The organism is Citrobacter sp. XY323 (genome assembly GCF_025106035.1).
In the GTDB taxonomy this organism is placed as follows: Bacteria; Pseudomonadota; Gammaproteobacteria; order Enterobacterales; family Enterobacteriaceae; genus Citrobacter; species Citrobacter braakii.
Window position 1 is genome coordinate 171,321 of the sequence record NZ_JANYUK010000012.1, and the last position, 115,343, is coordinate 286,663.

At 53.3% G+C, this 115,343-nt stretch carries 106 protein-coding genes, 1 tRNA gene, 1 pseudogene and 1 riboswitch (2 of these 109 cut by a window edge); of the genes and pseudogenes, 50 read left to right on the forward strand and 58 right to left on the reverse strand.

The window, feature by feature from the left end:
* The 4 genes from sstT to N0B36_RS16820 all read right to left on the reverse strand — a co-directional run.
* Positions 1–421: the beginning of a serine/threonine transporter SstT gene (gene sstT / locus N0B36_RS16805; RefSeq protein WP_049283300.1), read on the reverse strand. Its footprint begins 824 nt before the window's first position; the window shows 421 of its 1,245 coding nt (coding positions 1–421); the start codon lies at positions 419–421; the stop codon falls past the left edge of the window.
* Between the two features lie 242 nt (positions 422–663).
* The gene (locus N0B36_RS16810; protein ID WP_016154611.1) at positions 664–1,632 is read right to left on the reverse strand and encodes a TerC family protein; all 969 of its coding nucleotides are present in this window, start codon (positions 1,630–1,632) and stop codon (positions 664–666) included.
* 271 nt (positions 1,633–1,903) lie between these two features.
* The gene (locus N0B36_RS16815; RefSeq protein ID WP_047499168.1) at positions 1,904–2,902 is read right to left on the reverse strand and encodes a Gfo/Idh/MocA family protein; all 999 of its coding nucleotides are present in this window, start codon (positions 2,900–2,902) and stop codon (positions 1,904–1,906) included.
* A 72-nt stretch (positions 2,903–2,974) separates the two neighbouring features.
* A complete protein-coding gene (locus tag N0B36_RS16820; RefSeq protein ID WP_259688644.1) occupies positions 2,975–3,475 on the reverse strand; it encodes a M48 family metallopeptidase in 501 nt (166 codons plus the stop codon).
* A gap of 83 nt (positions 3,476–3,558) precedes the next feature.
* Between N0B36_RS16820 and rlmG the strand changes: the two genes are divergently transcribed.
* Complete coding sequence (gene rlmG / locus N0B36_RS16825) at positions 3,559–4,695, forward strand: 23S rRNA (guanine(1835)-N(2))-methyltransferase RlmG (protein WP_259688645.1); 1,137 nt, start codon at positions 3,559–3,561, stop codon at positions 4,693–4,695.
* 56 nt (positions 4,696–4,751) lie between these two features.
* On the opposite strand, the gene N0B36_RS16830 is transcribed toward rlmG, so the two are convergent.
* The 4 genes from N0B36_RS16830 to N0B36_RS16845 all read right to left on the reverse strand — a co-directional run bounded on the left by N0B36_RS16830 (position 4,752) and on the right by N0B36_RS16845 (position 10,435).
* A complete protein-coding gene (locus N0B36_RS16830) occupies positions 4,752–6,770 on the reverse strand; it encodes an FAD-dependent oxidoreductase (RefSeq protein WP_259688646.1) in 2,019 nt (672 codons plus the stop codon).
* A 140-nt stretch (positions 6,771–6,910) separates the two neighbouring features.
* A complete protein-coding gene (locus tag N0B36_RS16835; protein WP_049040409.1) occupies positions 6,911–7,978 on the reverse strand; it encodes an ABC transporter ATP-binding protein in 1,068 nt (355 codons plus the stop codon).
* Positions 7,975–9,363: a phosphomannomutase CpsG gene (locus N0B36_RS16840; protein WP_259688647.1), complete on the reverse strand. Its 1,389-nt coding sequence runs from the start codon at positions 9,361–9,363 to the stop codon at positions 7,975–7,977. The genes N0B36_RS16835 and N0B36_RS16840 overlap by 4 nt, the downstream gene beginning before the upstream one ends.
* A gap of 25 nt (positions 9,364–9,388) precedes the next feature.
* Positions 9,389–10,435, reverse strand: a complete 1,047-nt coding sequence (locus tag N0B36_RS16845; protein WP_016154604.1) for a LacI family DNA-binding transcriptional regulator — start codon at positions 10,433–10,435, stop codon at positions 9,389–9,391.
* Between the two features lie 211 nt (positions 10,436–10,646).
* Between N0B36_RS16845 and N0B36_RS16850 the strand changes: the two genes are divergently transcribed.
* From N0B36_RS16850 to N0B36_RS16870, 5 genes are read left to right on the forward strand one after another with little or no spacing between them, the layout of a single operon-like run.
* The gene (locus N0B36_RS16850; protein ID WP_016154603.1) at positions 10,647–11,933 is read left to right on the forward strand and encodes an ABC transporter substrate-binding protein; all 1,287 of its coding nucleotides are present in this window, start codon (positions 10,647–10,649) and stop codon (positions 11,931–11,933) included.
* A 9-nt stretch (positions 11,934–11,942) separates the two neighbouring features.
* A complete protein-coding gene (locus tag N0B36_RS16855) occupies positions 11,943–12,809 on the forward strand; it encodes a carbohydrate ABC transporter permease (protein WP_200052123.1) in 867 nt (288 codons plus the stop codon).
* The gene (locus N0B36_RS16860) at positions 12,810–13,637 is read left to right on the forward strand and encodes a carbohydrate ABC transporter permease (RefSeq protein WP_016154601.1); all 828 of its coding nucleotides are present in this window, start codon (positions 12,810–12,812) and stop codon (positions 13,635–13,637) included.
* Positions 13,638–13,648: 11 nt separating this feature from the next.
* Positions 13,649–15,232 (forward strand): alpha-glucosidase, encoded by a 1,584-nt coding sequence (locus N0B36_RS16865; RefSeq protein WP_259688648.1) that lies wholly within the window; start codon positions 13,649–13,651, stop codon positions 15,230–15,232.
* Positions 15,216–16,274, forward strand: a complete 1,059-nt coding sequence (locus N0B36_RS16870; protein ID WP_235117195.1) for a glycoside hydrolase family 130 protein — start codon at positions 15,216–15,218, stop codon at positions 16,272–16,274. The genes N0B36_RS16865 and N0B36_RS16870 overlap by 17 nt, the downstream gene beginning before the upstream one ends.
* A gap of 211 nt (positions 16,275–16,485) precedes the next feature.
* Here the strand turns inward: N0B36_RS16870 and N0B36_RS16875 are convergent, their stop codons facing one another.
* From N0B36_RS16875 to ebgR, 4 genes are all read right to left on the reverse strand, one after another.
* Positions 16,486–17,919 (reverse strand): amino acid permease, encoded by a 1,434-nt coding sequence (locus tag N0B36_RS16875; protein ID WP_016154598.1) that lies wholly within the window; start codon positions 17,917–17,919, stop codon positions 16,486–16,488.
* A 65-nt stretch (positions 17,920–17,984) separates the two neighbouring features.
* Positions 17,985–18,434 carry a beta-galactosidase subunit beta gene (locus N0B36_RS16880; RefSeq protein WP_016154597.1) on the reverse strand — a complete coding sequence of 150 codons (450 nt, stop codon included), beginning with the start codon at positions 18,432–18,434 and terminating at the stop codon, positions 17,985–17,987.
* Positions 18,431–21,523 carry a beta-galactosidase subunit alpha gene (ebgA, locus tag N0B36_RS16885; RefSeq protein ID WP_259688651.1) on the reverse strand — a complete coding sequence of 1,031 codons (3,093 nt, stop codon included), beginning with the start codon at positions 21,521–21,523 and terminating at the stop codon, positions 18,431–18,433. Before ebgA ends, N0B36_RS16880 begins: the two co-directional genes overlap by 4 nt.
* A gap of 206 nt (positions 21,524–21,729) precedes the next feature.
* On the reverse strand, positions 21,730–22,713 hold the full coding sequence (ebgR, locus tag N0B36_RS16890; protein WP_019077746.1) for a transcriptional regulator EbgR: 984 nt from the start codon (positions 22,711–22,713) through the stop codon (positions 21,730–21,732).
* A 209-nt stretch (positions 22,714–22,922) separates the two neighbouring features.
* On the opposite strand from ebgR, the gene N0B36_RS16895 reads away from it, so the two are divergent.
* On the forward strand, positions 22,923–23,255 hold the full coding sequence (locus N0B36_RS16895; RefSeq protein ID WP_016157522.1) for a tRNA-binding protein: 333 nt from the start codon (positions 22,923–22,925) through the stop codon (positions 23,253–23,255).
* Between the two features lie 90 nt (positions 23,256–23,345).
* Here the strand turns inward: N0B36_RS16895 and ygjG are convergent, their stop codons facing one another.
* Positions 23,346–24,725, reverse strand: coding sequence for a putrescine aminotransferase (gene ygjG, locus N0B36_RS16900; protein WP_049259762.1), 1,380 nt, complete (start codon positions 24,723–24,725; stop codon positions 23,346–23,348).
* Between the two features lie 430 nt (positions 24,726–25,155).
* On the opposite strand from ygjG, the gene N0B36_RS16905 reads away from it, so the two are divergent.
* Positions 25,156–26,676 carry a PAS domain-containing methyl-accepting chemotaxis protein gene (locus tag N0B36_RS16905; RefSeq protein ID WP_016154592.1) on the forward strand — a complete coding sequence of 507 codons (1,521 nt, stop codon included), beginning with the start codon at positions 25,156–25,158 and terminating at the stop codon, positions 26,674–26,676.
* A gap of 52 nt (positions 26,677–26,728) precedes the next feature.
* Here the strand turns inward: N0B36_RS16905 and N0B36_RS16910 are convergent, their stop codons facing one another.
* Positions 26,729–27,403, reverse strand: coding sequence for a PadR family transcriptional regulator (locus N0B36_RS16910; protein ID WP_161623113.1), 675 nt, complete (start codon positions 27,401–27,403; stop codon positions 26,729–26,731).
* Between the two features lie 235 nt (positions 27,404–27,638).
* Between N0B36_RS16910 and N0B36_RS16915 the strand changes: the two genes are divergently transcribed.
* Entirely contained in the window at positions 27,639–28,412 is a 774-nt protein-coding gene (locus N0B36_RS16915) for a siderophore-interacting protein (protein ID WP_049040510.1), read from the forward strand.
* On the opposite strand, the gene N0B36_RS16920 is transcribed toward N0B36_RS16915, so the two are convergent.
* Positions 28,413–29,261 (reverse strand): AraC family transcriptional regulator, encoded by an 849-nt coding sequence (locus N0B36_RS16920; RefSeq protein ID WP_047358672.1) that lies wholly within the window; start codon positions 29,259–29,261, stop codon positions 28,413–28,415.
* A 67-nt stretch (positions 29,262–29,328) separates the two neighbouring features.
* Between N0B36_RS16920 and cfa the strand changes: the two genes are divergently transcribed.
* A complete protein-coding gene (gene cfa / locus N0B36_RS16925; protein ID WP_259688653.1) occupies positions 29,329–30,483 on the forward strand; it encodes a cyclopropane fatty acyl phospholipid synthase in 1,155 nt (384 codons plus the stop codon).
* Positions 30,484–30,548: 65 nt separating this feature from the next.
* On the opposite strand, the gene N0B36_RS16930 is transcribed toward cfa, so the two are convergent.
* On the reverse strand, positions 30,549–32,207 hold the full coding sequence (locus tag N0B36_RS16930) for a glycerone kinase (protein ID WP_259688654.1): 1,659 nt from the start codon (positions 32,205–32,207) through the stop codon (positions 30,549–30,551).
* A gap of 561 nt (positions 32,208–32,768) precedes the next feature.
* Here N0B36_RS16930 and N0B36_RS16935 point away from each other — a divergent pair.
* Positions 32,769–33,866: a glycerol dehydrogenase gene (locus N0B36_RS16935; RefSeq protein WP_016154586.1), complete on the forward strand. Its 1,098-nt coding sequence runs from the start codon at positions 32,769–32,771 to the stop codon at positions 33,864–33,866.
* Positions 33,867–33,958: 92 nt separating this feature from the next.
* Positions 33,959–35,884, forward strand: a complete 1,926-nt coding sequence (gene dhaR / locus N0B36_RS16940) for a dihydroxyacetone kinase operon transcriptional regulator DhaR (RefSeq protein WP_047499188.1) — start codon at positions 33,959–33,961, stop codon at positions 35,882–35,884.
* Here dhaR and N0B36_RS16945 read toward each other — a convergent pair.
* The 4 genes from N0B36_RS16945 to N0B36_RS16960 are packed head-to-tail and all read right to left on the reverse strand — an operon-like array spanning position 35,862 to position 38,377.
* Entirely contained in the window at positions 35,862–36,392 is a 531-nt protein-coding gene (locus N0B36_RS16945) for a cob(I)yrinic acid a,c-diamide adenosyltransferase (RefSeq protein WP_049283290.1), read from the reverse strand. The genes dhaR and N0B36_RS16945 overlap by 23 nt on opposite strands.
* The gene (locus tag N0B36_RS16950; RefSeq protein WP_049040240.1) at positions 36,393–36,746 is read right to left on the reverse strand and encodes a glycerol dehydratase reactivase beta/small subunit family protein; all 354 of its coding nucleotides are present in this window, start codon (positions 36,744–36,746) and stop codon (positions 36,393–36,395) included.
* A gap of 16 nt (positions 36,747–36,762) precedes the next feature.
* Positions 36,763–37,926: a 1,3-propanediol dehydrogenase gene (dhaT, locus tag N0B36_RS16955; RefSeq protein WP_016157511.1), complete on the reverse strand. Its 1,164-nt coding sequence runs from the start codon at positions 37,924–37,926 to the stop codon at positions 36,763–36,765.
* 22 nt (positions 37,927–37,948) lie between these two features.
* On the reverse strand, positions 37,949–38,377 hold the full coding sequence (locus N0B36_RS16960; protein WP_019077737.1) for a heme-binding protein: 429 nt from the start codon (positions 38,375–38,377) through the stop codon (positions 37,949–37,951).
* 391 nt (positions 38,378–38,768) lie between these two features.
* Here N0B36_RS16960 and N0B36_RS16965 point away from each other — a divergent pair, with 391 nt between their 5' ends.
* The 5 genes from N0B36_RS16965 to N0B36_RS16985 all read left to right on the forward strand — a co-directional run bounded on the left by N0B36_RS16965 (position 38,769) and on the right by N0B36_RS16985 (position 43,722).
* Positions 38,769–40,436 carry a propanediol/glycerol family dehydratase large subunit gene (locus tag N0B36_RS16965; protein WP_103767089.1) on the forward strand — a complete coding sequence of 556 codons (1,668 nt, stop codon included), beginning with the start codon at positions 38,769–38,771 and terminating at the stop codon, positions 40,434–40,436.
* 11 nt (positions 40,437–40,447) lie between these two features.
* On the forward strand, positions 40,448–41,032 hold the full coding sequence (locus N0B36_RS16970; RefSeq protein WP_016154579.1) for a propanediol/glycerol family dehydratase medium subunit: 585 nt from the start codon (positions 40,448–40,450) through the stop codon (positions 41,030–41,032).
* Between the two features lie 2 nt (positions 41,033–41,034).
* Positions 41,035–41,463, forward strand: coding sequence for a diol dehydratase small subunit (locus tag N0B36_RS16975; protein WP_016154578.1), 429 nt, complete (start codon positions 41,035–41,037; stop codon positions 41,461–41,463).
* Positions 41,464–41,473: 10 nt separating this feature from the next.
* On the forward strand, positions 41,474–43,285 hold the full coding sequence (locus N0B36_RS16980; RefSeq protein WP_115190146.1) for a diol dehydratase reactivase subunit alpha: 1,812 nt from the start codon (positions 41,474–41,476) through the stop codon (positions 43,283–43,285).
* Positions 43,286–43,398: 113 nt separating this feature from the next.
* Positions 43,399–43,722: a DUF1889 family protein gene (locus N0B36_RS16985; RefSeq protein WP_071524484.1), complete on the forward strand. Its 324-nt coding sequence runs from the start codon at positions 43,399–43,401 to the stop codon at positions 43,720–43,722.
* A gap of 268 nt (positions 43,723–43,990) precedes the next feature.
* On the opposite strand, the gene N0B36_RS16990 is transcribed toward N0B36_RS16985, so the two are convergent.
* Positions 43,991–44,066 (reverse strand) — tRNA-Ile (locus tag N0B36_RS16990).
* Between the two features lie 125 nt (positions 44,067–44,191).
* On the opposite strand from N0B36_RS16990, the gene mug reads away from it, so the two are divergent.
* Positions 44,192–44,698 (forward strand): G/U mismatch-specific DNA glycosylase, encoded by a 507-nt coding sequence (gene mug, locus N0B36_RS16995; protein ID WP_259688656.1) that lies wholly within the window; start codon positions 44,192–44,194, stop codon positions 44,696–44,698.
* Between the two features lie 45 nt (positions 44,699–44,743).
* Here mug and rpoD read toward each other — a convergent pair whose 3' ends face one another.
* The 3 genes from rpoD to rpsU all read right to left on the reverse strand — a co-directional run bounded on the left by rpoD (position 44,744) and on the right by rpsU (position 48,954).
* The gene (gene rpoD / locus N0B36_RS17000; protein ID WP_016154549.1) at positions 44,744–46,588 is read right to left on the reverse strand and encodes an RNA polymerase sigma factor RpoD; all 1,845 of its coding nucleotides are present in this window, start codon (positions 46,586–46,588) and stop codon (positions 44,744–44,746) included.
* Between the two features lie 164 nt (positions 46,589–46,752).
* Positions 46,753–48,498, reverse strand: coding sequence for a DNA primase (gene dnaG, locus N0B36_RS17005; RefSeq protein WP_003828467.1), 1,746 nt, complete (start codon positions 48,496–48,498; stop codon positions 46,753–46,755).
* Positions 48,499–48,738: 240 nt separating this feature from the next.
* Complete coding sequence (gene rpsU / locus N0B36_RS17010) at positions 48,739–48,954, reverse strand: 30S ribosomal protein S21 (RefSeq protein WP_001144069.1); 216 nt, start codon at positions 48,952–48,954, stop codon at positions 48,739–48,741.
* A 235-nt stretch (positions 48,955–49,189) separates the two neighbouring features.
* Between rpsU and tsaD the strand changes: the two genes are divergently transcribed.
* The gene (gene tsaD, locus N0B36_RS17015) at positions 49,190–50,203 is read left to right on the forward strand and encodes a tRNA (adenosine(37)-N6)-threonylcarbamoyltransferase complex transferase subunit TsaD (RefSeq protein WP_003024694.1); all 1,014 of its coding nucleotides are present in this window, start codon (positions 49,190–49,192) and stop codon (positions 50,201–50,203) included.
* Positions 50,204–50,251: 48 nt separating this feature from the next.
* On the opposite strand, the gene ureG is transcribed toward tsaD, so the two are convergent.
* The 10 genes from ureG to ttdA all read right to left on the reverse strand — a co-directional run bounded on the left by ureG (position 50,252) and on the right by ttdA (position 58,327).
* Positions 50,252–50,869, reverse strand: coding sequence for an urease accessory protein UreG (ureG, locus tag N0B36_RS17020; protein ID WP_016154547.1), 618 nt, complete (start codon positions 50,867–50,869; stop codon positions 50,252–50,254).
* Between the two features lie 9 nt (positions 50,870–50,878).
* Positions 50,879–51,550, reverse strand: coding sequence for an urease accessory protein UreF (locus tag N0B36_RS17025; RefSeq protein WP_049283287.1), 672 nt, complete (start codon positions 51,548–51,550; stop codon positions 50,879–50,881).
* Positions 51,550–52,008: an urease accessory protein UreE gene (ureE, locus tag N0B36_RS17030; RefSeq protein ID WP_049283286.1), complete on the reverse strand. Its 459-nt coding sequence runs from the start codon at positions 52,006–52,008 to the stop codon at positions 51,550–51,552. Before ureE ends, N0B36_RS17025 begins: the two co-directional genes overlap by 1 nt.
* Before the next feature lie 9 nt (positions 52,009–52,017).
* A complete protein-coding gene (gene ureC, locus N0B36_RS17035) occupies positions 52,018–53,721 on the reverse strand; it encodes an urease subunit alpha (RefSeq protein WP_019077710.1) in 1,704 nt (567 codons plus the stop codon).
* Positions 53,714–54,034 carry an urease subunit beta gene (locus N0B36_RS17040; protein ID WP_016154543.1) on the reverse strand — a complete coding sequence of 107 codons (321 nt, stop codon included), beginning with the start codon at positions 54,032–54,034 and terminating at the stop codon, positions 53,714–53,716. The genes ureC and N0B36_RS17040 overlap by 8 nt, the downstream gene beginning before the upstream one ends.
* Positions 54,035–54,043: 9 nt before the next feature.
* Entirely contained in the window at positions 54,044–54,346 is a 303-nt protein-coding gene (locus N0B36_RS17045) for an urease subunit gamma (protein ID WP_016154542.1), read from the reverse strand.
* 10 nt (positions 54,347–54,356) lie between these two features.
* Complete coding sequence (locus tag N0B36_RS17050; protein ID WP_219916544.1) at positions 54,357–55,181, reverse strand: urease accessory protein UreD; 825 nt, start codon at positions 55,179–55,181, stop codon at positions 54,357–54,359.
* A gap of 123 nt (positions 55,182–55,304) precedes the next feature.
* Entirely contained in the window at positions 55,305–56,768 is a 1,464-nt protein-coding gene (locus N0B36_RS17055; protein WP_259688657.1) for an anion permease, read from the reverse strand.
* A 48-nt stretch (positions 56,769–56,816) separates the two neighbouring features.
* A complete protein-coding gene (gene ttdB, locus N0B36_RS17060; protein WP_047499219.1) occupies positions 56,817–57,422 on the reverse strand; it encodes a L(+)-tartrate dehydratase subunit beta in 606 nt (201 codons plus the stop codon).
* Complete coding sequence (gene ttdA, locus N0B36_RS17065; protein ID WP_016154538.1) at positions 57,419–58,327, reverse strand: L(+)-tartrate dehydratase subunit alpha; 909 nt, start codon at positions 58,325–58,327, stop codon at positions 57,419–57,421. The genes ttdB and ttdA overlap by 4 nt, the downstream gene beginning before the upstream one ends.
* 212 nt (positions 58,328–58,539) lie before the next feature.
* Between ttdA and N0B36_RS17070 the strand changes: the two genes are divergently transcribed.
* Complete coding sequence (locus N0B36_RS17070; RefSeq protein WP_016154537.1) at positions 58,540–59,481, forward strand: LysR family transcriptional regulator; 942 nt, start codon at positions 58,540–58,542, stop codon at positions 59,479–59,481.
* Positions 59,482–59,512: 31 nt separating this feature from the next.
* Here the strand turns inward: N0B36_RS17070 and plsY are convergent, their stop codons facing one another.
* Positions 59,513–60,130 carry a glycerol-3-phosphate 1-O-acyltransferase PlsY gene (plsY, locus tag N0B36_RS17075; RefSeq protein ID WP_016154536.1) on the reverse strand — a complete coding sequence of 206 codons (618 nt, stop codon included), beginning with the start codon at positions 60,128–60,130 and terminating at the stop codon, positions 59,513–59,515.
* 106 nt (positions 60,131–60,236) lie between these two features.
* On the opposite strand from plsY, the gene folB reads away from it, so the two are divergent.
* Both folB and bacA read left to right on the forward strand, forming a co-directional pair.
* Positions 60,237–60,605 carry a bifunctional dihydroneopterin aldolase/7,8-dihydroneopterin epimerase gene (gene folB / locus N0B36_RS17080; protein ID WP_003828442.1) on the forward strand — a complete coding sequence of 123 codons (369 nt, stop codon included), beginning with the start codon at positions 60,237–60,239 and terminating at the stop codon, positions 60,603–60,605.
* 86 nt (positions 60,606–60,691) lie between these two features.
* On the forward strand, positions 60,692–61,510 hold the full coding sequence (gene bacA / locus N0B36_RS17085) for an undecaprenyl-diphosphate phosphatase (protein ID WP_016154535.1): 819 nt from the start codon (positions 60,692–60,694) through the stop codon (positions 61,508–61,510).
* 52 nt (positions 61,511–61,562) lie between these two features.
* Here bacA and N0B36_RS17090 read toward each other — a convergent pair whose 3' ends face one another.
* Entirely contained in the window at positions 61,563–62,798 is a 1,236-nt protein-coding gene (locus tag N0B36_RS17090) for a multifunctional CCA addition/repair protein (RefSeq protein WP_047414044.1), read from the reverse strand.
* Positions 62,799–62,859: 61 nt separating this feature from the next.
* Complete coding sequence (locus N0B36_RS17095) at positions 62,860–63,480, reverse strand: TIGR04211 family SH3 domain-containing protein (protein ID WP_016154533.1); 621 nt, start codon at positions 63,478–63,480, stop codon at positions 62,860–62,862.
* A 241-nt stretch (positions 63,481–63,721) separates the two neighbouring features.
* On the opposite strand from N0B36_RS17095, the gene N0B36_RS17100 reads away from it, so the two are divergent.
* From N0B36_RS17100 to glgS, 4 genes are all read left to right on the forward strand, one after another.
* Positions 63,722–65,023, forward strand: a complete 1,302-nt coding sequence (locus N0B36_RS17100) for an inorganic triphosphatase (RefSeq protein ID WP_259688659.1) — start codon at positions 63,722–63,724, stop codon at positions 65,021–65,023.
* A 125-nt stretch (positions 65,024–65,148) separates the two neighbouring features.
* On the forward strand, positions 65,149–67,989 hold the full coding sequence (gene glnE / locus N0B36_RS17105) for a bifunctional [glutamate--ammonia ligase]-adenylyl-L-tyrosine phosphorylase/[glutamate--ammonia-ligase] adenylyltransferase (protein ID WP_094761979.1): 2,841 nt from the start codon (positions 65,149–65,151) through the stop codon (positions 67,987–67,989).
* 59 nt (positions 67,990–68,048) lie between these two features.
* Complete coding sequence (gene hldE / locus N0B36_RS17110) at positions 68,049–69,482, forward strand: bifunctional D-glycero-beta-D-manno-heptose-7-phosphate kinase/D-glycero-beta-D-manno-heptose 1-phosphate adenylyltransferase HldE (protein WP_016154530.1); 1,434 nt, start codon at positions 68,049–68,051, stop codon at positions 69,480–69,482.
* A 307-nt stretch (positions 69,483–69,789) separates the two neighbouring features.
* Complete coding sequence (glgS, locus tag N0B36_RS17115) at positions 69,790–69,996, forward strand: cell surface composition regulator GlgS (RefSeq protein ID WP_019077704.1); 207 nt, start codon at positions 69,790–69,792, stop codon at positions 69,994–69,996.
* Positions 69,997–70,030: 34 nt separating this feature from the next.
* Here the strand turns inward: glgS and ubiK are convergent, their stop codons facing one another.
* Positions 70,031–70,327, reverse strand: a complete 297-nt coding sequence (gene ubiK, locus N0B36_RS17120) for a ubiquinone biosynthesis accessory factor UbiK (RefSeq protein ID WP_003024618.1) — start codon at positions 70,325–70,327, stop codon at positions 70,031–70,033.
* A gap of 132 nt (positions 70,328–70,459) precedes the next feature.
* A riboswitch (FMN riboswitch) is annotated at positions 70,460–70,609 on the forward strand.
* 106 nt (positions 70,610–70,715) lie between these two features.
* Here ubiK and ribB point away from each other — a divergent pair.
* Positions 70,716–71,369: a 3,4-dihydroxy-2-butanone-4-phosphate synthase gene (gene ribB / locus N0B36_RS17125; RefSeq protein ID WP_016154529.1), complete on the forward strand. Its 654-nt coding sequence runs from the start codon at positions 70,716–70,718 to the stop codon at positions 71,367–71,369.
* Positions 71,370–71,452: 83 nt separating this feature from the next.
* On the opposite strand, the gene dsbI is transcribed toward ribB, so the two are convergent.
* The 3 genes from dsbI to N0B36_RS17140 are packed head-to-tail and all read right to left on the reverse strand — an operon-like array spanning position 71,453 to position 74,633.
* On the reverse strand, positions 71,453–72,130 hold the full coding sequence (gene dsbI / locus N0B36_RS17130) for a protein-disulfide oxidoreductase DsbI (RefSeq protein WP_259688660.1): 678 nt from the start codon (positions 72,128–72,130) through the stop codon (positions 71,453–71,455).
* 14 nt (positions 72,131–72,144) lie between these two features.
* The gene (locus N0B36_RS17135) at positions 72,145–72,813 is read right to left on the reverse strand and encodes a thiol:disulfide interchange protein DsbA/DsbL (protein ID WP_049283280.1); all 669 of its coding nucleotides are present in this window, start codon (positions 72,811–72,813) and stop codon (positions 72,145–72,147) included.
* A 23-nt stretch (positions 72,814–72,836) separates the two neighbouring features.
* Positions 72,837–74,633: an aryl-sulfate sulfotransferase gene (locus tag N0B36_RS17140; protein WP_016157489.1), complete on the reverse strand. Its 1,797-nt coding sequence runs from the start codon at positions 74,631–74,633 to the stop codon at positions 72,837–72,839.
* A gap of 397 nt (positions 74,634–75,030) precedes the next feature.
* Here N0B36_RS17140 and N0B36_RS24415 point away from each other — a divergent pair, with 397 nt between their 5' ends.
* Positions 75,031–75,207 carry a hypothetical protein gene (locus N0B36_RS24415; RefSeq protein ID WP_072033368.1) on the forward strand — a complete coding sequence of 59 codons (177 nt, stop codon included), beginning with the start codon at positions 75,031–75,033 and terminating at the stop codon, positions 75,205–75,207.
* Positions 75,208–75,272: 65 nt separating this feature from the next.
* Here the strand turns inward: N0B36_RS24415 and zupT are convergent, their stop codons facing one another.
* The gene (zupT, locus tag N0B36_RS17145) at positions 75,273–76,046 is read right to left on the reverse strand and encodes a zinc transporter ZupT (RefSeq protein ID WP_047499224.1); all 774 of its coding nucleotides are present in this window, start codon (positions 76,044–76,046) and stop codon (positions 75,273–75,275) included.
* Positions 76,047–76,193: 147 nt separating this feature from the next.
* Here zupT and ygiD point away from each other — a divergent pair, with 147 nt between their 5' ends.
* Positions 76,194–76,982, forward strand: coding sequence for a 4,5-DOPA dioxygenase extradiol (ygiD, locus tag N0B36_RS17150; RefSeq protein WP_131380106.1), 789 nt, complete (start codon positions 76,194–76,196; stop codon positions 76,980–76,982).
* Between the two features lie 87 nt (positions 76,983–77,069).
* Here ygiD and N0B36_RS17155 read toward each other — a convergent pair whose 3' ends face one another.
* The 3 genes from N0B36_RS17155 to tolC all read right to left on the reverse strand — a co-directional run bounded on the left by N0B36_RS17155 (position 77,070) and on the right by tolC (position 80,539).
* Complete coding sequence (locus tag N0B36_RS17155) at positions 77,070–78,230, reverse strand: glutathionylspermidine synthase family protein (RefSeq protein ID WP_016154522.1); 1,161 nt, start codon at positions 78,228–78,230, stop codon at positions 77,070–77,072.
* 5 nt (positions 78,231–78,235) lie between these two features.
* The gene (locus N0B36_RS17160) at positions 78,236–78,913 is read right to left on the reverse strand and encodes a DUF1190 family protein (protein WP_259688661.1); all 678 of its coding nucleotides are present in this window, start codon (positions 78,911–78,913) and stop codon (positions 78,236–78,238) included.
* 147 nt (positions 78,914–79,060) lie between these two features.
* On the reverse strand, positions 79,061–80,539 hold the full coding sequence (gene tolC / locus N0B36_RS17165) for an outer membrane channel protein TolC (RefSeq protein WP_085951078.1): 1,479 nt from the start codon (positions 80,537–80,539) through the stop codon (positions 79,061–79,063).
* 199 nt (positions 80,540–80,738) lie between these two features.
* Here tolC and nudF point away from each other — a divergent pair, with 199 nt between their 5' ends.
* From nudF to parE, 5 genes are read left to right on the forward strand one after another with little or no spacing between them, the layout of a single operon-like run.
* Positions 80,739–81,371, forward strand: a complete 633-nt coding sequence (gene nudF / locus N0B36_RS17170; protein WP_016154519.1) for an ADP-ribose diphosphatase — start codon at positions 80,739–80,741, stop codon at positions 81,369–81,371.
* Positions 81,368–81,790 (forward strand): DUF1249 family protein, encoded by a 423-nt coding sequence (locus N0B36_RS17175; RefSeq protein ID WP_016154518.1) that lies wholly within the window; start codon positions 81,368–81,370, stop codon positions 81,788–81,790. Before nudF ends, N0B36_RS17175 begins: the two co-directional genes overlap by 4 nt.
* A gap of 24 nt (positions 81,791–81,814) precedes the next feature.
* On the forward strand, positions 81,815–82,642 hold the full coding sequence (gene cpdA / locus N0B36_RS17180) for a 3',5'-cyclic-AMP phosphodiesterase (RefSeq protein ID WP_016154517.1): 828 nt from the start codon (positions 81,815–81,817) through the stop codon (positions 82,640–82,642).
* A complete protein-coding gene (yqiA, locus tag N0B36_RS17185) occupies positions 82,642–83,223 on the forward strand; it encodes an esterase YqiA (RefSeq protein ID WP_003024575.1) in 582 nt (193 codons plus the stop codon). Before cpdA ends, yqiA begins: the two co-directional genes overlap by 1 nt.
* 28 nt (positions 83,224–83,251) lie before the next feature.
* Entirely contained in the window at positions 83,252–85,144 is a 1,893-nt protein-coding gene (gene parE, locus N0B36_RS17190; RefSeq protein WP_003024571.1) for a DNA topoisomerase IV subunit B, read from the forward strand.
* Between the two features lie 100 nt (positions 85,145–85,244).
* Here parE and N0B36_RS17195 read toward each other — a convergent pair whose 3' ends face one another.
* The 4 genes from N0B36_RS17195 to qseB all read right to left on the reverse strand — a co-directional run bounded on the left by N0B36_RS17195 (position 85,245) and on the right by qseB (position 88,286).
* Positions 85,245–85,559 (reverse strand): putative quinol monooxygenase, encoded by a 315-nt coding sequence (locus N0B36_RS17195; RefSeq protein WP_016154515.1) that lies wholly within the window; start codon positions 85,557–85,559, stop codon positions 85,245–85,247.
* Positions 85,560–85,589: 30 nt separating this feature from the next.
* A complete protein-coding gene (locus tag N0B36_RS17200) occupies positions 85,590–86,171 on the reverse strand; it encodes an NAD(P)H-dependent oxidoreductase (protein WP_016154514.1) in 582 nt (193 codons plus the stop codon).
* Positions 86,172–86,280: 109 nt separating this feature from the next.
* Positions 86,281–87,630 carry a quorum sensing histidine kinase QseC gene (qseC, locus tag N0B36_RS17205; protein WP_049283276.1) on the reverse strand — a complete coding sequence of 450 codons (1,350 nt, stop codon included), beginning with the start codon at positions 87,628–87,630 and terminating at the stop codon, positions 86,281–86,283.
* On the reverse strand, positions 87,627–88,286 hold the full coding sequence (qseB, locus tag N0B36_RS17210) for a quorum sensing response regulator transcription factor QseB (RefSeq protein WP_049283275.1): 660 nt from the start codon (positions 88,284–88,286) through the stop codon (positions 87,627–87,629). The genes qseC and qseB overlap by 4 nt, the downstream gene beginning before the upstream one ends.
* A gap of 152 nt (positions 88,287–88,438) precedes the next feature.
* Between qseB and N0B36_RS17215 the strand changes: the two genes are divergently transcribed.
* The 4 genes from N0B36_RS17215 to ftsP all read left to right on the forward strand — a co-directional run bounded on the left by N0B36_RS17215 (position 88,439) and on the right by ftsP (position 93,628).
* Entirely contained in the window at positions 88,439–88,834 is a 396-nt protein-coding gene (locus N0B36_RS17215; protein WP_016154511.1) for a YgiW/YdeI family stress tolerance OB fold protein, read from the forward strand.
* 118 nt (positions 88,835–88,952) lie between these two features.
* The gene (gene parC, locus N0B36_RS17220) at positions 88,953–91,211 is read left to right on the forward strand and encodes a DNA topoisomerase IV subunit A (RefSeq protein WP_016154510.1); all 2,259 of its coding nucleotides are present in this window, start codon (positions 88,953–88,955) and stop codon (positions 91,209–91,211) included.
* A gap of 195 nt (positions 91,212–91,406) precedes the next feature.
* Positions 91,407–92,144 (forward strand): 1-acylglycerol-3-phosphate O-acyltransferase, encoded by a 738-nt coding sequence (gene plsC, locus N0B36_RS17225; protein ID WP_016154509.1) that lies wholly within the window; start codon positions 91,407–91,409, stop codon positions 92,142–92,144.
* Positions 92,145–92,215: 71 nt separating this feature from the next.
* On the forward strand, positions 92,216–93,628 hold the full coding sequence (gene ftsP / locus N0B36_RS17230; protein ID WP_016154508.1) for a cell division protein FtsP: 1,413 nt from the start codon (positions 92,216–92,218) through the stop codon (positions 93,626–93,628).
* Between the two features lie 16 nt (positions 93,629–93,644).
* Here the strand turns inward: ftsP and N0B36_RS17235 are convergent, their stop codons facing one another.
* Positions 93,645–95,120, reverse strand: a complete 1,476-nt coding sequence (locus N0B36_RS17235; protein ID WP_049283273.1) for a TrkH family potassium uptake protein — start codon at positions 95,118–95,120, stop codon at positions 93,645–93,647.
* Between the two features lie 199 nt (positions 95,121–95,319).
* On the opposite strand from N0B36_RS17235, the gene N0B36_RS17240 reads away from it, so the two are divergent.
* Positions 95,320–97,491 carry a YgiQ family radical SAM protein gene (locus N0B36_RS17240; RefSeq protein ID WP_259688662.1) on the forward strand — a complete coding sequence of 724 codons (2,172 nt, stop codon included), beginning with the start codon at positions 95,320–95,322 and terminating at the stop codon, positions 97,489–97,491.
* Positions 97,492–97,576: 85 nt separating this feature from the next.
* On the opposite strand, the pseudogene N0B36_RS17245 reads toward N0B36_RS17240, so the two are convergent.
* The 3 genes and pseudogenes from N0B36_RS17245 to yqhD all read right to left on the reverse strand — a co-directional run.
* Positions 97,577–97,757, reverse strand: a pseudogene (locus tag N0B36_RS17245) (hypothetical protein); the annotation flags it as partial.
* A 48-nt stretch (positions 97,758–97,805) separates the two neighbouring features.
* The gene (dkgA, locus tag N0B36_RS17250) at positions 97,806–98,633 is read right to left on the reverse strand and encodes a 2,5-didehydrogluconate reductase DkgA (protein ID WP_259688663.1); all 828 of its coding nucleotides are present in this window, start codon (positions 98,631–98,633) and stop codon (positions 97,806–97,808) included.
* Positions 98,634–98,939: 306 nt separating this feature from the next.
* Positions 98,940–100,103, reverse strand: a complete 1,164-nt coding sequence (yqhD, locus tag N0B36_RS17255; RefSeq protein WP_003838168.1) for an alcohol dehydrogenase — start codon at positions 100,101–100,103, stop codon at positions 98,940–98,942.
* 194 nt (positions 100,104–100,297) lie between these two features.
* Between yqhD and N0B36_RS17260 the strand changes: the two genes are divergently transcribed.
* On the forward strand, positions 100,298–101,197 hold the full coding sequence (locus N0B36_RS17260) for an AraC family transcriptional regulator (protein WP_029139662.1): 900 nt from the start codon (positions 100,298–100,300) through the stop codon (positions 101,195–101,197).
* Positions 101,198–101,274: 77 nt separating this feature from the next.
* Here the strand turns inward: N0B36_RS17260 and yghB are convergent, their stop codons facing one another.
* Entirely contained in the window at positions 101,275–101,934 is a 660-nt protein-coding gene (gene yghB / locus N0B36_RS17265; protein WP_016154504.1) for a DedA family general envelope maintenance protein YghB, read from the reverse strand.
* 131 nt (positions 101,935–102,065) lie between these two features.
* A complete protein-coding gene (gene metC / locus N0B36_RS17270; RefSeq protein WP_259688664.1) occupies positions 102,066–103,253 on the reverse strand; it encodes a cystathionine beta-lyase in 1,188 nt (395 codons plus the stop codon).
* A gap of 250 nt (positions 103,254–103,503) precedes the next feature.
* Between metC and exbB the strand changes: the two genes are divergently transcribed.
* Both exbB and exbD read left to right on the forward strand, forming a co-directional pair.
* Complete coding sequence (gene exbB, locus N0B36_RS17275) at positions 103,504–104,238, forward strand: tol-pal system-associated acyl-CoA thioesterase (protein ID WP_016154502.1); 735 nt, start codon at positions 103,504–103,506, stop codon at positions 104,236–104,238.
* Between the two features lie 6 nt (positions 104,239–104,244).
* Positions 104,245–104,670 (forward strand): TonB system transport protein ExbD, encoded by a 426-nt coding sequence (exbD, locus tag N0B36_RS17280; protein ID WP_016154501.1) that lies wholly within the window; start codon positions 104,245–104,247, stop codon positions 104,668–104,670.
* A gap of 71 nt (positions 104,671–104,741) precedes the next feature.
* On the opposite strand, the gene N0B36_RS17285 is transcribed toward exbD, so the two are convergent.
* Complete coding sequence (locus tag N0B36_RS17285) at positions 104,742–105,149, reverse strand: hypothetical protein (RefSeq protein WP_016154500.1); 408 nt, start codon at positions 105,147–105,149, stop codon at positions 104,742–104,744.
* Position 105,150: 1 nt separating this feature from the next.
* A complete protein-coding gene (locus tag N0B36_RS17290) occupies positions 105,151–105,555 on the reverse strand; it encodes a hypothetical protein (RefSeq protein WP_046276175.1) in 405 nt (134 codons plus the stop codon).
* A gap of 104 nt (positions 105,556–105,659) precedes the next feature.
* Here N0B36_RS17290 and N0B36_RS17295 point away from each other — a divergent pair, with 104 nt between their 5' ends.
* Positions 105,660–106,163 (forward strand): ESA_00282 family adhesion-associated protein, encoded by a 504-nt coding sequence (locus tag N0B36_RS17295; protein ID WP_016154498.1) that lies wholly within the window; start codon positions 105,660–105,662, stop codon positions 106,161–106,163.
* 68 nt (positions 106,164–106,231) lie between these two features.
* Here N0B36_RS17295 and N0B36_RS17300 read toward each other — a convergent pair whose 3' ends face one another.
* The gene (locus N0B36_RS17300; RefSeq protein WP_016154497.1) at positions 106,232–107,272 is read right to left on the reverse strand and encodes an aldo/keto reductase; all 1,041 of its coding nucleotides are present in this window, start codon (positions 107,270–107,272) and stop codon (positions 106,232–106,234) included.
* A 155-nt stretch (positions 107,273–107,427) separates the two neighbouring features.
* On the opposite strand from N0B36_RS17300, the gene yghX reads away from it, so the two are divergent.
* The 7 genes from yghX to hybC all read left to right on the forward strand — a co-directional run.
* Positions 107,428–108,315, forward strand: a complete 888-nt coding sequence (gene yghX / locus N0B36_RS17305) for a YghX family hydrolase (RefSeq protein WP_047499231.1) — start codon at positions 107,428–107,430, stop codon at positions 108,313–108,315.
* Between the two features lie 214 nt (positions 108,316–108,529).
* On the forward strand, positions 108,530–110,170 hold the full coding sequence (locus tag N0B36_RS17310) for a methyl-accepting chemotaxis protein (RefSeq protein ID WP_047414033.1): 1,641 nt from the start codon (positions 108,530–108,532) through the stop codon (positions 110,168–110,170).
* An 85-nt stretch (positions 110,171–110,255) separates the two neighbouring features.
* Entirely contained in the window at positions 110,256–110,543 is a 288-nt protein-coding gene (locus tag N0B36_RS17315) for a DUF2623 family protein (RefSeq protein ID WP_016154494.1), read from the forward strand.
* A 189-nt stretch (positions 110,544–110,732) separates the two neighbouring features.
* Complete coding sequence (hybO, locus tag N0B36_RS17320) at positions 110,733–111,851, forward strand: hydrogenase 2 small subunit (RefSeq protein ID WP_016154493.1); 1,119 nt, start codon at positions 110,733–110,735, stop codon at positions 111,849–111,851.
* 2 nt (positions 111,852–111,853) lie between these two features.
* Positions 111,854–112,840 (forward strand): hydrogenase 2 operon protein HybA, encoded by a 987-nt coding sequence (gene hybA / locus N0B36_RS17325; protein WP_003828357.1) that lies wholly within the window; start codon positions 111,854–111,856, stop codon positions 112,838–112,840.
* On the forward strand, positions 112,830–114,008 hold the full coding sequence (gene hybB / locus N0B36_RS17330; RefSeq protein WP_016154492.1) for a Ni/Fe-hydrogenase cytochrome b subunit: 1,179 nt from the start codon (positions 112,830–112,832) through the stop codon (positions 114,006–114,008). Before hybA ends, hybB begins: the two co-directional genes overlap by 11 nt.
* On the forward strand, positions 114,005–115,343 hold the 5' portion of the coding sequence (hybC, locus tag N0B36_RS17335) for a hydrogenase 2 large subunit (protein WP_003024476.1). The gene runs 365 nt beyond the window's last position; 1,339 of the gene's 1,704 nt are visible here — the first part of the coding sequence; it begins with the start codon at positions 114,005–114,007; the stop codon falls past the right edge of the window. Before hybB ends, hybC begins: the two co-directional genes overlap by 4 nt.

Consider the following 115,343-nt stretch of genomic DNA (forward strand, 5'->3'; position numbering starts at 1 on the left):
TTGGGTTAGAAACCATGCTCATTAGCAGGCCACGCATCACTTCAATAATGCCGGACGGCGGTACGATATCGCTGGCGCTGCTGGAAAGATGCAGTGTCGATGGGAAAGCGAAGCTGAAGACAACGGCCGCTAGCGCTGCGGAAAATGTTCCGAGCAGGTAGAGGAACAGGATTGGGCGGATATTGGTTTTTTGCCCGTGCTGGTGGTTGGCGATAGAAGCCATTACCAGCATCAGAACCAGAATTGGTGCGACGGCTTTTAACGCGCCGACGAACAGAGTACCCAGCAAACCAACGGCTTCTGCCGCAGGTTTTGACACCAGTGCCAGTAAAATCCCCAGAACCAAACCGATCAAAATTTGTTTAACCAGGCTCCCTTGCGCCAGGCGCGAGAATAGCCCCGATGAACGTTGCGTAGTCATGTAGTAATCCTTTCATTGTGTTGTTGCCCTGCCTTTGTGCGTTCTGTAGACGCATCTTTCAGGATGAGGCAAATGTTTGCATGGCTGAGTATAAGGAAAGAACAGGGTTCTGGAAGCGAAATATCCTGGATTTCGCGTCGAGATCATATTTTATAACTTTGAGTTAACATTATTTTGACATGATAAACAAAAAGCCCGACGCACGCAGTGTGCTGTCGGGCTTTTCAGCTAGCAGATGAAACTTACTGTATTTGCTGCTTTTTATCGTGCTGGTGGTTGACCCAGGCGTTCACAATCAGCGTCACAAACAGAATGCCAAATACCACGCCTAACGAGATAGCGATCGGGATATGGTAGAAATCGACGATCAGCATCTTAATACCGATAAACACCAGAATGACCGACAAACCGTACTTCAGCATGGAGAAACGCTCCGCCACGCCCGCCAGCAGGAAGTACATTGCGCGCAGACCCAAAATAGCAAACAGGTTTGAGGTCAGCACGATGAACGGGTCGGTAGTGACGGCAAAGATAGCCGGAATACTGTCGACGGCAAAAATGACGTCGCTCAGCTCAACCAGAATCAACACCAGCATCAGCGGCGTAACAAACAGCAGGCCGTTTTTACGCACGAAGAATTTTTCATCTTCGATGGTATCGGTCATGCGCAAATGACCGCGCAGCCAGCGTACTAACGGCCTGTCGCCAATACCGGAAGCATCTTCTTTCGCCAGCGCCATTTTTACGCCGGTAAACAGCAGGAATGCACCAAACACGTACAACAGCCACTCAAACTGGGTGATAAGCCAACTGCCGGCGAAGATCATGATCGTACGCAGAACAATGGCTCCCAGCACGCCATACACCAGTACCCGACGCTGCAACGCAGGCGGTACGGAGAAGTAGCTGAACAGCATCAACCAGACAAAGACGTTATCTACTGCCAGCGATTTTTCGATCAAATAGCCGGTAAGGAACGCCAGCGCCTGTGGGTCGGCAACGGCGCGGCCCTGGGTTTGTGCCAGGTACCACCAGAAGACGGCGTTAAACAGTAACGACAGCGTTACCCAAACGATTGACCAGGCCGCAGCCTGCTTCATCGACATCGTATGCGCGCCACGACGACCCTGCAACAGCAGGTCGATGGCCAGCATAATTACCACCACGACAGCGAAGCCACCCCATAACAACGGTGTGCCGACAGTATTCATTGTATTTCCCCATGCATAAAAAAAACGGCCAACGCCGAATGACGTTAGCCGCTGCTTTTTATGCATAGACCTTGCCATTCGGCAAGGTCTCACTTACAACAACAAAGGAATACGATGGCGTATTCCTTTGTTATCGCCCGGCGACCGGATGTGGTTTTTCACACATCGTAATGACGATCAACCGACAACGAAGTTACTCCCCTTTGCGGGTTACAAAATATTACAGGCCATGCATTCAGTCAATGGCCTGCAACATTCGTTTTACATACTTTTACGCAGTCAGCGATATTACCGCTTCGTCTGCCGGGAAAATCACGCCGGTCTGGCGGCGAATCTCTGTTTGCAGTTTGGCGGTGATACGGCTGACGGCCAGTGCGGGGTGATCCACTTCGCCGGATTCAACCAAATGAGCAAAAGCCTCTGCCTCATACAGCATAGTATTGATGTGCTGAGGCGTCGTCAGATCCTGGGTTTTCCCCCCGCGAGGAACGAAGCACACTTTCTGACACTCGGAGATATGCTCGATCACCAGCGATCCCTGCTCACCCTGAATTTCACTGGCTAACACCGAGTCGCTTACTTTTGAGTGCTGGAGTGTGACGCTGAAATCACCGTAATTCATCACCACCACGCCGTGGGCATCTACGCCGCTTTCCAGCAGACTGGCGCTGGCCTGAACGCTTTGCGGCTCACCCCACAGCGCAACCGCTGAGGCCAGGCAGTAAAAACCGATATCCATAATCGAGCCATTTGAGAACGCCGGATTAAACGTGTTCGGATTTTCACCGTCCAGATAGCGCTGGTAACGCGAGGAGTACTGGCAGTAATTAATAAACGCTTTCCTGATTCTTCCGACTTTGGGTAGAGATTGCTGCAACAGCAGGAAGTTAGGCAAGCTGGCGGTCTTAAACGCTTCAAACAGCACGACCTGATTTTCGCGCGCGCAGGCGATAGCGGCTTCGGCTTGCGCCAGGTTTGAGGCCAGCGGCTTTTCGCAAATAACATGCTTTTTGTGCCGCAAAAACAGCTCGGTCTGCGGGAAGTGCAGGGAGTTTGGACTGGCGATGTAGACGGCGTCGATCGCCTCGCTTTGCGCCATCGCTTCCAGTGAGGTAAACAGATGCTCGACGGGGTAATCGTTGGCGAAGGTCTGCGCCTGCTCGAGGCTACGGGAATAGACCGCGGTCAACTTATATTTGCCGGTTTCATGGGCGGCATCGACAAACTGGCGGGTGATCCAGTTTGTGCCAATTACTGCGAAACGTATCATAATGGCCTTCAGGCTGCGAAAAGGGATCCTTTCGTCAATTTAGCATGCCCTGAAGACAAAGCCAGTGCGCAACTACGCAGTTTGCTTTAACGATTGTTGCGTTAACCACAGGCGGGTATCGAACTCCAGTTGATGATACTGAGGCTCCATATGACAGCACAGCTGGTAAAACGCTTTGTCGTGCTCTTTTTCTTTCAGATGCGCCAGTTCATGAACGACGATCATGCGTAAAAAAGGTTCAGGGGCATTGCGAAACACGGTGGCAACGCGGATCTCCGCTTTGGCTTTTAGCTTACCGCCCTGCACGCGAGATACGGCGGTATGCAGCCCCAGCGCATTCTTCAGAACGTGTATCTTGCTGTCATACATGACTTTATTCAGCGGCGGGGCATTACGCAGGAACTGATTTTTCAGATCCTGAGCATATTGCCAGAGCGCTTTGTCGGTCGCGAAATCATGCGTCCCCGGATAGCGCTTCTCCAGCACTGCGCCCAGACGCTGTTCAGCAATCAGCGTTCTCACCTGAGAAAGTAAATTCTCCGGGTAGCCCTGGAGATAAGTTAGTTGGTTCATCTTTGCCCATGCCAATCATAAAAAGTGTATACTCACGCACCCTTTTCAGGGATACGCCGAAATTTTACCATTCAGGAGGGCCGATGAGCCACATAGACAACGGTTTCCGTTCGCTGTCACTTAAACGTTTCCCGGAAACGGATGACGTTAACCCGCTGCTGGCGTGGGAAGCGGCAGATGAATATCTGCTGCAACAGCTGGACGATACCGAGATTAGCGGCCCGGTGCTAATCCTGAATGATACCTTTGGCGCGCTGGGCTGTGCGCTGGCGCAACATTCGCCGTACAGCATTGGCGACTCCTATCTCAGCGAGCTTGCCACACGCGAGAACCTGCGTCATAACGATATTGCCGAGTCGAGCGTCAAGTTCCTCGACAGTACGGCTGACTACCCGCAGGCGCCGGGCGTGGTGCTGATTAAGCTGCCAAAAACCATGGCGCTGCTGGAGCAGCAACTGCGCGCGCTGCGCGAAGTGGTAACGCCGCAAACGCGTATCATCGCCGGGGCAAAAGCGCGTGACGTGCATACCTCGACGCTGGAGCTGTTCGAAAAAGTGTTGGGTCCAACCACCACGACGCTGGCGTGGAAAAAAGCCCGTTTAATCAACTGTACGTTCAGCAAACCTGAGCTGGCCGCTGCCTCGCAAGTGCTAAGCTGGAAGCTGGAAGGTACCGAATGGACTATCCATAACCACGCCAACGTCTTCTCCCGTACCGGACTGGATATCGGCGCGCGCTTTTTTATCGAGCATCTGCCGGAAAACCTCGAAGGGGAGATTGTTGACCTCGGCTGTGGTAACGGTGTCATCGGTATGACGCTGCTGGCGAAGAACCCGGAAGCCAACGTGATATTTGTTGATGAATCGCCGATGGCGGTGGCTTCAAGCCGCTTGAACGTGGAAAGTAACATGCCTGAAGCGCTGGATCGCTGTGAGTTTATGATCAACAACGCGCTGTCGGGCGTCGAACCGTTCCGCTTTAACGCCGTGCTGTGCAACCCACCGTTCCACCAGAAGCACGCGCTGACGGATAACATTGCCTGGGAGATGTTCCACCACGCTCGTCGCTGCCTGAAAATCAACGGTGAGCTGTACATTGTGGCTAACCGTCACCTTGACTACTTCCACAAGCTGAAGAAGATTTTCGGCAACTGCGTGACCATCGCCACCAATAATAAATTCGTGGTACTGAAAGCGGTCAAAACCGGTCGCCGTCGCTAATCGTGTGTGCCGGATGGCGGCGTGACCGCCTTATCCGGCCTACGAAATACATACTGTTAAATTTCCAGCGCCAGCATCGTCCCTTGGGCAATAGCGCGTCGGGCATCCAGCTCCATCGCTACATCGCAGCCGCCGATCAGATGCACCGTTTTACCTGCTGCGTGGAGTGGATCAACCAGTTCACGGCGCGGCTCTTGTCCGGCGCAAATCACCACGTTATCCACGTTAAAGATCAACGGTTCGCCGTTCAACACGACGTGTAACCCATCATCATCAATTTTCTGATAGCTAACTGCCGGGATCATTTTCACGCCGCGTGAGAGCAGGGTGGCGCGATGGATCCAGCCCGTCGTTTTCCCTAAACCTTGTCCCGGTTTGCTGGCTTTGCGCTGTAACATCACTATCTGGCGCGGGCTGCGGGATAAGTGCGGGCCTTCCAGGCGTAAGCCGCCAGGCTGTTGCAGGCTGGTGTCGATCCCCCATTCCACGCAGAATTCCGCAATGTTTTGGCTGGTGGGCTCACCGGGCTGGCTCAAATACATGGCGGTATCAAAACCGATCCCGCCGCAGCCAACGATCGCCACGCGTTTACCCACCGGCATTTTATCGCGCAGGACGTCGAGATAGCTGAGCACTTTAGGATGCGCGATCCCCTCGATCGGTGGCATGCGTGGCTCGATCCCGCTGGCGAGGATCACTTCATCGAAGGGGTACAGATCGCGTGCGCTGACAAAGTGATTCAGCTTCAGCGACACGCCAGTCACATCTATCATCCGGCGGTAGTAGCGCAGGGTTTCATAAAATTCTTCTTTGCCGGGGATCTGCTTAGCGATATTAAACTGCCCGCCAATCTCGCTATGCGCGTCAAATAATGTCACGTGATGACCGCGTGCGGCGGCATTAATGGCGAAGGCGAGGCCTGCAGGACCTGCTCCGACAACCGCCAGATTTTTCGGCACAGTGGCGGCAACGATCGGCATTTTGGTCTCATGGCAGGCGCGCGGATTCACCAGGCAAGAGGTGACTTTGCCGATGAAGATCTGATCCAGGCAGGCCTGGTTACAGCCGATACAGGTATTGATCTCATCCGCTCGCCCGGTTTGCGCTTTTGACAGCAGTTCGGCATCGGCGAGGAACGGACGGGCCATCGACACCATATCGGCATCGCCACGGGCCAGAATGTCATCGGCGACTTGAGGATCGTTAATGCGGTTGGTGGTGACCAGTGGGATCGTCACATGCCCTTTCAGCTTACGTGTCACCCAACTAAACGCACCGCGTGGCACCGGGGTGGCGATAGTGGGAATACGCGCCTCATGCCAGCCAATACCGGTGTTAATAATGGTCGCCCCTGCGGCTTCTATCGCCTGCGCCAGTTGGACGGTTTCGTCGAAGGTTCCGCCGTTTTCCACCAGATCGAGCATCGACAGGCGGAAGATAATAATAAAGTCATTACCGGCACGCTGGCGTACCGCGCGCACCACTTCCACGGCAAAACGCATGCGGTTGGCATACTCGCCACCCCACTCGTCATTGCGCTGATTGGTGCGCAGAGTCAGGAATTCGTTGATGAGATAGCCTTCCGAGCCCATCACTTCGACGCCATCATAGCCTGCTTCCCGCGCCAGTTGAGCGCAGTGGGCAAAATCTTCAATCAACTGCAGCACCTCATCGTGCGTCAGCTCATGCGGCGTAAAGCGGTTGATTGGCGCCTGAATGGCAGAAGGTGCCACCAGATGCGGCTGGTAGCTGTAACGCCCGGTATGCAGGATTTGCAGGGCGATTTTGCCGCCTTCGTCATGCACCGCGTCGGTAATGACGCGATGATGTGCAAGCTGGCTGGTGTCGTTCAGCATCGCGCCGCCTTCCATCCCCACGCCGGAAAGCGCAGGCGCAATACCTCCGCTCACAATTAACGCTACGCCGTGACGGGCGCGTTCGGCGTAGAACGCGGCCAGCCGTTCTGCACCGTCGGGATACTCCTCCAGCCCGGTATGCATTGAACCCATCAGCACGCGGTTTTTAAGCGTGGTGAAGCCTAAATCGAGCGGGGCGAACAGCGACGGATAGCTCATAAAGGTGTCCAGTATGTAAAATTATTGTTATGTGGTCGGATGAGTTCTAATTTAGCCGTCGTGGCGTAAAAGGGAAAAGGGGAATGCCGTGATTGTGATGGGATTCAAAAAATGCCCCTGCGGACGCAAGGGCAAGTGGGTCAGAACGCCAGTCGTTTACCCAGACCGTCAAAGAGGTGCAGGTGCGACTCTTGTACGGTGAGCGTAAGCGGTGTATCCGGCATGAAGCTAAGCTGTTGAAAAGACTTCAGGCACACGGGGTGGCCGGCCAGATCCAACCACACCAGCGTGGAGTCGCCCTGTAATTCACACAGCCGGGTACGCCCTTGCAATGTGAAATCCCCGGTCTGCTGGTACTGCATATGCTCCGGGCGGATGGCGACAAACAGTTTGTCCCCGTCGCTAACGCCTGCGGGCTGACGGGTGAGGCGGAAGACGAGGTTATCGGCGATATGCAGAGCGCCTTCACGCCATACCGCTGGCAGAACATTGATTTTCGGCGTGCCGATAAACTCAGCGACAAACAGGTTTGCCGGGGTGTTATACAGCTCCAGCGGCGTGCCCACCTGCTCAATTTTTCCCTTGTAAAGCACCACGATGCGATCGGCCAGCGTCATCGCCTCCACCTGATCGTGCGTTACATAGATCATGGTGTTTTTCAGGGTGTTATGCAGCTGCTGGATCTCCTGGCGCATCCCGACCCGCAACGCGGCATCCAGGTTAGACAGCGGTTCATCAAACAGAAACAGTTCCGGTTGCTGGACAATAGAACGCCCGATCGCCACACGTTGGCGCTGCCCGCCGGAGAGATTCTGCGGCAGCCTGTCCAGCATCTCTTCCAGCTTCAGCATGCTGGCGGCGTGAGCGACCCGCTTATCAATCTCGGCGGCGGGCGTGTTGATATTACGTAAACCGAATGACAGATTTTCCCTCACGGTCATATGCGGGTAGAGGGCGTAGGACTGAAACACCATCGACAGGTTGCGTTTGCCCGCCGCAAGCCTGGTGACCTCTTTTCCCCCCATCACCAGTTTACCGCCGTCGGGGATTTCCAGTCCGGCGATGATCCGCAGCAGCGTGGATTTCCCGCATCCGGAAGGGCCAACCAGCACAATGAACTCCCCGGAGGCGATCTCCAGCGACAGATTTTCAATGATGGTGTTCTTGCCCCAGGCTTTATGAATATTGCTCAGGCTTAGCGCGGTCATAACCTCTCCTTGTCAGAATCCCAGGCTGCAATCAGCGTTAAAAGTTCATCGGTTTTGCGCGCCAGCAGTGCCGTATCCGCGCGGGTTTCCACGTTCAGGCGCAGTAGCGGCTCGGTGTTGGAGGCGCGTAAGTTGAAGCGCCAGTCAACGAAGTCGATGCTCAACCCATCGCAATCGTCACGCAGGCCGCCGGCTTGCAGATAGTGAGAGGCGATGGATTGCATGACCGATTGCGGATCGGCCACCGTCAGATTGATTTCGCCGGAAACCGGAAAGCGCACCTGGGCGTGTTCGATATACGCCGACAGCGGACGGCTGTCGCTGCCGATAATTTGCAGCAGCAATACCAGTGGGATCATCCCGCTGTCGCAATAGCCAAAATCGCGGAAGTAGTGGTGGCCGCTCATTTCTCCGCCGTAGACCGCGTCCTCTTCGCGCATCCGCGCTTTGATAAAGGCGTGCCCGGTTTTGCTGATGACCGGGATTCCGCCGCAGCGAGTTACAACGTCCAGCGTATTCCACGTCAGGCGCGGGTCCAGAATGATATGACTGCCTGCGGAGCGTTGCAGGAAGTGCTCGGCGAACAGGCCAACCAGGTAGTAGCTCTCAATAAAGCGGCCACACTCATCAAAGAAGAAGCAGCGATCGAAATCGCCATCCCAGGCGATGCCGAAATCAGCCTGATTCTCGATAACCGCCTGCTGGGTGATGAGGCGGTTTTCCGTCAGCATTGGATTCGGCACGCCCGCCGGGAAATGACCGTCCGGCTGATGGTGCAGGCGAATAAACTCAATCTGAACCCCCGCACGGGCCAGCCCGTCGGCGATCGCGTCAAGCGCAGGCCCGACGGTGCCATGTCCGGCGTTGGTCACAATACGTAGCGGGCGAGTCGGCGGATGCTGAAGGAAGCGTAGCAGGCAGGCAATCCAGGCGGGGCGATTATCATAAGGGATGAGGCTGCCACGATGGACGATCGGAGCAAAGTCATTGCGCTTCGCCAGCGCTTTTATCTCCTGCAGGCCGTTGTCGTTACTGATCGGACGCGCCTCTTCGCGCACCAGCTTCATACCATTGTACTGCGCCGGATTATGGCTGGCGGTTATCTGAATGCCACCGTCGGCACGCAGTTCCCGGGTGGCGAAGTAGATCTCTTCGGTGCCTGACAGACCAATGTCGATAACATCCACGCCGCTGGAAATCAGCCCGTCGGTCACGGCGGATTTTAACGATTCCGAGCTAAGGCGAATGTCGGCGCCGATCACCACCCGGCGCGGATGGCGCCAGGCGGCGTAAGCGCGACCGATGCGAAAGGCGATATCCGGCGTCAGGTTGACGCCAACCTCACCGCGAATGTCGTAGGCTTTAAAACAGGTTAGTTCATCCATAATCTACTCTTCTGTAATTAATGAGTCAGGCTGACTCCCGAATGATGAGCTGGTAAGGCAATTCATAGTGGGTCACCGGTCCTCTGGTGAGCAGCAATTTGACGGCCATTTCCCCTTTCTTTTCCGCGTCTTGCGCGATGGTGGTCAGGCGTATTCCCGCCACCTCAACGGCGAGATTATCGAAACCGGTAACGGCAACCCGCTGCGGAACCGCCAGTTGCTGCCGTTGGCAGTAGTGGATCGCGCCGACGGCGAAGCGATCGGAAAGGCAGATAAGCGCAGTGATCTCCGGATGGGTTTCCAGTAACGCTTTGGCCGCCTGTTCGCCGTGTTCTTCATCGTGTCGGGTTTGATACAGCCAGCACGTATCAAGGGCGAAGCCGCGCTGCTGGAAAACCTCCCGGCAGGCATTCACGCGGGAGAGCATCAGCAGGTTGTCGCCGGTGACGGGGGCGGTCAGATCGCACATTCCCTGCGCTGAGGGCTGTGACGGAAAGGCGATGATGCCGAAATGTCGATGACCTTTATCGGCCAGATAGCGGGCAATATCGCGCATGGCGCAGGCGTTATCGATGGAGACGCTGCTATGGTCGGGAAACTGAAAATCGAGCGTGACCACCGGACGCCCATGAGCCAGCGCGTGCTGGATCATGGCCGCATTGTTATGCGTGGCGTTGAGAATATAGCCATCAACCAGGGTGTTGAGCGGCGTCTGTTGCCGCTTACGCAAAGGGATCAAGACCAGATTGACGTTTTGTTCTTCACACTGGACGGCGATCCCCCGCATCAGCGCAATGTCGTGGGGATCGATAAACACGTAACTCATAGAGTCGTTGAATATCACGCCGATGGTGTCAGATTTGCCAGTACGCAGCGCGCGCGCCAGCTTGTCCGGTCCCTGAAAGCCAAGCTCGCTGGCATATTGCAAAATTCGCTGGCGCAGCTCCGGAGATAATTTTTCCGGATTATTCCATGCGTTCGACACCGTGGTATGGGAAATACCCATAATCTTGGCCAATGATTTTATCGTAATACGTTTCTTATCTTTATTATCATTAACGTTTATTTTCATTTTTAATATATTTGTTGGGTTTATATATTGGCGTGAATTATTTATTTCTATCGTCCATTGCGTTGAACGTTGATGCAAAGTTTAACGTTAAACAAAAATCGTTTTGTGATTTGTTTAACGTTAAACATAAAAAGGGGGTGTTAATTTACGCTCCATTCAATAGCAGGGTAGCGGTAAATCAATACTTATTGAAAGTAAATGGAGAGTTATCGTGAGAGTTGTAAAATTAGCTAAATTAACAGCCTGTGTACTATTCGCATTTTGTATTTCTGGCTGCGGTCCGGATGATAAAAAATCCGCAGAGACAGCAAAAACGCCAATTAAAATGTGGGTGGCACCAAACGAAAATGAAGAAGCCTTCTGGAATACTATGGTTAAAGAATGGAATAAAGACCCGGCGCATACCCCGGTCGAATTTACGCCCATTCCTGCCGCCAGCAGTTCTGAAGAGGCAATAATGAACGCGCTGGCTTCCGGCACGGAACCCGATATTTCCAGTAATATCTTTATCGGTTTTGCCAGCCAGTTGGTGGAAATTGGTCAGCTTGAAGACCTGTCTAAAATGAGTGGTTTTAATGAACTCGTTAATAACCGACAGATGGGCAAAATTATTCCTGCCTGGCAATTAAACGGCGAGCAACATGTTCTGCCAATCTATATTAATCCTATCGTCTGGTGGTGGCGGGGCGATTTACTCAAGCAGTATGGTTTTGACCATGTTCCGACCCGTTATGATGAGCTTTATCAGTTGGCAGAGCGCCGGGCGGCGGATAATAACGGCTATGTTATCCAGATGACCGCCGGGAAAAACTGGTGGGAACGCTGGTTCGATTTTATTCCGCTTTATTATGCGCAAAACGGCGGTAAACCTTACCTCGCGGGTCATCAGGCGACGTTTGCCGATCCTGCCGGACAGGCGGTACTGACCTTTATGGGGAAAGTCTTTAACAGCAAGTGGAGCAGCTACGACTTCACCGCCGCCGACGATCCGTTAGCGACTGGACAGGTGCTGGCGTCCGCGCGCGGTCCGTGGGATATCGCTCGCTATCACAAGCAGTATCCGGAGATCCTCAAAACGCTGCAAATTGGGCCGATGCTCACCGAGAAAGGCGACGCGCATCCGTATACGTTCGGCGACAGCAAAGGGGTGGTGATCTTCAGTTCCAGCAAGCGCAAAGCGCAGGCGTGGGCGTTTATTCAGTGGGTCTTTAACAACGCCGAGCACGACCGGAGCTGGCTGGAGCTGACCGGTATGCCGCCAGCACGCAGTGATTTAATGAGTAATCCGCTGTTTGTGAATTACTTTGAGAAAAACCCGCTGGAGAAGGCGATCGCATCTTACGTGGACGTCGCGCTGCCGCCAGCGGCCACTACGCAAACCACGGAGATTCAGCGCAGCATGACGCAGATGCTGGAGCAGGTCATTTTCAACCACGCCGATCCGGCAGCCACCCTCGATAAATCCGCGCAGGAAATTAACACGTTGCTGGCGAAATAAGGGGAAATAATGGCTGGATATGAATCCCGCACCGGAGGCCTGCTGGCCTCCACGTGGATCGGTTATTCGTTGCTGTTCTGGTTTTATCCGCTGTGCTGGCTGGTCGTGCTCAGCGTGACGAACTGGCAATTTATTGGCACGCCGACGTTTAGCGGATTACAGAATATCATTGGCGTGTTTCATGACGCGTTATTCTGGCAATCGATGTGGAACGTGTGCCGTTTTTTAATGTGGTATATCCCGATTGTCTTTCTTGCCTCGCTGCTGTTTGCCGCGGGATTACGAAAAATTAAGTACGGGAAAAGTTTTATTGCCCTGAGCTTTTTACTGGCGAATATCTCTTCGGGGGTGGCCTATTCCATCGTCTTTGCAAAACTGTTCAGCGAATACGGGCCGGTCAATCAATTTTTACAGGCCAGTTTCGGCATCTCTGTGCCCTGGTTTACCAACCCTGACTGCGCCATGTTATCCATTGCGTTAATTGTTACCTGGAAATTTGTCGGTTATTACGGGCTGATTCTCTATTCCGGGATGGTGGCGATCCCCGCGGATATTTACAGCGCGGCGCAGTTGGATAAAACCGGGAGGTTTAAGCAAAGTTGGGCGATTACCCTGCCGATGATGAACGCGCAAATCGTGATGGTGATGGTGCTGGCGATTACCGTGGCGTTCAGCATCTTTACCGAGCCGTATCTTATCACCGGCGGCGGGCCGCTCAACAGCACCACCAGTCCGATGGTGGTGATGTATGAAGTGGCGTTCCAGAAAATGAAGCCAACCTGGGCGGCGACCATGTCGATTATCGTTGCGGCATGCAGTTTCCTCGCCATCTGGGTCTTCCGCAAAGTATTCGAAAAACATATCGAGATTGTGTGAATGAAGAAACTGACTCCCTTAACGCTGCTCATTCACGCCGTGATGTTTTTGCTGGCGCTCACCTGGCTCTATCCTTTTATCTGGATGGTGATCTCCTCGTTGAAACCGACGGCGCAAATCTACACGACCGGGCTGTTTTCCGGTCATCTGACGCTGGAGAATTACGCTTTTCTGTTCGATAACAGCAACCGGGCGGACAAACCTTTTTTGCGCACCCTGGTTAACTCGCTGTTCGTGTCGCTCACCATTACCGTCTGCGTCACGCTGACCTCAATGCTGGTGGGATATGCCGTCGCGAAAACCGAGTTTCGCGGCAAAAATGCGTTTCGTAACCTGTTGATTGTGCAGATGGTTTTCCCGGTCTTTATGTTCATCATTCCACAGTTTGTCCTGATGCGTGAACTGGGGCTGATCAACAGCTACGGGGCGATGATCCTGCCGTATGCGATGAGCGCCTGGGGCATTTTCATGGTTTCGCAGAGCTTTAAAGGCACGCCGAATGATTACCTGTACGCCGCAAGGCTCGATCACGCCAGCCTGTGGGGGATCCTGCGGCATGTGATGATGCCGCTGAATAAATCCATTCTGGCGATTGTCGCACTGTTCACCTTTTCCAGCTCATGGGACAACTTCCTCTGGCCGCTGATCGTGATGCGCGAAGTGGACAAAATGCCGTTTTCGGTGCTGCTCGCCACCTTCAGCAAATCCTACGGCATCTACCTGGGACCGGTGCTGGCGGGGTCGGTGGTGCAGATGCTGCCAATCGTTGTCCTGTTTATTCTGTTCAGAAAATACTTCCTCGAAGGCATGTCGTTATCACTGAAATAAGGAACGTGACGGTGAAAAAGCAACCGTGGTGGCAGGCGTGTACCTGCTATCAAATTTATCTGCCTTCGTTTTGCGACGGCAATAACGACGGGCTGGGCGATTTTCCGGGCCTGATTTCCCGGCTGGATTATTTGCAGGCGCTGGGCATCGGCGCGGTGTGGATCACGCCGTTTTATCCCTCTCCGCTGGTGGATAACGGCTACGATATCAGCGATTACTGCGCCGTTGACGCCCGTTTCGGCACTCTGGACGATTTCCGCCGGGTGGTTGACGGCTGCCATGCCAGAGGCATTCGGGTGATTATCGATCTGGTGGTCAATCACGTCTCCTCAGAACATCCCTGGTTTTGCGATGCGTGGAATAATCCGGACAGCCGCTATCGTGATTATTTCCTTTTTCGCCGCCAGCCGAATAACTGGCGTTCTTTCTTTTCCGGCAGCGCGTGGACCGCTGAGCCAGACACCGGCGAGTTTTATTACCATAAATTCGCGCCCGGCCAGGTGGATCTCAACTGGGCCAACCCCGCGGTGGAACAGGAAATTTACCGGGTAGTGGATTTCTGGGTTACGCAGGGGGTGGACGGTTTTCGCTTTGACGTCATCAACTTTCTTACTACCGACGGCATTGGGCCTGATAACCCGGAAGAGAACGGCGAGCAGCGCCATGAATTTGACATCAATCAGCCGCGACTCCCGGAGACGCTGCAACGGCTGTGTGCCCATGTTCGGGCGCAGGGGGACTATTTCCTGATTGGCGAAATCGGCAGCGAAGACCCTGACGTGCTCAACCGCTATCAAAGTCCGCAACTGATGGACGTGGTGTTTAATTTTAATATCGGCAGCCAGAAAACCTTTGATGTTTCCCGTCTTTTCAGCCAGTTAAAAACTACGCTGGCTGCGCAGTCGGGTTTACCGACGCTGTTTTTCTCCAGCCATGATATGTCGCGGATGATCAGCCGCTTTGGCGAAAACGAGCGCGATACCGGGCGGGCGCTGGCGGTGTTGGCGCTCCAGCTAACGGTGAGCGGCGTGCCGTTTATCTTCCAGGGAGAAGAGCTGGGGGTGACCGACTACCGTCCGCAAACGGCAGAGCAGCTTTTTGATATTCAGGGAATAACCCATTACCGCACCGCCCTTGCCGCAGGCAGCAGCCCGCAGCAGGCGCTGGCGCAGGCCATTGAACATTCGCGGGATGGTTCGCGCGCGCCGCTGCCCTGGCGCGACGCCCCCTTTGGCGGATTTTCCACCGTCGCGCCGTGGATGCCCGTCGGCGGCGATATCGCCCTGATTAACGCGGAGCGCCAGCAGCAGGATGAGACATCGTTCTGGCATCAGTACCGGAGGCTGATCGCCCTGCGCCGCCGCGTTGCGGCGCTGCATCAGGGACAGCAGGACTCGCTCGACCTCACTGACGAATGCGTCTGGTTTACCCGTTCGACGGCGGCGGAGCAGGTCTGGATCGCCATCAACTTTGGTGCGCCTGTTCGCAATCCGTGGCAGGAGATTGAGGCTGAAGTGCTGTACGGAGAGGACGCGCAATGGATTGGTAAGAATCAATGTTTGATCAAAAGGAGAGTACATGGACAGGCACAGTAAAAACCCGTTGATTACCCCGGCGGACGTGACGCCTTCACTGCCCGGCAGGAAGGTCGATTGTGTTTTCAATGCTGGCGTAACGGAGTGTGACGGGGAGATCGTTTTGCTGCTGCGAGTGGCGGAAAGCGTGATCAATTCCGATCAGCAGCAGCGTGTCGTACCGCTGTTGGAAAAAACCGATGCGGGCTGGGTACAGGCCACCGCGAGTTTCGATCGTCGCGATGAACGCTATGATTTCAGCGATCCGCGGGTGATCGTGCTGAAAAGCGATCCGGCGCGGGTGTGGCTGACCTCCATGTCGCATCTGCGTCTGGCGCGCAGTCGCGATGGGGTGAACTTCCGGATTGACAGCCAGCCGTTTATTATCGCCGATACGCAATATGAAGAGTTTGGCTGCGAAGATGCGCGGATCACCCGCATCGATGATATCGCGTACATCAACTACTCGGCGGTGTCGTCGCTGGGGATCTCTACCGCGCTGGCGGTGACCAAAGATTTTGTCACGGTGGAGAAAAAAGGGTTGATCCTCTGTCCGGACAACCGCGACGTCTGCTTTTTCCCGGAAAAGATCGCCGGTAAATATCACGCCCTGACCCGTCCGGCCCCGTGCCACTTCGGTCATCCGGAAATCTGGATCTGCGAGTCGCCGGATATGTTGCACTGGGGCAACCATCGCCACCTGCTGGGACGGTCCGGCGATGCCTGGGACTGCCGTAAATCAGGCGGCGGCGCGCCGGTATTAAAAACCGATCGCGGCTGGCTGGAGATCTACCACGGTGTGGATGCCGATCAGCGCTACTGCCTCGGCGCGCTGCTGCTGGATCTCAACGATCCGACCCATATTCTGGCGAAATCACCGGTGCCGCTGCTGGAGCCAGATGCGCCCTACGAGCGCGAAGGCTTCTTCGGCAACGTGGTGTTCACCTGTGGGGCGCTGATCCGCGATGAGACGCTGCACGTCTGGTACGGCGCCGCCGATGAGTGTGTGGCGCTGGCGACAATGCCGCTGGACAAACTGTGGCGGCATCTGGGGGTTAAATAAATGCCGCAGAGTGTCCTGGGCTGGTAAACCCGCTTCTGGCTGGGGGGGCGATTCACACGTTGCGGCCGCTGGTGGACGAATCTTTGCTACAAATAATGAAAATACACAACAGAAGAGCAGGGCAATAAATGCCCTGCAAGTCTGTATATTTAATGTCACATTGTATTTCAGGTGCGCAAGAAAACAGATTGCGCTTATCGTTATTAATATTTTAATTAATATCTGACGCGGGGGCCGCCTCAATAGCTTTTTCTTCTTTGGTTAGCCCTTTGATGTATTTACTGTATTTCCACCAGGCAAAACCGAGGAAAATAACAATCCCCCCGACGTTATAGAAAATAATGGTCATGATGTTACCGCCGGTCGGGAAGGTCGAGGCAATAAACCCGATGGTGAAGAGGACAATCAGCATCGATACCACAATAATGCCGGTTTTTTGCGAGCCCATACGGAAGTCGCGCGGTAAGTGGTCCAGTTTTGCGCGCAGATTCAGGTAAGCCAGCATAATAAACAGCGGCGGCAGCATCGATGCGGCGGCGGTCATGTTGATGATGGTGTTCATTAAATCCTGCACGGTATTGGAGCCGAGCGTTGGGATAATCATCAGCGGGATAACAATCAGGAACTGAATCCAGGCTGCGCGGGCCGGAACGCCATTTTCATTCAGTTCGACGGTTTTTTTACCGAAAATACCCGCCGGAATTTCAGAGAAGAAAATTTTCACCGGCGTTGCGGTCCACATCAGCAGAGAGCCGAACATCGCGGTAAAGGAGACCAGGCCGACAAAGCGGTTAACGATCAGTTCCGGCAGGCCAAAGTATGCCGCCAGGCCGTGGAATACCTGTACCGAACCACCGGTAAATTTCAGCTCTTTGCTGCTCACGAAGACGTTGATCAGTACCGAGGAGATGGAATAGAGCACGCCGATAAAAATCCCGGCAATGATAATGACCTTCACGAACGATTTGGACCCGCCCTTGACGTCGTTGACGTACACTGCCACCGACTCCGCACCGCCTGCCGCCATAAAGATCCAGGTGGTGATACCGAGGAAGGCCCAGTTAAAATTCGGGATCATTGCGTCTACGGTGATAGGGTCAGCAGGCTGTACGCCGCCAACCAGCGCAGTACCCGCCAGCAGGATGTAGGACAGGGTCAGCAGCAGCATCAATGTGGAGGTGACCGAAGTAATCGGTCCTAACATTTTTGCGCCGTTGGTCGAAACCCAGGTGGAGAAGGCAAACAGCACCATACTTAACACCGTGGTTGCGAACGGTGTCAGAATGTATTCGTAGCCTAAAAAAGCATATGAGGCGTAGGCGATAACACGGGGTAACAGCGAGGTAAAAAAGAACAGGTTAACGAACCAATAGGTATAGGCGGTAATAAATGCCCAACGTCCGCCCAGCGAACTTTTCACCCAAGCATAGACACCGGCTTCGGAGTTTTTATTCAGCGAAACAAATTCAGCGATGATTAAGCAGAACGGAATAAAGTAGAAGATCGTCGCGAGGAAAAACATCGGTGCGGATGCCAGACCCAGCTCAATATTATTGTTGATAACGTTATTAAAACTATAAACCGCGGCAAAGGTGAGTGAAAGTAAGCCGAACTTGCCGATGGTATTACGTTTGGTATCAGACATAGCACATCTCCGATTCCTGATTATTATAGGGTACTGGCGGCGCAACGTCGGCGCCGCCTGTGTTTTTATTTATTATGAAAATAACCATCTTCGATGGTGACTTTGAGTACGACTTTCTTCACTGCGTTATTACAAATAAAACGATAGGCTTCATGGTTGTCACAAATAACCATTTGTCCTTCGCGCACTTCTACGGTTTTTCCACAGCCTTTCAGATATTCGCGATCGGTTTCATCGCGATAATATTCAACCACCTGGAGATCCTCTTTGGCGGCATACTCTATTTTTTGCTGTCCTTGCAGGTAGTAATGGATTTCAAAATAACGACGATGACCGGTAAACAGCGCATCGGTCGCGGAGTCTGTCTCCACGCGATAGCTCAGGGAATCACCGATAGAGTGGGCGACGCCTGGTTGAATATTATCAATATTTTCAATCGCTTCGACGCAGCGCTGCCACTTCTTCCCGGATGCGTAAATTTGTTGGAACTGCGCTAAGTTGTCGATGATCCTCATTTTGTATTCTCGCTGTGCAAATTCGTGGAAAAGAACCCGGTACCAAAGACGCGGCTGGCGGCGGTTTGAGCGCTAGATTCGCTACCGGAAACCGGCAACAACGTGAAGCCGTAGCTGAACGAACGGAACCAGACGCGCCAGGAATCAAGCACCTCGCTTCCCCACGAGTTGGAGCCTAAGCCCAGCACCTGGTGGTCCAGATTCAGGGTGATGTCATCGCTGCGCTGCAGCGCATTACAGTGCTGTGCGGCAAAGATATTTTCTGGCGTATAGCGCCAGGCGCTCAGGTTGACAGGGTGCTGCGGAATCACCAGCAGACCGTTGCCGTGGCGGTTGGTTAGCGTTGCCCAGCGCACGTCCTGACGATTGCCGTTGTTTTGCGGGAACGGATAGTTTTCGAACATCTCATCCACGCTGCTGCGCCAGATATCGATGATGTTGGCCTGCTGGCTATCGGCATAGTTTTCACCGGGACCACGTCCGTAATACGCCACCTTCCCCAAATCGCCGTTGATGCCCATCGTGAAGCCGATGCACGGAATAATGTCCCGGTACTCGCCGTAAGGCTGGCCGGAAAGCTCCACGTTCAACTGACCGTCTGCGGCAATCCGCCAGCGGTAGGTACAGCGCATACCGAAATCAAATACCGGCGGGGCGATAATCGTCTGGCTGGTTATCAACAGCGCGTCATCGGTTTGCTCAATGGCAAAATCGCGCAGATGCTCCTGCATAATCTGTAAATGATTTGGTTGCCAAAGGCCTTCGAACTCTTGTTTGTGGTTATCAATGGTTGGTTTGAAGAAATTAATCTTCGGCTCGCGGGTAATCAGCTCCTCACCGTTAACGGTCCAGCTAATGGGCTTACCGTTCAGTTTTGAGAAGGTCAGAAGGAAGTTATAACCGCGTATGGTGCAGCTCTGGCGGCTGTCTTCCAGCGTCAGAGGGGTAGCGTTTTTCAGGCTAAACGTTACGGCAGCCGCCGTTCTGGCCTTCAGCGGGAACTGATAAGTCGCGATGTGGTGCCCGGCTTCGCTGTATGCCGTGCGGGAATCTTTCGTCACGATGACGTTGAGGAACGCTTCGCGCGCATCCAGCTCCGGCAGTGTGCATTGCACGAGGGTATCGCTGTTAGGAGGGACGTCGCGCAGTTTTATCTGCTGAGCAGAAAGCGTATCTCCTTCGGCGCGAACCTCAATATGCAAGGTGTAGTCGTCAAGCGTGGTAAACCACAATTTGTTTTCTACCCGTAGCTCGCCGCGAGCCAGATCCTGTGCGCGTACTTTTACTGGCGCAATCACCTGCTTGTACTCTTGCAGACCCGGCCCCGGGGTTTGATCGGAATAAATCAGGCCATCAAGGCAGAAGTTGTAGTTGTTCGGATAGTCGCCGTAGTCGCCGCCATATTTGTACCAGACGTTGCCGTCGTCATCTTTGGCCTGAATCCCGTGATCGCACCACTCCCAGACATAGTGTCCCTGAATGCAGTCATGCTGATAAAAGACGTTCTGATATTCCGTCAGCCCGCCGGGACCGTTGCCCATGGCGTGAGCATATTCGCAGATGATGCGCGGCTTAGGATGTGGATATTCGCCAAACTCATTCATCAGCGGCACACGGGTGTACATGGTGGAGATGATATCCACCACTTCGGCGTCACGATCTTCTTCGTAATGGATCAGACGCGTGTCATCCAGCGCTTTCGCGGCGTGATACATGGCGCGGATGTTACAGCCGTATCCGGATTCGTTGCCGAGCGACCAGATGACGATCGACGGGTGGTTTTTTTGTGCATGGATGTGGCGCACGATGCGCTCAACGTAGACGTTTTCCCACAGCGGATCGTCGGTTATCCGGCTGATATCGCCGATATTGGCGAAGCCGTGAGATTCAACGTCGGTTTCGGCCATCACGAACAGACCGTAGATATCGCACAATTCATAGAAGCGCGGATCGTTCGGGTAATGGGCGGTACGCACGGAGTTGATGTTGTGCTGCTTCATTAACAGCAGATCTTTTTCAACGCGATCCATGCCAACCGCACGGCCTTTAAGATGATCGTTATCGTGACGGTTAACGCCATGCAGCATCACGTAGCGGTTATTGATGTAAAACAGACCGTCGCGAACTTTGATATCGCGGAATCCGACCCGCTGTGGCACGACCTCAAGGAGATTGCCGTTGGCATCTTTCAGCGTCATCACCAGATGATAAAGATACGGCGATTCCGCTGACCACTGCTGCGGCGCGCTAACCTTGAAATTAAAAGCGGTGAGGGTGTGTTGATCCACTGCCAGATTGTTAATCACGCCGCTATGCAGCGCCTGCTCACCGTCAAACAAGGTGTATTCGAGCGACGCCATCGCTGGCGTGGCAGCCAGGTTTTCCAGCGCAATGTCGCAGGTGAGGGTGGCGTCGCGATAGTCATCATCGAACTCTGTGCGAACGGTAAAATCCTGAATATGGGTCGCCTGTTTGCCTACCAGATAGACGTCGCGGAAAATTCCCGCCGACCACCACATGTCCTGGTCTTCAACGTAAGTGGAATCAGCCCATTGCATTACGCGAACGCACAGCAGGTTGTCACCGGTCTTCACCACCGCGCTGATATCAAATTCAGCCGTCAGGCGGCTGCCTTTGCTGAAACCGACGTACTGACCATTCACGTAAACTTCGAAGTAGGTTTCTACGCCATCAAATTTAATCAGCGTTTGTTTGCCCTGCCAGCCTTCGCTGAGGGAGAAAATGCGCTGGTAGGCTCCGGTGGGGTTATTGGTCGGAACGTAGGGGACATCAATCGGGAAAGGAAAACCTTCGTCGGTATACTGCAGTTTGCCGTGTCCTTCCATCTGCCACATGCCTGGGACGGTGATGCTGCCCCAGTCATTCATCAACTGCGACGTAAAGATTTCCGGCACCTGCAGCGGATGCTCAAAGAACTGAAAATTCCACTGACCGCTTAGCAACTGAAAGAGGCTGCTGGTTTCGCGGGCAAACGAGCGAGCCTGCGCAACGGAGTCATAAGAGAAAAAATATGCGCGTGGCGCCAGTCGATTTTCGTGGGTGAGCTGAATGTTTTCCCAGCGATTCATAAGGCCTCCCGGTGGAGAAAAATCGGAACCATTCATTGTAATGGTGAGTAAGTGTAATTGATGGTGATTTTAGTAAAAGTTTTACTAAAATATAGCGAGTGAGGTGATTTACTTTAACTGGATCACGAAAATAATGGGGCGCAGAAAATAATGCATGATAATGCGCGCCCGGCATCAGAAGAAACCGGGCGTGTTTACTGGGGATTTTAGCGGGTGGTGCCGCGCAGTTTCAGTTTGCTGGGAACAAAAACCAGCAGAGGAAGCGCACGCCCATCGCGGGCTTTCTCAAACAGCAGGTTGACGCCCTGACTACCCATCATTTCTGAATGGATGCGAACGGTGGAAAGCGGAGGAAAGGTGAAGCGCGCTGTCGGGATATCATTAACGCTAATCAGCGAAATGTCCTGCGGAATGTTCAGGCCACGCTCGTGAATGGCGCGCAGAACGCCAATAGCAATCGAGTCTGAAGCCACAAACAGGGCACCGGGATAGTCGGCTTTCGCCAGCATTTTTTTGGCCAGTTCATACCCTGATGAACTGGAGAAACCGCCGCGATAGATGTCCTGTTCAGAAACGACCTGCTGCAGACGACCGTATTCGACAAACGCGGCTTCACGGATATCTGCCTTGCCGGGTTCGTCTTCACCGCCGATGAAGCCAATGCGAGTGACGCCCTGGGCGATGAAGTAGTCGATGCTCTCTTTACTGATGCGGGCCAGATCGATATCGACGGCGTCATATTCGCTGCCGGGTTCATGGAAATCGATAAAGCAGATGTTGTCAGTAAGCGCTGTTGCCGCATTACGCAAAGCCGGAGAAGGCTTGCCGACAATAAGAATGCCGGTAATGTTTTTGCTCTCCGGCAGCCCACTGTGCTCATAGCAGTTGGTCAGTTCGATCCCCAGCTTCTCACACTGGGTTTCTATTCCGTGACGGATCGCGAGATAGTAAGGATCGTTGATTTCCAAATCCTGCTGGTAGCTATAGAGCGCCAGAATATGCTGGGGGCCGAGCGCGCTGGTCTGGTTTTTACGAGCACTGCTGGTTTTGTACTCCAGTTTTTCCGCGATCTCCAGAATGCGATGCTTGGTCTCTTCTTTTACATTCAGCGTGGGGTCATCGTTTAAAACCCGGGACACTGTCGCCAGGGACACGCCAGCTTCGATTGCGATGTCTTTAAGTGTTGCCATGTTTGCCTTTTCCCTGAGTTACCTGCGCATTGTAAATGAAGTGCTTATCTATTCATCTGTTTTCAGTAAAAAAAGTACGTTTAATTGACATGCCTGGGGTAAAACTGGGCTTTCAGAGTGTGATGACTACGTCATTTTCCCGCTTTTGAGAACCATGCCAAGAAAATATTTTGCTAGTATTCAGTAAAATTTTACCAAAGGAGAACACAATGGATACCGTCGCATTTGCTGATTTTGCCCGAATGGAAATACGTGTTGGAAAAATCGCACAGGTAAAGCGCCATGACAATGCTGATAAGCTGTATATCGTGCAGGTGGATGTGGGAGAGCGTACGCTGCAAACCGTGACCAGCCTGGTGCCTTATTACAGCGAAGAGGAATTGATGGGGAAAACGGTGGTGGTGCTGTGTAATCTGCAAAAGGCCAAAATGCGCGGGGAAACGTCAGAATGCATGTTGCTGTGCGCTGAGACGGACGATGGCAGCGAAAGCGTGCTGCTGACGCCAGAACGCCTTATGCCTGCGGGTGTGCGGATTGTTTAAGTTGTGCTAATTGCCGGATGGCCGCTACGCTTTTATCCGACCTACATTTGATCCCGTAAGCCTGAGATGCGCAGCGCCATCCGACCTGTATTACACCTGCTCCACGCTCACCCGTAATGCTGCCAGGGCTTTGCGCGTCGATCGCAATACCAGATCGCATTGCTCGATCGTTAACGTTAACGGCGGTTCGATACGGATCGTCTTTGCATTGTTTAGCGTGCCGGCAACCAGTACCCGCTGGCGGAACATCTCACTGGCAAAGTTGTAGCCGATTTCATTATCGACAAACTCAATTGCCATCAGCATGCCTTTACCGCGTACATCATGCACCAGGTCTGGGTACTCCCGCGCAAGCTGGCGGAAACCATCCAGCAACATATCGCCTTTCTGCTCCGCCTGAGCCGGTAAATTTTGCTCCAGCAGGACGTTAATGGTGGCTAACGCAGCCGCACAAGCGAGCGGGTTGCCGCCAAACGTGGTGGTATGCAAGAAGGGATTGTCGAACAGGACGGAAAACACCTCTTCGGTGGCAATGGTTGCGCCAATTGGCATCACGCCGCCGCCCAGCGCTTTGGCCAGACACATAATGTCGGGCTGCACGTTTTCGTGCTCGCAGGCGAACATTTTGCCGGTACGACCCATGCCGGTCTGCACTTCATCAAGGATCATCAGCGCGCCAAACTCATCGCAAAGTTTACGCACGGCGGGCAAATACCCTTGCGGTGGCAGGATCACGCCCCCTTCACCCTGGATAGGTTCGAGGATCACGGCTGCGACGTCGTCACCGGTCTTTTTACACTCGCTGAGCATGGTGCGCATCGCGTTAATATCGCCAAACGGCACATGGCGGAAACCCGGCAGCAGCGGCATAAAGGGTTTGCGGAAGGTTGATTTAGCCGTGGCGGACAGTGCTCCCAATGATTTGCCGTGGAATGCGCCGCTGGTGGCAATGAACGTAAATTTACCGCGCGGCGATTGATACGCTTTCGCCAGCTTCAGAGCGGCTTCAACCGACTCGGTCCCGCTGTTACAGAAAAAACTGTATTTCAGTTTACCAGGCGCCAGCGCGGCGAGGGTTTTTGCCAGCATGGCCCGCAGAGGGTCAAGTAACTCCTGGCTGTGCAGAGGTTGTTTCGCGAGTTGATTCTGTACGGCGGAAACCACGACTGGATTACGGTGCCCCACGTTGAAAATTCCAAATCCACCCAGGCAATCGACGAACTCCTGCCCCTGGGTGTCGACAAGCGTATTCAGGCTTCCCGCTTGCCACTCTACGGCTCCGTAATCCCCGCCTGCAGTTACAGATTTTCGATACTCTAAGAACCCCGGATTGACATGCTCCTTGAAGTATTCAATCACCTCTCGGTTTAATGATTTCATTTCCTCATGATCAAGCGTGCGCTTTTCGATGAGATTCAGTGCGTGTGCGCTGCAGGCCAGGGCCGATGCGCTGGAAGGTAACCTGTTCAAAATATGCTCCCGGAGCTCGCGTATCACATGATACTGATTTAAGTATTGCAGTGATTGCGCCATTCCGGCGCACTTAGCAAAAATCGGGATAAACACCAGGAAACATCTCATTCATGCAACATTTAATGCTGATATTTAACATTTGCTGGCATTTTGCCCAGGTTAAGACCGCGAAAACAGATCGGAAAAGCACTTTTCTGCGCTAAAAGTGAGCAATATTTGCACTGTGACGGTGCGTTGGTAGAAGTGTAGTTGAATAGTTACTGGATGAAAGTATTTTAAATCAATGGATTAGAATGCGTACAGATTTTGAGGTTTAATCGCAAATTGCGATCTAAATCAAATTTAACAACTAAAGATAAAAAAATTATCGCCGAAATAACATAAGCCGAAAGAGTTAACAACCAGATAACCTGCACAGGACGCAATCATGTCTTCTCATCCCTACGTTAGTCAGCAAAATACACCGCTGGATGATGATATCACCCTCATGTCGACCACCGATTTACAAAGCTATATCACCCACGCGAACGATACCTTTGTCCAGGTCAGTGGCTATCAACTGAATGAATTGCTCGATAAGCCGCACAATCTGGTTCGTCATCCGGATATGCCAAAAGCGGCGTTTGCGGATATGTGGTACACCCTGAAACAGGGCGAGCCATGGAGCGGGATTGTGAAAAACCGGCGTAAGAATGGCGATCACTACTGGGTAAGGGCCAATGCGGTGCCGATGGTACGGGAAGGTCGTGTCACCGGATATATGTCGATTCGTACCCGGGCCACTGACGAGGAGATTGCGGCGGTAGAGCCTTTATATAAAGCGCTGAATGAAGGGCGTTGCAACCGACGTATCCATAAAGGACTGGTGGTACGCAAAGGCTGGCTGGGTAAACTCCCGGCGCTGCCGATTCGCTGGCGAGTGCGCAGCGTAATGGCAATTATGTTTATCGTACTGGCAGCCGCATTGCAGCAAATGGGCGCCGAATGGCCGTTACTGCTGATAAGCGCGCTGGTGATGATGCTGGGAACGGCTATTTTCGAATGGCAGATTGTGCGTCCTATTGAGAATGTCGCTCGTCAGGCGCTAAAAGTGGCGACCGGTGAACGAAACAGCGTGTCGCATCTTAACCGCAGTGATGAACTGGGCCTGATGCTGCGAGCGGTCGGGCAACTGGGGCTAATGTGCCGTTGGCTCATCCATGATGTCTCCAGTCAGGTGAGCTGTGTGCGCAGCGACAGCGAAACGCTGGCGAAAGGCAGCGATGATTTAAACAAGCATACGCAGCAGACCGTTGAGAACGTGCAGGAAACGGTGACCACCATGAATCAGATGGCGGCATCGGTGAAGCAAAACTCAGAGACCGCCGCCGCGGCCGACAAGCTCTCCATTGCAGCCAGCAGCGCGGCGACGCACGGCGGCGAGGCGATGGATACCGTCATCAAAACTATGGACGATATCGCCAACAGCACCCAGCGGATCGGCACCATTACCACGCTGATTAACGATATCGCTTTCCAGACTAATATTCTGGCCCTGAACGCCGCTGTTGAAGCCGCACGGGCGGGTGAGCAGGGGAAAGGGTTCGCCGTGGTGGCGGGAGAAGTGCGACATCTTGCCAGCCGCAGCGCCAGTGCAGCCAATGATATCCGCAAGCTGATTGATGCCAGCGCCGATAAGGTGCAGTCCGGATCAGACCAGGTCCACGCCGCAGGGCGCACGATGGATGATATTGTGGCGCAGGTGCAAAACGTGACGCAGTTGATCGCCCAAATCAGTCACTCAACGCTGGAACAGTCAGATGGTCTTTCGAGCCTGACTCGCGCAGTGAATGAATTAAGCAACATTACGCAGAAAAACGCCGAGCTGGTTGAAGAGAGCGCCCAGATTTCCGCGATGGTGAAACATCGCGCTGGTCGTCTGGAAGATGCAGTCACGGTGCTGCATTAATATTAACGATAAAGGCGGAACGCAGGGCAAACGCGTTCCGCCTGTCTGTAGATTAATCCAGTTGAGTAATATCCAGCGCAGCGCGATCGATAATACCGATGATTTTTTTGATCTGTGCATCGCTGGTATCACCATGATTGACCCGTAGGTCCAGCACGGCTTTGAAGTTCTCCAGCGCGCGTTTCATCTGCGGGTTCTTGCGTAATTCAAAACCCACGCAGCGGGCTTTAATACGTTCGTGGATATGTTCCAGATGCTCACGGTTTTCATCCAGCCACTGCTGGCCCTGGGTTGTGATCGCAATCTGTTTACGCCCACCTTCCTCGTCGCTGATGGTGATCAGCTCTTGATCCTGCAAGAAATCCAGCGTCGGATAGACGACGCCCGGGCTCGGGGTATAGTTGCCCTGAGTCAGGGTTTCAATCGCTTTAATCAGCTCATAGCCGTGGCTGGCGTCGCGGGTCAGGATATCCAGAATGACCAGGCGTAATTCTCCGTGACCGAAGAAGCGCTGGCGACGACCGCCGCCGCGACCGTGGCGGTGTCCACAACCCTGTTCGTGGTGATGTTCTTTGTTGCAGCCTTCATGGCGATGTTCTTCACCTTTGCAGCAACCTGCATGGTGTTCGTTGTGGCGGCCTTCGTGGTGATGCCCTTCACCCTTGCAGCAGCCTTCGTGTTGGTGCTCTGTATGCTTGCAGCAACCTTCATGATGGTTTTGCATCATCGTCTCCTGATGTGTTTTAGATATATCTAATTTATATCTAAATATCATTTTTGCGCAAGGCTATAAAATATTTTTTATTTAACTTTATGATTTTTATCTTTTTTTAAAGGTATGTGTTAGCCGTTTAGTCAGAAGGCGACTATATCAAAAAAGTGCTTGCAATCTTTCTGATTAGCAATCATTATCATTTAAAAATTAAATTAGATATATCGTATTATCTTCCGAAGGCGAAAAAATGACAAAAAACACATCACGTTACCCGCAGCGCGTTCGCAATGAACTGCGTTTTCGGGAACTTACCGTCCTGCGCGTCGAACGTATTAGCGCGGGCTTTCAGCGCATTGTACTGGGCGGTGACGCTCTGGATGGTTTTAGCTCACACGGCTTTGATGACCATACCAAGGTCTTTTTCCCTGAACCGGGCAGCCACTTTGTGCCGCCGGTTGTCACCGATGAAGGTATTGTCTGGGCTGACGGCGTGCGTCCGATATCCCGTGATTACACGCCGTTGTATGACGAAGCGCGCCATGAGCTGGCACTGGATTTCTATATTCATGACGGTGGCGTGGCAAGTACGTGGGCGATGAATGCCCGCGAGGGTGACAAGCTGACGGTAGGCGGACCGCGTGGTTCTTTGGTGGTGCCAGAAGACTATGCGTATCAGGTTTACGTGTGTGATGAATCGGGAATGCCTGCGCTACGCCGACGCCTGGAGTCGCTCAGCCGTTTAGCGGTACGTCCGAACGTCACGGCGCTGGTAAGCGTGCAGGATGCCGCGTACCAGGACTATTTTGCCCATCTCGACGGATTTACTATTCAGTGGTTTATCGGCCATGACGAGCAGGCGGTGAATGAACACTTATCGCAGCTAAGCGTACCCGCAGATGATTATTACATCTGGATTACCGGCGAAGGTAAGGTGGTCAAAAACCTGAGTGCTCGCTTTGAAACCGAGGCGTTCGATCAGCAACTTGTTCGCGCAGCGGCTTACTGGCATCAGCGTCGTTAATCAGTAATTAGATGGCGGAACGCCAAACGCCTGGCGGAATGCGTAGCTAAATGCCGCGGTGCTTGAATACCCTACGTCGAGCGCCACGGCGGTCACGCTTTTATTTTTCTTCAGCATTAATACGGATTCCAGAATACGCATTTTTTGCTTCCAGACGCTGAAAGGCAATCCGGTTTCTTTTTTGAAATGGCGTGAAAAGGTACGGGCAGACATACCCAGATGCTGCGCCCAGTATTCAACCGAATGCTCCAACGCCGGGGATTCTTGTATTGTTCGGCAAACTTTGGTTAATTCGCGATCCTGCGGCCAGGGTAATACAAAAGCGACTTCCGGAAGCTGCAGAATAATGTCGACCAGGACGCTAACCAGCTTGCCCTCTTTTGACTGGCTATCATAATGGCCCGAAATTAAATTCGTGGCGTAATGAATAAACTCTCTGGCGAAATCACTGATAGCCACCACTTTACATTCATTGATGCTCTCTTCAAGAAAGCTCGGTTTAATATCCAGATTCTCTAAATACACATCATCCAATGCCCAAACCGCATGCTCCGTATTATTCGGGATCCAGATGCCATAATGCGCCGGGATTATCCAGCACTTGCCTGCAACATCAATACGCATACTGCCTTTGCGGGCGAAATGAAACTGCATAAAAGAGTGTGAATGCTGTGGAACATGATGATTGGCTTCCAGGACATACGAGCGAAAGTAAACATCCTGCGGCAGTTCCGTCATGGAGTTATCCGGGAAGGAGTTCCACTGTTTTTGCACGAGAGTTTCCATAAATAAATCGTCAATGCTCCCGATGGTGTGTCCGCTGCTCGATAGATCTTGTCCGCGGATCATAATACATACACTCTGTTTTCCATAATAATCTTGCGTAAGAATTTTTAGCCCACCTTTGGTAAATACCATGAACTCGCTTTGTTCAGATGCTGTCATCGTCAATGAAACAAATGATAACTGGACCCGAATGGGAAAAGAGCTGCTTTCGCAAGCGGATATCAGGATTAATGGCTCCCGTGCCTGGGACATTCAACTTCATCATGCCGGTTTCTTTAAACGGGTACTGCAACAAGGCTCGTTAGGGCTTGGCGAAAGCTATATGGAAGGCTGGTGGGACTGCGAGCGGCTCGATATTCTGTTCTGCAAAATCCTGAAAGCAAAACTTGATCAGCAGATGCCGGGTAACCTGAAAGATATTTTACGTATTGCCAGCGCACGCCTGTTTAATTTGCAGTCGCGGAGCCGCGCGTGGATTGTCGGCAAAGAACATTATGATATTGGTAACGATCTCTTTGCACTGATGCTTGATCCGCATATGCAATATTCCTGCGCTTACTGGAAAGACGCAACCACATTAGACGATGCGCAAAATGCCAAATTAAAAATGATCTGTGAGAAGCTACAACTGAAACCGGGCATGCGTTTACTCGATATTGGTTGTGGCTGGGGCGGGCTGGCGGAATATGCGGCGCGTCATTATGGCGTGGCGGTGGAAGGCGTCACCATTTCCAAAGAGCAGCAAAAAATGGCGCAGCAGCGCTGTGAAGGACTGGACGTTAAGATTCTGCTGCAGGATTATCGCGACCTCGATAAACACTACGATCGCATTGTCTCCGTGGGGATGTTTGAACACGTCGGGCCAAAAAACTACGACACCTTTTTCAGCATCGCCGACCGCTGTTTAAAACCGGACGGACTGTTCCTGCTACATACCATTGGTAGCAATAAAAAAGGGATGAGCGTCGATCCGTGGATCAATAAATACATTTTCCCGAACGGCTGCTTACCGGCGATCTCCCATATTGCCGAAGCCAGCGAATCACGGTTTGTGATGGAAGACTGGCATAACTTTGGCAGCGATTACGATAAAACGCTGATGGCGTGGCACGAGCGCTTTAATCAAGCGTGGCCGGAGCTGTCATCACGTTATTCCGCCACCTTCAGAAGAATGTTTAACTACTATTTATGCGCCTGCGCCGGGGCTTTCCGCGCCAGAGATATTGAACTTTGGCAGGTGCTGTTTAGTCGTGGCGTAGAGGGCGGGATCCGCGTTTATCGTTAACGTTCTGCCTGATAAGCGAAGCGCCATCAGGCAGTAAATACCTGAGAAGCGCTCCTTGTTACATCTTAGCCCAGCTCACTCTCCGCCAGCGCTTTAAACACCATCGCTACGGCGTGCGCGCCGGGGTCCATATTTCCGAGTAGGCTTTCGCTGCTCAGATACGATGCGCGACCCGCATTGGCTTTGCTCGACAAACAGGTTCGTTCGGCTCCCGCTTGCGCGGCGTCGAATGCGGCCTGCAGATTTTTCGGCTGTGTGAGCAGCGAGGTCAGGGCCGGTTGCAGCGCATCAATCATCGTGCGATCGCCTTCGTCTGCGCCGCCGTAGAACTTCATCTGCGCCAGCCCCGTATTTAGCGCTTCGACAACGTTAGCGCCCTGTTCCAGTTTCTGCCCGGCGGCGGTAAAGAAGATTGACATCAGCACACCGCTGGAACCGCCCATCACCACGGTCAGACGTTCGCCAATCAGCGCGAACAGCGTGGCAAGGTTATCCAGCGGCAGCTGCTGGCGATGCAGCAGGCTGGCAATTTCACGCGCGCCGGCGGCAAAGGTCGAACCGGTATCGCCATCGCCGACTTTGGCGTCCAGCGCATTCAGATGAGTCTCCAGATCGGAAAGGGTTGCGGTGACCAGCTCCACAATCCCGGCCACCAGGGCGTTTGCCGAAGGCTGGAATTCCACGCGGGCGCTACGCTGAGATGACGCTACACAGGTGATTTCACGCGGTGGGACCGGCGTCGGCCAGTTGCTGGTTTCCACTTCGGTGAGCAGTGCTTTTTCGATGCTCTCTTCCAGCACGATGGCCGTCAGTGAGAAGCCTTTCATATCCAGCGCGGTGACCAGCGAGGCCGGGCCAATTAACCAGTCGATACGCGAGTGCAGCGGGCTGCTGGCGAGTTCGCGGGTGATGATGGCCATTTCGGCCACGGAAACGCCGCCAAGATTATTAATCATCACCGCCAGACGACCGGTTTCAGGCAGGGCGGCCAGCAGTTTATCCACCATCAGATTCACCACTTGCGCACTGTTTTGGGTGTCGATAACCGATGCGCCTGGTTCGCCGTGAATGCCCATACCCAGCTCCGCATGACCCGGATGATGACGAGGGGTTGCGTCGGTTTCTTGCGGCAAATGACAGCTGGAAAGGGCTACGCCCAGGCTAAAGGTGTTGCTGGCTGCGTACTGCGCTTCACGCAGGACGGTGGCGAGGTTATAGCCGCGTTCGGCAAAATAGCCTGCGATTTTATGCACCAGGATAGTTCCCGCAATGCCACGTGGGTGTTTGTTATCCGGCAGGGAGATGTCGTCGCCGACAATCAGCATTTCAACGTTATAGCCAAGGCGACGCGCCTTCTCGGCGGCGAGACCGAAATTAAGACGGTCACCGGTGTAGTTTTTCACAATCAACAAACAGCCAGCCTCACCGGTCACCGCCTGAATGGCGGTCAGTACTGCATCCACGCTCGGGGAGGCGAAAACGTCGCCGCAGACCGCAGCGGTTAGCATGCCTTTACCGATAAACCCAACGTGCGCGGGTTCGTGTCCCGAACCGCCGCCGGAAATGACCGCTACGTTATTTTTATTAAGGTCACGACGGACCACGATGCGAATGGCCGGATCGCTTTCCAGACGCGCCAGGTTATTCCATGGGCTGGCGATAATCGCCCCGTCGATGACGTCGCTCACGAGATGGGTGCGTTGGTTAAAAAAGAATTGAGACATAACGGCTCCTCGAGGTTGAGTGAAAGACAAACCCCCGAATGTAGGATCATGGTGCGGAGGCAATGAAGAGATTCTGGCGAAGTCAGCGTGGAAAAAAACAACGCTAAAATGAGTTTCATTACGGAACGCTGACGCTGTTTTTTGTTCCGAAATGAAACTTAAAAAAGCGGGGAATGATCATAATGCGAGCTCGCTCGACTTTTTTCTCCTGCGATCAGCACCGCTCATACGGCGCAGCCAGCCTTTTTTTGCCGGTTTTAATACAACTGCATGAGTAAAAGAGGAACTGAGCTTCGTGTTTGCCGGAGATTTGGGGGTAAATGAACGGATCGGGATCGCAAACCTTATCATTTTTGTGGATAAGTGTTCCAGAATGGAACGCACGCCGTTTTTATCTGTTTCATATCAGAACAAAATGACGAAAGATTTTTTTGTTCACGCCTCGCCATACAGTTATTGCATCGCTCCGGTACCTCCTGTTTTTGCCGAAGGCAACAGGCCAAACAGGTTAACGCCAGGGCTCACCATGTAAAAACATGTACTTATTTGAGGATGAAAGGAATGCTAAAAGTTATTCAATCTCCAGCCAAATATCTCCAGGGCCCTGACGCTTCCACCTTATTTGGTCAATACGCTAAAAATCTGGCGGACAGCTTTTTCGTGATTGCGGATGACTTCGTGATGAAGCTGGCGGGAGAGAAGGTTCTCAATGGCCTGCACAGCCACGACATTAGCTGCCACGCGGAACGCTTCAACGGTGAATGCAGCCATATTGAAATTAATCGCCTGATTGCCATTCTGAAACAGCATGGTTGCCGCGGCGTGGTTGGGATTGGCGGCGGGAAAACGTTGGATACCGCCAAAGCGATTGGTTACTACCAGAAGCTACCGGTGGTGGTGATCCCGACTATCGCCTCTACCGATGCACCAACCAGCGCGCTGTCCGTTATCTATACCGAAGCCGGTGAGTTTGAAGAGTATCTGATCTACCCGAAAAACCCGGATATGGTGGTGATGGACACCGCAATCATTGCCAAAGCGCCGGTACGCCTGCTGGTGGCCGGGATGGGCGATGCGCTCTCAACCTGGTTTGAAGCGAAAGCCTGTTATGACGCCAGAGCGACCAGCATGGCGGGCGGACAGTCCACCGTAGCGGCGCTGAGCCTGGCGCGCCTGTGCTATGATACCCTGCTGGCGGAAGGCGAAAAGGCACGCTTTGCCGCGCAGGCTGGCGTGGTGACTGATGCGCTGGAGCGTATTGTCGAAGCGAACACTTACCTCAGCGGCATCGGCTTTGAAAGCAGCGGTCTTGCAGGGGCGCATGCTATCCACAACGGTTTTACGATTCTGGAAGAGTGTCACCATTTGTACCACGGTGAAAAAGTCGCCTTTGGTACGCTGGCGCAGCTGGTGCTGCAAAACAGCCCGATGGAAGAGATCGAAACCGTGCTGAATTTCTGTCAGAAAGTAGGCCTGCCGGTAACGTTAGCGGAAATGGGCGTGAAAGACGACATTGACGGCAAGATCATGGCCGTGGCCAAAGCGACCTGCGCAGAAGGTGAAACCATCCACAATATGCCGTTCCCGGTGACGCCTGAGAGCGTACATGCCGCGATTCTGACGGCAGACCTGCTGGGACAGCAGTGGCTGGCGCGTTAATCAGTCGTCGGTAAGTTTTTATCCGGCATCTTCTCCCCCCTCTGACAGTCTCTGCCGGAGGGGTTGTCTATGGTAAAACAGCGGAAAGGGATATGACGACGCACACTCAGGACATTGGGAAGGAAGTCTCTTCGGTCATTGCCCAGTCATGGCATCGTTGCAGCAAGTTTATGCAGCGGGAAACCTGGCAGGCGCCGCATCAGGCGCAGGGCCTGACCTTTGAGTCGATCTGTCGTCGCAAAACGGCGCTGCTGACGATTGCTCAGGCCGCGCTGGAAGATGCCTGGGAGTTTATGGACGGCCGTCCGTGCGCGCTGTTAATTCTGGATGAATCGGCCTGTATTCTCAGCCGTTGCGGCGATCCGCAGACGGTGGAGCAACTGGCGGAGCTCGGTTTTCGCGACGGCAGTTACTGTGCGGAAAGCATTATTGGCAGCTGCGCGTTGTCGCTGGCGACGATGCCGGGGCAACCGACAAAAACCTCTGGCGATCAGCACTTTAAACAGGCGTTGCATCCGTGGTCGTTCTGCTCTACGCCAGTATTCGATAACCATGGTCGACTGTTTGGCTCCATCTCGTTGTGCTGTCTGGTAGAGCATGAGTGCGTTTCTGATTTATCCCTGACGCTGGCGATTGCCAGAGAAGTCGGCAACTCATTGCTGACTGACAGCCTGCTGGCTGAATCCAACCGCCATCTGAACCAGATGTACGGGCTGCTGGAGAGTATGGATGATGGCGTGATGGCCTGGAACGAACAGGGCGTATTGCAGTTCCTCAATGCGCGCGCGGCGCTGCTTTTGCATCTCGACGCGCAGGCCAGCCAGGGGAAGAATATTAACGACCTGCTCAATCTCCCCATGCTGCTGCGTCGGGCGATCAAACATGCCCGCGGCCTGAATCATGTCGAAGTCACCTTTGAAAGCCAGCACCAGTTTATTGATGCCGTCATCACCCTGAAACCGATTGTTGAAGAGCAGGGCAACAGCTTTATCCTGCTGCTGCATCCGGTGGAGCAAATGCGTCAACTGATGACCAGCCAGCTCGGCAAGGTGAGCCACACCTTTGAGCAGATGTCGACAGACGATCCAGAAACCCGACGCTTGATCCATTTCGGTCGTCAGGCGGCGAGGGGAAGTTTCCCGATCCTGCTGTGCGGGGAAGAGGGCGTCGGTAAAGAGCTATTGAGTCAGGCCATTCACAATGAAAGCGAACGCGCCAGCGGGCCGTATATCGCCGTGAACTGCCAGCTGTATGCCAACAGCGTACTGGGGCAGGATTTTATGGGCAGTGCGCCCACTGATGATGAAAACGGGCGGCTAAGCCGTCTTGAACTGGCGAACGGCGGCACGCTGTTTCTGGAAAAAATTGAATATCTGGCGCCGGAGTTACAATCCGCGTTGCTGCAGGTGATCAAGCAGGGGGTTTTAACACGCCTGGATGCCCGGCGGCTGATTCCGGTGGATGTCAAAGTGATCGCCACCACCACGGTTGATCTCGCGAATCTGGTGGAGCAAAACCGCTTTAGCCGTCAGTTGTATTACGCGCTGCACTCTTTTGAGATCGTTATCCCGCCGCTGCGGGCGCGGCGTAACAGTATTCCATCGCTGATTTATACGCGGTTGAATAGCCTGAAAAAACGCTTTTCATCCAGCCTGAAGATCGACGACGACGCGTTGGCACAACTGGTGGCCTATTCGTGGCCGGGTAATGATTTTGAGCTGAACAGCATTATTGAAAACATCGCCATCAGCAGTGATAACGGCCATATTCGGCTGAGCAATCTGCCGGATTATCTGTTTGCCGAACGCCCTGGTCTGGAGACGGCGTCTTCACTGCTGCCCGCCAGCCTGACCTTTACCGCCATCGAGAAAGAGGCGATTATCCATGCCGCCCGCGTGACCAGTGGGCGTGTTCAGGAGATGTCGCAACTGCTGAATATTGGTCGCACCACCCTGTGGCGTAAGATGAAGCAGTACGACATCGATGCCAGCCAGTTTAAGCGCAAACATCTGGAGTAGTTTCTTCGATTCTGGCCATCGAGAACAGCGCATCCGACAGCCGGTTGATATAACGCCTGGCCTCATCGCGTAACGTCAGCGTTCTGCCCATCGCGATGAGGATCCGCTCCAGCCGACGCGTCAGGGTTCGCGCAACGTGCAGCTGTGCCGATGCCAGATTTTTCCCCGGAATAACAAACTCTTTGAGCGGGCCGCTTTGCGCCATATTGCGGTCAATAAGCTGCTCCAGCGCCTGAATATCCTCTTCGCCAATACGCTGTTTTAAGCGTGTGAGTCCTTTCTGATCGCTGGCGAGTTCCGCCCCCAGTACGAACAGCATCTTCTGCATAGCGTGCAATTCCTGGCGTAGCTCGGCCTGGCGCGTGCTGGCATAGCAGACGCCAAGCTGGGAAATCAGTTCATCCACCGTGCCGTAGGCCTCAACGCGGATGTCGTCTTTATTGATACGGCTGCCGCCAAACAGCGCGGTCGTGCCGTTATCGCCGGTTCGGGTATAGATGCGGTACATTTATTTTATCTCGCTGAAGGGAAGAACTTTAACCAGTTGACCGGCATTGGCGCCGAGCGTGCGGATCTGTGCTGTCCCGGCGCGGGTATGCCCGCAGACCAGCGCCCGATCCTCGGGCAACTGGGCATGGGTTAAGGCAATATCACCGGTGGCGTTGAGACCGAGACCCACGCGCAGCGTCGAACTTTTGGCCGCCAGTTTGCCGAGCGCCAGCGCGCAGTCATGATCGTCGCAACAGATTGCCCGGCAGGGAACGCCTTGCTCTTCCAGCCCCCAACACAGCTCATCAAGCACGCGAGTACCCTGCCAGCGTGAGTGATAAAACAGGTGTACGCCCGGTGATGAAAGTGACATTGCGCCCCCTGCGTTATCAGAATGCCTGACGGAAGATCTCGGCAATTTCTTTCTCGTTCCCTTTGCGCGGGTTGGAGAAGGCGTTGCCGTCCTTCAGCGCCATTTCCGCCATATACGGGAAATCGGCTTCTTTGACGCCCAGATCGCGCAGATGCTGCGGAATACCGATGTCGGCGGAGAGGCGGGCAATAGCATGAATGGCCAGCTCGGCGGCATCCATGGTGGAGAGTCCGTCCGTGTTTTCGCCCATAAACTCTGCGATGTCGGCAAATTTTTCCGGGTTAGCGATCAGGTTATAGCGTGCTACGTGCGGCAGCAGTACGGCATTCGCCACGCCGTGCGGCATGTCGTAAAGACCGCCAAGCTGATGCGCCATCGCGTGAACGTAGCCGAGGTTGGCGTTGTTGAAGGCCATACCCGCCAGCAGGGAGGCGTAGGCCATGTTCTCGCGAGCTTTCAGGTTGCTGCCCAGCGCCACGGCCTGACGCAAGTTACGGGCGATCAGGCGGATCGCCTGGATAGCGGCAGCGTCGGTGACCGGGTTGGCATCTTTGGAAATGTAGGCTTCCACGGCGTGGGTCAGGGCGTCCATCCCGGTGGCCGCAGTCAGTGGGGCTGGTTTGCCGAGCATCAGCAGCGGATCGTTAATAGAGACCGACGGCAGGTTGCGCCAGCTGACAATCACAAACTTCACTTTGGTTTTGGTATTGGTCAGCACGCAGTGGCGGGTGACTTCGCTGGCGGTACCGGCGGTGGTATTCACCGCAACGATCGGCGGCAGCGGGTTGGTCAGGGTTTCAATCCCGGCATAGCTGTAGAGATCCCCTTCGTGAGTCGCCGCGATACCGATGCCTTTACCGCAATCATGCGGGCTACCGCCGCCAACGGTAACGATGATGTCGCAATGCTCTTTCCGAAAGACCTCCAGGCCGTCGCGCACGTTGGTGTCTTTGGGGTTTGGCTCAACGCCGTCAAAAACCACGACGTCAATACCGGCTTCACGCAGATGCGTGAGGGTTTTATCTACCGCGCCGTCTTTAATTGCCCGCAGACCTTTATCAGTGACCAGCAGCGCTTTTTTACCGCCCAACAGTTTACAGCGTTCGCCGACCACGGAAATAGCATTGGGGCCAAAGAAGTTCACATTTGGCACCAGGTAATCAAACATACGATAGCTCATAATATACCTTCTTAGATTTAAATTATAATTCAGAGAAACAATTCAATGCGGTTTCTGCTAATAACCTGTCTTGTTCGACGGTACCGCCACTTACGCCAACGGCACCGATTACTTTGCCGTTTAATATGACAGGTAAACCGCCGCCAAAAATAACAATTCGTTGTTGATTGGTGAGCTGCAAGCCATATAGAGAGGCACCTGGTTGTACCGCATCGGTAATTTCATGGGTACCCTGTCGCAGGCAGCAGGCGGTATAAGCTTTATTAAGAGAGATATCACAGCTGGTGACAAACGCGTCGTCCATACGTTGCATTAGCAGCGTGTTCCCGCCGTGATCCACCACGGAAAATACCACCGGAACGTTGATTTCAAGCGCTTTAGCCTCGACGGCCTGCGCCATTTTCTTTGCAGCCGCCAGCGTAATGGTGGCGATTTGTTGGCTCTTATTCACATTCTCTCCTGAAAAGGTTGTAGGGCTGAGGTCACGAAAATATCGCGCAACAGCTATTTTTATCATTGGCTTTATCTTATTTTCTCGCCCCGCGTTATTAAGTCAATAGGGTGGGGATTTCAAAAATATTACGTTCAGTTTCCTGTTGTGGCGTTTATTGATAATGATCATTTAACCTCGTCACAATTCACGGCGAATATTCCTGAGCAGCGTTTCAATATGAAACGATGGGTTTTTATTACGTACCAAATTGGAACGAAATTAATTTTATTTTTTTATTGTCCTGCTCATTTAGAGTTCGGCTATTGCTGATGAAAGGCGAATGCCGGGTGTTGTGTCCCCGGCAATACGGCCCGGCGTCCCTATTTTTTATCTTTTGAGTCCATAAACTATGAGAAGATCAAAACGATTCGAAGTGCTTGCCCAGCGGCCTGTAAATCAGGATGGGCTAATTGGCGAATGGCCTGAAGAGGGGCTGATCGCAATGGAAAGCCCTTACGATCCGGCTTCGTCGGTGAAGGTGGAAAATGGTCGTATTGTTGAGCTGGACGGCAAGAGCCGCGCCGAGTTCGACATGATTGACCGGTTCATTGCCGATTACGCGATTAACGTGCCCGAGGCCGAGCGCGCCATGCAGCTCGACGCGCTGGAGATCGCCAGAATGCTGGTGGATATCCACGTCAGTCGGGAAGAGATCATTGCCATTACGACTGCCATCACCCCGGCGAAAGCGGTGGAGGTGATGGCGCAAATGAACGTGGTGGAGATGATGATGGCGCTGCAAAAAATGCGCGCCAGACGCACCCCCTCCAATCAGTGCCACGTGACCAACCTGAAAGATAACCCGGTACAGATTGCTGCCGACGCTGCTGAAGCGGGGATCCGTGGCTTTTCCGAACAGGAAACAACGGTCGGGATCGCCCGCTATGCGCCGTTTAACGCCCTGGCGCTGCTGGTGGGGGCCCAATGCGGTCGCCCCGGCGTGCTGACGCAATGCTCCGTTGAAGAGGCCACGGAGCTGGAGCTGGGAATGCGCGGGCTAACCAGCTACGCCGAAACGGTGTCGGTATATGGCACGGAATCGGTGTTTACCGATGGCGATGATACGCCGTGGTCAAAAGCGTTTCTTGCCTCGGCGTATGCTTCTCGTGGCCTGAAGATGCGCTACACCTCCGGCACCGGCTCGGAAGCGCTGATGGGCTATTCCGAAAGTAAATCGATGCTTTATCTGGAGTCGCGTTGCATTTTTATCACCAAAGGCGCGGGCGTACAGGGGTTACAAAACGGCGCGGTCAGCTGTATCGGCATGACCGGCGCTGTGCCGTCGGGGATTCGCGCGGTGCTGGCGGAAAACCTGATTGCCTCGATGCTCGACCTTGAAGTGGCCTCCGCCAATGACCAGACCTTTTCCCACTCCGATATTCGTCGTACTGCCCGCACCCTGATGCAGATGCTGCCGGGCACCGACTTTATCTTCTCCGGCTATAGCGCGGTACCGAACTACGACAACATGTTTGCCGGGTCGAACTTCGACGCTGAAGACTTCGATGATTACAACATTCTGCAACGCGATCTGATGGTTGATGGGGGCCTGCGTCCGGTCACGGAAGAGGAGACAATCGCCATCCGCAATAAGGCCGCGCGCGCCATTCAGGCGGTGTTCCGCGAACTGGGCCTGCCGCTGATTAGCGATGAAGAGGTGGAGGCCGCCACTTACGCTCACGGCAGCAAAGATATGCCCGCGCGCAATGTGGTGGAAGATTTGGCTGCCGTGGAAGAGATGATGAAACGCAATATCACCGGGCTGGATATCGTCGGCGCGTTGAGTTCCAGCGGCTTCGAAGACATCGCCAGCAATATCCTCAACATGCTGAGGCAGCGTGTTACTGGTGATTACCTGCAAACGTCGGCCATTCTGGATCGTCAGTTCGACGTCGTCAGCGCCGTTAATGACATCAACGACTATCAGGGACCCGGCACCGGCTATCGCATCTCTGCTGAACGTTGGGCTGAAATTAAAAATATTGCGGGCGTGGTTCAGCCCGGCTCGATCGAATAAGGCGGTACACAGTGGAATGCACAACTGAACGTAAGCCGGTTTTCACCTTGCAGGTGAGTGAAGGCGAGGCGGCTAAAGCGGACGAACGCGTGGATGAAGTCGTGATAGGCGTCGGCCCCGCCTTTGATAAGTATCAGCACAAAACATTGATTGATATGCCGCACAAAGCGATTTTGAAAGAGCTGGTTGCCGGCATTGAAGAAGAGGGGCTGCATGCACGGGTGGTGAGGATTCTGCGCACCTCGGATGTTTCATTTATGGCATGGGATGCGGCAAATCTCAGCGGTTCTGGCATCGGGATTGGTATCCAGTCGAAAGGAACCACGGTGATTCATCAGCGCGATCTGCTGCCTCTGAGCAACCTTGAGCTGTTCTCTCAGGCTCCGCTGCTGACGCTGGAAACCTATCGCCAGATTGGTAAAAACGCCGCGCGCTATGCACGTAAAGAGTCGCCTTCGCCAGTGCCAGTGGTTAATGACCAGATGGTACGACCCAAATTTATGGCCAAGGCCGCGCTGTTTCATATCAAAGAGACCAAACACGTGGTGCAGGATGCTGCGCCTGTCACGCTGCATATTGCACTCGTAAGGGAATGACCATGAACGACAACATCATGACCGCGCAGGATTATCCATTAGCGACCCGCTGCCCGGAGAAAATCCAGACTCCTACCGGCAAACCGCTAACCGAGATTACCCTTGAGAATGTGCTGGCGGGCCGCGTAGGTCCGCAGGATGTGCGTATTTCTCAGCAAACCCTGGAGTACCAGGCGCAGATTGCCGAACAGATGCAGCGTCACGCCGTGGCGCGTAATTTCCGTCGTGCGGCGGAGCTTATAGCAATCCCGGATGCCCGTATTCTTGAAATTTACAACGCGCTGCGGCCGTTTCGTTCTTCGTTCGCCGAGCTTCAGGCCATTGCCGATGAACTGGAACATACCTGGCATGCCACGGTGAACGCCGGGTTTGTCCGCGAGTCGGCAGAGGTGTATCAGCAGAGAAACAAGCTGCGTAAAGGCAGCCAGTGACGGAGGTTGTATGCCGTTAATTGCTGGGATTGATATCGGCAACGCCACCACCGAAGTGGCGTTGGCGCAGCATGGCCGGTTTATCGCCAGCGGGATTGTCGCCACGACCGGTATGAAAGGCACACGGGACAATATTGCCGGGGTGGTGGCCTCCCTGCAGCAGGCGCTGAATAACACCCCGTGGTCGCTTCAGGACGTGGCGAAAATCTGCATCAACGAGGCGGCACCGGTGATTGGCGATGTGGCGATGGAAACCATCACTGAAACCATCATTACCGAATCAACAATGATTGGGCATAACCCGCAAACGCCCGGCGGCGTTGGCGTGGGAATGGGAACCACCATCGCCGTGGAGAAGCTGGCGGCGTTGAGCGAAGATCGGTTTGCCCAGGGCTGGATCCCACTGGTCGGTGAGGAGAGGGATTTCCTCGAGGCGGTTTGGTTTATCAATGAGGCGCTGGATCGCGGGGTCAACGTGGTAGCGGCGATCCTGAAAAAAGATGATGGCGTGCTGGTGAACAATCGTCTGCGTCGAACAATGCCGGTGGTAGATGAAGTCACCCTGCTGGAGAAGGTGCCGGAAGGTGTGCTGGCGGCGGTGGAAGTGGCGGCCCCAGGACAGGTGGTGCGAGTGCTGTCGAATCCTTATGGCATCGCGACCTTCTTTACCCTGACGCCCGAGGAAACGCAAACTATCGTCCCCATCGCCAGAGCGCTAATTGGCAACCGTTCCGCCGTGGTGCTGAAAACCCCGCAGGGTGATGTGCGCTCAAGGGTGATCCCGGCGGGTAAGATCTTTATCCGCGGCGAAAAGCGCGGCGGTGAAGCCGACGTAGCGCAAGGCGCACAGGCCATTATGCAGGCGATGAGCACCTGTGCGCCCGTGTGCGATATTCGTGGTGAAGCAGGTACGCATGCAGGCGGTATGCTGGAGCGGGTGCGTAAAGTGATGGCCTCGCTGACCGGTCACGACATGAACGCGGTGTATATTCAGGATCTGTTGGCGGTGGATACGTTTATTCCCCGCAAGGTGCAGGGCGGTATTGCCGGGGAGTGCTCAATGGAGAACGCCGTTGGCATTGCGGCGATGGTGAAATCCGATCGCTTACAGATGCAGGCCATCGCCAGTGAGCTGAGCGCCCGGTTAAATATCCCGGTTGAAGTCGGCGGAGTGGAGGCCAACATGGCTGTCGCCGGTGCGTTAACAACGCCCGGATGTGCTGCACCGCTGGCGATCCTCGATTTAGGCGCAGGCTCCACCGATGCCGCCATTATCAATAGCGATGGCGTAGTGAAAGCGGTCCATCTGGCTGGCGCGGGGAATATGGTCAGCCTGTTGATTCAAACCGAGCTGGGCTTAAGCGATCCGTATCTGGCGGAGGAAATTAAAAAATACCCGCTGGCAAAAGTGGAGAGCCTGTTCAGCATTCGCCACGAGAACGGCGCGGTGGAGTTTTTTCGCGAACCGCTCAGTCCGTCAGTGTTTGCCAAAGTCGTTTATCTGAAAAACGGCGAGCTGATCCCGGTAGATAACCAGACCTCGCTGGAAAAAATTCGGTTGGTGCGCCGACAGGCCAAAGAGAAAGTTTTTGTGACCAACTGCCTGCGCGCTTTACGCCAGGTGTCACCCGGCGGCTCTATTCGCGATATGACTTTTGTGGTGCTGGTGGGCGGCTCCTCGCTGGATTTCGAAATCCCGCAGATGATCACCGACGCGCTGGCGCATTACGGCGTGGTTGCCGGACAGGGCAACATCCGTGGTACCGAAGGGCCGCGTAATGCGGTAGCGACCGGGCTGGTTTTGGCCGGGATAGCGAATTAATCGTGCAGAAAACAGCCGCCGCAAGCGTTTAGCTGCGGGGTAAATCAAATAAAGGTGATGTTCTCTTTGATATCCCGGCGGAGTTGGGTACATAGTATAAATGTGTCTCTCACGTGGTTAATTTTAAGGATAAGAGCATGCCAACAGCAATTGAGAAAGCATTGGATTTTATTGGTGGTATGAACACTTCGGCGTCAGTACCCCATTCAATGGATGAAAGTACCGCTAAGGGAATCTTAAAGTATTTGCATGACTTAGGTGTGCCAGCGAGTCCGGAAGCTGTGATGGCACGGGGTGAGCAGGAGGGATGGAATCCCGAGTTCACGAAAAAAGTGGCCGGATGGGCAGAAAAAGTGGCCTCCGGTAACCGCATCCTTATCAAGAACCCAGAGTATTTTTCAACCTATATGCAGGAGCAGCTCAAAGAGCTAGTTTGAGCTGACTATCGAATCAAACTCTAACGGACGTTTCCATCCCTGGATGGCAACGTCCAGAGGGGGGACAGTGACCAGCTTGTTGCTGGACAGAGGCATCCCGTAATATATCTTCACGCCCCGCCTGCCGTATTCTTCCCGGCTCTTATTTCACATTTTGGTGCGAACAGATATTGATTTGTTCCAGCAGGAATCCTTTTGGCTCGCGCCAACAGCTACGGAAGAACCCCCAAAAAAAAGGACCTGCGATTTCTCGCAAGTCCTTGAATCTTGGTGGCCCCTGCTGGACTTGAACCAGCGACCAAGCGATTATGAGTCGCCTGCTCTAACCACTGAGCTAAGGGGCCGTGGCGGTGGATTATAAAGTAACTCCGCGTTGCAATCCAGACATAAGCGTACGGATGCTGTTTTTATAAACAATGTATTTTCAGTCCGTTATACTTGTTCCTCTGATGTATTGATGGGAGTAATTATGGTTAAGGACATACTGGCGCCGGGGCTGCGGGTGGTGTTTTGCGGCATCAATCCGGGGTTGTCTTCCGCAGGTACAGGATTCCCCTTTGCACATCCCGCTAATCGCTTCTGGAAGGTCATCCATCAGGCGGGATTCACCGATCGCCAGCTCAAACCCGAAGAGGCACAACACCTGCTGGACTTCCGTTGCGGGGTGACTAAATTTGTCGACAGACCGACGGTGCAAGCCAATGAAGTGAAGCTACAGGAGATGCGCAACGGCGGTCGTAAGCTCATTGATAAAATAGAGGAGTATCAGCCTGCCGCACTCGCAATCCTTGGGAAGCAGGCATTTGAGCAGGGCCTCAGCCAGCGTGGGGCGCAGTGGGGAAAACAAACGCTGACTATTGGCGCGACGCAAATATGGGTTTTGCCGAATCCCAGCGGGTTAAGCCGGATTACGCTGGATAAACTGGTGGAGGCGTATCGGGAAGTGAATGACGTCCTGGCCAGGCGGGGACTATAAAGAAAAACGCCACCTTGCGGTGGCGTTTATGCTTATGCGGCGAGATTAATCGTCGAGGAAGCTACGCAGCACTTCAGAGCGGCTCGGGTGGCGCAGTTTACGCAGCGCTTTCGCTTCGATCTGACGGATACGTTCGCGGGTAACGTCGAACTGTTTACCGACTTCTTCCAGCGTGTGGTCGGTATTCATATCGATACCGAAACGCATACGCAGAACTTTCGCTTCACGGGCGGTCAGGCCAGCCAGAACGTCGTGCGTTGCGGCACGCAGGCTCTCGGTGGTAGCAGAATCCAGCGGCAGCTCGAGGGTGGTATCCTCGATGAAATCACCCAGATGCGAATCTTCATCGTCGCCGATCGGCGTTTCCATTGAGATAGGCTCTTTAGCGATCTTCAGCACTTTACGGATCTTGTCTTCCGGCATCAGCATGCGTTCAGCCAGCTCTTCCGGCGTCGGCTCGCGGCCCATCTCTTGCAGCATCTGACGGGAGATACGGTTGAGCTTGTTGATGGTCTCAATCATATGTACCGGGATACGGATGGTACGTGCCTGATCCGCGATCGAGCGGGTGATCGCCTGACGGATCCACCAGGTTGCATAGGTAGAGAACTTGTAACCACGACGGTATTCAAACTTATCAACCGCTTTCATCAGACCGATGTTACCTTCCTGAATCAAATCCAGGAACTGCAGACCACGGTTGGTGTATTTCTTGGCGATAGAGATAACCAGACGCAAGTTCGCTTCAACCATCTCTTTTTTCGCACGGCGGGCTTTCGCTTCACCGATGGACATGCGACGGTTGATGTCTTTAACCTGCTCGATGGTCAGGCCGGTTTCTTCTTCAATCTGCTGCAGTTTCTGCAGTCCGCGGTGAACGTCATCTGCCACGTCGTGCAGTTTTTCAGACCACGGTTTGTTCATCGCGATTGCCGCGTTGAACCAGGTTTCGCTGGTTTCGTTGCCAGTGAACAGGGTGATGAAGTTTTTCTTCGGCATTTTGCACTGCTCAACGCAGAGCTTCATGATCAGACGTTCCTGAGTACGCACGCGGTCCATCATGACGCGCATGCTGTTTACCAGGTAGTCGAACTGCTTCGGCACCAGGCGGAACTGTTTGAACACTTCAGACAGCTTCTGAATTTCTTCCTGCGCGGCAGCATGGCTGCGGCCTTTCGCTTTGATGGTGTCGCGAGTGATTTCGTACTGAGTACGCAGTTCACCGAATTTTTCACGCGCTAATTCAGGGTCGATGCTGTTGTCGTCATCGCTGCTGTCGTCGTCATCTTCTTCATCTTCGTCTGCATCGTCATCCATCTCTTCCTGAGAGAGTTCAGAACCGACGTGTGTCGCCGTTGGCGCCATGTCTTCTTCCGCGTTCGGATCGACAAAGCCGGTGATCAGATCGGAAAGACGCGCTTCTTCAGCTTCTACACGATCGTATTGCTCAAGCAGATAGGTGATGGCTTCCGGGTATTCGGCAACGGAGCATTGAACCTGGTTAATCCCGTCTTCGATGCGTTTAGCGATGTCGATTTCGCCTTCACGGGTTAACAGTTCAACGGTACCCATTTCACGCATGTACATGCGGACCGGGTCAGTTGTACGACCGATTTCGGACTCAACGCTGGACAGAACCTGGGCAGCCGCTTCTTCCGCGTCTTCATCGGTGCTGTTGGAGGTTTCAGCAAGCAGCAGATCATCGGCATCAGGTGCTTCTTCCATCACCTGAATACCCATGTCATTGATCATTTGGATGATGTCTTCGATTTGATCTGAATCGACGATATCTTCCGGCAGATGGTCATTGACCTCGGCATAGGTCAGATAGCCTTGCTCCTTACCACGTTGGACAAGTAGCTTCAGCTGTGACTGCGGGTTTTGCTCCATAAGACGGTATCCACACTTAATTCGTTTGATTGGTGTTGGGCGGTAAAACCGCCAACGGCAAAACGAGGGCATACTTATATTTTGCCGCTGCCTCTCCGTGCGGCTGTCGGGGGCTTCCCGAGCGATATTCGGCAGTTAAGCCGTTAAATACTTTTGTCTTTCTGTTATTTCTTGGCCAGTTCCTGGTTCAGCGTCCAGAGTTCCCGGCGTTCTTCGCTGCTTAAACCGTGTGTGCGCTCACGAGCTATCAACTCTTCCTGGCGCAGCTCAAGCATCGAATCAAACATATGGTTGAGTGAGTCGGTGAAGGTTTTTTCTGCGATATCTTTATCTGCTATATCGTCCCACATCGACAGTTTTTCAAGGGTCGCAGCATCATTTGTGCCACGATAGTGTTCTAAAAGTTGTCCGGTGGTCAGACCTGGCTGAGCCAGACAAGTGTTGACCAGTTCTCTGAATAAGCCAAGTCCAGGCAGTTTATTGCTATCCAGTGCGCCTAACGGCGGAACCAGCGGGGCGAGACCCGGGTTCTGTACCAGCAACCCTATAAGTATACGCATGGTCGTACGTTTTAGCTGTGGAACAGGGCGGGAAGCCCCATTTTCTGCCAGTTTTGGCATTAAACGTTCAAGCTGGCTGTCATCCAGAATGCCGAGCTTGTTTCCCAACTCCTGTCGCAGATAAATGCGTAACGTTTCGCCTGGTACCTGAGTAATCAGCGGTAATGCCAGCGTGCTGAGCTGTGCGCGTCCGTCCGGGGTACTCAAATCCACCTGCGGCAACAGGCTGTTAAATAAAAACGCGGAGAGCGGCAGCGCCTGCTCCATCCGGGCTTCAAAGGCCTCTTTCCCTTCTTTACGCACCAGCGTATCGGGGTCTTCGCCGTCAGGTAAAAACATAAAGCGTAGCTGGCGTCCGTCTGTCATATAGGGCAGTGCGGTTTCCAGCGCGCGCCATGCTGCGTCGCGTCCGGCACGGTCACCGTCGTAACAGCAAATTACGTTGTTCGTCGCGCGGAACAACAACTGGATGTGATCGGCGGTGGTAGACGTCCCAAGAGATGCTACAGCGTAGTTAATGCCGTATTGCGCCAGCGCCACCACATCCATATAGCCTTCTACCACTAACAGGCGCTGCGGATCGGCGTTATCCTGCTGGGCTTCATAAAGGCCATACAGCTGGCGACCTTTATGGAAAATATCGGTTTCCGGGGAGTTGAGATACTTCGGCAGGGCATCGCCCAGCACGCGTCCACCAAAACCAATGACTCGACCACGTTTGTCGCGGATGGGGAACATCACCCGTTCGCGGAAGCGATCGTAACTGCGTCCCTGATCGTTGGTGACCAACATTCCCGCATCGACCAGCGATTTACGATTCTCAGCATTGCCGCCAAACCGTTTCAGGACGTTGTCCCAGCCGGGGGGCGCAAAACCAATAGCAAAACGGGTGATAACGTCGCTACTTAATCCTCGCTTTTCCAGGTACTGGCGCGCGGGGGTAGCGGCGGGTTGCATCAAAGACTGTTGATAAAAAGTGTTCAGGCCGTCCATCAATTGATAAAGGCTTTGCCGTTGATGGCGCTCTATCTGACTAGGGCCACTGCCTGCTTCATAGGGCACTTCAAGGTTGTGCATTGCGGCCAGTTCTTCGACGGTTTCCACAAACTCGAGCTTGTCGTAGTTCATGAGAAAGTCGACGGCGTTGCCATGTGCGCCACACCCAAAGCAGTGATAAAACTGTTTCTCACCGTTTACGGTGAAAGAGGGGGTTTTTTCGTTATGGAACGGACAGCACGCGTGATAATTTTTGCCCTGCTTCTTCAGCTTTACCCGCGCGTCGATGAGATCGACAATGTCGGTTCTTGCCAGCAGGTCATTTATAAATACGCGTGGAATTCGTCCAGCCATATGCCCCGTTTATTTTTTTATGACTTATATACACAAAATCATTCAAGATGCTTCAAGACGGCAAGGGAGCGAATCCTCAGGAGCGTACATCAGTACGTGACTGGAGGGAACGACTGCAGCCAACGCAGAGGCAGCTTGAATGATGACGCGTATAAACGAAAACAAGCCGCGCATTCCTTCCGGAAGCACGGCCTTACAACTACAACTCTGTCTGAATTGAGAGCCTTGGCTCTCAATGGATTAGTACAGACGAGTACGGCGTGCGTTTTCGCGAGCCAGTTTCTTCGCGTGACGTTTCACAGCAGAAGCTTTAGCGCGCTTACGTTCAGTAGTCGGTTTTTCATAGAACTCACGACGACGAACTTCCGCCAGAACACCTGCTTTTTCGCATGAACGCTTGAAGCGACGCAGTGCTACGTCGAACGGCTCGTTTTCACGTACTTTAATTACCGGCATGTAACTCTCACCTTTATAAATTCGGTTTGCCGCTGGCATCAACGCCAGCTTATTTCAAAATGGTGCGGAATTTTACTGCAATTGCTGCTGCTTTGTAAAGCACCGACGCGATTTTGAAAGGGACTTTTATAAGGATAAGGAGTATACACGAGCGGAACTCCTGGGGCGAACAAAGTTTTACATCAACCCGCATTGGTCCTACACTGCGCGGTAATAGAGCGAGGTAAAACAAGTCATGCGTGTACTGGGTATTGAAACATCCTGCGATGAAACCGGCATCGCCATTTACGACGATGAAAAAGGTCTTTTAGCCAACCAATTGTATAGTCAGGTGAAATTACACGCTGACTACGGCGGCGTAGTGCCAGAACTGGCCTCGCGCGATCACGTACGTAAAACCGTACCGCTGATCCAGGCCGCGCTGAAAGAAGCGGGACTGACGGCAAAAGAGATTGATGCGGTGGCGTATACCGCAGGTCCTGGTCTGGTTGGCGCGCTGCTGGTCGGCGCAACCGTAGGACGTTCGCTGGCGTTCGCCTGGGGCGTACCGGCAATTCCTGTACACCATATGGAAGGGCATCTGCTGGCGCCGATGCTGGAAGATAATCCCCCTGCTTTCCCGTTCGTTGCGCTGCTGGTTTCCGGCGGTCACACGCAACTGATCAGCGTCACCGGTATTGGGCAGTATGAATTGCTGGGTGAATCGATAGATGATGCTGCTGGTGAAGCGTTCGATAAAACGGCCAAGCTGCTGGGGCTGGATTATCCTGGCGGCCCAATGCTGTCAAAGCTTGCATCGCAAGGCGTTGAAAAACGTTTTGTCTTCCCGCGCCCGATGACCGACCGTCCGGGTCTGGATTTCAGCTTCTCCGGCCTGAAAACTTTCGCCGCGAATACCATTCGTAATAACGAAAATGACGATCAGACGCGTGCAGATATCGCCCGTGCGTTTGAAGATGCTGTGGTTGATACGCTGATGATCAAGTGTAAACGCGCGCTGGATCAAACCGGTTTTAAACGTCTGGTGATGGCGGGGGGCGTGAGCGCTAACCGTACGCTGCGTGCAAAACTGGCCGAGATGATGCAAAAGCGTCGTGGCGAAGTGTTTTACGCGCGTCCGGAATTTTGCACCGATAACGGGGCGATGATCGCCTACGCGGGCATGGTGCGTTTTAAAGCGGGTGCAACGGCGGATCTTGGCGTGACCGTGCGTCCTCGCTGGCCGCTGGCGGAATTACCGGCGGCATAAGTACATAATATTGTAGGCCCGGTAAGCGTAGCGCCACCGGGCAATACTCTACTCCCGCAGCATCCCTTTCTCTTCCAGAAACGCGATAATTTTTTCCAGACCCTCTCCGGATTTTAAATTACTAAACGTCCACGGACGCTCGCCGCGCATGCGTAGGGTATCGCGCTCCATCACCTCCAGCGAGGCGCCCACGTAAGGGGCCAGATCGGTTTTATTGATCACCAGAAAATCAGATTTGGTGATCCCCGGGCCACCCTTACGCGGGATCTTCTCACCTTCGGCAACGTCGATCACATAGATTGTCAGATCCGCTAATTCCGGGCTGAAGGTGGCGCTCAGGTTATCGCCGCCGCTTTCCACAAAAATCAGATCCAGATTTCCGAATTTCTCGCTCAGCGCCTCAACGGCGGCCAGATTCATCGACGCATCTTCACGGATAGCGGTGTGCGGGCAACCGCCGGTTTCCACGCCGACGATCCTGTCTGGCTCCAGTGCGCCTGCTTCGGTGAGAATGCGCTGATCTTCTTTGGTATAGATATCGTTGGTTACCACCGCCAGTTGATAGCTGCTGCGCATGGATTTGCATAACGCTTCCAGCAGCGCCGTTTTGCCGGAGCCAACCGGGCCGCCAACGCCCACGCGCAGGGGATGCTTGTTGTTACTCATTTTTTCTCCTCAGGAGCGGAATAATCGGGAATATTGGGTTTCATGCCGGGCAGATGCGATGGCCGCCAACGGGGTTGCGGAGCCGAGGCTGGCGTCAGGACACGCCAGCGCCTGTGCCAGACCTTGCGCATACCGATTGCAGAGCGCAATGATCAAACGCTGGGCCGCCTGCTGCCCAAATGGAACCAGTTTGACGCCAGCCATCACTGCGCTCTCAATCCAGCTGTAGCCGAGGCTTAATGCCAGCTCCGTCAGGGGGATTTTCCAGCGCACGCCCAGCCAGGCCATACCGCAGAGTTGGCTGTCGACAAAGAGCGCGCGCCACTCCCGCGAGCAATCTGCTTCCCAGTCGGTGACCAGCCGAGTAAACGCCGCGCCCCGACTGTGTTCTTCATCCCGTAGTTCGCGGGTTTCCCGACAGGCCAACAGGTAAGCGCTCCAGCGGCGTGCTGCAGCGAGATCGTCCTGCTCGCAGGCGCGATACAGTCTCGCCAGTAGCGGTAGGTCGACGGTAAAGAAGTTCTGCTCCATCTGCTGGATTTGCCAGTCAGAGAAGTCATCGGCGCTTTTCACCCAGCCGATTTCAACCGCCCACTCCAGACCCTGGGACCAGGTAAACGACCCCACCGGGAGAGCGCTGCTGGCGAGCTGCATCAGACGCAGCTGTTGGATGTTATGCATCAGTGCGCATGGGCGTGATGATGCCCGTGTGATTCACTGGCATAAGCGCCTGCTTCCGGTTCAAACGGTAGTTGAGCAAACGTCACCTCCAGGCTGAACTGGCGCAACATGGCGTCCAGCACATGATCGTGATGGTAGCGCAACTCATCCGGCAGAATTTGCAGCGGAACGTGGCGATTGCCGAGGTGATAACAGGCTTTGGCGAGCAGGAAAGGATCGGCGCAGCGCACCACGGAAACCGACTCCGGCGCGGCGATCACTTCGATCACCTCGCTGCCATCTTCGGTGGTCAGCAGATCACCACTGCGTAACAGCAAACCGCGCGGAAGCATTAGCCCGGCTTCGCGACCGTCGTTCAGCGTCACTCTGGCACGGCTTTTTACTCGCATATCAATGGGTAGCGTGACGCTTGCGGTGACGCGGTGGGCGTGGTCAAGGCGTAGGGTCAGGTAGATCATTGTCACTCCTCAAAACAGGAAATAGCGTTGCGCCATCGGCAAAACGTCTGCCGGTTCGCTGGTGATTAGTTCGCCATCAATGCGCACCTCATAAGTCTGAGCATCGACGGTAATATTGGGTTGCAGGCCGTTGTGGATCATGTCGGCCTTTTTCACCGTCCGACAGCCTTTGACGACGGCGATGGCGCTTTGCAAATTGAGCTGCTGCGGGATGTTTTGCGCGTTAGCGGCCTGCGAAATAAAGGTCAGCCGAGTACGATGCCGCGCCGCGCCAAGTGCGCCGAACATCATGCGGTAATGCACCGGCTGCGGGGTGGGGATCGAGGCGTTGATATCGCCCATCGGCGCACAGGCGATCATCCCGCCCTTTACGATCGTCGCTGGTTTTACGCCAAAAAAGGCTGGGGACCACAGCACCAGATCGGCCAGCTTGCCAGGCTCAACGGAGCCAACTTCGTGGGCGATGCCGTGGGTTAGCGCCGGGTTGATGGTGTATTTGGCGACGTAGCGTTTAACGCGCTGGTTGTCGTTGTCGCCTGTTTCTTCTGCCAGCGGACCACGCTGAACCTTCATGCGGTGCGCCACCTGCCAGGTGCGCAGGATCACTTCGCCCACGCGCCCCATCGCCTGTGAATCGGACGAGGTCAGGGAAAACGCGCCAATGTCATGCAGCACATCTTCGGCAGCGATCGTTTCCCGGCGAATGCGTGATTCGGCAAAGGCCACGTCTTCGGCGATATCCGGATCGAGGTGGTGGCAAACCATCAGCATGTCGAGATGCTCGTCGATGGTGTTGACGGTATAGGGCAGCGTCGGGTTAGTGGAGGAGGGCAGAATATTTGGATGCGCGCAGGCGGTGATGATATCCGGCGCATGGCCGCCGCCCGCGCCTTCGGTGTGGAAAGTATGAATGGTGCGATCGCCAATCGCCGCCAGCGTATCTTCAACGAAACCGGACTCATTGAGCGTATCGCTGTGCAGCGCCACCTGGATATCCATCTCCTCTGCCACTTCCAGGGAACAGTTGATGGCGGCTGGCGTAGCGCCCCAATCTTCATGGATTTTCAGGCCAATGGCGCCCGCGGTGATTTGCTCGCGAAGGGCGTCAGGATTTGAGCCGTTGCCTTTACCCAGCAAACCGATGTTAACCGGCAAGGCGTCTGCCGCCTGCAGCATGCGCGCGATGTACCACGGACCCGGCGTGCAGGTGGTGGCGTTCGTTCCTGCTGCCGGGCCGGTGCCGCCGCCGATCATCGTCGTTACGCCGGAAACCAGCGCCTCCTGTGCCTGCTGTGGACAGATCCAGTGAATATGCGTATCCACGCCGCCCGCGGTGACGATCTTGCCTTCCCCGGCGATGACTTCAGTTCCCACGCCTATCGGGATCGTGACGTCGGGCTGAATATCAGGATTACCGGCTTTGCCGATGGCGAAGATCCTGGCGTCCTTGATGCCGATATCCGCTTTCACGATCCCCCAATGATCGACGATCAGGGCGTTGGTTATCACCAGATCCACACACGCTTGCGCGCGCATTTGTCCCTGACCCATGCCGTCGCGGATCACTTTCCCGCCGCCGAATTTGACCTCTTCGCCGTAGGTGGTGAAGTCTTTTTCCACCTCAATCCACAGGTCGGTATCCGCCAGACGTACCTTATCGCCGGTGGTTGGGCCAAACATGTCGGCGTACGCCTGCCGTGAAATTTCACTCATCATTTGCCTCCAGCGCGCCCATCACTTCGCTGCGAAAACCCACGATCCTTTGTGCGCCAGCGACGCGCACCAGTTCGACTTCGCGTTTTTGTCCCGGCTCAAAACGTACCGCTGTGCCCGCAGGAATGTTTAGACGAAAGCCGCGTGCAGCCCGCCTGTCAAAGCGCAGCGCCGGGTTCACCTCGGAAAAGTGATAGTGCGATCCCACCTGGATGGGTCTGTCGCCATGATTTTCCACCACGATCGTACAGGTTTCCCGCCCCTGATTGAGCGCGATATTGCCTTTGGCTATCTGATATTCACCTGGGATCATTGCCGCTCCTTAAACGATCGGGTTGTGGACGGTGACCAGCTTTGATCCGTCCGGAAACGTCGCTTCAACCTGAATATCTGGGATCATCTCCGGAACGCCTTCCATCACTTGATCGCGGCGCAGGACGTGACGCCCGTCTTCCATCAGCGAGGCCACAGTTTGACCATCGCGTGCCCCTTCCATGATGAAAGCGCTAATTAGCGCCACCGATTCCGGATAGTTCAGCTTCAGCCCGCGGGCCAGGCGACGTTCTGCCACCAGCGCGGCGGTAAACAGCAACAGCTTGTCTTTTTCTCTGGGGGTCAGTTCCATACGGGGTCTCTTAGGTTTGCCAGATTCGCGGTAGTACGGGCGGTTTGTGTGTCAAAAGCGGGCGCAGAAATTGCCAGATGTTACGCATAACGCGCTGAACAATCAGGTTGTCGTCGGCAAGAAAGCGGATCGTCAGCAGTGAGTCGTTAAGCGTTGCCCCGGCGTAATCGCCAAGCGGCGTCAGCCGCTCGCGCGTGCCTTCCAGCATGTTTTCAGTGGCCGGATAACACAGCAACGTGCCGACCCAGGGATGGTGCGCGACGCCGCTCAGCTCCCCCTTCTGCAACTGCAAGCGCTCTATCAGCAGCGGCTGCCCATTTCGCCACACTTCCAGACGGTTTTGCAGCGTGCCGTGGCTGAAGGACTCCTGCATAACCGGTCGCCCGAGGCACAGCAGATCCCAGGCCAGCAGTCGACTCTCCGACGCGATGTGAAAGACGGACTGGATAGTGGCGTTGGCGCCAGGAAAGAGGATCGTATCCTGGGGGAGCCACTCCAGCGTGGCGTGCGGCGCGAGCGTGAAATGTTGGCGCAGCAACGCCTGCGGCCCACCGCTGCGATAAAACTTTCCCGCGCCGGGCTGGGTGATTAACGCATGACTGTTTTCGTTGAGAGTTACGGCAATGTGTAGTTCATCCCCGCCGACGATCCCCGCGGGTGGATGAAGCAAATAGAGGTGGCAGACGTCCTCTTCCGGGTAAAACGGACGCTGAACCGTCAATGGACCATGATGACGCGCCGAGGCGAGCACCGTGTTGTGCCCAGTGCGGGTGAAATGCAAATCCAGTTCGGCCTGCCAGCCCCGTGTGAGTGTCTCGTGCGCAACCGTGTCCAGAGCGTTTCCCTTATCAGCATGAGGGTGTTTGCATACAAAAAAGTATGCCTCAGCACATCGGGAAATCGATCATATGAGAAGCTTATGGATGAAGGGGCGACAATATGCCGCCCCAATGGGGTTTTACAGTAAAACGAGGGGCATCCAGACCAGACCGGTAATCACCAGCAGCACAAGGAAAATCAGGCCAAAAATAGCACCGAGTCGCCAGTAATCTACCGTCGGCAAATAGCCGCTGCCGTAGTAGATAGGGCTAGGACCGGTGGCATACGGGGTCAGAATGCTGCCGAGACCAATGGCTGCGCCGACCATCAGGCAGAAGACCGGGAGTGGGATTTCCGGCATCGCCAGCGCGGCGGCAATCATCATCGGTGCCAGGGCGGAGGTATACGCCGTGGCGCTGGCAAAGAAGTAGCGCAGCAGATAGAACACCACAATGAGCGCCACCATCACCATCATCGGTGAATAGCCGCTCAACCCGTTTGCCAGCAGCTTGCCGAACCAGGTAATAAAACCGGTGTTATTGAGCCCGGTCGCCAGCGTTATCAGCGAGGCCAGCCAGAAAAAGACGTTCCACGCGGCTTTATTACTGACGATGTCATCCCAGCTAATGATGCGCAGTACCAGCATCAACGCCACTACGCTGTATCCGACCATCGCGGCGTCAATGTAATCGCCGCCGAAGATCCACAGCACCAGTGCGCCGACCATCAGCACCAACATCTTTTTCTCGCGTGTGCAGAGCGGTCCCATTGCTTTTAGCTCTGTATCCGCCCAGCGCGGAACCTGATCGCCGGATTTCAGCACCGGTGGATACAACACGTACGCCAGCCAGGGCACAATCAGCACCAGTAAAATACTCAGCGGCAGCATGCCTAAGAACCAGTCGCCCCAGCTCAGCGCCGTGTGGGACGCGCCTTTCATCAGGCCGATTAACAGCAGGTTCGGCGCCATCGCCGTTAAGAAAATGGCGCTGGTGACGCAGTTGGCGACAATGCCCATCCACATAATGTACGAGCCAATGGAGCGAGAACTGGCGCTATTGGGCTGCGAGTTATACAGCGGCGGCAGGTTGCGGATAATCGGGTAGATTATTCCGGCCCCGCGCGCGGAGTTGGACGGCGTGACGGGAGCGAGGATAAGTTCAGAGAACATCACCGCATAGCCGAGAAACAGCGTCCGGTGCCCCATCTTTTTCACCAGCATCAGCGCGATACGTCGACCGAGCCCGGTTTTCTCATAGCCGGTACCAAACATAAAGGCCGCGAAGATAAGCCAGATTACCGAGTTTGAAAAACCTGATACCGCCCATGACAGCGATTTGGCGGTAAATTTAAAACCGTCCTGCGCGAGTTGCTCCGGGCTGAACAGCAGCCACGGTGAAAGGACGGCGATGATCGAAATGCCAATCATCGCTACCACCGCGCCCGGTACAGGTTCCAGAATAAGCCCCACAATCACACCGGTAAAAACGGCAAAATAGAGCCAGGTGTGGCTCTCAAGGCCGTTGGGGACGGGCAGTACAGCAATAATGGCGATGACCACCAGCGGAGCCAGGTATCGCCACCAACCAGCTAAAGGTGCCATTGTTGTATCCCTACGAAAGGGGAGAGGCGTAGCGCCTCTCCGGGAGGGTTATTTGATGTAGTGCACGTGCTCGCAGATTTCATCGACGATAGGATCGCGACGTTCAGCGAACAGCTTTTTGTTTTCGGCGATCAGGTTATTGCCGTGGGTATCGATGGAAACGATCAGCGGGCCGAACTCTTTAACCCGACATACCCACAGGGATTCCGGCATGCCAAGTTCGGTCCAGTGTACCTCTTCGATCTCTTCGACCTGGGTTGCCGCCACGACCGCACAGCCTGCCGGGAAGATTACGTGCAGCGCTTTAAACTGCTTGCAGCCTGCTTCCGTTAGCGGTCCCATGCCGCCCTTGCCGACCACCAGTTTGACGCCCGTCTGCTCGATAAAGTCTTTCTCAAACGCTTCCATACGCATGCTGGTGGTTGGGCCAACGGAGACCATCTCCCATTTTTCACTGTTCTTACGTACGATGGGCCCCGCGTGGAAAATGGCTTTGCCGTTCAGGTCATAAGGAATCGGGCGCTTCAGTTCGATCAGGCGGCGGTGACACACGTCACGGCAGGTCACCAGCGTACCGGTCAGGTAGATGACATCGCCAACGCGAATGTCGGCCAGATCTTCGGCTTTGATCGGGGTTGTGAGGATCTTTTTCATAACGCGCTCCGGGTGTGAGACAGGTTTTCGAAGGAGAGGTCAGCATGAACCAACAGCGTGCCGCGACGGTGTGCCCAGCAGCCGGTAGAAACGGCAACGCCGATAGTCGACGGATGGCGTGCGGCGGATTCGATATGCACGCCCATCACCGAGCTATTCCCGGTCAACCCTTGCGGGCCAATGCCCAGACGGTTCAGCCCTTCTTCCAGACGCAGTTCCAGTTCGGCCGCTTTTGGATTCGGATGACGTGATCCGATAGGACGTAGTACTGCTTTACGAGAAAGGACGGCGGCGGTTTCCACGGAGGTGGCAATACCTACGCCCACCAGCACCGGCGGGCAAGCGTTGACTGCCAACGTGGAGATATTTTCGAAGACAAATTTCACCACGCCCTCGTAGCCTTCAGAAGGCATTAACACTTTCGAACGTCCCGGCAGCGTACAACCGCCGCCTGCCATGTAGACTTCGATTTCCGCGTCGTCGTTATCAGGGATGATGTCCCAGGTGACCCACGGCACACCGGTACCGGTATTTTTGCCGGTATTCACTTCGTCAAAAATCTCGACCGCGTTATGGCGCAGCGGCGCTTTTACCGTGGCGTCTTCAACGGCCTGTTTCAGGATGCTTTGCAGTTCGCCCAGCAGCGGAAAACGGGAGCCGACCTTCACAAAGAACATAATCTCGCCGGTGTCCTGACAGGCCGGACGGTTCAGGTCGATAGCTTTCTGCATGTTGTCAAACATGGTGTGGTAGATGATTTTACCCATCGGCGAAGTTTCGCCTTCACGCAGCTGTTTTAATTTATCTACGACGTCGTCAGGCATGCGGGTAGAAATCATGGCGGTAAAATCGGCGACAATGTTTGTCAGCGTAGTTATCGCATTTTGGTTATTTTGATTGCTCATCTTGTTAACTCCAGTTCTTTTATTTATCTGGAAATAAATTCTCCTCCACAAACTACCACTAAAAATGTGGGTTTATATTATTTGCCACTGTGAATATCCAATTAACAGATCGTGAATGATGTTCAGATAAGCAATAAAAATTGCGCAAAGGCAGGGTTTAATACGCATGAGGGAATTACACTGCGGTTAACAACTTTACGGATATACCGATCATGCTGAACACGTATCCCCTCGCGAAAGACCTGCAGGTCCTGGTTGAAATTGTTCATAGCGGCAGTTTCAGTGCCGCCGCCGCGGCGCTGGGCCAAACGCCCGCGTTTGTGACGAAACGCATTCAGATCCTTGAGTCCACGCTGGGGACGACGCTGCTAAGCCGCTCCGCGCGCGGCGTGACACTCACGGAGAGTGGTCAACGTTGTTATGAGCATGCGCAGGCTATTCTTGCGGGCTATCAGCATCTGGTCGATGACGTCACGCAACTCAAAACACGCCCGGCAGGGATGATTCGTATCGGCTGTAGCTTTGGCTTTGGGCGCAGTTATATTGCACCGGCTATTACCGAACTGATGCATAGCTATCCTGAATTACAGGTGCATTTTGAACTTTATGATCGGCAAATTGATTTGGCGCAGGATAATATCGATTTGGATATTCGTATTAATGACGAGATTCCGGATTATTATATTGCGCATTTGTTAACGAAAAATAGAAGAATATTATGTGCAGCGCCGACGTATTTACAAAAATATGGTGAGCCGACAACGCTGCAGGAATTAAGTCGTCATGATTGCCTGGTCACTAAAGAACGCGATATGACCCACGGGGTGTGGGAGCTGGATAACGGTCAGGAGAAAAAGTCGGTCAAGGTGGCGGGACATCTCTCCTCTAACAGCGGCGAGATTGTGTTGCAGTGGGCGCTACAGGGAAAAGGGATTATGCTGCGTTCCGAATGGGACCTGCAGCCGTTTCTGGCAAGCGGTGAACTGGTGCGCGTGCTGCCGGACTATGCGCAAAGCGCCAATATCTGGGCGGTTTATCAGGAGCCGCTGTATCGCAGCGTGAAGCTTCGGGTGTGCGTGGAGTTTCTGGCGACGTGGTGCCAGCACCGATTAGGCAAACCGGTAGAGGGGTATCACATTCCCCACGCCGGATAAGACGCTGTTGCGTCGCTATCCGACATTAAAATCACTCTGGGTCTCTTTCGCGTTTTTTCTTCAGCTTGGTCCAGATCTTTGGCTCCTGACGACGCCACAGACGCTGAATGTTGTCATGGTGGCGTAACAGAATTAAGCACGACAGCATGGACACCGGGAAAGTGAACTGGGGATTGAACCACCAGACGTAAAAGGGGGCGATCAGCGCGCTGACGATAGCGCCTAATGATGAATAGCCGCTTAATAAGACGGTCAGCAGCCAGGTTCCGGCCATCACGCCGGTTAAATCCCAACCAATCGGCGCAATTGCGCCAAAGGCGGTGGCAACGCCTTTCCCACCTTTAAAGCCGAAGAAGACCGGCCAAATGTGACCCAGACAGGCGGCGATCGCGATCAATCCCAGCCAGAAGGGGCTAATGCCTAGCGCATAGGCACCCCAGACGGGTAACATACCTTTCAGGACGTCGAAAATCAGCACCGCGACGGCGGCTCCTTTGCCACCGATGCGCAATACGTTTGTCGCGCCCGGATTCCCAGATCCGCTGTCACGCGGGTCCGGTAATCCAGCAAGGCGGCATACCAGAATAGCACTGGAAATTGAGCCACAGAGGTACGCGAAGATAATCATTCCAGGCGCGATTGCACTCATAAGCTGTTCCGTTTTGAAAATGTCGTGTAAAACGCTACTTCTGTGGATAATACGCATATTTCGCCGGAAGTGGTATCCGGGTTAGCCAAAAAGCAGGCAGGTCGTGATGGATATTGTATTTATAGAGCAACTTTCTGTAATCACCACTATTGGTGTTTACGACTGGGAACAAACGATCGAACAACAGTTGGTGTTCGATATCGAAATGGCGTGGGACAACCGTAAATCGGCTAAAAGCGATGATGTGGCTGATTGCCTGAGCTATGCTGATATTGCTCAAACGGTTGTTAATCATGTGGAAGGCGGGCGCTTTGCGCTGGTCGAACGCGTGGCGGAAGAAGTGGCGGATCTGCTGCTTAGCCGTTTTAATTCTCCATGGGTGCGGATCAAACTCAGTAAACCTGGCGCGGTTGCCCGTGCGGCGAACGTCGGGGTTATCATTGAGCGTGGCAATAATCTGAAAGAAAATAATTAAATTAATAATATCTAAACCAAACGGGTATAAAAGGGTCTTTATGTCGGCTCGTTTTCGCCGTGGTTTATCTATCTAGAGGTTCATTAATGAGTGATATGCACTCGCTGCTGGTGGCGGCAATTTTGGGTGTGGTCGAAGGATTGACGGAGTTTTTACCCGTTTCCAGTACCGGCCATATGATTATTGTTGGCCACTTGTTGGGTTTTGAGGGTGACACCGCAAAAACATTTGAGGTGGTTATCCAGTTGGGCTCTATCCTGGCGGTCGTGGTGATGTTCTGGCGACGCCTGTTTGGCCTGATTGGCATTCACTTCGGTAAGGTCCCACATGAAGGCACTGGCAAAGGTCGGCTGACGCTGGGCCATATCCTGTTGGGGATGGTTCCTGCCGTCGTACTGGGACTGATTTTCCACGACATCATCAAATCGCTGTTTAACCCGATCAACGTCATGTATGCGCTGGTGGTAGGGGGCGTGCTGTTGATTGCCGCAGAATGCCTGAAGCCGAAAGAGCCGCGTGCGCCGGGTCTGGATGATATGACTTATCGCCAGGCGTTTATGATTGGCTGTTTCCAGTGTCTGGCGCTGTGGCCGGGTTTTTCTCGTTCCGGGGCGACGATTTCTGGCGGTATGCTGATGGGAGTAAGCCGTTACGCGGCCTCCGAATTCTCCTTCCTGCTGGCCGTGCCGATGATGATGGGCGCAACGGCGCTGGATCTCTACAAAAGCTGGACGTTCCTCAGCGCATCAGATATTCCGATGTTTGCAGTTGGTTTCGTGACGGCGTTTATCGTGGCATTGGTGGCGATCAAAACCTTCCTGCAGCTGATTAAGCGCATCTCGTTTATTCCGTTTGCGATTTACCGCTTTATTGTGGCGGCAGCCGTTTACGTCGTGTTCTTCTGATTTTGCTAGCTTGCCGGATAGCGGCGTTAACGCTTATCCGGCAATGCACTGTCTATGCTTTCGGGCAACGTTGTTCTTTCCAGGCGGCCACCGCCGCGATCCGACGCCGGGTCAGTTCCTCGCGAATAGCCTGACCTTTGAATCCCGCCTCAACGACGTCTTTCGTTGGTACCGCCTGCGCAACCTGCCAGGCTTCACGCAACAGCCTGCCTTGTGGATAATCCGCCGCTTCAAAACCGGTTCGCCCACGCACGTCGGCCTCGCTGGTCAGGGCGATTTGCTCCACGCGCTGCGGTTTGCGCCAGGCATCGATGGAATCAAACAGCTTAACGATGGTTTTCGGCTGCAGGATCGGGAAGGTATGAATGAGGTCGTGGAACTCGGCTACCAGTTTGGCTAAATCACGGATGTCATTCGGCACGCGCAGGCGTTGGCACAGTTGCTCGACCAGCTTAACGCCAGCCGGACCGTGACCGTGGTGGCGTGGCCACAGCGCTTTTGGCGTCAATGCCTTGCCAAGATCGTGGCACAGCGTGGCGAAACGCACGTCGACCTCCGGACTTAACATGGCCGCCATCGACAGCGTCATCAGCGTGTGAATACCGGTATCAATTTCCGGGTGCCATTGCGCGGGCGCGGGAACGCCAAACAGGGCATCTACTTCCGGAAACAGGACGTGCAGTGCGCCGCAGTCGCGCAGGACCTGAAAAAATACCTGTGGGTTACGGGTGGTTAAAGCACCTTCTGTTTCTTTCCACACCCGCTCTGGCGTCAGGTGCTCCAGTTCCCCTGCGGCGTTCATATCGCGCATCAGCGTCATGGTTTCTTCAGCGATACGAAAACCGAGGTGCGCATAGCGGGCAGCAAAGCGCGCCACGCGCAGCACGCGCAATGGATCTTCGCTAAAGGCGGGGGACACATGGCGTAGCAGACGGTTTTCCAGATCGTCGCGTCCGTTATACGGATCGATAATCTCGCCGTCGTCATCGCGGGCCATTGCGTTGATGGTCAGATCGCGACGCTGAAGATCAGCCTCCAGCGTCACATCCGGCGCGGCGTAACAGGTGAATCCGGTATACCCCGAGCCTGATTTGCGTTCGGTACGCGCCAGCGCATACTCTTCCCGGGTTTGCGGATGCAGAAACACGGGAAAATCGCGGCCTACCTGCTGGTAGCCCGCGTCGAGCATCTCTTGCGGCGTGGCGCCGACAACAACCCAATCTTTATCTTTAATCGGTAGCCCTAATAACGCATCCCGAACAGCACCACCGACCAGATAAATCTTCACGCCACTTTCCTTTTGAAATTATGATCCCTTAATCATATGTCAGTGCGGCGGAGAAGGCGATTCAGTTCATCCAGCGATCTTTGCGTTTACGGCTGGGGATCATGTGTGGCAGAACCAGGCCGAGCAACAAACCAAGACCTAGCACGCCGCCGCCGTACATAAACCACTGCATGATGATGGTGCGCTGTTTGTCATCAAGCTGAAGGTTGGCTGCGCTGACCTTCTTTTGCGCCACGATAAGCTCGTTCCTCAGCTTCTGGTTTTCTTGTTTCAGCCCGTCGATTACGCTGTCGCTTTGCGACACTTTTTGCTGCATATCGGCGGTGCGCTGATTCCATGTGGTGTCGATATTATTGAGCTTATCGGTCAAGGTCTTGACCTGGTTTTCCAGATCGGGAACGCGGGTACGCAGGCTCGGCGTACTGTTCAGCTCTTTCAGTGGGATCCAGGCGGTACGTCCGGTGCTGTCTTTCACCTGGGCGTAGTTAGTGTTGGCATCGGTCTGTAATAGCGTGACTTCCTCGCCGGCGTTAACCGTACCCACGAGGCGATAATTATCTCCCGGACCGCTGCGGACCCAGGTGTTCAGTTCGTCAGAAACATAGCGCTTTTCTTCGGCATGAGAGACTGCAGTGGCGCTAAGTGCGAGTAAAGTTAATCCAATCAGGCGTAATTTTGGCATCAGGCTGTCGTTATTGTCATAGAAAGTGGAACGATAGTAGTGGCATCAGTGTCTCTACGCAAAGCATTCGACATCAATCGGAATCATCTGTGTCCTTTTTGCCACCACTCAAAACTTTTACGCCCGTCAAATTGCTCGTTGCATGGCAATTTGGCGCAAAATACTATCTACTGACCATAAAGAACGAGCTTAGTTCGCAGTCAGTTTTCTCAACTGTGACATAACCCATAAGTACAAGACCATGGCCCAGGAAATCGAATTAAAATTTATCGTCAATAGTGACGCTGTAGATGCGCTACGTGAACGTCTGAATACGCTGGGTGGAGAGCATCATGCGCCCAGCCAGTTGCTGAATATCTACTACGAAACGCCGGATGCGTGGCTGCGTGGTCACGATATGGGGCTGCGTATTCGCGGTGAAAACGGTCATTACGAAATGACCATGAAAATTGCCGGACGAGTGACGGGCGGCCTGCATCAGCGGCCGGAGTTTAACGTTGCGCTGAACGCGCCAGAGTTGGATCTCACCCTGTTCCCAACGGAAGTCTGGCCTGATGGCAAACTGCCCGCTGAACTTGCCTCTCAGGTACAGCCGCTCTTCAGCACCGATTTTTACCGTGAGAAATGGCACCTTGATATCGACGGTAGCCGCATTGAAATGGCCCTCGATCTCGGGGAAGTGAAAGCGGGCGAGTTGGCTGAACCTATCTGTGAGCTTGAACTGGAGCTGTTAAGCGGCGATACCCGTGCAGTATTGAAGCTGGCAAACCAGCTGGTATCGCAAACCGGTTTACGCCAGGGCAGCCTGAGTAAAGCGGCGCGCGGCTATCATCTGGCTCAGGGGAATGCACCGCGTGAACTCAAACCGACGCGCATTTTGAAGGTTCCGGCAAAAGCGAGTATTGAGCAAGGGTTGGAAGCGGCGCTGGAGCTGGCATTATCACAGTGGCAGTACCATGAAGAGCTGTGGGTGCGCGGCGTCAAAGGGGCGAAAGCCGAGGTGCTGGCTGCGATGGCCCTGGTGCGTCACATTCTGATGCTGTTTGGCGGTAATGTGCCGCGAAAAGCGAGTGCTCACTTACGTGATTTGCTGACCCAGTCGGAAGCGATCATTGCGTCTGACGTTTCTGCCGTTTCCGCGGTTTACAGCACGCAAACGGCGATGGCCAAGCTGGCGCTGACCGAATGGCTGGTGACCAAAGGGTGGCAGCCGTTCCTTGATGCGAAGGCGCAGGGTAAAATAGCCGACTCCTTTAAGCGTTTCTCAGATACCCATCTCTCGCGCCATGCTGCTGAACTGAAAACAGCTTTTGCTCAGCCGCTGGGCGATCAGTACGCCGATCAACTTCCGCGCCTGACGCGCAATATTGATAGCATGCTGATGCTGGCGGGATACTACGACGAAAATGTCGCATCGGAATGGATCGCCACCTGGCAGGGTTTACGTCACGCCATTGCGGCTAACCAATACATTGAAATTGAACACTTCCGCAACGAGGCGATTGCTTTGGAACCGTTCTGGCTGCACAGCGGAAAACGATAATCAGGGTGAGGCCGGGATGCCTGATGGCGCTGCGCTTATCAGGCCTACGCGATGGGCGGAAGCGTCATGCAGGCTGGATAAGGCAACATGCCGCTGCCCGGTACTATTCAAAGGATAATCCATAAATGAAGCAGCTCTCTTCACCGTTACAGCAGTACTGGCCGACCGTTGTTGAGCGGCTGCCAGCAGCAATATCTGAGTCCTCGCTTAGCATTCAGGCGAAGTCAGTGCTTACATTCAGTGATTTTTTTCGCGACAGCATTATTGCCCATCCCGAATGGCTGGTCGAACTGGAAAGCACGCCACCCGAGGCGGATGAATGGCAACACTATGCTGATTGGTTACAGCAAGCATTGGTCGACGTTAGCGATGAAAACACGCTGATGCGTGAGCTGCGCCTGTTTCGCCGTCGCATCATGGTGCGTATCGCCTGGGCGCAGACGCTGTCGCTGGTGACGGAAGAGAGTATCTTGCAGCAGCTAAGCCATTTGGCTGAAACGTTGATCGTCGCCGCGCGTGACTGGTTATACGCCGCCTGCTGTCGTGAATGGGGTACGCCCTGTAATCCACAAGGTGTTGCGCAACCGCTGCTGATTTTAGGCATGGGGAAACTGGGTGGCGGCGAACTGAATTTTTCCTCTGATATCGATCTGATTTTTGCCTGGCCGGAGCACGGCAGTACGCAGGGTGGACGTCGCGAGCTGGATAACGCGCAGTTCTTTACCCGTATGGGCCAGCGGCTCATCAAAGTGCTGGATCAGCCCACAATGGATGGATTTGTCTATCGGGTGGATATGCGTTTACGCCCGTTTGGCGACAGCGGCCCGCTGGTGCTGAGCTTTTCCGCGCTGGAGGATTATTACCAGGAACAAGGGCGCGACTGGGAACGCTATGCGATGGTCAAGGCCCGCATTATGGGCGATTGCGACGGTACTTACGTCAGTGAGCTTCGCGCTATGCTGCGGCCTTTTGTCTTCCGCCGCTATATTGATTTCAGCGTGATCCAGTCTCTGCGTAACATGAAAGGAATGATTGCCCGCGAAGTGCGCCGCCGTGGCCTGAAAGACAACATTAAGTTGGGTGCGGGCGGTATTCGTGAAATCGAATTTATCGTGCAGGTATTCCAGCTTATTCGCGGTGGGCGCGAGCCGTCATTGCAATCCCGCTCGCTGTTACCCACGCTCAGCGCCATCAATGCGTTGCACCTGCTGTCAGATACCGACGCGGAACAACTGCGCGCAGCCTATCTCTATTTACGTCGTCTGGAGAACCTGCTGCAAAGTATCAATGATGAGCAGACCCAGACGTTGCCAGGCGATGAACTGAACCGCGCGCGGCTGGCGTGGGGGATGAACGTCGATGACTGGCAGCAGCTAACCGATGTGCTGGCCAGTCATATGGACAACGTGCGCCGGGTGTTTAACGAGTTGATTGGCGATGACGAAGCAGAAACCCAGGAAGAGTCGCTCTCAGAACAGTGGCGTGAACTGTGGCAGGACGCATTACAGGAAGATGACACCACGCCGGTGCTGACGCATCTGGCGGATGACGATCGCCGGCGCGTGCTGTCTCTGATTGCCGATTTTCGCAAAGAGCTGGATAAACGCACCATTGGCCCACGCGGACGCCAGGTGCTGGATCACTTAATGCCACATCTGCTGAGCGATGTCTGTTCGCGTGACGACGCCTCAGTCCCGCTGTCACGCATCACACCGCTGCTGGTAGGCATTGTGACCCGTACGACCTATCTGGAGCTGCTGAGCGAATTCCCCGGAGCGCTTAAGCATCTGATTTCGTTATGTGCCGCCTCGCCGATGATCGCCAGCCAGCTGGCGCGGTATCCGCTGTTGCTCGATGAACTGCTGGATCCGAACACCTTGTATCAACCCACTGCGACGGATGCCTACCGTGATGAACTGCGCCAGTATTTGCTGCGCGTGCCGGAAGATGACGAAGAGCAGCAGTTGGAAGCGCTGCGTCAGTTTAAGCAAACGCAGTTGCTGCGCATTGCCGCGGCAGATATCGCTGGTACGCTGCCGGTGATGAAGGTGAGCGACCACTTAACCTGGCTGGCGGAAGCTATTATTGATGCGGTAGTCCAGCAGGCGTGGATGCAGATGGTCGCTCGCTACGGGCAACCCACTCATCTTAACGAGCGCGAGGGGCGCGGTTTTGCCGTCGTCGGGTATGGCAAACTGGGCGGCTGGGAGCTGGGCTACAGTTCGGATCTTGATTTGATCTTCCTGCATGACTGTCCTATGGACGTGATGACGGATGGTGAGCGTGAGATTGACGGGCGACAGTTCTATTTGCGTCTGTCGCAGCGCATTATGCACCTTTTCAGCACCCGCACCTCATCCGGTATTTTGTATGAAGTGGATGCGCGGCTGCGTCCTTCCGGCGCGGCGGGAATGCTGGTGACATCAACCGAGGCTTTCGCTGATTACCAGCGCAACGAAGCCTGGACGTGGGAGCATCAAGCGCTGGTGCGCGCTCGAGTGGTGTACGGCGACCCACGGTTGACCTCTCAGTTTGATGCGATTCGTCGCGATATCATGACCCTCGTCCGCGATGCGAAAACCTTGCAGACCGATGTGCGCGAAATGCGTGAGAAAATGCGTGCCCATTTGGGCAATAAGCATCGCGATCGTTTTGATATCAAAGCGGATGAAGGCGGCATCACCGACATTGAGTTTATTACGCAATACCTGGTGCTGCGCTATGCGCATGAAAAACCGAAGCTGACGCGCTGGTCGGATAACGTGCGCATTCTGGAGTTACTGGCGCAAAACGACATTATGGATGAGCAGGAAGCGCTGGCGCTTACCCGTGCTTATACGACGTTGCGCGATGAACTTCATCATCTTGCATTGCAGGAACTTCCGGGCCATGTGGCGCCGGAGCACTTCGACGCTGAACGTACGCTGGTGCGTGACAGCTGGCAGAAGTGGCTGGTTGCCGAGTGAAGTGTGCTATTATCGCGCGCAAATTTTAAGACCCTCAGAGAATCTCTCAGGAGACAGGAATGAAAGTAACGCTGCCAGAGTTTGAACGTGCAGGAGTCATGGTTGTCGGTGATGTGATGCTAGATCGCTACTGGTACGGTCCTACCAGCCGTATTTCACCTGAAGCGCCGGTTCCGGTGGTGAAGGTTGATACCATTGAAGAACGTCCCGGTGGCGCAGCAAACGTGGCGATGAACATTGCCTCTCTGGGAGCGAATTCGCGTCTGGTCGGCCTGACTGGGATTGACGACGCGGCGCGTGCGCTGAGCAAAACGCTGGCGGATGTGAACGTAAAATGTGACTTCGTTTCTGTGCCAACTCATCCGACGATCACCAAACTGCGCGTGCTTTCCCGCAACCAGCAACTGATTCGCCTGGATTTCGAAGAAGGTTTTGAAGGCGTGGATCCGCAGCCACTGCATGAGCGTATTAACCAGGCTCTGGGCTCCATTGGCGCTTTGGTGCTCTCCGATTACGCCAAAGGCGCGCTGGCAAGCGTGCAGCAGATGATTGCTCTGGCGCGTAAGGCTGGGGTGCCGGTGCTTATCGATCCGAAAGGGACCGATTTTGAACGCTATCGTGGCGCAACGCTGCTGACGCCGAATTTGTCTGAATTTGAAGCGGTGGCCGGTAAGTGCAAAAGCGAAGATGAACTGGTTGAGCGCGGCATGAAAGTGATTGCAGATTTCGACCTTTCCGCGCTGCTGATCACGCGTTCCGAACAGGGTATGACGCTGCTGCAACCGGGCAAATCGCCACTGCATATGCCGACGCAGGCGCAGGAAGTGTATGACGTGACGGGGGCGGGCGATACGGTGATCGGCGTGCTGGCAGCGACGCTGGCGGCGGGGAACACTCTGGAAGAGGCGTGCTATTTTGCTAATGCCGCAGCGGGTGTTGTCGTCGGTAAACTGGGGACTTCCACCGTTTCCCCGATTGAACTGGAAAACGCCGTGCGCGGTCGGGCCGACACTGGCTTTGGCGTGATGAGCGAGTCTGAGCTGAAACAGGCCGTAGCCAGCGCCCGCAAGCGCGGTGAGAAAGTGGTGATGACCAACGGCGTGTTCGACATCCTGCATGCGGGCCACGTTTCCTATCTGGCGAATGCGCGCAAGCTGGGCGATCGTCTGATCGTGGCGGTAAACAGCGATGCTTCGACCAAACGTCTGAAAGGCGAAACGCGCCCGGTCAACCCGCTGGAACAGCGCATGATCGTGCTGGGCGCGCTGGAAGCCGTCGACTGGGTGGTCTCTTTTGAAGAAGACACACCACAGCGTCTGATTGCCGGCATCCTGCCGGATCTGCTGGTAAAAGGCGGCGACTATAAGCCGGAAGATATTGCGGGCAGCAAAGAAGTGTGGGCGAACGGCGGTGAAGTGCTGGTGCTGAACTTTGAAGATGGCTGCTCAACGACCAATATCATCAAGAAGATCCAAAAAGACAGCGATAAATAACAAATGCTGGAAACGTATCGAACTTTTGGATTCGATACGTTTCTTGCTATTGATGCTGCTGTTTTCTTCAACCCAGAGTAAAGGAATAAGGGGAGAGGGGATTTCTCCCCCCGATTTACTTTTACATGACGTCACAATAAGCGTGCGTCACGCTGACCTTAAATCCGACCCCTCTTAGATTTCGTGGGAAACTGTGAACCAGCGCAGTGGGTTTGCGCACAATATGTACAGAATAACTTCGCATCCAGGGAAATACTGAAATTAGAAAAAGCATATGGCCTTAACAGATATTCAATAACTGGAGGGTATGCTCATGAACAGCAATATGTATTCAATGAACAATTTCGATTTCCTGGCCCGTAGTTTTGCCAGGATGCAAGCTGAGGGCCATCCCGTAGATATCCAGGCGATAACTGGGAATATGGATGAAGAACATCGTAGCTGGTTTTGCAAACGCTATGCGCTGTACTGCCAGCAGGCGACGGAGGCCAGGAAGCTAGAACTGGAACACTAACAGAAAAAACGGGCCTTGCGGCCCGTTGTCGTTTTTACTCTTGCGGATCGACTGACGGGATCGCGGGAGCAGGTTTAACTTCTGCCGTTTTTTCACGCGATTCCAGCTCAGTCAGACGTTGCTCAAGCAGCGCCAGCTTTTCACGGGTACGCAGCAAAACCTGAGTCTGTACATCAAACTCTTCACGGCTTACCAGATCCAGACGGGTCAGCTGTGACTGCAGCGTTTGACGAATTTTCTTCTCGACGTCTTCACCAAACTCGCGGATCCCTTTCGGCATCGACTCGTGAACCTGACGAGCAATCTGCTCAATTTTTTTCGGGTCAATCATTGTGGTTTCCCTGAACTGGTACGTGTTGTTGCCTATTGTAGTGCGAACTGGCACAGGCATAAACCAGAATTGTGTGAAGCTAAGACGAGTAAAGGCGTTGATGAAGGTAATCAATAGCGTTATAGTTAACCCGCTTATTCTCAGGGCGGGGCGAAATTCCCCACCGGCGGTAAATCAACTCAGGTTGAAAGCCCGCGAGCGCTTTGGGTGCAAACTCAAAGGTCAGCAGATCCGGTGTAATTCCGGGGCCGACGGTTAGAGTCCGGATGGGAGAGAGTAACGATCCAGTCGGGCATGGACCCGCTCACGTTATTTTTTTGCCGCTTAGACGGTACTCCTAAGACTGCCCTGATTCTGGTAACCATAATTTTAGTGAGGTTTTTTTACCATGAATCAGACGCTACTTTCCTCTTTTGGTACGCCTTTCGAACGTGTTGAACTTGCGCTGTCTGCGCTGCGTGAAGGACGCGGTGTGATGGTGCTTGACGACGAAGATCGTGAAAACGAAGGCGATATGATTTTCCCGGCAGAAACCATGACCGTTGAACAGATGGCTCTGACCATTCGTCACGGCAGCGGTATTGTATGCCTGTGCATCACTGAAGACCGACGCAAACAGCTCGATCTGCCAATGATGGTGGAAAATAACACCAGCGCTTACGGTACCGGTTTTACCGTGACCATTGAAGCCGCAGAAGGCGTGACCACCGGCGTTTCCGCTGCGGACCGTGTTACTACGGTGCGTGCGGCAATTCAGGATGGCGCTAAACCTTCCGATCTTAACCGTCCGGGGCACGTTTTCCCGCTGCGTGCTCAGGCAGGTGGCGTGTTGACCCGCGGTGGTCACACTGAAGCAACCATCGACCTGATGACGCTGGCAGGATTTAAACCGGCAGGCGTGCTGTGCGAACTGACCAATGACGATGGCACCATGGCGCGTGCGCCAGAATGTATCGAATTTGCCGGCAAGCATAATATGGCGGTAGTTACTATCGAAGACCTGGTGGCTTACCGTCAGGCGCATGAGCGCAAAGCCAGCTAATCGCAAATTACCACGTTAGTCGCGGTAAGTATAAAAAACCGAAGCCATCTTCCAGGCTTCGGTTTTTTTGTTTCTTGCTCCGATTATTTGGTTCTCACCCGCTTTAATGCCCATGCGCCGCTCATAATGACGAGCAACAGTAAGCACAAACTAAAGGCCAACAAACAGGCCTGCGCCATGTTCATAAAATGCCAAGGCGGGATCAGATACCAGCCTTCTGACTGCTGGTACAGATCGACAAACCACTTTTGCGTACTGCTGAGCGCCACGCCGTCGGGAACGATGGGAGCGTCATAGCCGCAATCTCCTGTGGGTTTAAACCACTCCGGAGCCCAGTTTGCCAGAGGCAAATTAAAAGGGAATGTCGGATCGGTGGAACATCCCTGTACGCCAAACAGCGAATCCGGGTCCGGGTTATGTACAGCATAATGAATGCCGTTAAGTTTGATGGAGAACTTAATGCCCATGATGCTGCCGTAAAATGCCGCGATACAACCGATGAGCTTCAGAACAACATTTTTGGGGTTGATTGCCGCAATCAATCCGCCAAAAACCATCACCAGCATGGCAAAGCGAATGTAGACACATTGCTCGCAGGGGGCCATGTAGAGATAGATTTGGAAGAACGAGTGCGCCAGAATAATCAATCCACCCATTGCGCAAGCCATCAACAGCCACAGAAAGCGCTGTTCCTGCCATCTCACCAGGGTATCAACCGGTGTATTGCGTAAGTCTCGCCACGATCCTTTTTTGAAAGCCATAGCCGGGTCCCTGTTTATTTTTTCGCGAGCTCTCTGACAAGCTCAGCCATGGAATCAATAGATTTGATATTTTTGGTGTAGATCAGGTATTTACCATTGACGACGTAAGCCGGAACGCCCTGGATTTTGGCGACATCATATGCTGCTTTCCATTTCTCCAGCGTTTGCTGGACGGCAGGATCCTTCAATGCCGCGTCAAAATCAGCCTGGCTCATGCCCGCTGCATCCAACCCTGTTTTGATGAATGAGGCGGGATCTTTACCCTCTGACCAGCGCTCTTTCTTATCGTGGTAGGCGGCGTAATAAGCAAACTTGGCTTTTTTAAACTGTGATTTGGCGTCAAACAATGAAATACCTGCAGCCATGTCCCTGGCAATCATTACGGCAAAGATTTCACTGGCCTGCTTACCGTATTCCCCTTTGGTTTCCAGATGAAACGGAGTGAAAGTAACGACATCGGAGACTTTGTCTGACACGGGCCCTGTCACGGCTTTATCATATTTGTAGCAAAATGGGCAGGCGTAACTGAATACTTTGATTAACGTCTTATCAGCATTGGGAATTGGTTTTTCCAGAACCATATAGTCAGTGCCTTCAGTAAACGCTGATGCTGCAAACGGTGAGGCCAGCGCGGCGGTTAATACCACACTTTTAAATAATGAAGTGATCCATTTAGATGACATAATTAATCCTTAATCTAATGTAATTATTTAAACATTTGGCGTGGATGAACCAGCAATGCACGGTAGTGAGTTTGATTTGGCTTATCGGACAGGACATTAATTTCGACTTTGACTTCTTTTGTTTTGTAGTCAATTTCGTTGATTTTTCCGATGGTTGGCTGTCCAACGTCAAATAAATTAATCGAACCACCAAAGCCAAACATGGTGTCGCGATCTTTTTGATATTCGATAACCGAGGTGATAGGGCTATAAAAATCATAACCGCGCTCTTTTCCGTACTCCCAAATTTGCTGGACGGTCCCTTTTTTCTCGTCAATTTTATATTCGACGAAACGGGAGTATTTCATTGTTGGTAACGCCGGTTGTTCGAGTCCGCGGCCATCGCCGTTGTCAAAAATGGTAAGCGTTCCTTTGCTGGAGAGCCATGCGGTGTGTTGAGTGTAGGTAAAATCGAAATCGGTATTCTCGCACTTGCCATTTTCATCACATTTCAGTGCGTTGCCTTTATCATCAACCGGTTTTAACAGCTTGCTTGCCAGCGCCTTATTCCAGCCTTTAGACGGTGCAAGGATCCACTTAACCTGTTTATCGCGACCGATTTTGACAACCCCCTGATGGCGGGAAGAGATAATGATGGCGTCGTCTTTGGCGTCAAAGGCGATGGAGTTAACGTGCGCCCAGTTACGACCAGCACCCACGCCGAGGGCGTCACCGTAGGGGGTATCTGGCTCCAGTTTTGCCTGCTGGCCGGCATGAGCGAGGTCCACGTTGACGCATACCGCGCCCGCATCCAACGCACCCAGCAGTGCATCACGCATCGGATCGAGAATTTTTGTCAGATCCCACACGTCAACAACACGACCGGATTTGTCGACTTCAATAATCTGGTCGCGGATAGTTTGTACGTGAATGCCATCTTCCTTGCGATAGTCCCGTTTACCCACGCGAAGCAGTACGGTGCCGTTCACCGTTTCGACGGACTCATGCGATGCGTCGAGGAATCCGCGCGGCAGCTTATGGTCGGCCAGAATCTGGCCCATCATATCGAACTCATACCAATGCTGGCCCTGTACGGCGGTGAAGGTGCCGCGCGGTGTCTCCCGTATGCCCATCAGGTAACCGCGCTTGTTGATATCCATGTCATGACCGTCATAGAAAGTGTCCTGATCCAGCCACCAACGATATTCGCCTTCCGTATCAACGACAAAGGTAAAGGGTGCGATATCAAAGGGTAATGCGCCACCGGCCGGACCAGCATCCAGGATACCGGCATTTTTATCTTTTTCACCATGCCAGTGGAATTCTGCGCCCTGCGCGGTAAAGGTGTGGGTATTCACCAGATAGAGACGGTCTTCAAAGCCAGGTGCGACCTTAATAACGTTTGTTTGCTGTAAATCGGAAATAGAACGGTTATCCATGTAGTGATTAACGATGGCAGATGTTTGCACCACGTAATCTTCCTTGATGGCCTTGCCATTTTCTTTATATTCAACAGTGACCTTATTAGCGAACTTTTGATAAAGGCCAAAAATAGGAACCCCATCGTAGGTGGCGAGGGATTCTTTGCCGACAGTATAGGTAATTGGGACTCCTTTTTCACCTTTACCATGAACGGTAACTTTAACATCCGAAATAACGTGACTATCTAATTCAACCAGTGCGGTAAGAGGGGCGTTTCCGTATGGGTCAACGACTATCGCACCCAATTTTCCTGCGGGCTGGGCTGGTTGGAAACCTGCGGCAAATGAATTCCCTGCGGCAAAGCCAAACGTCAGTGCAAGCGTTCCGGCTAGAAGTGTTTTTCGGTACTGTGTAAACATGGATATATCTCCTTATATTATCTTTAAATATAACAGTGCTGAATATATTATGTTTTTACGATGTGAATATAATAAAAAATGGTATTGCTGATGCTACTTTTATGGTGAATATATTAATATTGATGAAATGTATTATTTTGCAGGTGCTAATTTTTATTATTTTTTGGATGGTATGAGTGCATTATTTTAAGGGCAATATTTATTATTGCGCAGTGTGATCTTGTCGACATTGTTTTATTTTTTATAACGGTGTTAACTATTTGCATAGCTGCTGGTTTATATGATCGAAATCATATATTTGTTTCTGGAATATGCCACTATAGGAGTATGTCAGAATAAGGTTGTGTAAAATTTTAACGTTAAATGTTTAATGATGTTAAATTTTAAGGGTAAAAGAATGTTTATCGCCTGGTACTGGATTGTATTAATTGCACTCGTTGCAGTTGGTTATTATTGCCATATGAAGCGTTATTGTCGGGCATTTCGGCAAGACCGGGATGCATTACTCGAGGCGCGAAACAAACTCTTTCGTCATTCTGGCGAAGATAACAGCGCGGTTAAGGAACAGGAATAGTCCTTCACGTTCTGCTATGGATGAGCGGATGCTGTAAATTAGCAGGGTGGCATCCGCCCTCTGAATTAGCCGATCCCCATGGACTGGAGGATGACAAGACTTAACCCCATCACCGACATTCCACAAAGTACCCCATAGCTGGGATTATTATTCGGGTCGATCTCTTTTGCCAACGGCATTAGCTCATCGACGGACAGCGCCACCATAATTCCTGCGACTGCTGCCATTATTGCCGCCATCACCACCGGCGAGATCAGGCTCCCCAGAATTAACCACGCCAGTACGCCACCCAGGATTTCCGCCATGCCCGAGATCCCGGCCCAGAATATCGCCGTACGTTTGGAGCCCGTGGCTGCATAAACTGGACCCGCAACGGCTAATCCTTCAGGAATATTGTGTAATGCGACGGCAAGGGCAATACCAAAGCCCAGCTCGAGGTTGCTGCTGGCGGTAACAAACGTCGCTATCCCTTCAGGGAAGTTGTGCAGGCTAATGCCGAGCGTTAATAAAATCGCAGTACGTTTAATGGAGCCGGGCAGAGGCCGCGTGGTTTTCTGTACCAGATCCTGAGGGTGCGCATGCGGCAATAGGCGGTCCAGGCCAAAGTATCCCAGTAAGCCAACGATAAACATTCCGTAGCCCAATATCGGCGACATACCTTCAGCAGCCAGTGCGGCTGGGAGCATCTCCATCAGTGAGATCAGTAACATAATCCCTGCGGCGAAGCCTAACGAAAAGGCGAGCACGCGGTTGGAGGGTTTTTGCCCTAACACGCCGAGAAATGCGCCGATAAACGTGGCGGCGCCTGCCAGTAAAGTCAGAAGTAAAGGTACTGACATCGACAAATAAAACTCCTTATCAATCTGCTGTCCGGGTTGGATCGTCAAAATAACTGATGATCTTCATCATGGTTATCTGAGTTCTTCATCAGCCGAATAAGCGTATTGTGGTGGTATCAAAATGACTCCCTCAGTAAGGATATCATCATGTCTTCAACTCGTATGCCAGCATTGTTTTTGGGCCACGGTAGCCCGATGAATGTTCTGGAAGATAACGTTTATACCCGCGCCTGGCAGCAACTGGGGGAAACGTTGCCGCGCCCGAAAGCTATTGTGGTGGTCTCGGCGCATTGGTTCACTCGTGGCACGGGCGTGACGGCGATGGAAGCGCCTAAAACAATCCACGATTTTGGCGGTTTTCCACAGGCGCTGTATGACACCCATTACCCGGCTCCTGGATCACCGGAACTGGCGCAGCATCTGGTTGACTTGCTGGCCCCGGCGCCCGTTACCTTAGACAAAGAGGCGTGGGGTTTTGACCACGGTTCATGGGGCGTGCTGATCAAGATGTACCCGCATGCGGATATTCCGATGGTGCAGCTGAGCATTGACAGTACCAAACCTGCAGCCTGGCATTTTGAAATTGGCCGCAAGCTGGCGGCACTGCGTGATGAGGGCATTATGCTGGTAGCCAGCGGTAACGTGGTGCATAACCTGCGCACTGCGCGTTGGCACGGTGAGAACACGCCATATCCGTGGGCGACCTCATTCAACGAATATGTTAAAGCAAACCTGACATGGCAGGGACCGGTTGAACAGCACCCGCTGGTGAACTATCTCGATCATGAAGGGGGATCGTTATCGAACCCGACACCGGATCACTATCTGCCGCTGCTGTATGTATTAGGTGCCTGGGATGGCAAAGAGCCGGTGACTATTCCTGTTGACGGTATTGAGATGGGAAGTTTGAGTATGTTGTCGGTGCAGGTCGGATGATAAATGCGCCCGATGGCGCTGCGCTTATCGAGCCTACAGTTCGTGCTGTAGGCCGGGTAAGACGCAGCCACCACCCGGCACTCTCAGTCATTCGACAAAAATATGCGGATAGAAACGCGAGAGATCCTGCGTGATCAACGCGCGGTCTTCGCGAATGCCGATGCCAGCTGGTTGATCGTTGATTAGCCAGCTGCCGATCAACATATAGCTGTCGCCAAACTTCGGTAGCTGATGGAATTGCTGCACGATCATACCTTCTTCGCCGTACGGCCCTTCCACTGCTTCGATCGTTTTACCGTTTTCGATAATGGAAACGTTCGCGCCTTCACGTGAGAAGATCGGCTTTACGACGAATTTATCCATCTGAGGATAGTCATCTTCGGCGAAATACGCAGGCAGCAGATTCGGATGATCCGGGAACATTTCCCACAACAGCGGTAATAACGCTTTGTTGGAGATGATGCTCTTCCAGGCTGGTTCCAGCCAGCGAACGCCAGCGTCTTCCAGCTTAGTGGAGAACATTTCACGCAGCATGAATTCCCACGGATAGAGCTTGAACAGGTTAGCAATGACCTGATCCTGCATATCCGTGAACTGACCTTTTTCACCAAGACCAATATCTTCGACATAGAGGAATTCAGTGGCGATTTCAGCTTCGGCAGCGCAATCCTGTAGATACTGGATCGTTCCGCGGTCTTCCACCGTATCGCGACAACAGGTCAGATGTAGCAACTGAAAACCATACTGCTCACGCAGCTCGGCGAAACGCTCGATCAGCTTTTCCTGCAGACTGTTGAATTGATCGCTGCCTTCCGGCAGGTTGCCTGCATTGAGTTGGTCTTCCAGCCAGATCCACTGGAAAAACGCAGCTTCGTACAGAGAGGTTGGCGTATCGGCGTTGTTTTCTAACAGCTTAGGCTCGCCCGTGCCGTCCCACGCCAGATCGAGACGCGAATAGAGCGACGGTTGCTGTGTCTGCCAGGACTGGCGGACAAAGCCCCAGGTATGCTTCGGAATGCGAAACTTGGTCATCAGCTCATCGCTGGCGATGACCCTTTCCACCACTTTGAGGCACATTTGATGCAGCTCTGCGGTGACCTCTTCCAGCTTTTCTACCTGAGCAAGCGTGAGCTTATAATACGCATCCTCACACCAGTACGGCTCGCCGTACATAGTGTGAAAGTTGAAACCGTATTCGGTGGCTTTATCGCGCCAGTCCGGGCGCTCAACAATACTGACTCTTTCCATGACGATCAGCCGCCCATTGAACGAGTGGTAGTACCGCTTGCGTTACGCTGCATGGTGCTCTGTTTAGCCACAGATTCGCCAAATCCACCGCGGGTTACGGTAGAGGTGGTAGCCGGTTTCGGCGCCATGGCGGTTTTCGGTACGGTCATGGTGCGACCCGGCGTTGCGGCGCCGTAGTTTTTGCCGCCGGCATCCGTATATTTGCCGTATGCCGGGCTGGCCGGATTTTTCGAGCTGAACAGCGGCTGCTGAGCGCCCATACCGCCACCCATCATGCGGCCCATCATATAGCCTGCCATCAGCGGCATCCAGAAGCTGCCGCTGCTTTGATTCTGCGCCTGAGCCTGGCCTTCACCGGTCGGCGCCATGCCCGCTTGTGCAGGTGCCTGTTGGCACTGGCCTTCGCCGAATTCAGCGATACAGTCTTCGCGAGTGGCGTATTTTGGCGCGGTGCGTTCAGCTTCTTTCAGCGCATTGTTAAACGCGGTGGTACATTCGGCGCTTTTACCCGGATTAGCTGCAGAGCAGTCGTCCGCGTTCTGATAAAGCGAAACCGTTTCGTCACTCTTTTCACAGCCCGCGAGCATAAAAACAGCGGTAACTGCCAGAGCGACAGGAGTCAGGTGGCGCGCGCTCCAGCTTTTGCGGAACGAGGCGTGATGTATAGATTTTGTCCGTTTCATTTATGTCTTCCAGGACCCAGTGGTAACTCTGCTCAGAATAGAGGATGACTGGTCGAAATTGAAGCGGGAAGAGGCGAGAATGCGGAAGAAGGGGCGGATCTTTACGTTGCCTTACGTTCAGACGGGGCCGAAGCCCCGTCATCAGCATCAGTTACGGAACGGGTTGTTACCGTTGCTGCTGGTTGAACGTGCAGCCGTTGGTTGAGCCGCAGGCATATTGCCGTTGCTGTTAAAGTCATTCACAGCGGCATCTTGCTGCGGATTTTGCGGCGCAACGTTATCCGGAGAAGTCGGGATCGGTTTACCCAGCGTATTGTTCAGCGCCACCAGATCCTGCTCGTTCAGCGTACCGAGCGCAGATTTGACGTTAAGCTGGTTGATAAGATAGGTATAACGCGCATTCGCCAGTTGCTGCTTGGCGTTGTACAGCGTGGTGGTGGCATCCAACACATCCACGATGGTACGGGTACCTACGGAATAGCCTGCTTCCATCGCATCTAAAGAGCTTTGGGCAGAGACAACCGCTTGTTTGTACGCGTTAATGCTACTGATAGAAGCATTAATGTTGTTGAACGAAGAACGCACGGTTTGCACCACGCTGCGGTGCGCGCTTTCCAGTTGTTCGCTCGCGCCAACAAAGTTGTACTGCGCTTGTTTCACCTGCGAGTTAACCATCCCGCCCTGGTACAGCGGCAGCGAGAAGTTCAGACCAATTTTGTTCTGGCCCATGTTGCTGTCGTCGTACTGGGAGGTGTTGGTTTTCGACCCACTGTAGGAGGTGTCAGAAACGCCGGTAGAGGCGGTCAAACCCAGCGTCGGTAAGTGACCATCCTGCGCCAGACGAATCTGTTCACGCGCCAGATCCTGGCTCAAACGCGCCTGCAATAATGAGAGGTTGCGGTTTTCTGCTTCTTTCAGCAGCGCGTTCACCGCCTGCGGTTTGTTGGTTTTAAAGCCATCAACGTTCAGCGAAGCCAGTTCCGGGTAGTAGTTACCGGTCACCTGGCGCAGCTGTTCTACCGCGTTGTCCAGATTGTTACGCGCGGTAACTTCGTTCGCCAGTACGGTATCGTATTGTGAACGGGCGTTCTGTACGTCAGTGATGGCGACCAGGCCCACGTTAAAACGCTGTGTGGTCTGATCTAACTGACGATAGACCGCATCTTTCTGTGCCTGAGTGTAAGACAGCACGTCAATCGCGTTCAGTACGTTAAAATAAGCGGTAGCGGTATTCAGGATCAGCGTTTGCTGATCGGTCTGATACGTTACGTCCTGGATGCCTGCTGATTTTTCTTGCAGCGTCAGGGCACGCCATTTAGACATGTCGAACAACGTCTGAGTCAATTGTAATGACGCGCTGGTTGCGTTGGAGTTGACGCCATTTGCATCACGGTAGCCATTGCTGTAGGTGTAATCGGCACCTAAACCTAGTTGCGGCAGTAATGGGCTACGCGCTTCGTTAATTTTTTCGAATGCAGCATCGCGATCGGCGGCGGATTTACGCAATTCCGGGTTGCTCAGGCGTGCTTGCTGATAAACCTGCATCAGGTTTTCTGCCTGGCTCAAAGTAGTGAACCCCGACAGGCTCAGGCCGATAAGGATGGGGAGCAATTTCTTCATTTGCATTCCTTGTTGTGAAGCAGTATTTAGCGCTGATCAAATTGTAAAAATATTTGCTGATTCTAGCAGAATCCGCCACTTCAAAAAGTTGGCGTTACGTGCCATACGGCGTTAATTTGCATCAATTTAACACAAGGGCGTTCAAACATCAGTCAAACGACCTTGAAATTCACATTTTAATCACTATTGGTTTCAGGACAGCACAATGCGTAAACCAGACAACTTGCCAATGACTTTCACTAAAAATGATGTAGAAATTATTGCACGAGAAACGCTATACCGCGGTTTTTTTTCACTGGATCTTTATCGGTTCCGCCATCGCCTGTTTAACGGTGGTATGAGCGGTGAGGTAAAGCGCGAAATTTTTGAGCGCGGACACGCGGCAGTCTTGCTACCCTTTGACCCTGAGCGGGACGAAGTTGTTCTGGTCGAGCAGATCCGTATCGCAGCGTTTGATACCAGCGAAAGTCCGTGGCTCCTGGAAATGGTGGCCGGAATGATTGAAGAGGGCGAAACCGTTGAGGATGTGGCTCGTCGTGAAGCGATGGAAGAGGCCGGGCTGGAAGTTAAACGTACCAAGCCCGTTCTGAGCTATCTGGCAAGCCCTGGCGGCACCAGTGAGCGCCTGTCTATTTTAGTTGGCGAAGTGGACGCCACGACCGCGAGCGGGATCCACGGTCTGGCTGATGAAAACGAAGATATTCGTGTTCATGTGGTGAGCCGGGAGCAGGCTTATCAATGGGTTGAAGAGGGGAAAATCGACAACGCGGCTTCTGTCATCGCCTTGCAATGGTTACAGCTGCACTATCAAGAGTTAAAAACTGAGTGGAAAAAATGAAGCGTTACACACCTGACTTCCCTGAAATGATGCGCCTGTGCGAAACCAACTATTCGCAATTGCGCCGTCTGCTGCCGCGTAATGACGCAGCCGATGAAACAGTGAGCTATCAGGTCGCAAACGCACAATATCGGTTAACGATCGTTGAATCGACCCGATACACTACGCTTGTCGCGATCGAACAAACGGCACCCGCGGTCACTTACTGGAGCCTGCCGTCATTGACAGTCCGCCTGTATCATGACGCGAGGGTGGCCGAAGTGTGTTCGAGTCAGCAGATCTTTCGCTTCAAAGCGCGGTATGATTATCCAAATAAAAAGTTGCATCAACGCGACGAAAAGCATCAAATTAATCAGTTTCTGGCCGACTGGTTACGGTACTGTTTAGCACATGGAGCGATGGCGATTCCGGTTTATTAGCGTCGTGAAACCTAAGGACACCATTTGGAAAGCCTGTTAACCCTTCCTTTGGCTGGTGAGGCCAGAGTCAGGATCTTACAAATTACAGACACTCACCTGTTTGCCGAAAAGCATGAAACGCTGCTGGGTGTAAACACCTGGGACAGCTATCAATCCGTACTGGATGCAATACATGCAGAGTCGCCTGAATACGATCTGATCGTCGCGACTGGTGATTTGGCGCAGGATCAATCCGCTGCGGCCTATCAGCATTTTGCTGAGGGCATCGCAAGCTTTCGTGCGCCCTGCGTTTGGCTACCGGGCAATCACGATTTTCAGCCGGCAATGTACAGCGCGCTACAGGACGCGGGGATATCACCCGCTAAACGCGTCTTTATTGGTGAACAGTGGCAAATCCTGTTGCTGGACAGCCAGGTATTCGGCGTTCCCCACGGTGAATTAAGCGAATTTCAGCTCGAATGGCTGGAACGTAAACTTGCCGATGCGCCTGAGCGCAATACTTTGCTGCTTCTGCATCATCATCCTCTGCCTGCAGGCTGTAGCTGGCTCGATCAGCATAGCCTGCGTAATGCCGCAGAGCTGGATAACGTGCTGGTGAATTATCCTCGTGCCAAGTATTTGTTGTGTGGGCATATTCATCAGGAACTGGATTTGGACTGGAACGGACGCCGCCTGCTGGCGACGCCGTCGACCTGTGTGCAGTTTAAGCCACACTGTTCCAACTTCACGTTAGATACCATCAGCCCCGGCTGGCGGACGCTGGAGCTTTTTGCTGACGGGACGTTGCAGACTCAGGTACGCCGTCTGCAGGGTAATCGGTTCCACCCTGATACCGCTTCAGAAGGCTACTGATGTCTACGCTTCTTTATCTTCACGGATTTAATAGTTCTCCTCGTTCGGCGAAGGCATGTTTGCTGAAAAACTGGCTGGCGGAGCATCATCCGCACGTTGAGATGATCGTACCCCAGTTGCCACCGTATCCGGCCCAGGCCGCAGAGATGCTGGAATCGATCATTCTCGAACATGGCGGAGAGTCGCTGGGAATTGTCGGTTCCTCGTTGGGAGGCTATTACGCCACCTGGCTGTCGCAATGTTTTATGCTGCCCGCGGTGGTGGTGAACCCTGCTGTCCGACCTTATGAACTGCTGGTCGACTATCTCGGTCAAAACGAGAACCCCTACACGGGGCAGCAATATGTGCTAGAGTCACGCCATATTTACGATCTTAAAGTCATGCAGATTGACCCGCTGGAAGCGCCGGATTTGATCTGGCTGCTTCAACAAACGGGCGATGAAGTGTTGGACTACCGCCAGGCGGTGGCGTATTACGCCTCCTGCCGCCAGACAGTTATTGAGGGCGGAAACCACGCATTCACGGGCTTCGAAGATTATTTCAACCCGATTGTCGATTTCCTTGGACTGCACAGTTTCTGACGATCAATTCGAATTGCTTATTTAAACCATGACGCAAACTTATAACGCTGATGCCATTGAGGTACTCACTGGGCTTGAGCCGGTACGCCGTCGCCCGGGGATGTACACCGATACAACCCGTCCGAACCATCTTGGACAGGAAGTGATTGATAACAGTGTGGATGAAGCACTGGCGGGCCACGCAAAACGCGTGGACGTGATTTTACATGCCGACCAGTCTCTGGAAGTTATTGATGATGGCCGCGGCATGCCGGTAGACATTCACCCTGAAGAGGGCGTTCCGGCGGTAGAGCTGATCCTCTGTCGTCTGCACGCAGGCGGTAAGTTCTCCAACAAAAACTATCAGTTCTCTGGTGGTTTACATGGGGTAGGGATCTCCGTGGTCAACGCCCTGTCGAAGCGTGTGGAAGTGAACGTGCGCCGCGACGGGCAGGTGTACAACATCGCGTTTGAGAACGGCGATAAGGTGCAAGATTTACAGGTTGTCGGTACCTGCGGTAAACGCAATACCGGAACCAGCGTGCACTTCTGGCCGGATGAAAGCTTCTTTGACAGCCCGCGTTTTTCCGTTTCGCGCTTAACGCACGTACTGAAAGCCAAAGCGGTGCTGTGCCCTGGTGTTGAGATCACCTTTAAGGATGAGGTCAATAACAGTGAACAGCGCTGGTGCTACCAGGATGGCCTGAATGACTATCTGAGCGAAGCGGTGAATGGCTTGCCGACGCTGCCGGAAAAACCGTTTATCGGTAATTTCAGCGGTGAAACAGAAACCGTGGACTGGGCGCTGCTCTGGCTGCCGGAAGGCGGCGAGCTGCTGACTGAAAGCTATGTGAACCTGATCCCAACCATGCAGGGCGGTACGCACGTTAACGGCCTGCGTCAGGGTCTGCTGGATGCAATGCGCGAGTTCTGTGAATACCGCAATATTCTGCCGCGCGGCGTGAAGCTGTCGGCGGAAGATATCTGGGATCGCTGTGCTTACGTGCTGTCAGTAAAAATGCAGGATCCGCAGTTTGCCGGACAAACCAAAGAGCGCCTCTCTTCGCGGCAGTGCGCGGCATTCGTCTCTGGCGTGGTGAAAGATGCTTTCAGCCTGTGGCTGAACCAGAACGTGCAATCAGCCGAACTGCTGGCTGAGATGGCGATTTCCAGCGCCCAGCGTCGTCTGCGGGCGGCGAAAAAAGTGGTGCGTAAAAAGTTGACCAGCGGTCCGGCGTTGCCGGGGAAACTGGCGGACTGTACCGCACAGGATCTTAATCGCACCGAACTGTTCCTCGTCGAAGGTGACTCGGCGGGCGGATCGGCTAAACAGGCGCGCGATCGTGAATATCAGGCGATCATGCCGCTGAAAGGTAAGATCCTCAACACCTGGGAAGTTTCTTCCGATGAAGTGTTGGCCTCGCAGGAAGTTCACGATATTTCGGTGGCGATCGGCATCGATCCGGACAGTGATGATCTGAGCCAGCTGCGCTACGGTAAGATCTGTATTCTGGCGGATGCGGACTCCGATGGTTTGCATATCGCCACGCTGCTTTGCGCGCTGTTTGTGAAACACTTCCGTACGCTGGTGAAACACGGTCACGTCTATGTGGCGCTGCCGCCGTTATACCGTATCGACCTCGGTAAAGAGGTGTATTACGCGCTGACGGAAGAAGAGAAAGCGGGCGTGCTGGAGCAGTTAAAACGCAAGAAAGGCAAGCCGAACGTGCAGCGCTTTAAAGGTCTGGGTGAAATGAACCCGATGCAGCTGCGTGAAACCACGCTGGATCCGAATACCCGCCGCCTGGTGCAGCTCATCATCGATGACGAAGACGATCAGCGTACCAACGCAATGATGGATATGCTGCTGGCCAAGAAGCGTTCTGAAGATCGCCGTAACTGGTTGCAGGAGAAAGGCGACCTGGCGGATCTCGAAGGGTAATTGACCGTGAATGCCTGGTGGCGCTGGGCTTACCAGTCCTGAGGATTGCAGTATAAGCCGGATACGTCTGTTTATGGCGTTATCCGGCAAATCGACAATCTTAAATGCCAGACTCCAGAATACGAATACTCATGTCCAGCACGTCGCCTTTCACGGCTTCGCTATAGGCTTTCATATGCGGTGTCTGCAAATGCGCTTCAAGATGCGCAATGCTTTCCCACTGTTCAACCATCACGATTGAGTCCGGGGCTGTGGTCTGAAAACTGACGCCAGCAGCATGATCGACCATCGGCGCGTAGCCGTGGCAGCCTTCTTCTTTCAATACGGTTGGAACGATTTTAGCGAATTGATCCAGTACCGCCTGGCGGTGATGTTGACCTGGACGTGTACGGATTTCTGCAATAACGGTAAGCATGGTTAACTCCTTCTAATTCCAGGTTACCAGTTAACCAAAAATTTCGCTCAGATGCTTGCGATATTCTGCGATATAACGCGGGACGTCCGGCATTTTAATCACGTCATTGGTGATAAAGGTCGGCAGCGCTTCCATTCCCAGGAACTGGTTTGCTTTATGGAACGGGAGATAAACGCCATCAACGCCAACGCCATGGAAGAACTGATCTTTTTCAGTGAAAGCTTCCATCGGTGCGTTCCAGGTCAGTGACAGCATGTATTTTTTGCCCTGAATCAGCCCACCGGAGCCGTATTTTTTAGACGCATCTGAACGCGTGCGACCATCGCTGGCGTACAGCGTACCGTGACCTTCGGTAAACACGTCATCAATGTATTTTTTCACGGTCCACGGCGCACCCATCCACCAGCCAGGCATTTGCCAGATAACCACATCGGCCCAGACGAAGTTCTGTACTTCATCAGAAATGTCATAGTCGCTGTCGGCGCGCACGATTTTAACATCATGCCCGAGGTCGCGCAGAAGGCCATCCGCGACCTCGGTCAGGGTGTCGTTTAACTGACCGTTGGAGTGGGCGAATTTTTTCGCACCATTGATAATCAGAATGTTGCTCATTTTGTGTCCTCAGGGAAATACCTTTGAAGACGATTTTACCCCTACCAGCGACGCGGTGAAATTAGCAAAATGTGCAAAGTCTTTTGCTATTTGAGCAATAATAACGCAATTACCAACTGACCTTCGCTTCAAAGCCACCTTGCGGAGCGTTGCCAAACGAGGCTGACATTCCATGCAATATTGCGATACGGCGGACAATCGATAGGCCGAGACCGCTGCCGGTCACGCTTTGTCCCGGTGGACGATAAAAGCGTTCCCCGATGTGCATAAGGACCTCTGGCGCAACGCCAGGACCATTATCCTTGACGCTAAAATTCCGGGCGTTGAGCGTCACTTCCACAATGCTACCCCGGGGGCTGTAGCGGATCGCATTATCCAGTAGATTTCGTACCATCAGGCTCAGCAACAGCGGCTGTCCTGTGCGCATGATGTTGTGCGCGTTAATCTGCAAACGCACGTCGATGTGCGCCTGCTGGGCTGGATGGTAGATATCCATCACCGCGGATTGCAAAAGCTCCTCCAGCGAGATTTTCGCCACATCCTGAAGATTGTCGAGGGAGTCGAGGCGTGAAAGCGTCAGTAACTGATCGACCAGTCGGGTGGCGCGTTCAATTCCCGCATGCAACTGTACCAGCGCTTTTTCCCGCGTTTGCGGGTCGTCGTCTGACAGTTGCACCACTTCAGTTTGTACTTTCAGCGCGGTCAACGGGCTGCGCAGCTCGTGGGCAGCATCAGAAGTGAAGCGCCGTTCGCGGACCATCATGGAATGGGTGCGGGTAAACAACTGATTGAGCGATTCAACCAACGGGCGTACTTCGCTTGGCACACCTTTCGGGTCGAGCGGCTCCTCCGATTCCGGTGAGCGCCAGCGCAGAGCCTGCGCCAGTTTTTTTAGCGGCCTGAGTTCACGGCTAATCATGACCACCAGGATTAGCAACATCAGCGGCAGCGCAATCAGCCACGGTGTTAACTGGGCGGTGACGATCGACAGCGCCATATCCTCTCGATACTCCCACTCCTGGCCTACCACAATGCGGTATTTGCCGTCAGCGGAATTCAGCCACAGAAAACGCCATGCGTCGTTGTCCCCCTTGAGTTGGCCATCGGTAAAGCCTTCGCGGGTGTAGCTGTAGGGAATGTCCTGGCCGTTGTCGCCATCGTGCAATACCATTTTGCCGTCGATGGTGAAGATGGCAAACGTCAGCGCGTCGTCATCAATATGGCCGTGCTTGAGCTTCTTCGGCGTGCGAGCCATATTGCTTGAGGTGGTGACGTCGCTGATATCCAAGGTGCTAAGCCGCTTGGCGAACAACATCAGTTGGGTATCAAACAGCTCATCGACATTGTCGGTGGTCTGCTTCCAGGCTACAAAGCTCGAAACGGCCCAGGTTGCTGATGCCAGAATCAGAAAAATAAGCGTTAGCCTGACGCGCAGGCTGAGGCGTTGTGTGAGTTTCATGCGTCACCCAGGGTGTAGCCAATGCCATGCACGGTACGGATAAAGTCGCTGCCGAGCTTACGGCGTAAGTGATGGACGTGTACCTCAATCGCATTGCTGGAGACGGTTTCGTCCCAGGTATACAGTTTTTCTTCAATCAGTTTGCGGGGCAGGACGCGACCCTTATTGCGCATCAGCAGCTCCAGTAGAGCGAACTCTTTGGGTTTGAGAGACAAAGGCTCATCTGCCGACGTGGCAACCAGCGCGCCGGGATCGAGCGTCACCTGACCATGGCGCAATATGTTGCTCGCCTGGCCGCTGGCACGGCGCACCAGCGCCTCCAGCCTGGCGGCAACTTCGATCAGCGCAAAGGGTTTGCACAGATAGTCATCCGCGCCGAGACGCAGACCCTCAACGCGTTCCGCCAGCGCGTCGCGAGCGGTCAGAATCAGCACTGGCTCCTGCTTCCCGTTGGCTCGCCATTCGCGCAAGATGTCCCGTCCGTCGATGCCTGGCAGCGTCAGGTCGAGGATCACCGCATCATAAGGGGCGCTGTAGAGCGCTTCTTTCCCCTGGCGACCCTCGGTAAACCAGTCGATGCTGAAACCCATTTTACTCAGACCTGTTTTCAGGCCGTCGCCGATCAACGTGTCATCTTCGATCAGTAAAATACGCATATGTTCTTCCCTGCAGCCGCTCTCATTAGCGTCAGTAAACCTTGTGACTACAGCCTCTGTACAGCAAAAAAAGTATCTTTTTTTGCCTTAAGAACTTGTTAAGGATTAACTTATTTAATAGTCGTAAACCAAAATGAAAGGGAGACATGACGATGAAAAAATTAGCTGCAATGGTTGCCGTAATGGCACTGTGTTCCGCACCTGTTCTGGCAGCGCAGCAGGGCGGTTTCTCTGGACCGACAACCACCACGCAAAGCCAAAATGGCGGATTTGTCGGCCCGAATGGTAGCAGCGCGACGGTAGAAAGCGCCAAATCACTGCGTGATGACACTTGGGTTACCCTGCGCGGGAACATCGTTGAGCGTATTTCCGACGACCTGTATGTGTTTAAAGATGCGACCGGCACAGTGAATGTGGATATCGACCACAAGCGCTGGAACGGCGTAACCGTCACACCGCAGGATGTGGTTGAAATCCAGGGGGAAGTGGATAAAGACTGGAACTCCGTTGAAATCGACGTGAAACAGATTACCAAAGTTGCCAAATAATCCCCATCAGGGCCGCACTCGTGGCCCTTTTCTTTGTGACTCAACACGCCAGATAGGGTAGTATCTGCGGCAATATTGCCCTTCAATAGAGGGGTACAAAGTTGAGGAACCACGATTAATGAGCGATATGGCAGAGCGCCTGGCGCTGCATGAATTCACGGAAACCGCCTATCTGAACTACTCCATGTACGTCATCATGGACAGGGCGTTGCCGTTTATTGGCGATGGTTTGAAACCCGTTCAGCGTCGCATCGTGTACGCGATGTCCGAACTAGGGCTGAATGCCAGCGCCAAATTTAAAAAATCCGCCCGTACCGTCGGTGACGTACTGGGTAAATACCACCCACACGGCGACAGCGCTTGTTATGAAGCGATGGTGCTGATGGCGCAGCCGTTCTCTTACCGCTATCCGCTGGTTGACGGGCAGGGGAACTGGGGGGCGCCGGACGATCCGAAATCCTTCGCGGCGATGCGTTATACCGAATCCCGCCTGTCTAAATATGCGGAAGTTCTGCTGGGTGAACTTGGCCAGGGAACGTCGGACTGGGTGCCAAACTTCGACGGCACCATGCAGGAGCCGAAGATGCTGCCTGCGCGTCTGCCAAATATTCTGTTGAACGGCACGACCGGTATTGCCGTTGGTATGGCGACGGACATTCCGCCGCATAACCTGCGTGAAGTGGCGAAAGCGGCGATTACCCTGATTGAGCAACCGAAAACAACGCTGGATCAGTTGCTGGACATCGTGCAGGGGCCGGATTACCCGACCGAAGCGGAGATCATTACCTCGCGGTCGGAGATTCGTAAGATTTACGAAAACGGACGCGGCTCCGTACGTATGCGCGCGGTATGGACGAAAGAAGACGGCGCGGTGGTGATTTCCGCGCTGCCGCATCAGGTTTCCGGGGCAAAAGTGCTGGAGCAGATCGCCGCTCAAATGCGCAATAAAAAGCTGCCGATGGTAGACGACCTGCGCGACGAATCGGATCACGAAAACCCGACCCGTCTGGTGATTGTCCCGCGCTCCAATCGTGTGGATATGGAGCAGGTGATGAACCACCTGTTTGCCACCACCGATCTGGAAAAAAGCTACCGCATCAATCTGAATATGATCGGTCTTGATGGTCGTCCGGCGGTGAAAAATCTGCTGGAGATCCTCACCGAATGGCTGGCGTTCCGCCGCGATACCGTACGTCGTCGCCTGAACTATCGTCTGGAAAAAGTGCTTAAACGCCTGCATATCCTTGAAGGTTTGCTGGTGGCGTTCCTCAACATTGACGAAGTGATCGAAATTATTCGTCATGAGGATGAACCTAAGCCCGAGCTGATGTCGCGGTTTGGCATTTCTGAAACCCAGGCTGAAGCCATTCTTGAGCTGAAATTACGCCACCTTGCCAAACTCGAAGAGATGAAAATCCGCGGCGAGCAGGATGAGCTGGCGAAAGAGCGCGATCAGCTGCAAGGCATTCTGGCTTCCGAGCGTAAAATGAGCAACCTGCTGAAGAAAGAGCTGCAGGCTGATGCCGAGGCCTATGGCGACGAACGCCGCTCTCCGCTGCAGGAACGTGAAGAAGCGAAGGCGATGAGCGAGCACGACATGCTGCCGTCAGAGCCAGTGACCATTGTGCTGTCCCAGAGTGGTTGGGTGCGTAGCGCGAAAGGCCACGACATTGATGCGCCGGGATTAAGCTATAAAGCGGGCGACAGCTTTAAGTCTGCGGTGAAGGGTAAGAGCAACCAGCCGGTGGTGTTCGTGGACTCGACCGGACGCAGCTACGCCATCGACCCGATTACGCTGCCGTCGGCGCGTGGACAGGGTGAACCGCTGACCGGGAAGCTCACGCTGCCGCCGGGCGCGACGGTTGAGCACATGCTGATGGAAGGCGACGATCAGAAACTGCTGATGGCATCCGATGCGGGTTACGGTTTTGTCTGCACCTTTAACGACCTGGTAGCTCGTAACCGTGCTGGTAAGGCATTGATTACGCTGCCAGAAAATGCGCGCGTTATGCCGCCGGTTGTGATTGAAGATGAAACCGATATGCTGCTGGCAATCACCCAGGCCGGTCGCATGTTGATGTTCCCGGTAAGCGATTTGCCGCAATTGTCAAAAGGCAAAGGGAACAAGATTATCAATATCCCTTCGGCGGAAGCGGCGAAAGGCGAAGATGGCCTGGCGCAGCTCTACGTGCTGCCGCCACAAAGCACGCTGACTATCCACGTCGGTAAGCGCAAAATTAAACTGCGTCCTGAAGAGTTGCAGAAAGTGACCGGCGAGCGTGGCCGTCGCGGTACGCTAATGCGTGGTCTGCAGCGTATCGATCGCATTGACATTGACTCGCCTCGACGCGCCAGTCACGGCGACAGCGAAGAATAACGCTACCGTCCGGCTCTCCCTGTTTTAGCCCGGGGAGAGCCAACGTTAAAAATTCCCGTGAAACCGTTGTTTATTCGTGCGTTGCGATTAACAATACGCTTTTCCAGAGAGCCGCCCTTAACAAAGCCCTAACCTGATACTGCGTGATGAATCAGGTGACGTAAAATGCCAGGCTCTTAGGCCTCAGAGGTTGTTATGCTATATATTTTTCGTTTAATCATTACTGTTATTTACTGCGTTCTGGTCTGTATTTTCGGTTGCATATACTGTCTGTTCAGCCCACGAAATCCAAAACACGTCGCAACGTTCGGTCATATGTTTGGCCGCCTGGCTCCCCTTTATGGCCTGAAGGTTGAGTGCCGCATGCCGGCAGACGCGCAGAACTATGGTAATGCTATCTATATTTGTAATCATCAGAACAACTATGACATGGTTACCGCTGCGAATATTGTTCAGCCGCCGACGGTGACGGTAGGTAAAAAAAGCCTGTTGTGGATCCCATTCTTCGGGCTGCTGTACTGGTTAACCGGCAACCTGCTGATTGACAGAAACAACCGTACCAAAGCGCACAGCACCATTGCGGCGGTGGTGAATCATTTCAAAAAACGTCGTATTTCTATCTGGATGTTCCCGGAAGGAACGCGCAGCCGTGGTCGCGGTCTGCTACCGTTTAAAACCGGCGCGTTTCATGCGGCGATTGCGGCGGGTGTCCCGGTTATTCCGGTGTGCGTTTCAACTACCTCGAACAAGATAAAACTCAACCGACTCAATAATGGTCTGGCGATTGTAGAGATGTTGCCACCGGTAGATATTAGCCATTTTGGGAAAGATCAGGTTCGTGAACTGGCAGCGCATTGCCGTACGCTGATGGAACAAAAAATCGCAGAACTCGATAAAGAAGTTGCTGAGCGGGAAGCCGCCGGTAAGGTTTAATCCGCGCAATTCGGGTTTGTTACAGGAAAAGATTTCCTGCGTGTTAATCGCCAGTTTTTCATGGAGTTTATATGTCATTCAGTCGGCGTCAGTTCATTCAGGCATCGGGGATCGCACTGTGTGCAGGTGCTGTTCCGCTGAAGGCTAATGCTGCCGGTCAGCAACAACCGTTACCCGTACCTCCGCTGCTGGAGTCCCGTCGGGGGCAGCCGTTATTTATGACGCTGCAACGCGCCCACTGGTCCTTCACGCAAGGCACGCGCGCACCTGTCTGGGGGATTAACGGTCGCTACCTGGGACCGACGATCCGCGTCTGGAAAGGGGATGACGTCAAGCTTATCTACAGCAACCGTCTGACTGAAAATGTCTCGATGACTGTCGCTGGATTACAGGTGCCAGGCCCGCTGATGGGCGGCCCGGCGCGCATGATGTCCCCTAATGCAGACTGGGCACCAGTGCTGCCGATTCGTCAGAATGCCGCTACGCTGTGGTATCACGCCAATACGCCAAATCGTACTGCCCAGCAGGTTTATAACGGTCTTGCCGGGATGTGGCTGATTGAAGATGAAGTGAGTAAATCACTGTCTATTCCCAACCACTACGGCGTGGATGATTTTCCGATCATTATCCAGGACAAGCGTCTGGACAACTTTGGTACGCCGGAGTACAGCGAACCCGGCAGCGGTGGTTTTGTCGGTGATACCCTGCTGGTCAACGGGGCGCAAAGCCCGTATGTCGAAGTCTCTCGCGGCTGGGTGCGTTTGCGTTTGCTGAACGCTTCAAACTCGCGTCGTTACCAGTTGCAAATGAGCGATGGCCGCGCGCTGCATGTGATTTCCAGCGATCAGGGCTTTTTACCTGCGCCCGTTTCGGTGAAGCAGCTCTCGCTGGCGCCTGGCGAGCGCCGTGAGATCCTGGTGGATATGACTAACGGAAATGAGGTCTCTATCACCTGTGGTGAGGCGGCCAGCATTGTCGACAGGATCCGCGGATTCTTTGAGCCTTCCAGTATTCTCATCTCCACGCTGGTATTGACGCTGCGCCCGACCGGTCTCCTGCCGCTGGTGACCGACAGTCTGCCAATGCGCCTGCTGCCAACGGAAATCCTCAGTGGTTCACCGATTCGCAGCCGTGATATCAGTCTGGATGACGATCCCGGCATCAACGGTCAGCTGTGGGACGTCAACCGCATGGATATTACCGCTCAGCAGGGCTCCTGGGAGCGCTGGACGGTACGAGCGGATATGCCTCAGTCTTTCCATATCGAAGGCGTCTCGTTCCTGATCCGTAATGTGAATGGCGCAATGCCGTTCCCGGAAGACCGGGGCTGGAAAGATACCGTCTGGGTCGACGGCCAGGTTGAATTACTGGTCTACTACGGACAACCTTCCTGGGCTCATTTCCCGTTCTACTTTAACAGTCAGACGCTGGAAATGGCGGATCGTGGCTCGATCGGACAGATGTTGGTGAACCCGGCGCCGTAATGCGCCGGAGTTTCCGTTACGCCCGCCAGAACATGCGCGAGAACAGGATCAGAATGGGGTAAATCTCCAGACGCCCCATGATCATGGCCGCGCACATCAGAAGTTTTGCCTCCTCGTTTAAGGTGCCAAACGTCGTTGCGGTGATGCCAAACCCCAGCCCCATGTTATTGATGCAGGCGGCTACGGTGGCGAAAGAGGAGAAGAGATCGTAGCCCATCAGATTGAGCGCCCAGATAAAAAAGCTGGTAAATAAAACGTAGAGAAAGAAAAAGCTCCATACCGAACGCACTACTCGGTCGCTTACCACGTTATTGCCCACTTTGATATTCAGCAGGGCGCGAGGATGCGCGAGCTGATGTAACTCCTGACGGCATTGCTTGAACATAATCAAAAAACGCAGCACCTTAATCCCCCCGCAGGTCGAGCCGACACAACCGCCGAAGAAACTGGCGCTGAGCAGCATGAAGATCGTGTGCGAAGGCCACTGCGCATAATCCGCCGTCGACAGGCCATTATCTGTCAGCATGGAGCTGGCCAGAAAAAAGGCATGCACCAGGCTGTCCGTGATCCCGTACATACCCGCCCGCCAGACCTGCCAGGTGGCGATCAGGGTGACAACCAGCGCAATAAGCAGAAAGAAACGCAGCTCGGCATTACGACGAAAGGGCTTAAAGGTACGTTTCACAATAGCTACGTACCAGAGGGTGAAGTTAAACGCAGACAGCAGTGAAAACAGTCCGGCGACTAACTCAATAGCGTGGCTGTTATAAAAGCCGATGCTCTCGCTACGGGTGGAAAATCCGCCGAGAGAGACCGTCGACAGCCCGTGGCATAAGGCATCGAAAAACGACATCCCGGCAATCCAGTAGGCCAGAGTACAAATAAGGCCGAGAATGACGTAGGTCAGCCACAGCGTACGTGCGGTATCAGCAAGCCTTGGCGTGAGGCGTTCTTCTTTAAAGGGACCTGGCATTTCAGACTGATACAGCTTCATACCACCAATACCCAGCAGGGGTAATACCGCCACGGCAAGGACAATAACCCCCAGGCCGCCAATAAAATTGAGCTGAGCCCGATAGTACAGATACGATTTTGGCAAGGCGCTGACGTCGTCAATCACCGTAGCGCCAGTGGTGGTTATCCCGGAAACCCCTTCGAACAGGGCATCGGCAAAGGAGAGATTTAAGCCATCGTCCATCCACATCGGCATGGCGCTGATAAACGAAAACAGCAGCCAGAATAGGACGATAATGACGAAGCCATCCCGGGTTCGTAGTTGAATTCCTGCATGTTTGGTTGCCAGCCACGCTCCACCGCCGAGGGTAAAGAACGTCATAAATGTGCTGAAAAAGGCGAAAAAGCTCCGCTCTTTATTTAACAGAGCAATGGCCATCGGCGGCAGCATGGAGAAGCTGTAGAGAAGAACCAGAAATCCGCACAGGTGAACAACTACCCGTAACTGGGAAATATGCAGTGAATCGTTGAGTCGCAATGAAAAATCCCCCGCCGAAAAAGAGTTATCTCAGCTGGCCGGCATGGTGTTAATTATGAATGATAAAAATGGGCGTCGTAAAATTTAACAATTTAAATCACTTTCTACTTGTCTGACTCAGACTCCACTTCATTTCTTGCCGACATACAGCGTATAATCCCCGGCCTTTGATTATTTTTTTACCATTTTTGGAAGCACTATGAGCGCAATATCCCTGATCCAGCCGGACAGAGACCTTTTCTCCTGGCCGCAGTACTGGGCTGCCTGTTTTGGCCCGGCACCATTTTTGCCGATGTCACGCGACGAAATGGACCAACTTGGCTGGGATAGCTGCGACATCATTCTGGTTACCGGCGATGCATACGTCGATCATCCCAGCTTTGGCATGGCAATTTGCGGCCGTATGCTGGAAGCGCAGGGCTTTCGTGTTGGGATTATCGCCCAGCCGGAGTGGAACAACAAAGACGATTTTATGTGTTTGGGTAAACCGAACCTGTTCTTTGGTGTTACCGCGGGCAACATGGATTCGATGATCAACCGTTATACCGCCGATCGCCGACTGCGCCATGACGATGCTTATACGCCAGACAACGTGGCGGGCAAACGCCCGGACCGCGCGACGCTGGTCTATACCCAGCGCTGTAAGGAAGCATGGAAAGATGTGCCGGTTATTCTCGGCGGTATTGAGGCCAGCCTGCGCCGTACCGCGCACTACGACTACTGGTCTGATACCGTTCGTCGCTCCGTGCTGGTGGATTCAAAAGCCGACATGCTGATGTTCGGTAACGGCGAACGTCCGCTGGTGGAAGTGGCGCATCGTCTGGCGATGGGTGAAACTATCGATCAGATCCGCGACGTGCGTAACACCGCGATTATGGTTAAAGAAGCGCTGCCGGGCTGGAGTGGGGTGGATTCCACGCGTCTCGACACGCCGGGCAAAATTGACCCGATCCCGCATCCGTACGGCGAGGATTTGCCGTGTGCCGACAACAAACCTGTCGCACCGAAAAAGCAGGAAGCGAAAGCGGTAACCGTACAGCCGCCGCGCCCGAAACCGTGGGAAAAAACCTACGTGCTGCTGCCGTCCTTCGAAAAAGTGAAGGGCGATAAAGTGCTGTATGCACATGCGTCGCGTATCCTGCACCACGAAACCAACCCAGGCTGTGCGCGCGCGCTGATGCAAAAGCATGGCGATCGCTACATCTGGATCAACCCGCCAGCCATTCCGCTCTCTACCGAAGAAATGGACAGCGTCTTTGCGCTGCCGTACAAGCGCGTGCCGCATCCGGCGTATGGCGACAGCCGCATTCCGGCCTACGAGATGATCCGTTTCTCGATCAACATTATGCGTGGCTGTTTTGGCGGCTGCTCGTTCTGTTCGATCACCGAGCACGAAGGCCGCATTATCCAGAGCCGCTCTGAAGACTCGATCATCAATGAAATCGAAGCTATTCGCGACACCGTTCCGGGCTTTACCGGCGTGATTTCCGATCTCGGCGGCCCAACGGCGAACATGTATATGCTGCGCTGTAAGTCACCGCGTGCGGAGCAAACCTGCCGTCGTTTGTCATGCGTCTACCCGGATATCTGTCCGCATATGGATACCAACCACGAGCCGACGATTAACCTCTATCGCCGTGCGCGTGATTTGAAAGGCATTAAAAAGATCCTTATCGCTTCAGGTGTGCGCTATGACATCGCGGTTGAAGATCCGCGCTATATCAAAGAGCTGGCGACCCACCACGTGGGCGGCTATCTGAAGATTGCGCCAGAGCATACTGAAGAAGGCCCGCTGTCGAAGATGATGAAGCCGGGGATGGGCAGCTACGATCGCTTTAAGGAATTGTTCGACACCTACTCTAAACAGGCCGGTAAAGAGCAGTACCTGATCCCGTACTTTATTTCTGCGCATCCTGGGACGCGTGACGAGGATATGGTGAATCTGGCGCTGTGGCTGAAGCAACGTCGTTTCCGTCTGGATCAGGTGCAGAACTTCTATCCATCACCATTGGCGAACTCCACAACCATGTATTACACCGGGAAAAACCCGCTGGGTAAAATTGGTTACAAGAGTGAAGACGTGGTGGTGCCGAAAGGTGATAAACAGCGTCGTCTGCATAAAGCGCTGCTGCGTTACCACGACCCAGCCAACTGGCCGTTAATCCGCCAGGCGCTGGAAGATATGGGGAAAAAGCATCTGATCGGTGGTCGTCGCGAATGTCTGGTTCCGGCGCCTACGCTGGAAGAGATGCGCGAAGCGCGTCGCCAGAACCGTCATACCCGTCCGGCGTTGACCAAGCACACGCCTGTGGCGCATCAGCGCCAGACGCCTGCCGCGAACAAAAAACGTGGGAAAGTAGCAGGGCGCTAATCTGTCTTGCCCGGGAGTGAAATGTTTACCGGGCCTGAAAGACCGTCGGCCGGATAAGGTGCCATCTGGCAGAAGTGCTCAGTATTTATGCCTCACGAATTCTGGCCGCTAATGCGGCCAGTTTTGCATCATCTGCCCGTTCATGATCGTGTGACGACAGATATCCTTCATACTGCTCGAAAAATTGGTTCTGCTGCGATTCAATCGGCTTCCAGTGGGGCAGAGCGCATGGGACTCAATTAGCTGTGCACGTGGTCTACGCCGAAATTCAAATCAGTAAAGGCCCGACAAGAGGTCGGGCAGGAGAGAAGGGGTTAACCGCCGAACTGGTCCGGGTCTGGTCCCAGACGTTTGCCCTGATCGAGCTTTGCGATTTCGCCTAATTCATCTTTATCCAGGCGGAAGTCCCAGACGTTAAAGTTTTCTGCGATACGCGCAGGGGTGACTGATTTCGGAATAACCACCAGGCCGCTATCCAGATGCCAGCGGATGACAATCTGCGCCGGTGATTTGCCATATTTCTCCGCGAGATCGCGGATGATCTTTTGATCAAAGACGTCTTTGCCGCCCTGCGCCAGCGGGCTCCAGGATTCGGTCTGGATTTTATGCGTTGCGTTCCAGGCGTGCAGTTGGCGCTGTTGCATAAGCGGATGAAGTTCTATCTGGTTAATCATTGGTGGTACGCCGGTTTCATCCATCAGTCGCTGGAGATGATTGATCTGAAAGTTACACACGCCGATGCTCTTAATCAGCCCTTCTTTTTGCAGATCGATCATGCTTTCCCACGCTTCAACGTAGTGGTCGATCGCCGGAACCGGCCAGTGCATCAGATAAAGATCGAGGTAATCGAGCCGGAGTTTCTCCATGCTTTCGAGCAAGGCTTCCCGAGGGCGTTTCTGGTCATCATTCCATAGCTTGGTGGTGATGAATAACTCTTCCCGCGGTACGCCCGCATCGCGTATTGCTTTGCCGACACCTTCTTCGTTTTTGTACGCCGCAGCGGTATCAATTGAGCGATACCCCACTTCCAGCGCTTTATGAATGGCAGTGATGACCTCTTCGTTACTTGCCTTCCAGACCCCCAGGCCCAGCTGCGGCATGACGTTACCATCCTGTAGTTTAATAATGGTTGGACCGGTCATAATTCCTCCCCTGAATTGAGTTTACCGAGGCAAGCCCCGGTAAGTTAGGTGTGACTTAAGTCTGGCCTATCCTCGTCATACTTCAAGCTGCATATGCGTTGGCTTTATTACGTGGCCCATCCATGGGCCTCGCCCTTTCAGGGCCGCTGCAAGCAGCGTTCAAATCTGCTCCCGGCAGGTTTGTCGTTTCACCCCCAGTCACTGACTTATGTAAGCTCCTGGGGATTATCTCCTTTGCCGCCTTTATGCAACTCGAAATATTTAGAATATAAATACCCAAAAATGAAAGGCGGAGGTGAAAAAAACTTAGCGGGCAGCTTCGTAAATCCGACGGCTGACCTCGAGCGTAATGTCCTGATGTTCGCCCAGTTTCGTACCGCCGTGCGCTTGCAGTTTTTCCAGTAGCGCCGGGATGGAGCTACCGTCCAGGCCGTAGTCAGACAGACGAGTCGGTACGCCCATTTGTTCGAAGAAAGCGCGGGTTGCGGCAATAGCGGCGTCGATGCGTTGGTCATCGGAACCTTCAGTGATATTCCAGATACGCTCTGCGTATTGCAACAGTTTGGCACGTTTGGTATCGCGTTTTTCATTCCACAGCGCTGGCAGAACGATAGCCAATGTTTGAGCATGATCCAGACCGTGCATTGCGGTCAGTTCGTGGCCCAGCATATGCGTTGCCCAGTCCTGTGGTACGCCTGCGCCAATCAGGCCGTTCAGCGCCTGGGTTGCCGCCCACATAACGTTCGCACGCACGTTGTAATTTTCCGGCTCCTGCAATGCTTTCGGGCCTTCTTCTACCAGCGTAAGCAGAATACCTTCAGCAAAGCGATCCTGAATTTTCCCGTCTACCGGATAAGTCACATACTGCTCAACGGTATGTACGAACGCATCTACGACGCCGTTCGCAACCTGACGCGGCGGCAGGGTATAGGTGTAAACCGGATCCAGTACGGCAAATACCGGCTGCACAAATGGGGTCATAAAGGCCAGCTTATCGCCGGTGGTTTTACGCGAAATGACCGCGCCGGAGTTAGATTCAGAGCCGGTTGCTGGCAGGGTTAATACGGAGCCCATCGGGATAGCGCTTGTTACGTCGTTGCCGTGGGTTTCCAGAATGCGCCATGGATCGATGCCGTCAGCGTATTGTGCTGCAGCCGCGATGAATTTGGTGCCATCCAGCACCGAACCGCCGCCTACCGCCAGCAGGAACGTCACTTTCTCATCACGCACGATTTTTACCGCGTTCATCAGCGTTTCATAAGACGGGTTCGGCTCAATACCGCCAAACTCCAGCACGTCCAGGCCTTTCAGCGCATCCTGAACTTGTGCCAGGACACCGGTTTTTTTCACGCTACCGCCGCCATAGGTAACCAATACGCGAGCATCCTGAGGGATTTGATCGCGCAGCTCAGCAATCGCACCTTTACCAAACAGAATGCGGGTTGGGGTATGGAGATTAAAGTTGTTCATTGCTCGTTCCCTTATGTGGGTAAAAAAAGAGGGCAGGAGAGTGTCTGCCGGATGATGAACATTGTGGTCGTCAGCCGCGCTGCTCTCAATGCTCATTTCTGCCGATGTCTTGCCCATTTCTACAGACTGCTGGAGAAAACGGATAAATCTGCGCATTATGTCAGGGTTGCAAACCGATGATGAAATGGTGCTCTATGAACCGTGATGAGATCTGCCTCCTGCTGACAGATAAAATTAAGCAGCTGAAAAACAATGAAAATAAACTCAGCGAACTGCTGCCAGATGTCCGCCTGCTGCATGGAACTGAGCCGGCAGCGCGTACACCGGTAATGTATCAGCCAGGAATCATATTTCTCTTTTCGGGACATAAAATTGGTTATATCAATGAACGTGTATTTCGTTATGACGCCAACGAATACCTGTTGCTAACCGTACCGTTACCCTTTGAATGTGAAACGTATGCAACGCCGGAGGTTCCCCTGGCCGGTATCTACCTGAATGTCGATATTCTGCAATTGCAGGAGCTGTTGATGGACATTGGGGAAGATGAGCTGTTCCAGCCCGCCATGGCGGCCAGCGGGATCAACTCCGCGACGCTTTCTGACGAAATTCTTTGCGCCGCTGAGCGCCTGCTGGATGTGATGGAGCGACCGCTGGATGCGCGTATTCTGGGGAAACAGATTATTCGCGAGATCCTCTACCATGTGCTGACCGGGCCGCGCGGCGGCGCATTACTGGCGCTGGTTAGCCGCCAGACGCATTTCAGTTTGATAAGCCGTGTGCTAAAGCGCATTGAAACCAAATACACCGAAAATCTCAATGTCGAACAGCTGGCGGCAGAAGCGAACATGAGCGTGTCGGCGTTTCATCATAATTTTAAAGCGGTGACCAGCACGTCGCCGCTGCAATACCTGAAGAGCTATCGTCTGCATAAAGCACGGATGATGATGATCCACGACGGGATGAAGGCCAGTGCGGCTGCCATGCGCGTCGGCTATGAGAGCGCATCGCAATTCAGTCGGGAATTCAAACGTTTCTTTGGCGTAACGCCAGGGGAGGATGCGGCCAGAATTCGAATGATGCAGGGGAGTTAAACTTGCTCAGCGCTGGCCTGATAAGCGAAACGTCATCAGGCGAAAATGCCGGGGGAACCCCGGCCTACGGTTAATACTCAGGCGCTACAGTATTTTTTTTTAATCACGACAAACAGGGTACCCAACAGACCCGCGGTTAACAGGGCAATCGGCAGGATCATTAAAAAGGTCATCACCTGATCTTCATGGCGTTTGACGAACGGGATCATGCTCAGCGCATAGCCAAAGCCGGTGACGACGGTGACCCACAGCAGACCGCTCAGCCAGTTAAAAAACTGGAACCGACGGTTTGGCAGGCCCGAAATTCCCGCCATTGTTGGCAGCAAGGTACGAACGAATGCCAGGAAACGCCCAGCCAGCAGTGCCATCAGCCCGTGTTGGTCAAACATGCAGGTAGCGCGCTGATGATATTTATCAGGTAATTGCGCCAGCCAGCCTTTTACCGTCCGCGTGTTGCCCAGCCAGCGTCCCTGAATGTAGCTCAGCCAGCAACCCAGACTGGCTGCGGCAGTCAGAATAGCTATGGTAGGTATAAAACTCATCACGTCCTGAGCGATCAGCGCCCCTGCCAGCAATAACAGGCTGTCTCCGGGTAAAAAGGAGGCAGGCAGCAGGCCATTTTCTAAAAACAGTGTGGCGAACATTACGAAGTACACCACGCTCACAACGTGCGGATCCGCCAACGCGGCAAAATCGTGTTGCCAAAGCGCGGAGACAATATCTTGAATGACTACCATGGACTTTCCTGTGGAACAGCGTTTATGTGTGGATTGTACTCCTGAATTGTCCGGGATGCCTTGATCCCGGACGCAACAATTGCAGACTTTTCCACCAGAAGTGTCTGCATATATGTCCATCTATGGCAATTTTACTCGATTCGGGCAAATCCTGCGGCCAAATCGGCAATCAGATCGTCAACATTCTCTAAACCGATATGCAAACGGATGAGCGTTCCACTGAAGTCCACCTCGCCTTGGGGACGGATTGCGACAATGTGTTCCGGCTGATTAGCGAGAATCAGCGACTCAAAACCGCCCCAGGAGTAGGCCATGCTGAACAGGCTGAAGTGGTCGAGATACGCGGCCAGCTCTTCATGATTTAGTTTCTTATTCAATACAAATGAGAACAGTCCGCTGCTGCCGGTGAAATCACGCTTCCAGAATTCGTGGCCTTTACTGCCGGGCAGCGCGGGGTGGTTCACGCGGGCGACCTGCGGATGACTGGCCAGCCACTCTGCGACCTTTAAGCTGCTTTCATGATGTTGGCGCAGGCGAACACTTAGCGTACGCAGTCCGCGGCTGGTCATATAGGCGGTATCGGCGTCCAGCATTTGCCCCATCAGATAGGCATTTTCGCGCAGTTGATCCCAGCAACGGGCATTAGCTACCGCAGTGCCGACCATGGCGTCGGAATGGCCAATCAGATATTTGGTACCAGCCTGAATAGAAATATCGATGCCAAAATCCAGCGCTTTGAACAGCACCCCGGCAGCCCAGGTGTTATCAATTATGATGATCGCATCCGGCGCGACGCTTCTGACGGCGGCAACAATAGCAGGGACATCATGTACTTCCATGGTGACAGAGCCGGGAGATTCCAGAAATACGACTTTAGTGTTCGGCTGTATGTGCTTCACAATATCGGCACCAACCAGCGGATCGAACCATCCGGTGGATACGCCGAGTTTGCCGAGAATTTTGGTGCAGAAATCCTGGCTGGGTTCATAGGCGGTATTGGTCATCAGCACATTATCCCCTTGTTCCACAAAGGCGAGGATGGTGTTGGCAACGGCCGCCGCGCCGCAGGGGAACAACGCGCAACCCGCGCCGCCTTCCAGTTCACACATTGCCTCCTGCAGGGAAAAATGCGTCAGGGTTCCGCGACGTCCATAGAAAAGCGCACCGTTAGCACGGTTGTGCGTAGCCTGCTTTTTGGCCTCTACGGTGTCAAACACTAGCGAAGAAGCGCGCTGGATCACGCTATTTACCGCGCCCAGCGTGTACTTTTTACTGCGTCCTGCGTGAACGAGTTTGGTTTCAAGTTGCTTATCTGCCATGTCGTCTTACCTGTTTTTATACGTCTGGATGTCTAAACTACCATGAATCAAAGATGACGCATCCTGCAGAACGGTCATACAGTAGAAAATAATCTCAAAATGCTTCTGGTGACTTTTTTACTGCGTAAGCGCAAGGAAAAGAAACCAAAGGTGCGGCAATATGTAAATAGTAATGAGAACGACTATCAATTCGACGTCGTTTTGATATCATTACGCTCAGATTTTGTGATTTGCGTCCTGGAGATACAGAGTGGGTAATAATTTGATGCAGACGGATCTTTCCGTCTGGGGTATGTATCAGCACGCCGATATCGTGGTTAAGTGCGTGATGATTGGGCTGATTTTGGCATCAGTGGTCACCTGGGCTATCTTCTTTAGTAAGAGCCTTGAGTTCTTTACTCAGAAACGCCGCCTTAAGCGTGAACAGCAACTGCTGGCGGACGCCCGCTCTTTAGACCAGGCAAATGAGATTGCTGCAGGATTTGATGGCAAAAGCTTGGGCGCACAGTTGATTTACGAAGCGCAGAACGAACTGGAATTGTCAGAAGGCAGCGACGACAACGAAGGTATTAAAGAGCGTACCGGCTTTCGTCTGGAGCGTCGTGTGGCGGCGGTAGGTCGTCATATGGGACGTGGTAACGGCTACCTGGCCACCATCGGGGCTATCTCTCCATTTGTGGGTCTGTTCGGTACCGTATGGGGCATCATGAATAGCTTCATCGGGATTGCACAAACCCAAACGACCAACCTGGCCGTTGTTGCGCCGGGTATCGCAGAAGCACTGTTAGCGACGGCGATCGGTCTGGTCGCGGCAATTCCTGCGGTCGTTATCTACAACATTTTCGCACGTCAGATTGGCAGCTATAAAGCGATGCTGGGCGATGTCGCGGCACAGGTATTGTTGCTGCAAAGTCGCGATCTGGACCTGAACGCTAGCGCTTCTGCCCATCCGGTACGTGCTGCGCAGAAATTACGTGTAGGATAATGTTCCATGGCAATGAGCTTTAATGAAAACCTGGACGATAACGGTGAAATGCATGAAATCAACGTGACACCGTTTATCGATGTTATGTTGGTTTTATTGATCATCTTTATGGTGGCCGCACCGTTGGCAACGGTGGATGTGAAGGTGAATCTCCCGGCTTCCACCAGCACGCCGCAGCCGCGTCCGGAAAAACCGGTTTACCTGTCTGTTAAAGCCGATAAGAGTATGTTTATTGGCAACAATCAGGTGACGGATGACACCATGATTAGCGAATTAAATACGCTGACCGATGGGAAGAAAGACACCACGATTTTCTTCCGTGCGGATAAAACCGTCGATTATGAAACCATGATGAAAGTTATGGATACGCTGCATCAGGCGGGTTTCCTGAAGATTGGTCTGGTCGGTGAAGAGACCGTGAAAGCGAAGTAATCCTGATTGCCGGGTAATGGTTGTTGCCTTACCCGGCCTTCCTCTCCTGATTTAACTCTCCCCACACGCCCTTATCTGTCCTCATCCAGTGCGACTGCCGTTATCCTGGTGGGTTCGTAGTTCCCTTCAGACAGTTTACGCGTCAGGCGTAAGGTGGCTGTTTCTCGCTTGAGTATATGCTGGTATGTGCTCTCCAGCCGGGCCATGATTTTGTCCCGTAGTTCTGGTTGCTGCTCCATAATGGCTTCAATCGCGGCGCCATAGATCTCTTCTTTAGCCTGTAGCGCATAAATTTCGCGACGATTTTGCCATTTCATCCGCACCAGCGCGGCGGGAATAGAGACCATCTCCTGGGCAACGCTTTCCAACGTCGCATTTTTATTGGCAATCAATACGGCCAAATTTTGCTTTAAGACAAACTCATCGCTTTTATGGTCATCTAAAGCCAAATAAACATTATTATCCTCAACATCTTTCATTTTATTTCTCTTCCAGAGAATAAAAAATAGGATCGCTGGTCTCACGCGTAATTAAATTAAGCCAAATTTTATTGCCCTGTTCATTTACGCTGGCTGTTTTTGTAGATAAAATTTTACTTAATTCTTGAGCGTTAATGTCGCCTTCCGCTTGTAGTGAATTGAGCAGGCGAGTGAAGGACTCAATTTTTGCGGCACGAAACAGGCGCTCTTTTAAATGGCGATCGCACTCTTCAAATAACATATTGCGCGCCTGGCCGTTAGCTGTAGAGCTAATCAAAATATCGGGTTCGTAATCGCTTAATGTTCTCTTTCCCTGAGTCAAATTTTCACTATTATCTGTGGGACTGGTATTAGTAGATGAGCTGGATAAGTGAAAACGCGAGGGAACAAGATGCTCGGGAAGCATGTTGAAATATCCTTTGATGCCAATGATATGTTGTTCTAAATAAACCAGGCTGCGTTGACAATAGCATGGCGTAATTTTAAAATCAAAAAAAATGGAGCCAGTATATGAACAGTATATTTTATTCTGTTATTACCCTGCTATTGCTTACCTGCGGGGTACTTTTGTTGATGCGCAGTGCAAATAAAAACCGATATGCAGAAAATGGGCACTCTGAAAACCAGCCGGAAATGCTGAGTAAAGAAGAGGGGGAAGATCATTTTTCGGTACTGATGAATTCGATTACCCCAGTATGGTATTGGCGCGTTAATCACGAATATATCGATTTTATCCACTCAACGATCAAGCGGATGACAATGGTAGAGCTAAATGAGACGCCAGGGCTATTTGATGCACAGCGGCGTTGTAGCGATCTCAACTCTGCGGTGTATAAATATTACGACAATATAAAAAAGCGCTGTCTGAGCGGTGAGAAAGTCCCGCATGCCGATCTGGATGTGCTTAACTTACGCCAGTGCTTCAGGGAGTTCAGTCTGGAGGCTTATCCTGCGCTTGTCGCGCTGGTGTGGCCGGAATTTCAACGTCCAGAGATCAAAGCGGAAGAGGTGTGAAGGGATTGGCTGGCCCTGTTACGTGCCGGGGAGGCTAACGCCGCTTCCCGGCACAGAGTTACAAACGGCTATTTGTCAGATGAGGCCTGCCACAGGTTCAGCTTACCGTCCGCGACGTGCTTATCGATCTGCGCCAGTTCTTCGGCGCTGAACGTCAGGTTAGCCAATGCCTGAACGTTCTCCTCCAGTTGCTCCGGTCGGCTGGCGCCAATTAATACCGACGTCACCCGGTTGTCTTTCAGCAGCCAGCTTAAGGCCATTTGCGCCATTGACTGTCCGCGCTGTTGCGCCATCTCATTGAGCAAACGCAGGCTGTTAAGGTTTTCTTCCGTCAGCATATTTTCCGTCAGCCCACGAACTTTTTTCCCTTCACGCTGCATGCGTGAACCTTCCGGAATGCCGTTGAGGTATTTCCCCGTCAGCAGCCCCTGGGCCAGCGGCGTAAATGCGATGCAGCCCATGCCGTTGGATTCCAGCGTATCCAGCAGACCGCTGCTGTCTACCCAACGGTTAAGCAGGTTGTAAGAAGGCTGGTGGATCAGCAGCGGAATTTTCCATTCCCGCATCAGCTCGGCCATTTTCTGCGTACGCTCCGGGGAATAGGATGAGATGCCGACATACAGCGCTTTACCGCTTTGCACCGCATGGGCCAGCGCTGAGGCGGTCTCTTCCATTGGCGTATTTTCGTCAACGCGGTGCGAGTAGAAGATATCGACATAGTCGAGGCCCATGCGTTTCAGGCTCTGGTCGAGGCTGGCGAGCAGGTATTTGCGCGAACCGCCAGAACCGTATGGCCCTGGCCACATGTCATAGCCTGCCTTGGTGGAGATGATCAGTTCATCACGATAGTGTGCAAAATCCTCGCGCAATAATCGGCCAAAATTCTCTTCTGCGCTGCCCGGAGGCGGCCCGTAGTTATTGGCTAAATCAAAATGCGTGATGCCTAAATCAAATGCTTTACGCAGCAGAGCGCGCTGTGAATCCAGCGCCTGAACGTGCCCAAAACTGTGCCACAAACCCAGTGATAGCGCAGGTAAACGTAAACCGCTGCGCCCACAGTAGCGATAGAGCATCTGCTCGTAACGTTCAGGATTGGCAAACCAGTCCATGAGATCTCCTTAGTGCAGGTGAATTTCGAAACAACGTTTCTATTCTAGCGGGTTCATGATGAATATCCCGTTCACCAGGTCACACTGGAATGAAAAACTGGGCAAAAACAGACCACTGTGCTTTGCTTAAAAAAACATCGATCTGGAGTGCTGCCATGCCGCGTCTAACTGCCAAAGACTTTCCGCAAGAATTGCTCGACTACTATGACTATTACGCTCATGGCAAAATAACGAAACGCGAGTTTCTCAATCTTGCTGCGAAATATGCAGTCGGTGGTATGACGGCGCTGGCATTATTCAATGTATTGAAACCCAATTATGCCCTCGCAACGCAGGTGGAGTTCACCGATCCTGATATCCTGGCGGAATACATGACTTATCCTTCACCTGAAGGGCATGGTGATGTGCGTGGGTATCTGGTTAAACCTGCGAAAGCGACGGGGAAAGTTCCGGCGGTAGTGGTGGTGCATGAGAATCGTGGGCTGAATCCGTATATTGAGGATGTGGCACGGCGGGTGGCGAAGGCGGGCTATATTGCACTCGCGCCTGATGGATTAAGTTCAGTGGGGGGCTATCCTGGCAATGATGATAAGGGTCGGGAGTTGCAGCAGCAGGTTGACCCCGTAAAGCTGATGAACGACTTCTTTGCCGCCATTGAATTTATGCAGCGTTATTCAGGCGCGACGGGAAAGGTGGGTATCACCGGATTTTGCTACGGTGGTGGCGTATCGAATGCCGCAGCCGTTGCTTTTCCTGAACTGGCCTGCGCAGTGCCTTTTTATGGGCGTCAGGTTCCTGCATCAGATGTCCCTAAAATCAAAGCGCCTTTATTACTGCACTATGCGCAATTAGATACCCGAATTAATGAGGGATGGCCTGCCTATGAAGCGGCGCTCAAAGCCAATAAGAAAGTCTATGAGGCATATATCTATCCCGGCGTTAATCATGGTTTTCATAATGACTCGACACCGCGTTATGATAATGCTGCCGCTGATTTGGCCTGGGAGCGTACTCTTGCATGGTTTAACAAATATTTACGATAGAAAACAAGGGGTTATTTAATGCTTCAGGTTAATTATCTGAATAATAATGCTAGCTAATTTCATTAGCATTCATGTTGATATAGTGTAAATAATATTGGATGCACTTAAGAAAGTAAAAAAATAAAGAATGCATTATATCTTCTCTGTTGCCTGCCGATAACAAGGATAAGTATCGCCTGATGGCGAATTCCTCATCAACGGCAAGGAAATTATTATGCGTTTGCTGAAAAACTTCACTATTCGTATTGTCATGTTGGCAATACTGGGACTTTTTTGCCTGCTCTGGTCGGGCGTGGGTTTATTCAGTCTTCATTCTTTATCAAAAATATCTGAAGGCAATGATATTGACCGTCATCTTGTCCATCAGATGACGGTGCTCAGTCAGGGGAACGATCAGTATTTTCGCTTCGTAACGCGCTTAAGTCGTGCCATGGATGTCAAAATGAGCGGCGGAACGCCTGATTTTGCACCAGCGCAGCAGTCCCTGGAGAATATGAGCAAAAAACTCCAGGAGATGAAAACGTTGTCTCCGGGGCCTATGGATCCGGACGTTGCCGCGGCGGTACTGACGAAGTGGCAGGCGCTGCTGGATAACGGGGTGATTCCGCAAATGCAACTGGCGCAGCAGGGCACGCTTACGGCCTTTGCGGAGCATGCCAGCACCGTTACGCCAGCGCTGAGCCGTGAATTTGGCGCCAGTGCCGAACGTTTTAACGCCACGGCAGGTGAGCGGCTTGATACCACCCGCGTCATGGTTGATGGCAAAACGTCTATCATCCGGACGCTAATTATTACCGCCGTGATCCTCGGTATTGCCCTCCTGTTCTTCACAGACCGTTACCTCGTCGCCATGATGGTGAAACCCCTGGGACGTATCCGCCAGCAGTTCCAGCAGATTGCTCAGGGCGATCTCAGCCATCCAATCGAAGATTTTGGCCGTAACTGCGTGGGCCAACTGGTGCCGTTATTGTGCGCGATGCAGGACAGCCTGCGCGAAGCCGTCAGTACAATTCGCTCAGGTAGTGACAACATCTGGCGAGGGGCTACGGAAATTTCCACCGGCAATAACGATCTCTCATCGCGTACTGAGGAGCAGGCTGCGGCGCTGGAAGAGACCGCTGCCAGCATGGAGCAACTGACCGCAACGGTAAAACTGAACGCCGAAAACGCGCGTGAAGCCAGCCAGCTTGCCGATACGGCGACAGAGACGGCAGGTAAAGGGAGCAGCCTGGTTTCAGAAGTGGTTGAGACGATGGACGGCATTGCCGCCAGCTCTAAACAGATCGCGGAAATTACGTCTGTTATTAATAGCATTGCCTTCCAGACCAATATTCTGGCGCTGAACGCGGCAGTTGAAGCTGCCAGAGCAGGCGAGCAGGGGCGTGGTTTTGCCGTTGTTGCCGGTGAGGTGCGTAACCTTGCCAGCCGTAGCGCCGGGGCGGCGAAAGAGATTGAGACGCTGATTGGCGAATCGTCGCGTCGCGTCGATCAGGGCGCTCGACTGGTTAAAGAGACGGGATTAACCATGGAGGCGATTCTGCGCGGAGCCACCGAAGTGACCGTTATCATGAAGCAAATTGCTTCTGCCTCAGAAGAACAGAATAAGGGCATTTCGCAGGTGAGCGTGGCGATCACGCAGATGGACAGCGTAACGCAACAGAACGCCGCGCTGGTAGAGCAAGTTTCCGCCGCGGCTGTGGCGCTTGAACGGCAAACGGAAGAGCTGCAACGCTCGGTACAACAGTTCCGCCTTTCAGCAAACGATGTGCAGTACGCCGCCGCCAGCACCGCTTCCCCTTCAGCAGACAGCAAAACGTCTGCAGCCGCTAAAAAGGATGAATGGGTGTCCTTTTAAGCGGGCATAAAAAAGTACGTGATACCTCTGGTCTTTGCTTAAAAAATCGCTATATAATTTATTATATAGCGATTGGAGGTTATGCATGGACAACCATTTTGGAAAAGGCTTGATGGCCGGATTAAACGCGTCAAGTGCGGATAGCGCACGCACGGCGGCCAATTTTTGTGCTGATTATAAACGCGGTTTTGTGCTGGGATTTTCTCATCGAATGTTTGAAAAAACGGGCGATCGACAGCTCAGCGCGTGGGAAGCGGGGATCCTCACGCGTCGCTATGGGCTGGATAAAGAGATGGTTATGGATTTCTTTAAAGAGAACCAGTCCAGTACAACAATTCGTTTTTTCATGGCTGGCTATCGTCTCGAAGCTTGATCCGAAAGGGGTATTATCTTGCTTTAATTAATTACACTATTGACCTACGCCTTCGTTTTGTTGCTCCGCCGAAGTATTATAATGCACATAACCATATAAAAAGTGTGGTAAATGGCGCGCCGATCGCAATATGCAACATGCGAAAGGTGCAAAATAAAAGCCAGGTCTTCGCAACGGAATAACTATAAAATGACTGGAGATAACTCTCTCATCAATTCGAACGGCATCAATCGCCGTGATTTCATGAAGCTTTGTGCAGCACTGGCCGCTACCATGGGGCTCAGTAGCAAAGCCGCCGCAGAAATGGCCGAATCAGTTTCTCGTCCTCAGCGTCCACCGGTTATCTGGATTGGTGCGCAGGAGTGTACGGGTTGTACTGAATCGCTACTTCGCGCGACACACCCTACAGTGGAAAACCTCGTTCTGGAGACAATCTCTCTGGAATACCATGAGGTACTCTCTGCCGCTTTCGGCCACCAGGTCGAAGAGAATAAACATAACGCTCTGGAGAAGTACAAAGGGCAATATGTTTTGGTTGTAGATGGTTCTATCCCACTGAAAGACAATGGTATTTACTGCATGGTTGCCGGTGAGCCGATCGTAGATCACATCCGCCGGGCCGCAGAAGGCGCTGCCGCTATCATTGCCATCGGCTCTTGTGCCGCGTGGGGGGGGGTTGCTGCTGCTGGCGTTAACCCAACGGGTGCCGTCGGCTTGCAGGAAGTTCTGCCAGGCAAAACCATCATCAACATCCCCGGCTGTCCTCCGAACCCGCACAACTTCCTTGCAACGGTCGCGCATATCATCACTTACGGTAAGCCGCCGAAGCTGGATACCAAAAACCGTCCGACATTTGCCTATGGTCGTTTGATTCACGAACACTGCGAACGTCGCCCGCACTTCGATGCAGGTCGTTTTGCTAAAGAGTTTGGCGATGAAGGTCACCGTGAAGGCTGGTGCCTCTACCATCTGGGCTGTAAAGGACCAGAAACCTACGGCAACTGCTCAACGCTGCAATTCTGCGATGTTGGCGGCGTGTGGCCGGTGGCTATCGGTCACCCTTGCTACGGCTGTAACGAAGAAGGTGTCGGTTTCCATAAAGGTATTCACCAGCTTGCTCATGTGGAAAACCAAACACCGCGTTCCGAGAAACCTGACGTCAATATGAAAGAAGGCGGCAATATTTCTGCCGGGGCGATTGGGCTGCTTGGTGGCGTAGTAGGACTGGTTGCCGGTGTCAGCGTGATGGCGGTTCGTGAACTGGGGCGTCAGCAGAAGAAAGATAACGCTGACTCACGGGGAGAATAACCGTGAACAGACGTAACTTTATTAAAGCAGCTTCCAGCGGGGCATTGCTGTTGGGCGCTGCGCCGTCCATCAGCCATGCGGCTGCAGAAAACCGTCCGCCGATCCCTGGTTCTCTTGGGATGCTCTATGACTCGACGCTGTGCGTAGGCTGCCAGGCCTGTGTCACCAAGTGTCAGGATATCAACTTCCCGGCGCGTAACCCGGAAGGCGAGCAGACCTGGTCGAACAACGACAAACTGTCACCGTATACCAATAACATCATCCAGGTGTGGCGTAGCGGAACAGGCGTTAACAAAGACCAGGAAGAAAACGGCTACGCATACATTAAGAAGCAGTGCATGCACTGTGTCGATCCGAACTGCGTCTCCGTTTGCCCGGTCTCCGCGCTGAAGAAAGATCCGAAAACTGGCATCGTCCACTATGACAAAGATGTCTGCACGGGCTGTCGTTACTGCATGGTCGCCTGCCCGTACAATGTGCCTAAGTATGACTACAACAACCCGTTTGGTGCGCTTCACAAATGTGAACTGTGTAACCAGAAAGGTGTTGAGCGTCTGGACAAAGGCGGTTTACCGGGTTGTGTTGAAGTGTGCCCTGCCGGTGCGGTGATTTTTGGTACGCGTGAAGAGCTGATGGCTGAGGCGAAAAAACGTCTCGCGCTGAAGCCTGGCAGCGAATACCACTATCCGCGTCAGACGGTGAAAGCAGGCGATACCTATCTGCATACGGTACCGAAGTATTACCCCCATCTGTACGGCGAGAAAGAGGGGGGTGGTACACAGGTTATGGTACTGACGGGCGTTCCTTACGAGGATTTGGATCTGCCGAAACTGGATGATCTTTCAACCGGTGCGCGTTCCGAACATGTTCAACATTCCTTGTACAAGGGCATGATATTACCCCTGGCTGCGCTGGCGGGCTTAACCGTGCTGGTTCGTCGTAACACGAAAAACGACCATCACGATGGAGGAGACGATCATGAGTCATGATCCTAAACCGCTGGGCGGAAAAATAATCAGCAAACCGGTCATTATTTTTGGGCCGCTTATCGTCCTGTGTATGCTCCTGATCGTGAAACGTCTGGTCTTCGGATTAGGCTCAGTCTCCGATCTGAACGGCGGTTTCCCATGGGGTGTATGGATCGCGTTTGACCTGCTGATTGGTACCGGCTTCGCGTGCGGTGGCTGGGCTCTGGCGTGGGCGGTGTATGTTTTCAACAGAGGACAATACCATCCGCTGGTACGTCCGGCGCTGCTGGCGAGCCTGTTTGGCTACTCGCTGGGTGGTCTGTCGATCACCATTGACGTCGGTCGTTACTGGAACCTGCCGTATTTCTACATTCCGGGCCACTTCAACGTGAACTCGGTACTGTTCGAAACGGCGGTCTGTATGACCATCTATATCGGCATCATGGCGCTGGAATTTGCTCCGGCTTTGTTTGAACGTCTGGGGTGGAAAGTCTCTCTCAAACGTTTGAATAAAGTGATGTTCTTTATCATTGCCCTTGGCGCGCTGCTGCCAACTATGCACCAGTCTTCAATGGGTTCATTGATGATATCTGCGGGCTATAAGGTGCATCCGCTATGGCAAGCTTATGAAATGTTGCCGCTTTTCTCCGTATTAACCGCTTTTATTATGGGCTTCTCGATCGTCATCTTCGAAGGCTCGTTGGTACAAGCCGGGCTGAAAGGTAATGGTCCGGACGAGAAAAGTTTGTTCATCAAGCTGACGAATACCATCAGCGTGCTGTTGGCGATTTTCGTGGTTCTGCGCTTTGGCGAACTGATCTATCGCGACAAGCTGTCCTATGCGTTCTCAGGCGATCTTTACTCCCTGATGTTCTGGATTGAAGTCGTGCTGATGGTCTTCCCGCTGGTGGTGCTGCGCGTCACTAAGCTGCGTAACGACTCACGCATGCTGTATCTGTCTGCGCTGAGCGCATTGCTGGGTTGTGCGACATGGCGTCTGTCCTATTCGCTGGTGGCGTTCAATCCTGGTGGTGGCTACCACTACTTCCCGACCTGGGAAGAACTGTTGATTTCTATTGGTTTTGTGGCTATTGAGATTTGTGCATACATCGTACTCATTCGTCTACTGCCGATACTTCCTCCTTTAAAACAAAACGATCAAAATCGTCATGAGGCGAGCAAAGCATGAGCCAGAGAATTACTATTGATCCAGTAACCCGTATTGAGGGTCATTTACGCATCGACTGCGAAATCGAAAATGGCGTGGTATCTAAAGCATGGGCTTCCGGTACCATGTGGCGCGGCATGGAAGAGATCGTGAAAAACCGCGATCCGCGCGATGCCTGGATGATTGTGCAGCGTATCTGTGGCGTTTGTACTACCACTCACGCTATCTCTTCCGTTCGTGCAGCAGAAAGCGCGCTGAATATTGATGTTCCGGTGAACGCACAGTATATCCGTAACATCATTCTGGCCGCGCACACTACGCATGACCACATTGTTCACTTCTATCAGCTCTCTGCGCTGGACTGGGTGGATATCACCTCTGCACTGAAAGCAGATCCAGCGAAAGCGTCTGCCATGCTGAACGGCGTGTCCTCCTGGCACCTGAACAGCGCAGAAGAGTTCACTAAGGTTCAGAACAAGATCAAAGACCTTGTTGCCAGCGGTCAGTTAGGCATTTTTGCCAACGGTTGCTGGGGTCACCCGGCAATGCAGCTGCCGCCAGAAGTGAACCTGATTGCGGTCGCTCACTACCTGCAGGCGCTGGAATGCCAGCGTGATGCTAACCGTGTTGTGGCGCTGTTAGGCGGTAAAACGCCGCACATTCAGAACCTGGCGGTAGGCGGGGTTGCTAACCCAATTAACCTCGACGGCCTTGGCGTGCTGAACCTTGAGCGCCTGATGTATATCAAGTCCTTTATCGATAAGCTGAGCGACTTCGTTGAGCAGGTTTACAAGGTTGATACCGCAGTTATTGCTGCGTTCTACCCTGAGTGGCTGGAACGTGGTCAAGGTGCGGTTAACTATCTGAGCGCACCGGAATTCCCGACTGACGGTAAAAACGGCAGCTTCCTGTTCCCGGGTGGTTACATCACCAATGAAGATCTGTCGACCTATCGTCCGATCACCTCTCACTCCGATGAGTACCTGATCAAAGGGATTCAGGAGAGTGCGAAACACGCGTGGTACAAAGACGAAGCGCCGCAGGCTCCGTGGGAAGGCACAACGGTTCCTGATTACACCGGTTGGTCAGATGACGGCAAGTACTCCTGGGTTAAAGCACCGACCTTCTACGGTAAAACGGTTGAAGTGGGTCCGCTGGCCAACATGCTGTGTAAACTGGCGGCCAAACGCGAGTCTACCCATGCCAAGCTGAATGAAATCATCGCGATTTACACCAAACTGACGGGTAAAACTATCGAAGTGTCACAGCTGCACTCTACGTTGGGCCGTATTATTGGCCGTACCGTTCACTGCTGTGAACTGCAGAACGTTCTGCAGGATCAGTACAATGCGCTGA

What these genes read in the sequence shown, in the direction of transcription:
- glnE (WP_094761979.1), top strand. Translation starts at nt 65,149, where the DNA reads ATGAAGCAGCTCTCTTCACCGTTACAGCAGTACTGGCCGACCGTTGTT.
- N0B36_RS17100 (WP_259688659.1), top strand. Translation starts at nt 63,722, where the DNA reads ATGGCCCAGGAAATCGAATTAAAATTTATCGTCAATAGTGACGCTGTA.
- N0B36_RS16845 (WP_016154604.1), bottom strand. Translation starts at nt 10,435, where the DNA reads ATGAAAATAAACGTTAATGATAATAAAGATAAGAAACGTATTACGATA.
- N0B36_RS16815 (WP_047499168.1), bottom strand. Translation starts at nt 2,902, where the DNA reads ATGATACGTTTCGCAGTAATTGGCACAAACTGGATCACCCGCCAGTTT.
- dnaG (WP_003828467.1), bottom strand. Translation starts at nt 48,498, where the DNA reads ATGGCTGGACGAATTCCACGCGTATTTATAAATGACCTGCTGGCAAGA.
- plsC (WP_016154509.1), top strand. Translation starts at nt 91,407, where the DNA reads ATGCTATATATTTTTCGTTTAATCATTACTGTTATTTACTGCGTTCTG.
- mug (WP_259688656.1), top strand. Translation starts at nt 44,192, where the DNA reads ATGGTTAAGGACATACTGGCGCCGGGGCTGCGGGTGGTGTTTTGCGGC.
- ubiK (WP_003024618.1), bottom strand. Translation starts at nt 70,327, where the DNA reads ATGATTGACCCGAAAAAAATTGAGCAGATTGCTCGTCAGGTTCACGAG.
- dkgA (WP_259688663.1), bottom strand. Translation starts at nt 98,633, where the DNA reads ATGACCGGTCCAACCATTATTAAACTACAGGATGGTAACGTCATGCCG.
- N0B36_RS16930 (WP_259688654.1), bottom strand. Translation starts at nt 32,207, where the DNA reads ATGTCTCAATTCTTTTTTAACCAACGCACCCATCTCGTGAGCGACGTC.
- N0B36_RS16965 (WP_103767089.1), top strand. Translation starts at nt 38,769, where the DNA reads ATGAGAAGATCAAAACGATTCGAAGTGCTTGCCCAGCGGCCTGTAAAT.
- qseB (WP_049283275.1), bottom strand. Translation starts at nt 88,286, where the DNA reads ATGCGTATTTTACTGATCGAAGATGACACGTTGATCGGCGACGGCCTG.
- metC (WP_259688664.1), bottom strand. Translation starts at nt 103,253, where the DNA reads ATGGCAGATAAGCAACTTGAAACCAAACTCGTTCACGCAGGACGCAGT.
- plsY (WP_016154536.1), bottom strand. Translation starts at nt 60,130, where the DNA reads ATGAGTGCAATCGCGCCTGGAATGATTATCTTCGCGTACCTCTGTGGC.
- hybO (WP_016154493.1), top strand. Translation starts at nt 110,733, where the DNA reads ATGACTGGAGATAACTCTCTCATCAATTCGAACGGCATCAATCGCCGT.
- ttdA (WP_016154538.1), bottom strand. Translation starts at nt 58,327, where the DNA reads ATGAGCAATCAAAATAACCAAAATGCGATAACTACGCTGACAAACATT.
- ebgR (WP_019077746.1), bottom strand. Translation starts at nt 22,713, where the DNA reads ATGGCAACACTTAAAGACATCGCAATCGAAGCTGGCGTGTCCCTGGCG.
- hybB (WP_016154492.1), top strand. Translation starts at nt 112,830, where the DNA reads ATGAGTCATGATCCTAAACCGCTGGGCGGAAAAATAATCAGCAAACCG.
- N0B36_RS17055 (WP_259688657.1), bottom strand. Translation starts at nt 56,768, where the DNA reads ATGGCACCTTTAGCTGGTTGGTGGCGATACCTGGCTCCGCTGGTGGTC.
- ttdB (WP_047499219.1), bottom strand. Translation starts at nt 57,422, where the DNA reads ATGAAAAAGATCCTCACAACCCCGATCAAAGCCGAAGATCTGGCCGAC.
- ygiD (WP_131380106.1), top strand. Translation starts at nt 76,194, where the DNA reads ATGTCTTCAACTCGTATGCCAGCATTGTTTTTGGGCCACGGTAGCCCG.
- hldE (WP_016154530.1), top strand. Translation starts at nt 68,049, where the DNA reads ATGAAAGTAACGCTGCCAGAGTTTGAACGTGCAGGAGTCATGGTTGTC.
- N0B36_RS17295 (WP_016154498.1), top strand. Translation starts at nt 105,660, where the DNA reads ATGAACAGTATATTTTATTCTGTTATTACCCTGCTATTGCTTACCTGC.
- N0B36_RS16875 (WP_016154598.1), bottom strand. Translation starts at nt 17,919, where the DNA reads ATGTCTGATACCAAACGTAATACCATCGGCAAGTTCGGCTTACTTTCA.
- N0B36_RS16830 (WP_259688646.1), bottom strand. Translation starts at nt 6,770, where the DNA reads ATGAGCTATCCGTCGCTGTTCGCCCCGCTCGATTTAGGCTTCACCACG.
- tsaD (WP_003024694.1), top strand. Translation starts at nt 49,190, where the DNA reads ATGCGTGTACTGGGTATTGAAACATCCTGCGATGAAACCGGCATCGCC.
- nudF (WP_016154519.1), top strand. Translation starts at nt 80,739, where the DNA reads ATGCGTAAACCAGACAACTTGCCAATGACTTTCACTAAAAATGATGTA.
- N0B36_RS16820 (WP_259688644.1), bottom strand. Translation starts at nt 3,475, where the DNA reads ATGAACCAACTAACTTATCTCCAGGGCTACCCGGAGAATTTACTTTCT.
- yqiA (WP_003024575.1), top strand. Translation starts at nt 82,642, where the DNA reads ATGTCTACGCTTCTTTATCTTCACGGATTTAATAGTTCTCCTCGTTCG.
- N0B36_RS17300 (WP_016154497.1), bottom strand. Translation starts at nt 107,272, where the DNA reads ATGGACTGGTTTGCCAATCCTGAACGTTACGAGCAGATGCTCTATCGC.
- N0B36_RS16835 (WP_049040409.1), bottom strand. Translation starts at nt 7,978, where the DNA reads ATGACCGCGCTAAGCCTGAGCAATATTCATAAAGCCTGGGGCAAGAAC.
- N0B36_RS16920 (WP_047358672.1), bottom strand. Translation starts at nt 29,261, where the DNA reads ATGATCCGCGGACAAGATCTATCGAGCAGCGGACACACCATCGGGAGC.
- yghX (WP_047499231.1), top strand. Translation starts at nt 107,428, where the DNA reads ATGCCGCGTCTAACTGCCAAAGACTTTCCGCAAGAATTGCTCGACTAC.
- N0B36_RS17195 (WP_016154515.1), bottom strand. Translation starts at nt 85,559, where the DNA reads ATGCTTACCGTTATTGCAGAAATCCGTACACGTCCAGGTCAACATCAC.
- dsbI (WP_259688660.1), bottom strand. Translation starts at nt 72,130, where the DNA reads ATGGCTTTCAAAAAAGGATCGTGGCGAGACTTACGCAATACACCGGTT.
- N0B36_RS16870 (WP_235117195.1), top strand. Translation starts at nt 15,216, where the DNA reads ATGGACAGGCACAGTAAAAACCCGTTGATTACCCCGGCGGACGTGACG.
- N0B36_RS17260 (WP_029139662.1), top strand. Translation starts at nt 100,298, where the DNA reads ATGAACCGTGATGAGATCTGCCTCCTGCTGACAGATAAAATTAAGCAG.
- N0B36_RS16855 (WP_200052123.1), top strand. Translation starts at nt 11,943, where the DNA reads ATGGCTGGATATGAATCCCGCACCGGAGGCCTGCTGGCCTCCACGTGG.
- exbD (WP_016154501.1), top strand. Translation starts at nt 104,245, where the DNA reads ATGGCAATGAGCTTTAATGAAAACCTGGACGATAACGGTGAAATGCAT.
- N0B36_RS17155 (WP_016154522.1), bottom strand. Translation starts at nt 78,230, where the DNA reads ATGGAAAGAGTCAGTATTGTTGAGCGCCCGGACTGGCGCGATAAAGCC.
- N0B36_RS16880 (WP_016154597.1), bottom strand. Translation starts at nt 18,434, where the DNA reads ATGAGGATCATCGACAACTTAGCGCAGTTCCAACAAATTTACGCATCC.
- ureG (WP_016154547.1), bottom strand. Translation starts at nt 50,869, where the DNA reads ATGAGTAACAACAAGCATCCCCTGCGCGTGGGCGTTGGCGGCCCGGTT.
- N0B36_RS16980 (WP_115190146.1), top strand. Translation starts at nt 41,474, where the DNA reads ATGCCGTTAATTGCTGGGATTGATATCGGCAACGCCACCACCGAAGTG.
- N0B36_RS17025 (WP_049283287.1), bottom strand. Translation starts at nt 51,550, where the DNA reads ATGCATAACATCCAACAGCTGCGTCTGATGCAGCTCGCCAGCAGCGCT.
- N0B36_RS16950 (WP_049040240.1), bottom strand. Translation starts at nt 36,746, where the DNA reads ATGTCACTTTCATCACCGGGCGTACACCTGTTTTATCACTCACGCTGG.
- tolC (WP_085951078.1), bottom strand. Translation starts at nt 80,539, where the DNA reads ATGCAAATGAAGAAATTGCTCCCCATCCTTATCGGCCTGAGCCTGTCG.
- cfa (WP_259688653.1), top strand. Translation starts at nt 29,329, where the DNA reads ATGAACTCGCTTTGTTCAGATGCTGTCATCGTCAATGAAACAAATGAT.
- parC (WP_016154510.1), top strand. Translation starts at nt 88,953, where the DNA reads ATGAGCGATATGGCAGAGCGCCTGGCGCTGCATGAATTCACGGAAACC.
- N0B36_RS16840 (WP_259688647.1), bottom strand. Translation starts at nt 9,363, where the DNA reads ATGGATGAACTAACCTGTTTTAAAGCCTACGACATTCGCGGTGAGGTT.
- N0B36_RS16905 (WP_016154592.1), top strand. Translation starts at nt 25,156, where the DNA reads ATGTCTTCTCATCCCTACGTTAGTCAGCAAAATACACCGCTGGATGAT.
- N0B36_RS16860 (WP_016154601.1), top strand. Translation starts at nt 12,810, where the DNA reads ATGAAGAAACTGACTCCCTTAACGCTGCTCATTCACGCCGTGATGTTT.
- N0B36_RS17215 (WP_016154511.1), top strand. Translation starts at nt 88,439, where the DNA reads ATGAAAAAATTAGCTGCAATGGTTGCCGTAATGGCACTGTGTTCCGCA.
- N0B36_RS16895 (WP_016157522.1), top strand. Translation starts at nt 22,923, where the DNA reads ATGGATACCGTCGCATTTGCTGATTTTGCCCGAATGGAAATACGTGTT.
- N0B36_RS17070 (WP_016154537.1), top strand. Translation starts at nt 58,540, where the DNA reads ATGCTGAACACGTATCCCCTCGCGAAAGACCTGCAGGTCCTGGTTGAA.
- N0B36_RS16910 (WP_161623113.1), bottom strand. Translation starts at nt 27,403, where the DNA reads ATGATGCAAAACCATCATGAAGGTTGCTGCAAGCATACAGAGCACCAA.
- ebgA (WP_259688651.1), bottom strand. Translation starts at nt 21,523, where the DNA reads ATGAATCGCTGGGAAAACATTCAGCTCACCCACGAAAATCGACTGGCG.
- N0B36_RS16915 (WP_049040510.1), top strand. Translation starts at nt 27,639, where the DNA reads ATGACAAAAAACACATCACGTTACCCGCAGCGCGTTCGCAATGAACTG.
- N0B36_RS16810 (WP_016154611.1), bottom strand. Translation starts at nt 1,632, where the DNA reads ATGAATACTGTCGGCACACCGTTGTTATGGGGTGGCTTCGCTGTCGTG.
- N0B36_RS17135 (WP_049283280.1), bottom strand. Translation starts at nt 72,813, where the DNA reads ATGTCATCTAAATGGATCACTTCATTATTTAAAAGTGTGGTATTAACC.
- N0B36_RS24415 (WP_072033368.1), top strand. Translation starts at nt 75,031, where the DNA reads ATGTTTATCGCCTGGTACTGGATTGTATTAATTGCACTCGTTGCAGTT.
- ribB (WP_016154529.1), top strand. Translation starts at nt 70,716, where the DNA reads ATGAATCAGACGCTACTTTCCTCTTTTGGTACGCCTTTCGAACGTGTT.
- N0B36_RS17140 (WP_016157489.1), bottom strand. Translation starts at nt 74,633, where the DNA reads ATGTTTACACAGTACCGAAAAACACTTCTAGCCGGAACGCTTGCACTG.
- glgS (WP_019077704.1), top strand. Translation starts at nt 69,790, where the DNA reads ATGCTCATGAACAGCAATATGTATTCAATGAACAATTTCGATTTCCTG.
- rpsU (WP_001144069.1), bottom strand. Translation starts at nt 48,954, where the DNA reads ATGCCGGTAATTAAAGTACGTGAAAACGAGCCGTTCGACGTAGCACTG.
- rlmG (WP_259688645.1), top strand. Translation starts at nt 3,559, where the DNA reads ATGAGCCACATAGACAACGGTTTCCGTTCGCTGTCACTTAAACGTTTC.
- rpoD (WP_016154549.1), bottom strand. Translation starts at nt 46,588, where the DNA reads ATGGAGCAAAACCCGCAGTCACAGCTGAAGCTACTTGTCCAACGTGGT.
- dhaT (WP_016157511.1), bottom strand. Translation starts at nt 37,926, where the DNA reads ATGAGCTATCGTATGTTTGATTACCTGGTGCCAAATGTGAACTTCTTT.
- qseC (WP_049283276.1), bottom strand. Translation starts at nt 87,630, where the DNA reads ATGAAACTCACACAACGCCTCAGCCTGCGCGTCAGGCTAACGCTTATT.
- N0B36_RS17200 (WP_016154514.1), bottom strand. Translation starts at nt 86,171, where the DNA reads ATGAGCAACATTCTGATTATCAATGGTGCGAAAAAATTCGCCCACTCC.
- zupT (WP_047499224.1), bottom strand. Translation starts at nt 76,046, where the DNA reads ATGTCAGTACCTTTACTTCTGACTTTACTGGCAGGCGCCGCCACGTTT.
- N0B36_RS17315 (WP_016154494.1), top strand. Translation starts at nt 110,256, where the DNA reads ATGGACAACCATTTTGGAAAAGGCTTGATGGCCGGATTAAACGCGTCA.
- N0B36_RS17290 (WP_046276175.1), bottom strand. Translation starts at nt 105,555, where the DNA reads ATGCTTCCCGAGCATCTTGTTCCCTCGCGTTTTCACTTATCCAGCTCA.
- yghB (WP_016154504.1), bottom strand. Translation starts at nt 101,934, where the DNA reads ATGGTAGTCATTCAAGATATTGTCTCCGCGCTTTGGCAACACGATTTT.
- N0B36_RS17175 (WP_016154518.1), top strand. Translation starts at nt 81,368, where the DNA reads ATGAAGCGTTACACACCTGACTTCCCTGAAATGATGCGCCTGTGCGAA.
- ftsP (WP_016154508.1), top strand. Translation starts at nt 92,216, where the DNA reads ATGTCATTCAGTCGGCGTCAGTTCATTCAGGCATCGGGGATCGCACTG.
- N0B36_RS17095 (WP_016154533.1), bottom strand. Translation starts at nt 63,480, where the DNA reads ATGCCAAAATTACGCCTGATTGGATTAACTTTACTCGCACTTAGCGCC.
- N0B36_RS17240 (WP_259688662.1), top strand. Translation starts at nt 95,320, where the DNA reads ATGAGCGCAATATCCCTGATCCAGCCGGACAGAGACCTTTTCTCCTGG.
- parE (WP_003024571.1), top strand. Translation starts at nt 83,252, where the DNA reads ATGACGCAAACTTATAACGCTGATGCCATTGAGGTACTCACTGGGCTT.
- N0B36_RS16945 (WP_049283290.1), bottom strand. Translation starts at nt 36,392, where the DNA reads ATGTACCGCATCTATACCCGAACCGGCGATAACGGCACGACCGCGCTG.
- N0B36_RS16935 (WP_016154586.1), top strand. Translation starts at nt 32,769, where the DNA reads ATGCTAAAAGTTATTCAATCTCCAGCCAAATATCTCCAGGGCCCTGAC.
- N0B36_RS17285 (WP_016154500.1), bottom strand. Translation starts at nt 105,149, where the DNA reads ATGAAAGATGTTGAGGATAATAATGTTTATTTGGCTTTAGATGACCAT.
- N0B36_RS17045 (WP_016154542.1), bottom strand. Translation starts at nt 54,346, where the DNA reads ATGGAACTGACCCCCAGAGAAAAAGACAAGCTGTTGCTGTTTACCGCC.
- ureC (WP_019077710.1), bottom strand. Translation starts at nt 53,721, where the DNA reads ATGAGTGAAATTTCACGGCAGGCGTACGCCGACATGTTTGGCCCAACC.
- N0B36_RS16975 (WP_016154578.1), top strand. Translation starts at nt 41,035, where the DNA reads ATGAACGACAACATCATGACCGCGCAGGATTATCCATTAGCGACCCGC.
- N0B36_RS17160 (WP_259688661.1), bottom strand. Translation starts at nt 78,913, where the DNA reads ATGAAACGGACAAAATCTATACATCACGCCTCGTTCCGCAAAAGCTGG.
- N0B36_RS17310 (WP_047414033.1), top strand. Translation starts at nt 108,530, where the DNA reads ATGCGTTTGCTGAAAAACTTCACTATTCGTATTGTCATGTTGGCAATA.
- N0B36_RS17040 (WP_016154543.1), bottom strand. Translation starts at nt 54,034, where the DNA reads ATGATCCCAGGTGAATATCAGATAGCCAAAGGCAATATCGCGCTCAAT.
- yqhD (WP_003838168.1), bottom strand. Translation starts at nt 100,103, where the DNA reads ATGAACAACTTTAATCTCCATACCCCAACCCGCATTCTGTTTGGTAAA.
- bacA (WP_016154535.1), top strand. Translation starts at nt 60,692, where the DNA reads ATGAGTGATATGCACTCGCTGCTGGTGGCGGCAATTTTGGGTGTGGTC.
- folB (WP_003828442.1), top strand. Translation starts at nt 60,237, where the DNA reads ATGGATATTGTATTTATAGAGCAACTTTCTGTAATCACCACTATTGGT.
- dhaR (WP_047499188.1), top strand. Translation starts at nt 33,959, where the DNA reads ATGACGACGCACACTCAGGACATTGGGAAGGAAGTCTCTTCGGTCATT.
- ureE (WP_049283286.1), bottom strand. Translation starts at nt 52,008, where the DNA reads ATGATCTACCTGACCCTACGCCTTGACCACGCCCACCGCGTCACCGCA.